Origin of the sequence: Psychrobium sp. MM17-31, from assembly GCF_022347785.1 — a bacterium.
GTDB lineage: Bacteria > Pseudomonadota > Gammaproteobacteria > Enterobacterales > Psychrobiaceae > Psychrobium.
Genome location: NZ_JAKRGA010000003.1, coordinates 749,728 through 865,070, shown reverse-complemented (window position 1 = coordinate 865,070; position 115,343 = coordinate 749,728). Strand labels below are relative to the sequence as shown.

General features: G+C 43.2%; 89 protein-coding genes and 1 tRNA gene (2 of these 90 only partly in view). 46 read left to right on the top strand and 44 right to left on the bottom strand.

Features of this window, described 5'->3' with window-relative positions:
• The 6 genes from tsaB to MHM98_RS12600 all read left to right on the top strand — a co-directional run.
• Positions 1 to 252 carry the 3' end of a tRNA (adenosine(37)-N6)-threonylcarbamoyltransferase complex dimerization subunit type 1 TsaB gene (gene tsaB, locus MHM98_RS12625; RefSeq protein ID WP_239439690.1) on the top strand. It extends 441 nt beyond the left edge of the window, so only the last 252 of its 693 coding nucleotides appear in the window; the start codon falls outside the window, past its left edge; it ends in the stop codon at positions 250 to 252.
• A gap of 36 nt (positions 253 to 288) precedes the next feature.
• Complete coding sequence (locus MHM98_RS12620) at positions 289 to 654, top strand: hypothetical protein (protein ID WP_239439689.1); 366 nt, start codon at positions 289 to 291, stop codon at positions 652 to 654.
• A 30-nt stretch (positions 655 to 684) separates the two neighbouring features.
• Positions 685 to 1,332, top strand: a complete 648-nt coding sequence (locus MHM98_RS12615) for a M50 family metallopeptidase (protein ID WP_239439688.1) — start codon at positions 685 to 687, stop codon at positions 1,330 to 1,332.
• Between the two features lie 15 nt (positions 1,333 to 1,347).
• Positions 1,348 to 2,196 carry an alpha/beta hydrolase gene (locus tag MHM98_RS12610; RefSeq protein ID WP_239439687.1) on the top strand — a complete coding sequence of 283 codons (849 nt, stop codon included), beginning with the start codon at positions 1,348 to 1,350 and terminating at the stop codon, positions 2,194 to 2,196.
• Positions 2,197 to 2,386: 190 nt separating this feature from the next.
• The gene (gene fadD, locus MHM98_RS12605; protein ID WP_239439686.1) at positions 2,387 to 4,066 is read left to right on the top strand and encodes a long-chain-fatty-acid--CoA ligase FadD; all 1,680 of its coding nucleotides are present in this window, start codon (positions 2,387 to 2,389) and stop codon (positions 4,064 to 4,066) included.
• A 166-nt stretch (positions 4,067 to 4,232) separates the two neighbouring features.
• Positions 4,233 to 5,285 (top strand): isoaspartyl peptidase/L-asparaginase, encoded by a 1,053-nt coding sequence (locus tag MHM98_RS12600; protein WP_239439685.1) that lies wholly within the window; start codon positions 4,233 to 4,235, stop codon positions 5,283 to 5,285.
• Positions 5,286 to 5,361: 76 nt separating this feature from the next.
• Here the strand turns inward: MHM98_RS12600 and MHM98_RS12595 are convergent, their stop codons facing one another.
• Positions 5,362 to 8,427, bottom strand: a complete 3,066-nt coding sequence (locus MHM98_RS12595) for a TonB-dependent receptor (protein ID WP_239439684.1) — start codon at positions 8,425 to 8,427, stop codon at positions 5,362 to 5,364.
• 306 nt (positions 8,428 to 8,733) lie between these two features.
• Entirely contained in the window at positions 8,734 to 9,885 is a 1,152-nt protein-coding gene (locus MHM98_RS12590; RefSeq protein ID WP_239439683.1) for a metallophosphoesterase, read from the bottom strand.
• Between the two features lie 369 nt (positions 9,886 to 10,254).
• On the opposite strand from MHM98_RS12590, the gene MHM98_RS12585 reads away from it, so the two are divergent.
• The 3 genes from MHM98_RS12585 to MHM98_RS12575 all read left to right on the top strand — a co-directional run bounded on the left by MHM98_RS12585 (position 10,255) and on the right by MHM98_RS12575 (position 14,025).
• Complete coding sequence (locus MHM98_RS12585; RefSeq protein ID WP_239439721.1) at positions 10,255 to 12,351, top strand: winged helix-turn-helix domain-containing protein; 2,097 nt, start codon at positions 10,255 to 10,257, stop codon at positions 12,349 to 12,351.
• Between the two features lie 107 nt (positions 12,352 to 12,458).
• Positions 12,459 to 13,574 carry a ribonuclease D gene (rnd, locus tag MHM98_RS12580; RefSeq protein ID WP_239439682.1) on the top strand — a complete coding sequence of 372 codons (1,116 nt, stop codon included), beginning with the start codon at positions 12,459 to 12,461 and terminating at the stop codon, positions 13,572 to 13,574.
• A 28-nt stretch (positions 13,575 to 13,602) separates the two neighbouring features.
• Positions 13,603 to 14,025, top strand: coding sequence for a hypothetical protein (locus MHM98_RS12575; RefSeq protein ID WP_239439681.1), 423 nt, complete (start codon positions 13,603 to 13,605; stop codon positions 14,023 to 14,025).
• 61 nt (positions 14,026 to 14,086) lie between these two features.
• Here the strand turns inward: MHM98_RS12575 and minE are convergent, their stop codons facing one another.
• The 3 genes from minE to minC are packed head-to-tail and all read right to left on the bottom strand — an operon-like array spanning position 14,087 to position 15,922.
• Positions 14,087 to 14,341, bottom strand: coding sequence for a cell division topological specificity factor MinE (gene minE, locus MHM98_RS12570; RefSeq protein WP_239439680.1), 255 nt, complete (start codon positions 14,339 to 14,341; stop codon positions 14,087 to 14,089).
• Positions 14,341 to 15,153, bottom strand: a complete 813-nt coding sequence (gene minD, locus MHM98_RS12565; protein WP_239439679.1) for a septum site-determining protein MinD — start codon at positions 15,151 to 15,153, stop codon at positions 14,341 to 14,343. Before minD ends, minE begins: the two co-directional genes overlap by 1 nt.
• Before the next feature lie 19 nt (positions 15,154 to 15,172).
• On the bottom strand, positions 15,173 to 15,922 hold the full coding sequence (gene minC / locus MHM98_RS12560) for a septum site-determining protein MinC (RefSeq protein ID WP_239439678.1): 750 nt from the start codon (positions 15,920 to 15,922) through the stop codon (positions 15,173 to 15,175).
• Positions 15,923 to 16,027: 105 nt separating this feature from the next.
• Between minC and MHM98_RS12555 the strand changes: the two genes are divergently transcribed.
• The 5 genes from MHM98_RS12555 to MHM98_RS12535 all read left to right on the top strand — a co-directional run bounded on the left by MHM98_RS12555 (position 16,028) and on the right by MHM98_RS12535 (position 21,284).
• Complete coding sequence (locus MHM98_RS12555) at positions 16,028 to 16,300, top strand: YcgL domain-containing protein (protein WP_239439677.1); 273 nt, start codon at positions 16,028 to 16,030, stop codon at positions 16,298 to 16,300.
• 18 nt (positions 16,301 to 16,318) lie between these two features.
• Positions 16,319 to 17,296 carry a lytic murein transglycosylase gene (locus MHM98_RS12550; protein ID WP_239439676.1) on the top strand — a complete coding sequence of 326 codons (978 nt, stop codon included), beginning with the start codon at positions 16,319 to 16,321 and terminating at the stop codon, positions 17,294 to 17,296.
• Positions 17,297 to 17,391: 95 nt separating this feature from the next.
• Positions 17,392 to 17,841: a YcgN family cysteine cluster protein gene (locus MHM98_RS12545; protein WP_239439675.1), complete on the top strand. Its 450-nt coding sequence runs from the start codon at positions 17,392 to 17,394 to the stop codon at positions 17,839 to 17,841.
• Between the two features lie 24 nt (positions 17,842 to 17,865).
• Positions 17,866 to 19,047: a M14-type cytosolic carboxypeptidase gene (locus MHM98_RS12540; RefSeq protein WP_239439674.1), complete on the top strand. Its 1,182-nt coding sequence runs from the start codon at positions 17,866 to 17,868 to the stop codon at positions 19,045 to 19,047.
• Positions 19,048 to 19,202: 155 nt separating this feature from the next.
• The gene (locus MHM98_RS12535) at positions 19,203 to 21,284 is read left to right on the top strand and encodes a CapA family protein (RefSeq protein WP_239439673.1); all 2,082 of its coding nucleotides are present in this window, start codon (positions 19,203 to 19,205) and stop codon (positions 21,282 to 21,284) included.
• Positions 21,285 to 21,524: 240 nt separating this feature from the next.
• On the opposite strand, the gene dgcA is transcribed toward MHM98_RS12535, so the two are convergent.
• From dgcA to MHM98_RS12515, 4 genes are all read right to left on the bottom strand, one after another.
• Positions 21,525 to 22,571 carry an N-acetyl-D-Glu racemase DgcA gene (gene dgcA, locus MHM98_RS12530; protein WP_239439672.1) on the bottom strand — a complete coding sequence of 349 codons (1,047 nt, stop codon included), beginning with the start codon at positions 22,569 to 22,571 and terminating at the stop codon, positions 21,525 to 21,527.
• A complete protein-coding gene (gene dgcN, locus MHM98_RS12525) occupies positions 22,568 to 23,566 on the bottom strand; it encodes an N-acetyltransferase DgcN (RefSeq protein ID WP_239439671.1) in 999 nt (332 codons plus the stop codon). The genes dgcA and dgcN overlap by 4 nt, the downstream gene beginning before the upstream one ends.
• A 125-nt stretch (positions 23,567 to 23,691) precedes the next feature.
• On the bottom strand, positions 23,692 to 24,585 hold the full coding sequence (locus MHM98_RS12520) for a LysR family transcriptional regulator (protein ID WP_239439670.1): 894 nt from the start codon (positions 24,583 to 24,585) through the stop codon (positions 23,692 to 23,694).
• A 9-nt stretch (positions 24,586 to 24,594) separates the two neighbouring features.
• On the bottom strand, positions 24,595 to 26,334 hold the full coding sequence (locus MHM98_RS12515; protein WP_239439668.1) for a Na+/H+ antiporter NhaC family protein: 1,740 nt from the start codon (positions 26,332 to 26,334) through the stop codon (positions 24,595 to 24,597).
• A 261-nt stretch (positions 26,335 to 26,595) separates the two neighbouring features.
• Here MHM98_RS12515 and MHM98_RS12510 point away from each other — a divergent pair, with 261 nt between their 5' ends.
• From MHM98_RS12510 to MHM98_RS12500, 3 genes are all read left to right on the top strand, one after another.
• Positions 26,596 to 29,562: a TonB-dependent receptor gene (locus MHM98_RS12510; RefSeq protein ID WP_239439666.1), complete on the top strand. Its 2,967-nt coding sequence runs from the start codon at positions 26,596 to 26,598 to the stop codon at positions 29,560 to 29,562.
• Positions 29,563 to 29,637: 75 nt separating this feature from the next.
• A complete protein-coding gene (locus MHM98_RS12505) occupies positions 29,638 to 30,849 on the top strand; it encodes a M14 family metallopeptidase (RefSeq protein WP_239439665.1) in 1,212 nt (403 codons plus the stop codon).
• The gene (locus tag MHM98_RS12500; RefSeq protein ID WP_239439664.1) at positions 30,836 to 32,413 is read left to right on the top strand and encodes an amidohydrolase family protein; all 1,578 of its coding nucleotides are present in this window, start codon (positions 30,836 to 30,838) and stop codon (positions 32,411 to 32,413) included. The genes MHM98_RS12505 and MHM98_RS12500 overlap by 14 nt, the downstream gene beginning before the upstream one ends.
• Positions 32,414 to 32,507: 94 nt before the next feature.
• Here the strand turns inward: MHM98_RS12500 and dsbB are convergent, their stop codons facing one another.
• Positions 32,508 to 33,032, bottom strand: coding sequence for a disulfide bond formation protein DsbB (gene dsbB / locus MHM98_RS12495; protein WP_343229215.1), 525 nt, complete (start codon positions 33,030 to 33,032; stop codon positions 32,508 to 32,510).
• Between the two features lie 90 nt (positions 33,033 to 33,122).
• Positions 33,123 to 34,721, bottom strand: a complete 1,599-nt coding sequence (gene nhaB, locus MHM98_RS12490; RefSeq protein ID WP_239439663.1) for a sodium/proton antiporter NhaB — start codon at positions 34,719 to 34,721, stop codon at positions 33,123 to 33,125.
• Positions 34,722 to 35,161: 440 nt separating this feature from the next.
• Between nhaB and fadR the strand changes: the two genes are divergently transcribed.
• Positions 35,162 to 35,881, top strand: coding sequence for a fatty acid metabolism transcriptional regulator FadR (gene fadR, locus MHM98_RS12485; RefSeq protein ID WP_239439662.1), 720 nt, complete (start codon positions 35,162 to 35,164; stop codon positions 35,879 to 35,881).
• Here the strand turns inward: fadR and MHM98_RS12480 are convergent.
• The 4 genes from MHM98_RS12480 to MHM98_RS12465 all read right to left on the bottom strand — a co-directional run bounded on the left by MHM98_RS12480 (position 35,878) and on the right by MHM98_RS12465 (position 41,566).
• Positions 35,878 to 37,401 (bottom strand): SpoVR family protein, encoded by a 1,524-nt coding sequence (locus tag MHM98_RS12480; RefSeq protein ID WP_239439661.1) that lies wholly within the window; start codon positions 37,399 to 37,401, stop codon positions 35,878 to 35,880. The two genes, fadR and MHM98_RS12480, sit on opposite strands and share 4 nt — an antisense overlap.
• An 8-nt stretch (positions 37,402 to 37,409) precedes the next feature.
• A complete protein-coding gene (locus MHM98_RS12475) occupies positions 37,410 to 38,672 on the bottom strand; it encodes a YeaH/YhbH family protein (protein ID WP_239439660.1) in 1,263 nt (420 codons plus the stop codon).
• Between the two features lie 12 nt (positions 38,673 to 38,684).
• Positions 38,685 to 40,607, bottom strand: a complete 1,923-nt coding sequence (locus MHM98_RS12470; protein WP_239439659.1) for a PrkA family serine protein kinase — start codon at positions 40,605 to 40,607, stop codon at positions 38,685 to 38,687.
• Between the two features lie 374 nt (positions 40,608 to 40,981).
• The gene (locus MHM98_RS12465) at positions 40,982 to 41,566 is read right to left on the bottom strand and encodes a Fe-Mn family superoxide dismutase (protein WP_239439658.1); all 585 of its coding nucleotides are present in this window, start codon (positions 41,564 to 41,566) and stop codon (positions 40,982 to 40,984) included.
• Positions 41,567 to 41,808: 242 nt separating this feature from the next.
• Between MHM98_RS12465 and MHM98_RS12460 the strand changes: the two genes are divergently transcribed.
• Positions 41,809 to 42,144, top strand: coding sequence for a Grx4 family monothiol glutaredoxin (locus MHM98_RS12460; protein ID WP_239439657.1), 336 nt, complete (start codon positions 41,809 to 41,811; stop codon positions 42,142 to 42,144).
• 87 nt (positions 42,145 to 42,231) lie between these two features.
• Positions 42,232 to 42,837, top strand: a complete 606-nt coding sequence (locus tag MHM98_RS12455) for a peroxiredoxin C (protein WP_239439656.1) — start codon at positions 42,232 to 42,234, stop codon at positions 42,835 to 42,837.
• A 49-nt stretch (positions 42,838 to 42,886) separates the two neighbouring features.
• Here the strand turns inward: MHM98_RS12455 and MHM98_RS12450 are convergent, their stop codons facing one another.
• Positions 42,887 to 43,780, bottom strand: a complete 894-nt coding sequence (locus tag MHM98_RS12450; RefSeq protein WP_239439655.1) for a LysR family transcriptional regulator — start codon at positions 43,778 to 43,780, stop codon at positions 42,887 to 42,889.
• 137 nt (positions 43,781 to 43,917) lie between these two features.
• On the opposite strand from MHM98_RS12450, the gene MHM98_RS12445 reads away from it, so the two are divergent.
• The 5 genes from MHM98_RS12445 (at position 43,918) to MHM98_RS12425 (ending at position 46,452) form a co-directional block, all read left to right on the top strand.
• Positions 43,918 to 44,460 carry a carboxymuconolactone decarboxylase family protein gene (locus tag MHM98_RS12445; protein WP_239439654.1) on the top strand — a complete coding sequence of 181 codons (543 nt, stop codon included), beginning with the start codon at positions 43,918 to 43,920 and terminating at the stop codon, positions 44,458 to 44,460.
• A 60-nt stretch (positions 44,461 to 44,520) separates the two neighbouring features.
• Positions 44,521 to 45,135: a pyridoxamine 5'-phosphate oxidase family protein gene (locus tag MHM98_RS12440; RefSeq protein WP_239439653.1), complete on the top strand. Its 615-nt coding sequence runs from the start codon at positions 44,521 to 44,523 to the stop codon at positions 45,133 to 45,135.
• Positions 45,136 to 45,215: 80 nt separating this feature from the next.
• A complete protein-coding gene (locus MHM98_RS12435) occupies positions 45,216 to 45,680 on the top strand; it encodes a low molecular weight protein-tyrosine-phosphatase (protein ID WP_239439652.1) in 465 nt (154 codons plus the stop codon).
• 2 nt (positions 45,681 to 45,682) lie between these two features.
• Positions 45,683 to 46,015, top strand: coding sequence for a TonB family protein (locus tag MHM98_RS12430; protein WP_239439651.1), 333 nt, complete (start codon positions 45,683 to 45,685; stop codon positions 46,013 to 46,015).
• 104 nt (positions 46,016 to 46,119) lie between these two features.
• On the top strand, positions 46,120 to 46,452 hold the full coding sequence (locus tag MHM98_RS12425; protein WP_239439650.1) for a hypothetical protein: 333 nt from the start codon (positions 46,120 to 46,122) through the stop codon (positions 46,450 to 46,452).
• A 167-nt stretch (positions 46,453 to 46,619) separates the two neighbouring features.
• Here MHM98_RS12425 and MHM98_RS12420 read toward each other — a convergent pair whose 3' ends face one another.
• Both MHM98_RS12420 and rne read right to left on the bottom strand, forming a co-directional pair.
• Positions 46,620 to 47,303 carry a helix-turn-helix transcriptional regulator gene (locus MHM98_RS12420; RefSeq protein WP_239439649.1) on the bottom strand — a complete coding sequence of 228 codons (684 nt, stop codon included), beginning with the start codon at positions 47,301 to 47,303 and terminating at the stop codon, positions 46,620 to 46,622.
• Positions 47,304 to 47,542: 239 nt separating this feature from the next.
• Positions 47,543 to 50,635, bottom strand: coding sequence for a ribonuclease E (rne, locus tag MHM98_RS12415; protein WP_239439648.1), 3,093 nt, complete (start codon positions 50,633 to 50,635; stop codon positions 47,543 to 47,545).
• Positions 50,636 to 51,462: 827 nt separating this feature from the next.
• Here rne and rluC point away from each other — a divergent pair.
• Complete coding sequence (gene rluC, locus MHM98_RS12410; protein WP_239439719.1) at positions 51,463 to 52,422, top strand: 23S rRNA pseudouridine(955/2504/2580) synthase RluC; 960 nt, start codon at positions 51,463 to 51,465, stop codon at positions 52,420 to 52,422.
• Between the two features lie 15 nt (positions 52,423 to 52,437).
• Complete coding sequence (locus tag MHM98_RS12405; RefSeq protein ID WP_239439647.1) at positions 52,438 to 53,106, top strand: HAD-IA family hydrolase; 669 nt, start codon at positions 52,438 to 52,440, stop codon at positions 53,104 to 53,106.
• Here MHM98_RS12405 and MHM98_RS12400 read toward each other — a convergent pair.
• The 4 genes from MHM98_RS12400 to MHM98_RS12385 form a co-directional block, all read right to left on the bottom strand.
• A complete protein-coding gene (locus MHM98_RS12400) occupies positions 53,087 to 54,241 on the bottom strand; it encodes an ROK family transcriptional regulator (RefSeq protein ID WP_239439646.1) in 1,155 nt (384 codons plus the stop codon). The genes MHM98_RS12405 and MHM98_RS12400 overlap by 20 nt on opposite strands.
• A gap of 64 nt (positions 54,242 to 54,305) precedes the next feature.
• Positions 54,306 to 55,553 (bottom strand): glycerate kinase, encoded by a 1,248-nt coding sequence (locus tag MHM98_RS12395; RefSeq protein ID WP_239439645.1) that lies wholly within the window; start codon positions 55,551 to 55,553, stop codon positions 54,306 to 54,308.
• Between the two features lie 54 nt (positions 55,554 to 55,607).
• Complete coding sequence (locus MHM98_RS12390) at positions 55,608 to 57,188, bottom strand: sodium:solute symporter (RefSeq protein ID WP_239439644.1); 1,581 nt, start codon at positions 57,186 to 57,188, stop codon at positions 55,608 to 55,610.
• 76 nt (positions 57,189 to 57,264) lie between these two features.
• On the bottom strand, positions 57,265 to 59,724 hold the full coding sequence (locus MHM98_RS12385; protein ID WP_239439643.1) for a TonB-dependent receptor plug domain-containing protein: 2,460 nt from the start codon (positions 59,722 to 59,724) through the stop codon (positions 57,265 to 57,267).
• Positions 59,725 to 59,995: 271 nt separating this feature from the next.
• Between MHM98_RS12385 and MHM98_RS12380 the strand changes: the two genes are divergently transcribed.
• The 3 genes from MHM98_RS12380 to MHM98_RS12370 are packed head-to-tail and all read left to right on the top strand — an operon-like array spanning position 59,996 to position 63,445.
• Positions 59,996 to 61,264 carry an alpha,alpha-trehalase gene (locus MHM98_RS12380; RefSeq protein WP_239439642.1) on the top strand — a complete coding sequence of 423 codons (1,269 nt, stop codon included), beginning with the start codon at positions 59,996 to 59,998 and terminating at the stop codon, positions 61,262 to 61,264.
• A gap of 21 nt (positions 61,265 to 61,285) precedes the next feature.
• A complete protein-coding gene (locus tag MHM98_RS12375; protein ID WP_239439640.1) occupies positions 61,286 to 62,245 on the top strand; it encodes a carbohydrate kinase in 960 nt (319 codons plus the stop codon).
• 30 nt (positions 62,246 to 62,275) lie between these two features.
• Positions 62,276 to 63,445, top strand: a complete 1,170-nt coding sequence (locus MHM98_RS12370) for an AGE family epimerase/isomerase (RefSeq protein WP_239439639.1) — start codon at positions 62,276 to 62,278, stop codon at positions 63,443 to 63,445.
• A gap of 65 nt (positions 63,446 to 63,510) precedes the next feature.
• Here MHM98_RS12370 and MHM98_RS12365 read toward each other — a convergent pair whose 3' ends face one another.
• Positions 63,511 to 64,188 (bottom strand): hypothetical protein, encoded by a 678-nt coding sequence (locus MHM98_RS12365; RefSeq protein WP_239439638.1) that lies wholly within the window; start codon positions 64,186 to 64,188, stop codon positions 63,511 to 63,513.
• Positions 64,189 to 64,261: 73 nt separating this feature from the next.
• A complete protein-coding gene (locus tag MHM98_RS12360) occupies positions 64,262 to 64,867 on the bottom strand; it encodes a nucleoside triphosphate pyrophosphatase (RefSeq protein WP_239439637.1) in 606 nt (201 codons plus the stop codon).
• Positions 64,868 to 65,009: 142 nt separating this feature from the next.
• On the opposite strand from MHM98_RS12360, the gene yceD reads away from it, so the two are divergent.
• From yceD to fabF, 8 genes are all read left to right on the top strand, one after another.
• Positions 65,010 to 65,528 carry a 23S rRNA accumulation protein YceD gene (yceD, locus tag MHM98_RS12355; protein ID WP_239439636.1) on the top strand — a complete coding sequence of 173 codons (519 nt, stop codon included), beginning with the start codon at positions 65,010 to 65,012 and terminating at the stop codon, positions 65,526 to 65,528.
• Positions 65,529 to 65,548: 20 nt separating this feature from the next.
• Positions 65,549 to 65,719: a 50S ribosomal protein L32 gene (gene rpmF, locus MHM98_RS12350; protein WP_239439635.1), complete on the top strand. Its 171-nt coding sequence runs from the start codon at positions 65,549 to 65,551 to the stop codon at positions 65,717 to 65,719.
• 12 nt (positions 65,720 to 65,731) lie between these two features.
• A complete protein-coding gene (gene plsX, locus MHM98_RS12345; RefSeq protein WP_239439634.1) occupies positions 65,732 to 66,757 on the top strand; it encodes a phosphate acyltransferase PlsX in 1,026 nt (341 codons plus the stop codon).
• A 30-nt stretch (positions 66,758 to 66,787) separates the two neighbouring features.
• Positions 66,788 to 67,753 carry a beta-ketoacyl-ACP synthase III gene (locus tag MHM98_RS12340; RefSeq protein ID WP_239439633.1) on the top strand — a complete coding sequence of 322 codons (966 nt, stop codon included), beginning with the start codon at positions 66,788 to 66,790 and terminating at the stop codon, positions 67,751 to 67,753.
• An 84-nt stretch (positions 67,754 to 67,837) separates the two neighbouring features.
• Positions 67,838 to 68,767, top strand: a complete 930-nt coding sequence (gene fabD / locus MHM98_RS12335) for an ACP S-malonyltransferase (protein WP_239439632.1) — start codon at positions 67,838 to 67,840, stop codon at positions 68,765 to 68,767.
• A 12-nt stretch (positions 68,768 to 68,779) separates the two neighbouring features.
• Entirely contained in the window at positions 68,780 to 69,520 is a 741-nt protein-coding gene (gene fabG / locus MHM98_RS12330; protein ID WP_239439630.1) for a 3-oxoacyl-ACP reductase FabG, read from the top strand.
• Between the two features lie 172 nt (positions 69,521 to 69,692).
• Positions 69,693 to 69,926: an acyl carrier protein gene (gene acpP / locus MHM98_RS12325; RefSeq protein WP_101213460.1), complete on the top strand. Its 234-nt coding sequence runs from the start codon at positions 69,693 to 69,695 to the stop codon at positions 69,924 to 69,926.
• Positions 69,927 to 70,085: 159 nt separating this feature from the next.
• Positions 70,086 to 71,327, top strand: coding sequence for a beta-ketoacyl-ACP synthase II (gene fabF, locus MHM98_RS12320; protein ID WP_239439629.1), 1,242 nt, complete (start codon positions 70,086 to 70,088; stop codon positions 71,325 to 71,327).
• A gap of 453 nt (positions 71,328 to 71,780) precedes the next feature.
• Here the strand turns inward: fabF and MHM98_RS12315 are convergent, their stop codons facing one another.
• The 7 genes from MHM98_RS12315 to fabV form a co-directional block, all read right to left on the bottom strand.
• Positions 71,781 to 72,359 carry a TetR/AcrR family transcriptional regulator gene (locus MHM98_RS12315; protein ID WP_239439628.1) on the bottom strand — a complete coding sequence of 193 codons (579 nt, stop codon included), beginning with the start codon at positions 72,357 to 72,359 and terminating at the stop codon, positions 71,781 to 71,783.
• Positions 72,359 to 73,771, bottom strand: coding sequence for a coniferyl aldehyde dehydrogenase (locus MHM98_RS12310; RefSeq protein WP_239439718.1), 1,413 nt, complete (start codon positions 73,769 to 73,771; stop codon positions 72,359 to 72,361). Before MHM98_RS12310 ends, MHM98_RS12315 begins: the two co-directional genes overlap by 1 nt.
• A 161-nt stretch (positions 73,772 to 73,932) precedes the next feature.
• On the bottom strand, positions 73,933 to 75,570 hold the full coding sequence (locus tag MHM98_RS12305) for a GGDEF domain-containing phosphodiesterase (RefSeq protein WP_239439627.1): 1,638 nt from the start codon (positions 75,568 to 75,570) through the stop codon (positions 73,933 to 73,935).
• Between the two features lie 327 nt (positions 75,571 to 75,897).
• Complete coding sequence (locus tag MHM98_RS12300) at positions 75,898 to 76,377, bottom strand: hypothetical protein (protein ID WP_239439626.1); 480 nt, start codon at positions 76,375 to 76,377, stop codon at positions 75,898 to 75,900.
• 2 nt (positions 76,378 to 76,379) lie between these two features.
• Positions 76,380 to 78,206, bottom strand: a complete 1,827-nt coding sequence (locus MHM98_RS12295; RefSeq protein WP_239439625.1) for a S8 family peptidase — start codon at positions 78,204 to 78,206, stop codon at positions 76,380 to 76,382.
• Between the two features lie 494 nt (positions 78,207 to 78,700).
• Positions 78,701 to 79,894: an amino acid aminotransferase gene (locus tag MHM98_RS12290; protein ID WP_239439624.1), complete on the bottom strand. Its 1,194-nt coding sequence runs from the start codon at positions 79,892 to 79,894 to the stop codon at positions 78,701 to 78,703.
• 201 nt (positions 79,895 to 80,095) lie between these two features.
• A complete protein-coding gene (fabV, locus tag MHM98_RS12285) occupies positions 80,096 to 81,295 on the bottom strand; it encodes an enoyl-ACP reductase FabV (protein ID WP_239439623.1) in 1,200 nt (399 codons plus the stop codon).
• Between the two features lie 164 nt (positions 81,296 to 81,459).
• On the opposite strand from fabV, the gene MHM98_RS12280 reads away from it, so the two are divergent.
• Positions 81,460 to 82,143: a thiol:disulfide interchange protein DsbA/DsbL gene (locus MHM98_RS12280; RefSeq protein WP_239439622.1), complete on the top strand. Its 684-nt coding sequence runs from the start codon at positions 81,460 to 81,462 to the stop codon at positions 82,141 to 82,143.
• A gap of 69 nt (positions 82,144 to 82,212) precedes the next feature.
• Here the strand turns inward: MHM98_RS12280 and MHM98_RS12275 are convergent, their stop codons facing one another.
• The 3 genes from MHM98_RS12275 to MHM98_RS12265 are packed head-to-tail and all read right to left on the bottom strand — an operon-like array spanning position 82,213 to position 89,337.
• A complete protein-coding gene (locus tag MHM98_RS12275; RefSeq protein WP_239439621.1) occupies positions 82,213 to 84,345 on the bottom strand; it encodes an EAL domain-containing protein in 2,133 nt (710 codons plus the stop codon).
• Between the two features lie 60 nt (positions 84,346 to 84,405).
• Positions 84,406 to 85,260 (bottom strand): protein-glutamate O-methyltransferase CheR, encoded by an 855-nt coding sequence (locus tag MHM98_RS12270; RefSeq protein ID WP_239439619.1) that lies wholly within the window; start codon positions 85,258 to 85,260, stop codon positions 84,406 to 84,408.
• A gap of 3 nt (positions 85,261 to 85,263) precedes the next feature.
• Positions 85,264 to 89,337: a response regulator gene (locus MHM98_RS12265; RefSeq protein WP_239439617.1), complete on the bottom strand. Its 4,074-nt coding sequence runs from the start codon at positions 89,335 to 89,337 to the stop codon at positions 85,264 to 85,266.
• A gap of 284 nt (positions 89,338 to 89,621) precedes the next feature.
• Here MHM98_RS12265 and recC point away from each other — a divergent pair, with 284 nt between their 5' ends.
• The 5 genes from recC to MHM98_RS12240 all read left to right on the top strand — a co-directional run bounded on the left by recC (position 89,622) and on the right by MHM98_RS12240 (position 99,784).
• Entirely contained in the window at positions 89,622 to 93,047 is a 3,426-nt protein-coding gene (recC, locus tag MHM98_RS12260) for an exodeoxyribonuclease V subunit gamma (protein WP_239439615.1), read from the top strand.
• Positions 93,040 to 96,714: an exodeoxyribonuclease V subunit beta gene (gene recB / locus MHM98_RS12255; RefSeq protein WP_239439613.1), complete on the top strand. Its 3,675-nt coding sequence runs from the start codon at positions 93,040 to 93,042 to the stop codon at positions 96,712 to 96,714. The genes recC and recB overlap by 8 nt, the downstream gene beginning before the upstream one ends.
• Entirely contained in the window at positions 96,711 to 98,819 is a 2,109-nt protein-coding gene (recD, locus tag MHM98_RS12250) for an exodeoxyribonuclease V subunit alpha (RefSeq protein ID WP_239439611.1), read from the top strand. Before recB ends, recD begins: the two co-directional genes overlap by 4 nt.
• Before the next feature lie 85 nt (positions 98,820 to 98,904).
• Positions 98,905 to 99,561: a pyridoxamine 5'-phosphate oxidase gene (gene pdxH / locus MHM98_RS12245; protein ID WP_239439609.1), complete on the top strand. Its 657-nt coding sequence runs from the start codon at positions 98,905 to 98,907 to the stop codon at positions 99,559 to 99,561.
• Positions 99,562 to 99,693: 132 nt separating this feature from the next.
• Positions 99,694 to 99,784 (top strand) — tRNA-Ser (locus MHM98_RS12240).
• Positions 99,785 to 99,851: 67 nt separating this feature from the next.
• Here MHM98_RS12240 and MHM98_RS12235 read toward each other — a convergent pair.
• The 3 genes from MHM98_RS12235 to MHM98_RS12225 form a co-directional block, all read right to left on the bottom strand.
• Positions 99,852 to 101,954 (bottom strand): sensor histidine kinase, encoded by a 2,103-nt coding sequence (locus MHM98_RS12235; RefSeq protein ID WP_239439607.1) that lies wholly within the window; start codon positions 101,952 to 101,954, stop codon positions 99,852 to 99,854.
• A 108-nt stretch (positions 101,955 to 102,062) separates the two neighbouring features.
• Complete coding sequence (locus MHM98_RS12230) at positions 102,063 to 102,950, bottom strand: DMT family transporter (RefSeq protein ID WP_239439606.1); 888 nt, start codon at positions 102,948 to 102,950, stop codon at positions 102,063 to 102,065.
• A 77-nt stretch (positions 102,951 to 103,027) separates the two neighbouring features.
• The gene (locus tag MHM98_RS12225) at positions 103,028 to 104,701 is read right to left on the bottom strand and encodes an ABC transporter ATP-binding protein (RefSeq protein ID WP_239439605.1); all 1,674 of its coding nucleotides are present in this window, start codon (positions 104,699 to 104,701) and stop codon (positions 103,028 to 103,030) included.
• A 147-nt stretch (positions 104,702 to 104,848) separates the two neighbouring features.
• On the opposite strand from MHM98_RS12225, the gene MHM98_RS12220 reads away from it, so the two are divergent.
• Together MHM98_RS12220 and MHM98_RS12215 are read left to right on the top strand one after the other, a co-directional pair.
• Positions 104,849 to 105,724, top strand: coding sequence for a TetR/AcrR family transcriptional regulator (locus MHM98_RS12220; protein ID WP_239439604.1), 876 nt, complete (start codon positions 104,849 to 104,851; stop codon positions 105,722 to 105,724).
• A 100-nt stretch (positions 105,725 to 105,824) separates the two neighbouring features.
• Positions 105,825 to 106,898, top strand: a complete 1,074-nt coding sequence (locus tag MHM98_RS12215) for a diguanylate cyclase (protein WP_239439603.1) — start codon at positions 105,825 to 105,827, stop codon at positions 106,896 to 106,898.
• On the opposite strand, the gene MHM98_RS12210 is transcribed toward MHM98_RS12215, so the two are convergent.
• The 7 genes from MHM98_RS12210 to MHM98_RS12175 all read right to left on the bottom strand — a co-directional run.
• Complete coding sequence (locus MHM98_RS12210) at positions 106,891 to 108,018, bottom strand: amidohydrolase (RefSeq protein WP_239439602.1); 1,128 nt, start codon at positions 108,016 to 108,018, stop codon at positions 106,891 to 106,893. The two genes, MHM98_RS12215 and MHM98_RS12210, sit on opposite strands and share 8 nt — an antisense overlap.
• A gap of 7 nt (positions 108,019 to 108,025) precedes the next feature.
• Positions 108,026 to 109,543, bottom strand: coding sequence for an alanine/glycine:cation symporter family protein (locus MHM98_RS12205; RefSeq protein WP_239439601.1), 1,518 nt, complete (start codon positions 109,541 to 109,543; stop codon positions 108,026 to 108,028).
• A 163-nt stretch (positions 109,544 to 109,706) separates the two neighbouring features.
• On the bottom strand, positions 109,707 to 111,011 hold the full coding sequence (locus tag MHM98_RS18825; protein WP_275441548.1) for a PAS domain-containing methyl-accepting chemotaxis protein: 1,305 nt from the start codon (positions 111,009 to 111,011) through the stop codon (positions 109,707 to 109,709).
• A 324-nt stretch (positions 111,012 to 111,335) separates the two neighbouring features.
• Positions 111,336 to 111,518, bottom strand: coding sequence for a hypothetical protein (locus tag MHM98_RS12190; RefSeq protein ID WP_239439600.1), 183 nt, complete (start codon positions 111,516 to 111,518; stop codon positions 111,336 to 111,338).
• A 92-nt stretch (positions 111,519 to 111,610) separates the two neighbouring features.
• Positions 111,611 to 113,740, bottom strand: coding sequence for a transporter substrate-binding domain-containing protein (locus tag MHM98_RS12185; RefSeq protein ID WP_239439599.1), 2,130 nt, complete (start codon positions 113,738 to 113,740; stop codon positions 111,611 to 111,613).
• A 145-nt stretch (positions 113,741 to 113,885) separates the two neighbouring features.
• A complete protein-coding gene (locus tag MHM98_RS18820) occupies positions 113,886 to 114,449 on the bottom strand; it encodes a prepilin-type N-terminal cleavage/methylation domain-containing protein (protein WP_275441547.1) in 564 nt (187 codons plus the stop codon).
• Positions 114,450 to 114,714: 265 nt separating this feature from the next.
• Positions 114,715 to 115,343, bottom strand: the 3' portion of a protein-coding gene (locus MHM98_RS12175; RefSeq protein ID WP_239439717.1) for an endonuclease. The gene runs 76 nt beyond the window's last position; only the last 629 of its 705 coding nucleotides appear in the window; its start codon lies beyond the right edge, outside the window; the stop codon is at positions 114,715 to 114,717.

Sequence of the window (115,343 nt, the reverse complement as noted above, 5' to 3'; positions counted from 1 at the left end):
GAACTAATCGATGATTCAGTATTAAATCAAGCGCAATATGTGGCTGTTGGTACGGCATGGGATGCATATCCAGCACTAAGTGAACTTGCGGATATTACCGTCAATAACGACATTCTTTACCCATCGAGTCATGCAATGGCACCACTAGTCAAAGCGGCGTTTGATAACAATGAAGCGGTGGATGTTGATCAAGCCAGCCCAGTATACGTAAGAGATACAGTGACATGGCAAAAATTACCGGGTAGAAATTAGACGATCTTAAATCGCTTGTGCTAAACTACTTTGGCTATGATTTTAAATACGACTTATACACCATCAAATCCAACAACAGCTGCGCCGAGTGAGCGTTTAGTTGCTGGCACGTCTGAGCCTAATGCCATTCTCCGTGGCAGGGTTGTTGATGGTGTTGATTCAACAAGTAATTCTAATCAAAATCGCCGTGCTGTTATCGGTGACGAGCAGCAGCAAGAGCAGCGCCAGAGTAGTACGCTTACTCAAGCACAGTACGAAAAAGTCGCCGCTGCGCATCAACAAACCATTTACGATAAGCCGCAAGGTGCTCAACGCCTTGCGATCAGTGAATACCAAAGCGTTCAGCACGCACCCAAACGCGAAGAAATCCAACGTCTCGTTGGCATCGATACTTTCGCTTAGCCTTCCTTTTTATTCTTCTTAGAGAGAGCCATGAATCAACGCATCTTATTCTTTGGCTACTGTTTGTTCGCCATCGTTATTAGTTACATTCCTTTTATCGGTTTACCTTTTATTTATCTCGCGACTATTTTCCATGAAATTTCTCATGCTCTGGTGGCTGTGGTGACTGGTGCGCAAGTTGTTGAGTTTGCCTTAGCGGTTGATGGCAGTGGGCATGTGTTATCACGCGGTGGTAGCAGCTTTTTAATCGCAATTAGTGGCTATCTCGGGGTATCGATTTGGGCGGCGTTATTATTTCAAGCGGGGACCCGTAATAACTTAGCCCGTTTCACCATAGGCTCATTAATCGTGCTGTTCTCAGTAACTCTCATTCTATGGGTTAACAATCTAATGACGGCGCTTATTTTAGGTGCGGTTATCGGTTTATTAGTGTTAATGCTTGCCAAAACAAGTGCGGTATATATAACTCACCTTTCGCGTTTTGTAGCGATTATTGTACTGTTTAATGCTATTAAGAGTCCGCTTTACCTTATTGATGGGCGCGCGGCTGGCGATGGCGCTATTTTAGCGAAGATGACTTTTGTCCCTGAAATTGTGTGGGTTGTTTTATGGTGTGCTGCTGGCCTTGCGGTTTTGTATTGGTTGTATCAATCGCTTGGCAAGCCTCAGAGACACTAGAGCATGGAAAGACGTATGGATAGACGATTTGAAACAGGCCACATAGACTTGGCTGCACTTGAGTTTTGCTTAGAAAATTCAAGTGATGTCGTGACAATTGCACTGCATGGCTGGTTAGATAACGCCAATAGTTTCCTCCCGATGATGGAGTACAATCACACACATCATGTCATTGCCATTGACTGGCCTGGACATGGCTTTTCGGCGCATCGCGGTGAAAATGCTTCCTATCATTTACTCGATTATGTATATGACCTATACGCGCTAATTCAAAAAAATCAGTGGCAACAGATCAATATTATCGGTCACTCGTTAGGCGCTATCGTCGCTTCAATTTTTGCCGGCACCTTTCCAGAATTAGTTAATAAACTCGTGCTTATTGAAGCGTTAGGACCGATTACGGCTAAACCGCAAGACACCACAGAGCTACTTAGAAAATCCATCATTAATAAATACCAATCGCAAATTAAGTTACCATCAAACAAACAATACAGCTCAATCGAAAAAGCGGTATTAGCCCGTACTATGGCCAGTGATTTTGATAGCGATATTGCACGCCTATTAGTCGAGCGCGCTATAAAACAAGACGGTGAGGGGTTTATATGGCGCAGTGATTCACGCTTAAAGCAGTTATCACCGATGCGGATGGTAGAAGAGCAGGCGGTGGATATTCTATCTAACATCGAGCACGATACGCTGTTAATTCTGGGAGAGCGCGGTTACCATTCAATGCGTGATGCCCTTAAGGCTCGTCAATCCCATCTCGCTAATCTCAAACATCACACCATAGCTGGTGGTCATCATGTGCATATGGAAAATCCTCAAGCCACTTGGCAACTCATAGCGCAGCATTTAGCTTGCTAGCGGCAAATAACCCAAGTCCGGATAAAATAATAATACCGAAAGGTGAGCTATTTAATATCTAGTGCAATCGCTCTACTTTTTACTTTAAAAATTGCGCCAGTTGTGGGAGCATTAAACAACTGTTTAAAAGATACTAAATCACGCGATCGAACAATTTATAAATAATGCGTGATTTCTATGAGGAGAAATTGTGGAAAAAGTTTGGCTAAAAAGCTATCCAGATGACGTGGTAGCGGAGATTAATCCAGAGCGTTATCAATCGCTGGTTGAAGTATTTGAAGAGAGTATTGAACGCTTCCCACAAAACGTTGCCTTCACCAATATGTCTCATGACATGACTTATGCAGAGCTCGATAAGCAAAGTAAAGATTTCGCTGCTTATTGCCAAAACGAACTGAAACTAGAACGCGGTGATCGCCTTGCAATCATGATGCCTAACTTATTGCAATACCCTGTTGTGATGTTTGGTGCACTGCGCGCAGGACTGGTGGTTGTTAATGTTAATCCGCTTTACACCGCTCGTGAATTAGAGCATCAATTGAACGATTCAGGGGCTAAAGCGCTAGTTGTATTGAGTAACTTTGCCGATACCGTAGAGAAAGTCGTTAACAACACTAAAGAGTTGCAACACGTGATTGTTACCAATCTTGGCGATCACTTCCCAATGCTTAAACGCACCATCGTAAATTTCGCTGTTAAATACCTTAAAAAGATGGTGCCAAGTTTTAACCTGCCACAGGCAATTAGCTATCGCGATGCGTTGGATAAAGGTGCAGGCCAAAGCTATCAGAAACCGCAAGTTAGCGGTGATGATTTAGCCTACCTTCAATACACTGGCGGTACTACAGGCCTAGCCAAAGGCGCGATGCTGAGCCATCGCAATATGGTGGCTAATTTAGAGCAAGCATCGGCCGCTTACGGCACGCAACTTGAAGACGGTAAAGAGATTATTGTTACCGCGCTGCCGCTTTATCATATCTTTGCACTGACAGCGAACTGTCTGCTGTTCATGAAGTTCGGTGCTCAAAACTTATTGATTACCAATCCGCGCGATATTCCCGCTTTTATTAAAGATTTAGCAAGCTATAAATTTACAGCGCTGACTGGTGTTAATACGTTATTTAATGCTTTATTAAATAATCAAGCATTTAAAGAGCTAGATTTCAGTACCTTGAAAATTGCTTTGGGTGGCGGTATGGCGGTACAGCGCGCTGTCGCTGAGCAATGGAAAGACATCACAGGCGTGCATTTACTCGAAGGCTACGGTTTAACTGAGTGTTGTCCATTAGTTACTGTATCACCACATAACAGCCAAGGTTTTAGTGGTACTATCGGTTTACCTTGTTCTTCTACTGATGTGCGCATTATGGGAGATAATGGCGTTGAATGTGGATTTGGCGAGCCGGGCGAATTGCAGGTTCGTGGCCCACAAGTGATGCAAGGTTATTACAACAAACCGGAAGAAACGGCTAAAGTGATGGACGGTGAGTGGTTTGGCACTGGCGATATTGCAACAATCGACGAAGCAGGCTTTTGTAAGATTGTCGATCGTCAAAAAGATATGATTATTGTTTCTGGTTTTAACGTATTCCCGAACGAAATTGAAGATGTTTGTGCGATGCACGATGGCGTGTTAGAAGTAGCTGCCATTGGTATTCCACATGAAGTGTCGGGGGAAGTGGTGAAAATCTTCGTAGTGAAGAAAGAGTCATCGCTTGATGAAAAATCACTGAAAGCACATTGTCGTGAGCAGCTTACCGCTTATAAAGTACCAAAGCTGATTGAATTTAGAGATGAGCTACCAAAGACCAATGTTGGTAAAATCTTACGCCGTGAGTTGCGTGAAGAAGAAATTAACAAAGTGAGTTAATTGCTGGAATTTGGCTGCATTAATTGCCAAAACTACAGTTTGAATAAACCGTTAGTTAATGACTAGCGGTTTTTTTGTATCTGGAGATAAAATAGATTCGCAATAGAGTTTCTAATTTTTTGAATCATTTATAACTGAGTTTTAACTTTTTAAAGTGAGCTCAGAAGTGAAAATAAAAAAAGTACCTTTAGCAATCGCATTAACGGCTTATGGAAGTTTTGCTTGTGGAAATTTAGCTGCTACGCCTTTTCCAATGAATAATCCAGAATTTGGTCTTGTTATCCATGGCGGTGCAGGAACAATTTCGCCAGAAAAAATCACACCGATTAAGCGTCAAATGATCGAAAAAACACTCTCGCATGCACTAACATCTGGTTACGCAATTCTTGAGAGCGGCGGTACCAGTGAAGATGCAGTTGTCGCAGCGGTTAGGGTGTTAGAAGATTCGCCACTGTTTAATGCGGGGAAAGGAGCTGTCTATACATTTGATGAAGTCCACGAACTAGATGCGTCGCTTGCCACTGGGCACGACCGTCAAGCGGGGGCCGTTAGTGGCGTGAAAACTGTGAAAAACCCTATCGAGCTGGCTCAACAAATAAAAAACAACTCTGTTCATGTGATGTTGTCGGGCGAAGGTGCGCAAGACTTTGCTCAACAGCAGGGCATTGCACTAGTGGATAATGACTATTTTGATACCAAATCACGATTTGAAGCGTTAAAGCGGGTGAAAGAGAAGTTGGCCAAGTCAAAAACTATCTCACAATATCAGGCCAATCATAGAGCGCTTGAAGATGCCTTTAAAATGGGCACCGTTGGCGCTGTAGCGCTGGATAAAAATGGGAATTTAGCAGCGGGTACGTCAACTGGAGGAATGACTGCTAAACGTTTTGGCAGAATTGGCGATTCACCAATCATCGGTGCTGGCACCTACGCCGACAAACAATGCGCGGTTTCTGCTACTGGTCACGGAGAATATTTTATTCGCTATCAAGTCACAACGGATATCTGTAAACGATTTACTTACTTGCAAGAGCCACTAGAGCAGGCTGCACAGCATGTTATCTTCAACGTATTGGATAAAAATGGAGGCAGTGGTGGCGTCATTAGCATGGATAGTGTGGGAAATATCGCGATGCCGTATAACACCTCGGGGATGTATCGCGGCTATCAAACTGCTAACAAGGGTAGGTTTATCGCAATTTTTAAATCAGACAAGTGACGAGTAATAAGTTCCATTTAAAAAAGCCTCGATAACAGTGTTATCGAGGCTTTTTACTATGTTGATAGTTGTTTAATTAGAACTTAAATGTTGCACCAAGATAGGCGTAACGACCAACGTTACCGCCATATTTACTGCTCGTATTGCCTTTTGATGAAGAAACGACATCGCCGACACTCGGAATGAATGGTCCCGTATTATCAAATAAGTTACGAATACCACCAGTGATTTTTATATCGGTATCGCCTACATCAATGCTCTTTGAAACTGATAAGTTATGTTTGATGTAAGAGCCAAAATAGAGGTATTTGGGCGTTTCAGGATCAAGTACAGCATCTTCGTCACCAGCGTCGATAAGCGCTTGATTTTCATCTCTTGCCTCAAACCATTCTTTTTCCCGTTCAAAGCTGTCGACCATTTTTCCACGCCAACTAGTGCTCCAACGAATGCTCCAATCATCTTTCTTCCATGAAATTGAGGCTGCTGCTTTGTCTTTGAAAATACCGCTATCTAATTCACCATCAAAACGAAGCTTTTCAATGCCGTCGTTACCTTGGTACTTTTCAAAGTGCTCAATTACGTGATTGTAAGATAGACTAAATTTGAAGCGCCCGTAATTATCTGTTCTATAGCGATACTGCGCCACGACATCGACACCGCGGGTGGCCACTTCTGCGAGGTTGAATTGTCGTTGAAGGATTTCAGTGATCTGACCGTCGTCGTCTCGGGTGATTGAGTCACAAAATTGGTTGTTGTCGATGCTCAAAGTTGAGTTGTAACACTGACGAATGTTCTCTTCATTACCAATTTCAGCAATAGCGTCATCGATTTTAATATCGTAATAATCAACCGCTAGTTTAAAATTATCGATAAACTCTGGCGACATTACTATGCCAAAGGTATATGTATCAGCCGTTTCTTCTTTTAAATTACTGTTACCAGCGTTTGGCGAGTAACCATTATTGTCATCTTCAAACTCAAAATCTGGATCATCGGCGATCAATGCGGCAATGCTTGGCTCTAATCGACAATTATCATGACCATCTGCAGTAGAAGTTGCCGTCACTTCATCACAAATATCGTCATAGCTATCAAAATCTCCGCGCGGTGGCGACATTAGCTCAGTAATATTTGGCGCGCGTTGTGCTCGGGCGTAATTCGCACGAATGACATAGCCGTCAATCGGTTGCCATGAGAATCCGAAGCGATAGCTAGACATTAGATCTATGGCATCGATATCATAATCTGCAAGACGTAGTGAAGCGTCGATATCAAGTGATTTAGCTAGCGCTTCATTTCTTAAGAGGGGAACATGAACCTCACCAAAGACTTCGTTAACTTCGATGCTGCCTTTAAATGAGGGGACAACGTTAAAAGTAACGCCGCCGAACTGCTGCTCTTTATTGGTTTTAAGGGTCTGAGTATCTTTGCGATATTCATAGCCAAATGCACTAGATACGTTTCCTGCTGGCAGTGTGAATAAGTCACCGGTGATAAAGCCAACGAAGTTTATCTGCTCAATATCCGTAGAAATTTTAGGGTTGGCGCGGATCCAATCAGCAGCATCAGGCGTAATTGAGTTAACACCAAAAATATTGAGGGGGAGACAGCCTTGTTCGCGCGCCGATTCGTCAGCACATTGAATGGTAACGCCGTCTTCTGCATATTGTGCATCTAACGCTTGTGCAACACGAATGGTATTGAGTTCATTTAGACGAGTTTGGCGTTGCTTAAACTGTCCGTAACCCAGCGATACATCCCAATCCCATTCACCGTCAAACATAGTGCCGTTTAGGCCAGTCCACGAACGAATGGTGGTACGTTTGTTTGATGTTGTCACTGGGCCAACTTCGTAGAAGCGGCGATCCCACGAAATGCGGCTTCCTGCATTTTCTGCGATTTCTGCTGGCGCAAACGGATTGTCGGGATCGATATACCCTGGTCGCACTTGACTTACTTCACCAGTTTCGGGATCTAGATAAAGCGCGCTTGCACGTTCGTATTCATCTTCAGGGCTTTTAACGTTATCAGCATTGTTGCCACTGTATTGTACTTGAAAGGTAAATTCAACATCGTCATTGACATCGTAAGTAAGCTTTAATGCTGAAACTAAAGCTTCATCTGGCGTTTTTAGCATATTGTATTGGGCGGTGTTGACGCCGTGCTCTTCTTCACGCCAGTCATCGCGTAGGCCATTCTCGTCATACCAATAACCGCCGACACCGCCTGATTCTTCTTCGAACACGCCGCCGCGAATGCCATCACTACGCGAACGCCAGTCCGCTTGAGTGATATCTCGCATACACTGGTCGCCAGTAACAGTTGCCATTTCATTACACATGAGACTGTAGTTGTAATCGTAATCTGCTTCGATTTGCGCGCGTTTTCGGTCTTGCCACTTAATGCCATACTCACGCTCATAGTCGGTTGCTATGTAGAGATAGCCGCGGCTGTCAGCAAAGTCAGTGCCGTAGTTAAGGCTTAGCGATAGCTCATCACCGCCACCTTCGGTTGTGGTTCCGCCGCGAACTTTAAACTCTAACCCTTCTTTATCTTGACGAGTAATGATGTTGACCACACCAGCGATAGCGTCAGAGCCATACACTGCAGATGCACCGCCACTAATAATTTCAGTGCGCTCTACCATACCCGATGGAATAGTACTGGTACTGATGTAGTTGCCACTATAGCTATTGGATACCGCTCGTCGGCCGTCAATTAAGGTGAGGGTGCGGTCGGTACCTAAGCGGCGTAGATCAATTGTTGATAGACCAGAATTTTGCACGCTAGAGCCAGAATTTAAATTTGAAACCCCTTCTGCCAATGCTGGTATTTCATCGATAAGCACATCTGATAGTGATCCTATGCCCGACGTTGAAATTGCTTCGCTATCAAGTGCCATCATCGGGGTTGAAGATGAAAATGCGTCGCTTAATTGAATACGAGAGCCCGTGACGCTAATTTTTTCAATGTCTTTAGTTTTAGCCTTCTTGGCTGCCGATGTTTTATTAACTTGCTGCTGACGCTCTATATTTTTGTTTTTTGCGTCAGTTTTTTCGACTGAATCATTGGCAAGCGCGTCGAATGACGATAGCGACATTGTGGCGGCACTTATCGCAATTGCTATTGTTGTTTTTCTCATTAAATTTTCCTCTTGTTTTTACAAAACAAAGAAAATTGTGGTTGGGCGTTGTTGATTTTATTGAAACCCAATCAAACTCTCAATGCTGTGAATACTGCGTCTTCTTTATATAAAACAAGTTGAGAGGGAACTATGACACCTAACTCCATTATCCGTCGATTTGATGTCTTTTTAATATCTATTTAATTTAGGTTGTTGTTTATTAAGTAATTTATCGAATGATTGATAATGTGATGAACGTCGCCATACCGTTTAAACATCTTTGTGTTGTTGCCAAAAATATGATTGTGCGGCATGGCAACATCACTAGTGAGCTTGGCGTGTATTAAAAAGTGTATGACGGTGGCCATCAAAAGAAATACGGCTGTAAACGCCATCGTCAATTAATAAGATTTCTCCTTGCTTGCCGCGCTTGATGCTTGAATCAATCGCGATAACTTTGTTATCGAACTTGGATAAAATGAGATCTTGCGAGGTGTGGCCGACAATGATGCGATTTGCGTTATATTGCGCAAGGATTTCGTCAATATCCTTCATCGTTGCGCCACTTGATTTGAAATAACCGCGATACCATAACACGCCGTTTTTACCGTGAATGAGCTTCGCTTGTCGATTGCGTTTTCGTTTAATTTCACCAATGACTAAGTTCTCTCTAAAGATGTCATTGATTTTAGTTAGTGGCAGCTTAGCTTTACTCATCATAGGGGAGATGCCACCATGCATGAATAAGTTACCATTGATCTTGATGACTGCAGGCTTGCTGCGCATCCATAGACCCAATAGGGTATTTCGTCCATAGAGTGCGCGCACATTGGTATCGAGTAGTCTTGCGGTTTGGAAGTATTTCTCGTTAACGTATTTTAATTTTCCGTTGAGAACCATAACTTCGTGATTACCGAGTAAGAAATGTACATCACCGCCAGCGAGTCGCGCTTGATGTTCAAGTTGATAAACAAACCACAGAGCTTCATTGACTTTATCACCGCGATCGAGAATGTCGCCTGTGATAACCAAATGCCCATTGCCAAAGCGCCAATTTCCATCTTTGTCGATAATTTTACCGTTGAGTAGTACTTGTTTAAACACATCGAATTGACCGTGAACATCACTTAGTGCCGCAATCTTATAGTCTCCTGAAAACTCTACTGCTTTAGGGGCTGTCGCTAAATTGTTAAATAGTTTTAATGACTGTCTACATTCGTCAAACTCGATGGGAAAGGCGATTTGATTCTCAACGTGTTTAAATGGTTTGCCATTGCAAATCCACTGCGTCTGAGTGAGATCTTTGGCAAAAGAAATATAAGGACCATCAAACGCACTATGTTGTCGTTGACCGCTATGAGCGAGTTGGGTAAAAACCAGTATTGTTGAAATTGATGTGATAAAAAGCAGTCGACTAAACCAATGTCTGCTGAGCAGGCAAGAGGGCTGTAAACGGGAGAGTAGTGAGGTTGTCATAACGTATATTCCAAGGTAATTGATAATAATTTTAGTGAAAACATCATAGGAGCTTTGCGTTCAAGGTGTATCCTCTTGGTGTCAGTTGTGTATCTATTTTATTTTGTGGGCAAAAGAAGAGCGATAGAGATTGAAAGTTGAAGCCTTATTTAACCCTTTATAAACAGCCATTTAAAAATTGATAGAGATAGAATCGATAATTCGAGATAAAAACAGATGGCGTTTGCAGGTGTAAATTCTTGAATTGTTTCCTTGTCACAGGTATACAGTTGTTGCCTAATGTTAGGGCATATAATTAGTCGTTTAAATAAGCAGTTTACTCGTCAATGAATCAATAGTGAGTCGGTTAATTTCGAGGAATAAGTAGTGATGAAATACAATCAGGTATTTGAATTGGGCAACGTAAAAGTGATTCCCAATCAATACATTATCGAATTTAGCGACCAAAACAGTGTTAAGTTACAAGGTAAATCGATTCATGTATTGGCTCACCTAGCGGCAAATCACACTAAAGTTGTTTCTCGAGAAGAATTAATCGACGAAGTTTGGAATGGCAATGTGTATGTTGGTGAAAAGGCGCTAACTAATGCAATTTGGCAACTTCGCAATACCTTCAAGACAAATGGCGAATCATCGCAAGTCGTGGAAACCATTCGCGGTATTGGTTATCGGTTGGTTGATTCGCCGATATTCATTGAAGAGATTGTCCCAGAGCGCATTGTAAAATCTTCTGCACCAACCTTAAGCCGAGTTAAATTGATGGTGGCAGCAATGTTAATAGTTGCTGTATTAGCAGGAATGTCGGGCATTAACTACTTTAAAAACTCTGCTAAACAAACATTTTATGCGCCAGAATTGGTTACACGAGCTCCTGGCACTGAATCCTATGTTGCTCCTTCTCCTGACGGCTCTCAGCTCGTTTATCGACAGCGTGCAAGCAATCGAAATACCTACTTGGTGTTAAAAGATCTCGATGCAAATGATGAAATCATACTGACAGATGATAGTGCGCGAGAAGGCATTATTCGATGGGCGCCAGATGGAAAAACAATCTACTTTTCTAAAAAACAAGGTAGCGATAATTGCGCCATCGTTAGCTTTAATATTGCAACTCGTTTAAGTAAATATCTTGCTGATTGCATTCCTGGTAATGACTTTGTTTATATGGATGTGTCGTCTGATGGTTCAACGTTAGCGTTTCAGGGACCACAGAATGAATTTAGTGATAGTGGTATTTATTTTCTTGATTTAAACGAACCAGCATCAGTGCCTGTTAGATGGTCTTGTTTTTCAGAATGTAAATATCGCGATAGAGACATTGCGTTTTCGCCAGATGGTATCCATTTGGCAGTAACTAAGCGACAAAGTCTACTTAGTGAAGATGTATTTTTAGTAAATATGCGAACTAATGAGCAAACTCAACTCACCTATGGAGTGCAAGATATTAGTGGCTTAGATTGGCACCCCGATGGACAGCGACTAGTATACGCAACGCGACAGGCAGGTGTTAGACAAGGCTTTATCGTAAATACTAAAACACTGGAAACTGTCAAATTACCGATTGAAGGTATCCGCTTTCCTGCTTTTTCTCATGCTGATGCAACATTATATTTTGAAAGTAGAGTGGCGTTTCAAGGTATTTCAAAAATCGCTTTCGACAAACCTTTCCCGACATTTAATGAGCCACTTGTTAGCTCCATGTTTAGTTATAAAACCCCTGATTACGCTTCTACAAACGATCAAATTGCTTATGTATCAAATACCTCGGGGCATTATGAACTTTGGACAATGAATTCAGACGGTACAAATCATCAACAATTAACCGACTTTAAAAAGAAAGTGTCATATCCCAAGTGGTCTCACAAACAAGATAAAATCGTATTTGTCCTTAGTGAACCGGAGCTGGGAAATAACAGCATCCATATTTACGAAATGGCGAATGGCCAAATAAAAGAAGTGCCATCTCAATTCGACGATCACGGCAGACCAAGATGGCACCTAGACGACCAATCAATCTTGAGTGCTATTTCACAAGGCAACAATACAGATATTTATGAATTGGATATTGAACGCGATCAACAAACCCGTCTTACTTTTGATCGCGGTTATTTAGCTGAAATGTCAGCACAGGGGGAGCTCATTTACAGCCGCAGTGGGCGAGGATTATGGAGAAAGTCGCTGTATGGTGAAGAAGCGGCGACGGAAATTTTAAATCGCACAGAGTTAAATAGTCGCTATGCGTGGTCCCTCGACGGTGAACATGTTTATTATCAACAGTCTAAGCCGTCTCATTACGCGATAAAGCAATATGATTTAGCCACTAAAAACACTAACTCACTGGTGACCCTAGCTAAGAGTGCTTTGTCGAAGAACGCGAATATTAGTGTTAATCACAATAAGCAAATTATCTATTTTACGTCGAAGGATCGCACCGTCGGTAATATCTACCGATTAAATATCGAGTAAGTCACTGGTTGATAGCTATTTCACTGCCAAGTTAGCTATAATACGCGACAACTATTTAGTCGTTGCGCCATCGCAAGCTCGTTGGCGAGACAGTTCAAGGAAACTTCGTGATCACTCCACAATATATCGATACGCATTCGGCGTTAGTAGACTTATGTAACCATTACCAATCAGCCACAATATTAGCAATAGATACTGAGTTTGTGCGTGAGCGAACCTTTCATGCGGCATTAGGGTTGATTCAAGTTTATGACGGCGAGCGATTGGCGTTGATAGACCCTGTCGCAGTTGAAGACCTATCGCCATTTTGGCCATTGCTAACCAACAAGGCGATAGTTAAAGTGCTACACGCTGGTAGCGAAGATTACGAGGTATTTAAACACTATGGTAAGTGCGTGCCAGAGCCTGTTGTTGATACACAGGTAGCGGCGGCACTTATTGGTTTGGGTTCGAGTTTGGGCTATGCCAAACTAGTGCAAGAGTTTTGCGATATTGAGCTAGATAAAGGTGAGTCGCGTACTAATTGGCTTAAGCGTCCACTAAGCGATGCCCAGCTTAGTTATGCGGCGAATGATGTTATTTATCTGTATCAGTTGTATCAACCCTTAATGGCGCGAGTTAAAGATTCTAATCGTTTAGATATTTGTGTCGAGGAATCGATGCGCTTGGCTAATCGCACAGTGATTCGTCCGCCGATGAAAAAGTATCTCGATATTGGCAACGCATGGCAATTAAACACCGTGCAACTGAGTGTGCTACAGCAACTGTGTGAATGGCGCTTTGCGACAGCGGTTGAGAAAAACCTTGCGTTGGGTTTTGTGGTTAAGGACGCTGAGCTGTTTAATATTGCTAAGTTAATGCCGCAATCTAAGAATCAACTCTTTACTATCGAAGCGCTGCATCCGATGGTGGTTAAACGCTATCACAAGCAAATCTTAGACGCAGTTAAAAAGGGGAAAGACAACCCGACGCCGCCAAGTCCGTTAACACGCTTAATTGATTACCCACAGTACAAACAGAAGTTTAAAGCAATTAAATCTTTAGTCGGTGAGATTGCCCAACAACACAATATTCCGCCAGAGATGCTAGCGTCTAAAAAGCTGATTCACGAAGTGCTATCGGATGTGTGGAAGGCAGAAGGTGAGAAATCTGGTAATCAACCTGTGTTAAGAACAGGTTGGCGTAAGGTGCTTGTCGAGCTAGAACTTCTAAAGTTAATTTAGTTAGTGGTATTAAGTATAAGGAAAAAGGATGAAGTTATCTTTCTTGCCAGTAGCAGTATTGTCTCTTTTGGTATTTAGCTTTGACGCTTTTGGTTGCTCTTGTAGTCGAAATGTTGATGCGAAGAAACTGTATAGTCAATCTGATAAAATAGTGATTGGTAAAGTAGTTAAGTTGCAATTATTTACAGATGAACGTGGCGTAGAATACCAAGAAGTCACATTATCGAATAGTGAGGTAATAAAGGGATCACTGCCAAATGTGTTTAATGCTTACCTTAATGGTTCTTCGTGCTCAGGAAATTCTTTTAGTATCGGACGAGAGCACATTGTTTTTCTCTATTCTGATGATTGGACAACCGGATATTGCGGCGGAACTAGCCAGATTCACTCTTATATCGAGGTTCAAAATCAACTGATTGATAGTCTAAGGAAAGAAGCTGCGAAAGAATAGTCGAGTTATCCTAGAAAAATGCCAACACTAAGTTGGCATTTTTCGTTATTTAAAGCTGTGATTACTGCTTATCAGGCAGTGTCACGTTAAGTTCTAATACCGCTAAATCGTCTGACTGATCAACTTCCACGCTGACTTTGTCTTCTGAAATTTGTACGTACTTAGAAATCACTTCTAAGATATCGCGTTTTAGCTGCGGCAAGTAATCTGGGCTTTTGCGATCGTTGCGTTCGTGGGCAACGATAATTTGCAAGCGCTCTTTGGCTAATGATGCCGTGGTCTTTTTATTACTGCGGAAATAATCGAGTAGGGCCATTACTTACCTCCAAAAATACGCTTTAAGAAGCCTTTTTTCTCTTTGGTTAGGAACCTAAATTCAACTTCTTGTCCTAACAGACGGTCGATGGTGTCGTTGTATGCTTGGCCTGCGTCGCTTTCACCATCTAAAATCACTGGCTCACCTGAGTTAGAGGCTTTTAGCACTGCTTGTGACTCTGGAATAACGCCCACAAGTTTAATCGCTAGAATATCTACAATATCTTCAACGCTTAGCATTTCGCCTTCGTCAACGCGTGTTGGATTGTAACGCGTTACTAATAGATGCTCTTTAATCGGCTCTAAACCTTGTTCAGCACGTAGTGACTTAGATTGTAAGATGCCTAAGATACGATCTGAATCGCGTACAGAAGAAACTTCTGGGTTAGTCGTAATAACCGCTTGGTCGGCGTAGTAAAGCGCCATCATAGCGCCGGCTTCGATACCTGCTGGAGAATCACAAACGATGAAATCGAAAGACTCTTTCAGTTCTTCAATGACTTTACCAACGCCTTCTTTAGTTAACGCATCTTTATCGCGTGTTTGCGAAGCTGGCAAAATGAAAAGGTTGTCGACGCGCTTGTCTTTGATCAGCGTTTGGTTGAGGTTTGCTTCGCCATTGATCAAATTAACAAAGTCATAAACTACGCGGCGCTCACAGCCCATGATCAAATCTAAATTACGCAAACCGATATCGAAATCGATAATCACGGTTTTGTGTCCTTTCAGCGCAAGGCCCGTGCCGATAGCAGCACTTGAAGTTGTTTTACCTACACCGCCTTTACCCGATGTAACAACGATTACTTGAGACATGTTCTCTTCCTTTTAAAGATTATGCGTCCAACAGCGGCTCAACGGTGAGCTGCTCTTGATCTAATGTCACGATGCCGGATTGTTGCCATAACGACTTTTCGATGGCGTCGCTAACCCAATAATTGCCAGCGACAGAGACTAATTCGGCTTCTAATGATTGGCAGAAAATCGCGCTACCTTTATTACCGCTAGCACCTGCTAGCGCGCGGCCACGCAATTTGCCGTAAATATGAATGGAGCCATCGGCGATGACTTCCGCGCCATTGCCCACTGAACCGACAATAATAAGGTCGGCGTTTTTGGCGTAAATTTGCTGACCAGAACGAACATTCTGGCGCACTATCATATCTGGCGCTTTAATTGGTTCGCTTACAGGTGCAGCTTGCGGGACTTCTTTGATGACCTCTTTTACCACTTCTTTAACGGTTTCTTTGACAAGTGGTTTAGGTTTATTGTCATTCGCTTTAGGTGGCTGCAGCGTTGCTAACCCTGCTAAGCGGGCTAGTTTTTTTTGCTCCGTTGTACCGTTGCAAATTCCAACGCAAATAAAGTCTTTCGCTTCAATTGCCTGCTTTAGGGCTGAAAAATCGATATTTTCTTCAGTAACTTGTTCAATGTTAACGACTAATGGAGCGCGGAAAAAGAAAGCCGGTGCTTGCTTGAGTTTATTGTCTAGCTGCTGGGCTAGTTTATCTAAATTGTTGTCTTCAAGCATCAGAATGGACAATGGGAATAGGCTGCCTTTTAATTCGGCGCTAGTTGTCGGCATTGATAGAAATCCCAAAAAGTTATAAACGTGTTATGTTTTGCAAAGGCTCATGGTATATTCTCGCTTATTAGTTATCAAGTTGTCCGTACAGGTTTTTAAAGTCCCATGATTGTTGCCGTTTATAAAAGTTCGAAAAAAGCAGATACCTATCTGTATATTGAAAAAAGAGATGATTTTTCACCTGTGCCTAAGTCATTACTCGAAACGTTCGGAAAAGCGAAGTTTGTGATGTTAGTACCGCTAACAAAGCGCGATCTCGCTATAGCGGATAAAGAAAAGGTAATGGCAGAAATTCGTCAAAAAGGCTTCTATTTACAACTGCCGCCGCCAGAAGTTGACTTATTGAAAGAATTTAAACAGAATCAAGCGAAAAAATAATAACTTAGGAAGATAATTATGATTGCTCGATTACTGGCATTCACCGCGATGAGTCTAATAGCTTTTAATGCTAGCGCCCAATCGGGATTATCTTTCTATCAATATGTAAAACAGCTTGAAGCGCAAATGGTAAAAGATGGCGCCGATGCCTCGCAAACCAAAGCAGCTTTTAGCGGTGTTAAATTATTTAAAAAAGCTGTTGTCGTGCAGCAGCGTGAACGCAAGAAGGTTAAAACACTCGATACCTTTTTACCGCGTTTAGTTAATGAGCAGCGCGTTAAAAAGGCTAGAGCACTTTATAAACAGCACCTGCCGCTGCTGAAAGAAATTGAAAAGAAATACCACATACAGCCGCGTTTTATCGTGGCGTTATGGGGAGTTGCTAATGACTTCTCTGATGGTGTTGATGGTTACAATGCACTCAGTGTGTTGAGCTCACTGGCCTACTCAAATCAACAAGATTCACACTACCAAAAGCAAATAAAGGCGACGCTGGCATTATTGGCGGCGTCTGATATTGGTATGAACGAGGTTAAGAGTAACTGGGCAGGCAAGCTTGGTTTGTTTAATCTTGAGTCCACTCAATATTTAAATAGCTTTCAAGATTATAACAACGATGGCCGCAGTGACATTTGGCATTCATTAGGCGATAGCTTTGCCACTACGGCAAAATTGATGGAAGACAGTGGTTGGGAGCAAGCGTACACTTGGGGACGTCAGGTAAAGCTTCCAAAAGATTTTGATCAAAGCCTACTTACCACTGGCGATTACAAGCCGTTGTCTGAATGGAAGTCTTTTGGTATTACCCGATTCGACAACCGCCCATTACCTAGTGCAAAACTCACCGCAAAATTGGTAGCACCTGACGGCATTAAAGGTCGTATCTATCTGACTTATCATAATTTTGAACATTTATTGACGTTAACAGATTCATTATATAACGCGATTGCGGTGGGATATCTGTCGAACCGAATTAAATTCCCACCTATTCAATAGCTGAAAATTTGCGATCTCATACGTGATTAAATCTGCCTATTAAGATGGCTTGGGTATATACTACGCCACATTAGCACTATCGTATTAATCGCATTATGACCGACAATCAGTTTTGGAAAGAAAAATCACTATCGCAAATGACCGAACAAGAGTGGGAGCTATTGTGCGATGGTTGTGGTAAATGCTGCCTCAATAAAGTCATCGACGATGAAACTGATGAGCTGTATTTCACCAACGTTGCTTGCCAGTTATTAAACACTAAATCTTGTCAGTGTAGCGATTATCCTAATCGCTTTAAGAAAGTACCTGATTGTTTTAAGGTGACACTGGAGAATCGCGATAGTTTCGGATGGTTACCAGCAAGTTGCGCTTATCGTTTGCTCGATGAAGGAAAAGAGCTGCCAAGTTGGCATCCTTTGCTTGTTGGCAGTAGTAAAGACATGCATCGCAGAGGGCAGTCGGTGCGCAATAAAGTCATCAAAGAATCTCAAGCGGGTGATTTAGAAGATCACGTGGTTTATTGGCCGCTAAAATTTGAATCATAATAGGTATATAAAATATTGAACATTATGTTTAAAGTAGCCATGGGGCTAGTTGTCTTATTCTCACTATCTGCCTGTCAGCAGCGCGCTTTACCTGCCAATATCGATGGCTCAATCGCAGCGCTAAAATCAATTTCGGGGCAAACAAGCTGCTCTTCATTAGGCATATTCGTTGAATATAGTTTTGACAATGCACGAGTTAACGGTTGTGAAATCACGGCCAATAAGGTTTCTTTGACCATAACTCCTGAAAACACGCCGATTAACGATAGTGCGTGGTATGCGTTTAAAATAAGCTCGGCGCGAGTGCAGGACACTGAGATTGAAATCAATTATCAAGCTGGTAGTCATCGTTACGCACCAAAAGTTAGTGATAACCTCAAAAGTTGGCGTGAACTAGAATACACTTCGACTAAATCGCAGTTAACATTTACCGTTGAAACATCACAACAAGCACGTTATATAGCAGGGCAAGAGATTGTCGATAACCATGCTTATAAGCAATGGATTGAACAATATCGCCATCGCGGGGACATTGTTGTCGCGAGCTTAGGTAAATCAATTCAAGGGCGCGATATTACTGCGCTGGAAATCGCCAATGCCAATGATAAAGAGTGGTTGATTGTGCTTGGGAGAATGCATCCGCCAGAGGTCACCGGTGCGCTGGCGTTATTTCCTTTTGTTGATGTGTTGTTAAGCGAGCAAGGACAGGCGTTTAGAGAGCGCTTTAATATCTTGGTAGTGCCAAACCTTAATCCTGATGGTGTTGCTAATGGACACTGGCGTCACAATGCCGATGGTGTTGATCTCAATCGCGATTGGAAATCCTTTAAACAAGTAGAAACCCGCCTAGTGCGCAATAAGCTTAATCAAATTACTAATCGCGGTGACAAAATAGCGTTTGCTGTCGACTTTCACTCCACTCACCGCGATGTGTTTTATACCTTGCCATCTGACTATGGTATTAAGCCACCATTGCTGGTTGAGCAATGGCTAGCTCAGTTAGCACAAGAAGTGCCGCAGTTTACCGTCAATAACAAACCCGGCACCAGTAACGTTGGTGTGTTTAAACAATTTATTGCTGACACTTATAAGGTTCACGCGATCACTTATGAAATGGGTGATAATACCAATCGACAAGTTATTGAGGACGTTGCAAAGGCTGCGAGTAAAACTTTGATGGATAACCTGTTAAAGATTCAAAAATGACCTATGAGTGACGCCCAACTTTGGCGTATTTCTTAAAACGCAGCACATAACCTAACGTTATAGAAATAGTACATTCTGCTATTGGTTATTGATCTTATGGCTTGTTAGTGTCAATCATTTCCCGTCTATCAAGTTAATGAGAAGAGAGTGTATTCATGAAATACTCGGCAATAATCTCCACACTACTTTTAACGTCTGCTAGCGTCGTAAACGCAGCTGATATTTCGCTATCGGGCAGTATTACCGATGAAGCGAACAAGCCACTAGCTAATGCTAAAATTACCATCGCAGGCCAAGACTTTTATACCAACCAAAAAGGGCAATTTGCGATAACAACGCCGCAACGTGCTATCTATCAATTAGCAATTTCTAAGGGAAACTACTATCAGAGTGTTCAAACCTTTAGTGATTATGAATTATCACTGCAAACCAAGGACACGAAATCAATTGCACCGATTTCATTAGTCGAAAAGAAGCAAGGGCGCGCCATGTTGTCATTTGGTGGCGATGTCATGATGGGACGTCGTTTCTATCAGCCAAAATTTAGTAATCCTGTGCTCATTAATGAAGGCTCTATCGAGCAAGATAGCAAGCGTATTACAAAGCAAATTAAACCTTATATGTCGGTTGCTGATTACGCCTCAATCAATTTAGAAACGCAAATTGCTAGCGAGCGCCCTAAACAAAAAGCGCCGAAATCTATCGTTTTCTACACCAGGCCAGAATCACTTGCAGCATTAACTTGGGCTGGTGTTGACTACGTTACCTTGGGAAATAATCACACCTACGATTTTATGGATGAAGGATTGCTGTCGACACTAAATGCGCTGAAAGAAAGTGGTTTAGGCTTTTCTGGTGCAGGTTTTACTGAAAAAGAAGCACTGGCGCCGCAGCATACCACCATCAATGGCGTCGATTATTCGATGTTAGGTTACGTTGGTTGGACAGGAAGTTTTTCGCCAACCCAAACGGCGACGGCAACTAAAGGCGGCGCTGCTTATGGTGATGAAGCTAATATTAAGCGTAGCGTTGCAGCGGAGAGTGCAAAAGATCGCACTGTCGTTGTGCAATATCACGGTAGTTTAGAATACGCTAGTGAACCGACGGTGATGACTGAGCAACGCCTAAAGCTTGCTGTTGATAATGGCGCTGATATCGCGATTGCTCATCACTCTCATGTCACCCAAGGTTTTGAAATATACAAAGGTAAGTTACTTGCCTATTCGTTGGGTAACTTTATTTTCGACCAATATTTCTATGCCACGCCACATACCTTTGTACTGAATGTTTGGATGGATGGTGAACAATTCCACCGTGCTGAAATTGTGCCGATCTATTTAAAAGGTTACCAGCCGACACCAGCGACAGGACCGCAGCGCGCCAAGTTACTCAAACGTATGCAAACATTATCTAACAAGCGCAATACGGCGGTTAGTTTCTCTGGCGGCCATGCGGTTATTCTGCCGCAAGGCTCGGCGCAACAAAGCAGCTATGTAAAGCGTTCATTACCAGTTGTGGCGGGACAAAAAGTCGTATCTATCCCAGCCAATAATTGGCAAGGACTACTCACTCAAGTTGATGCTAGTGATAGTTCACTGCGCTATCGCTTAGGCACGGAATTGAGTAACGCACGTACCTTAGAGTCATTTAGCGCTTTTGATAGTCCTGAGCGCGGTTGGAATACTGACTCGAGTGATTTCGAGCTATCAAACAACAAAGCCTACAGCGGTCAATATTCATTAACGACAAGCATTGCTGGCAAAGCGCAAGAAGCGTTAGCGATGACTAATTTTGCACGTGTCTTTAATAGTGGTAATCCAATGACTGTTGATTTGACGGTGAACGTTGAACAAGCCACTAACGTTAAGGTTTATTGGCAAGGTCGCAAGAGAAAAGACAAGCTTAATGATGCGTTAAACAATGGTAAAAAGCATTTAATTCAATCTTTTGATATCGATAGTGACAAGGGGAAATGGCAACAGCTGTCTGCGCATTTCAACTCACCACGTGGTGGTTATCGCGGATTGCGCTTTATTGTTGAGTTTGAAAACAAGTCGGCCAAAAGCAACGCGATTTATGTCGATGATTTATCCTTCATTCAATGGAATAGTGCGTTTACCGCCGTTAATTCAGCGCCGATTAGCAATGAGTTAACCTCGCAAGCATCAGTTATTGAGTTTAACCGTTCGCTGAATAAAAAGGATAGGGTAGTGCTGAATTATCGTCAGCAACGCTAAGTTTAAATATTGATAGTGGGGTTGTTACCTAGGGTAGCAGCCCCTTTTTTATGGTTTGAAATCGCTCTGAAGATACAAGTGGATTCAACGTTTACAGGTTACTTATTTTAATAGTTATAGTTTCAGCGTATTTGAAGAATAGCCATAAAAAAACCGCCATTAGTACTAGTCTAATGGCGGCTCAACAAAACGTTGAAAATTTGCAGACGATAAATGCAAGAGAAGTAATGTTACCTCAGGTTACATCAGGTATTTCTTGGGTAGTAAACTCAGTAGCTCTCGATTGAGATAGTTAGCATTGCCACCCCATAGTTGCATTGGCATCGGATGCATCTCTGCGTTGTCGAAAGGGAATGCAAATAAACGATCTTTTGCTAGTAAAAGTGGACCATCTAAATCAACGAATGCAGCGTGCTGGGCGATTAAAAACGCTGGTGCCATTGCTAGTGAGGAACCAACCATGCAACCAGTCATTATGATGAATCCTTCTTTTTTTGCGGCTTCTAATAAGGCTAATGCTTCAGTCAGACCACCTGTCTTATCTAGCTTAATGTTAACCGCTTGATAACGCCCTTTAAGGCGGGTTAAATCATCGCTAGTATGACAGGATTCGTCGGCACACAATGGAATTTCTGGCGACAAATCGATAAGTGCATCGTCTTCAGCGGCAGGGAGAGGCTGCTCGATAAGGGCGACATTCATCTTCGCTAGCTGTGGGAGCCAAGCTTTTAATTCGTCAAAACTCCATGCTTCATTGGCGTCAATAATGAACTTAGACTGTGGCGCAGCACTGTGAATAGCGTGCATGCGTTCGAGTACTAACTGGTTATCGAGCTTGATTTTTATTAACGGCTGATGGGCGATTTCTTTGGCAGCTTCGCTCATGTCGTCAATAGAACCAATGCTGAGAGTCTGCGCCGTAGTACAAGTGTTTGGCTTAGGCTCGCCGATTAGCTCGTGAACAGCTTTGTTTTCTCGCTTGGCAATCAGATCCCACAAGGCACAGTCAAGTGCGTTTCGCGCCGCGCTTGCGGGTAACAATTCTAACAGGTCAGCAGGGGTAGACTGTGTTGTTAATTGTCTAACGCAGGCGTAAATCTCCTTTTTTACGCTGTCGATGGTTTCACCATATCTATTGTATGGCACCGCTTCAGCCCAGCCCACGTGATAGCCATCACTTAGTAATACTGTAAGTACATCAGCTTGGGTTTTCGCGCCGCGCGAGATGCGAAATTCGCGGGCTAGTGGCCATTTTTGATGCTTGATTATGCAATGTAATGGCCTCATGACAAATTACCCACAATAGCGCCTATGCCATGACGAACAGGGTCAACACATGGCAAGTTGAATTCTTGGCTGATTTGCGCGCAGATTTCTTTGGCTTCTTCTTCAGATACACTTGAGGTGTTTACTGAGATACCAGCGACTTTTACATCTGGGTTCGTGATACGAGCAGCGGCGAGGTTTTGCTCAATAGTTTGGGCAATGGTTGGCAGTGGTCGGTTGTCAATACCGCGCATTGAGGTGCGGTTAAGTGCGTGACAAATCACTAGCGCATCAGGTTGAGCACCGTGCATTAAGCCAAGGCTTACACCAGCGAAAGCAGGATGAGAGAGAGCACCTTGACCTTCTACGATATCCCAGTGATCTTCGGTATTGTCTGGTGATAAGGTTTCACTAGCACCTGCAATAAAGTCTGCGACAACACAGTCGATAGCAACGCCATCTCCCGCAATTAAGATACCGCATTGACCCGAAGCTCGAAAGTCAACATCAAAGCCTTGCTGCTTCATTTCTTTTTCAAGGCTTAATGATGTGTACATCTTGCCAACAGAGCAATCTGTTCCGACTGTAAGTAGGCGTTTGCCTTGACGTTTATAACCTTTACCTGTTTTAAACGATTGGGTTGGGTGGCGAATATCAATAAGATCTAAGCCGCGCTCTTGCGCTAGTGAAAAAACTTCAGGAATATCGATAAGTTTTTGATGTAAGCCACTAACAATATGCATGTCGTGATTTAGCGCTTCGATAATATAAGGAACCCATGCTGGATCAATAGTGCCGCCGGAGTTGGCAAAACTTAGCACAAAGGTTTTTGCACCAGCGGCTTTTGCTGCTGCAATATCCATTGCTGGTAGTCCTGTAGTCACTTGACAGTTGTCTAAGCGGTACTCTCCAGTACACAACTCTGGTCGCCAATCGGCAACACCTTTGGCCATTTTAATTGAAAGTTCATCGGTAGCATCACCTAGAAATAGTAAATAAGGCGCTTGTATTTTCATGGGTAAATCCTAGTCTAATTATTATTCGGGGCATCATCTGTGCCTGCTAATAATTAAACTAATGATTCTTACCCTATATTGAAAATACCCCTTTATTAGCACCTCATAACCCTAGGTTATGGCTGTTAAATTGATTTGGGAACGTTAGCTAATTCGTTGATTAAGTTTAAGAAATCATTAGCAACATGAGACAGTGTTTTGTTTTCTAGGTGCAAGGCCTTGAGATTAAATTTTAATGCGGGTTCTATTTTTGCGATAGCGACGTCATGACACAAATTACCTTGCGCCGTAAACTCATCGATAATACACACGCCCATTCCTTGAGCAGCTAATCTCGCGGCAATAAAGTAAGTCTGTACCTTAATATCCGCATTAACCTCGATATCATCTTCGGATAAGCGATTCCATAATAAATCACCAAGCGGACCACTATCCCAAATGCCAATCACTTGATGGCCGGCAATTTCACTGAGATTAATGCTGGCGGGTTGATGGGGATAAAACGATTGCGGATACATCATCACAAGTTCCGACTGACAAATACTCTGCGCCGTTACGCCAGACAATGGCGGTGGTGAGAACATCAGCGCAAAGTCAATTTTGTGCTCCAATAATGCTTGGTGAACTTCGTCGTTATGCATGGTTTGCAAGTTGATATTTACTTGCGGATTAGCGGCTTTGTATTGCGCCACCGCATTCGGTATCAGATCAAATCCTAGCGCGGGCGTCAGACCGATGTTTATATTGCCGGTTTTCACCTTCTTGAGGTTAATGGCTGAATTGCGCACCGAGCGGATTTGTTTGTACACTTTATCTATTTCACTAAATAGCATTTGCGCTTCAGCGGTTGGTACCAAACGGCCCTTAATGCGCTGGAAAAGAGCGAACCCCAATTGCATTTCTGCATGCGCTAAAACTTTACTCACCGACGGCTGCGATACATGTAGAAAATTGGCTGCGTTGGTTATAGAGCCCGTGACATAAATAGCGTGAAAAACTTCGATATGACGTAATCTCATGAATGACTCCTAAGCTGCAAATACAAAGGTCGAAGCGGTCCACAGCAGGCCTGCTGTGAGTGCTGCAAAAGTTGCGGGAATGATTTGGGTTTTAACGTGGTCGGTCAAATCACAGCCTGTGGTCATTGAGCTTAAAATCGTAGTATCTGAGATTGGCGAGCATTGATCGCCATAAACACTGCCGTTTAGCACTGCCGCAAAACAAATCATTAAGTAAATTTCGGGATTTGCTAATTCATAAGATTGACCTAACGCCCACGCAAGAGGCATTGCCAGCGGAAAGGTTATCGCATAAGTCCCCCAACTACTGCCGGTTGAAAAAGCAATAACCATGGTAATTAGCTGCAGTAACACTGGTAAGGCCCAAAATGGTAATTCACCAGCCAATACATCAACCATATACAATCCAGCGCCAATCTCTTTACTAATACTGCCTATGGTGACAGCTAGCATTAAAATGACACTGGCTAATACCACGCCTTTGAGTCCTTGGTTAATACCATCTACCAAGTCTGTGATCTTTAGTCCTTTAGCCATCGCCATCAGTGCACAGCTTAGTAGCGCGAGTCCAAACGCCCAGTTGACCTTTGGGCTGCCTAGAAACACGAAGGTGGCAATGGAGGTAACAATCAAAATAATTAGCGGCACGATAAAGTCATATGCGCTTGCGCGGTAGTTGCTTGGCACAGGTGTTTGAGTCAACTCTTTAGCACTCATTGGTTTAGCACCGGGCGCATCGAGTTGTCCTGTTGTTAGCGCGCGCTGGTGAGCTTGTCGCAAAGGCTTACCAGAAAACTTAAGAAAGTTGAGACTGAGTAGTAAAGTCCCAAATACAGCTAAAATAGCGTAAAAGCTAAACGCAATACTCGAGAAAAAGAAATTTATGCGATCTGCTTCGGTAGCAAGGAAAGCAACCCCAGGAACAAAAATTAGCGCCTGCACATAAGCTGGCCACGCATTGAACGCTAGAATACAGGCAATAGGCGAGGCCGTAGAATCAACAATATAAGCCATTTCTTCATGACTGATGTTGGCTTTGTCAGCTAGCGGTTTTACGGTAGTACCGACAATAACGGTGCTCATGGTGCCACCTTGAAAGAAGATAATGCCGGTTAACCATGCAATGAACTTTGCCGAACGCGGTCCTTTAACAAAGTGCTTGGTCATGGTTTCTGCAAAAGCTTGCGCCGCGCCAGTTTTAGCCCACAGCCCCATTAAACCACCAAGGAGCCAAAGATAGAGTAATAAAATTGCTGCGGTGCTGCTGGTGGCCAAAGAGGGGACTAACACACCATTTAAAATATCGTATTTACCGAGAATAAAGCTGCCACAGACAACACCTGCTAATAGGGCGATAAGCGGCTCGCGAAGTAATAAACACAAAGCCACCGCAATAATCGCTGGCATTAGTGAGAAGATCCCAAAGTGTTGCGCAGGCTTTAACAGCTTGATATCGCCATTAGGCATCGATACCCATTGTTGGCTGATGTTGGGGGGCGGAGCGGTATCTAATGCTGCTTGGCGCAGTGGCGACGAAGAATAAGGAATTGTTTCTCCAACGAGTGTTTGTTTTCCTTTGTACAAATAAACTTGCTCGCCTGCGTCATTGGTAAAGATGTCATAGGTAAATTGCTGCTCTTTATAAACCGGCGAAGAATACAAGCTGATATAAACAGCGGTCAGCAACGCCCCTATTACTAAGACTAGACTTAATAGCGATTGCTTTGAAATGGCAAATTTGTCAGACATTAAATGGCCCCGTATTTCTTTTAGTTATGTGGGTATATGTTAACGCTATCACGTTCTTTATATTGAGTAATCAACCTTGTGTTTTTCAGAGTATAACCAAAGGTTATACCATTAGTACAAACTGATTATTGTGAATTACCTGTTACTAGGTGTTTACTAGGGTTAATGAATTGTTATCCATTGGCAAAAGTTTCAAACACTGTTACTGGGTTAATCATTGAACTAGCACCATTTGTATCAAAAATAATAATAGAGGTAGGTATGACTACTAAAGATATAAGCAGTAGCCAAAATAAAGCATTACGCTTAAAGCACTTAACTTTCTGTGTTGCTGCAGCGTTAGCGTCAAACACCGCTTTGGCTGCTGATGACAAGAAAAAAGCGCAGAAAGAGAAGGAAGTTGAACGAGTAACGGTAACGGGTTCTCATATCAAGGTAAATCACGACAATGGTGCACTGCCGATGACCGTGATTTCAAGTGAAGATATTGAAAACAGCGGTGCCTTAACAGGTGCAGAGCTGCTTGCAGACCTGCCACAACAAGGCGATGTTGCTTTTAATAGCAGTCGTGCGGTTGGTGGTGTCAATGATGCCCGTGGTGATGTTTCTTCTTATAACTTACGTGGTTTAGGCACTGGAAACACCTTGGTGCTACTCAACGGTCGACGCATGGTACTTCACCCTGGTACGCAATCAGAGAACTTTGTTCCCGTCACCACATCCAACTCAAATACCTTACCAGTGCGCGGTTTAAAGAGTGTTGATGTCCTGCGCGATGGCGCAGCAGCAATTTATGGCTCAGATGCGGTAGCTGGTGTTGTTAATTACATTTTAAAAGATGATTACGAAGGCTCTGAAATTAATATCCAGTATGGCGATGAGCTAGATACTTCACGCGATGCTCTAAACATTACTGGTGCAACTGGTTTCTATTTAAATGATGAAGCTACCCATATTTCATTGTCAGCGGGTTATTACAAACGCTCGTTAATGATGGCGAGTGATAAGGATTATGCTGCAAGCGCGGATCTACGCGGAAATTCTCGCTTCCCTGATTACGTTGGTATAACAGGAACCAATGATGACGGCACGCCAATCTATAATACCGATCTACGCAACCTTAACTCGTCGACGCCTTGGGGCGAATTTAGAACCAGTACGTTAAGTACTTTCCATTTGCAACCAGATACTCTCGCTGGATGTGAAAACTCTGATAGTCAAGGTAATCCAACAACTGCACTAAATGTTGAGGGAGTGTGTGTGGATCGCGGTGGTGTTGGTGCCGATGAACGTTATGATCGCAACGCTCATCGCTCATTGAGTTCTGGTGTTGAACGTGGAAACTTCTACGGTTTATTAAATCACCAACTTAGCGATGATACAGAGCTTTACGCCGAAGCATTGTATTATTACGCAACTGCTGACCGGGTGCGTGAACAAACATCTAACCTAACTTCACAGCGTTTCACAATTGCCGCTGACGCGTTTTACAACCCGTTTGGCGAAGAGGTTCAACTGCGCCGTTATCGTCCAATTGATACTGGACCGCGTAATATTGAAGTAACAGATAAGAGTTATCGTGTGTTAACCGGTTTACGTGGTTTCTACAACGATTGGGACTGGGATAGCGCAGTACTTTACTCAAAAGCGACCACTGAAGATAAAGCCAATCGCGTGCATACTCAACGTTTTCAACAGGCGATTAACAGTACTGATGAAGCGACGGCCTACGATGTTTTTAATGGTGCTGACGTAAACAATGTGACTGTTGGAGATCCAACTGGTAACAGCCAATCGGTGATTGATAACTTCATGGTTGATGTTGTTCGTGATAGCGCAACTGAGTTAGCACAAATTGACTTTAAAGTATCACGTGGTGACTTGTTTGAAGCGCCTGCTGGCGATGTTGGCTTCGCTGCTGGTGTTGAATATCGTTATGAGAGTTTTTCTGATAAACGCTCAGATATTCTTAATACTTCACTAAATTTCCAAGATATTGTCGGCGGCGCAAAAGCTAATGATATCTACGCAAGTCAGGTTTTAGGCTCTAGTCCAACACCTGATTCAGCTGGTAGCCGAAACGTTTTCTCTGCATATGCTGAACTTGCTGTACCGTTAGCTGTTGATACGGCGTTTGCAAATCGCATAGACATGCAGGTAGCTGCTCGTTACGAGCGTTTTTCAGATGTTGGCGATGTATTGAAACCTAAGCTAGCGTTAGCATGGGAAATTAACGAGAAAGTACAGGTTCGCGCCGCTTATGCAGAGGGCTTTAAAGCACCGGGTTTACCTCAGGTTGTGGCAAAAGATGTATCGCGTGTTAATACCCGTAACGATCTATTGACCCAAAGTCGCTATGGCGTGCTAGAAGTGCGTAACGGCAGCGAGAATCTTAAACCAGAAGAAAGCACTAGTGTCAGCTATGGTATTGTGTTCCAACCGCTAGATAGTCTGACTATCGCGTTAGATTGGTGGAACCTTGAGCAAAAAGATACCGTTGGCCTAATTCATTCGCAGACTCAGTTGGCTTACGATGCACTATTGCGCCATCAAGATCCTGACGGCAATGGCAATCCAAATATTCAACGCGGTGGCGAAGACAATGAAGTTGTTGCGATTACGAATAACTACATCAACCTTTCAGATCGTGAAGCATCGGGAATTGACTTTAGTATTCAATACGATTTAGACACACAGTACGGTGATTTTAAATTTAAAGTGAACGCTGCAAAATTGACTAAATTCGATCAAATTGCTGATGACATCAGTGCGCAAGTTATCGCCGCGCAAAACTCAAGCGATGAAGCGTTAAAACAAGCATTGTTATATCGCGACGATCCGGTTGATGTATCGGGTACTGGTAGTTTAATCGAGCAAAACGGTCGCCCAGAATGGCGTGCAACCTCGTCAATTAGCTGGCGTAAAGATGCCTGGGGAGCGGGTTTTAAATACCGCTACATCGGCGCTATTACGGATACAAGTCTAGACTACAAGTTAACTGAAGATGGTGAGTCAATTAACTACAAGACCGAGAGTTGGTCTAAGTTCGACGCCTATGTTAACTATCGTTTACCAGAAGATGTCATGGCCAAAACCAAAGTGACACTTGGCGTGCGTAACATCACCGATGAAAAACCACCAATTGCTGATGAAACATTTGGCTACAACTCAAGTGTTTATTCAAGCATGGGGCGTTATGTTTACGTCAACTTGAATAAAAAATTCTAAGAATTCTTCTCTCTCGTAAAGTAAATGGCTCGATTGACAACACGGTAATCGAGCCATATTTTTTTGGATTTTGTTATGAAAAATTATATCGCTTCAATTTTAGTATTCGGTGTTATTGCGGGGTGCAATACCACAACGCCTGCACAATCTACGATAAGTGATTCGGCAAATATTGCCTCTGGTGTCAATCAATGTACCAACGGTAATGTCGTTATTGATTACAACTTTGATACGGCCAGAGTTAATGGTTGTGACATTAACGAAAAGCGAGTGACTATTGCAATTTCACCTGAAAATAAGCCGATTAATCCCAGCCCTTGGTATGCGTTTAAATACTATGCAAAGCAGCCGCAACAACTAGAAGTGGTTATAAATTATATTCACGGCAAACACCGTTACAGTCCGAAAATGAGTATCGACGGTAAGACTTGGCAAGTTGTAGCGCACAAAGCGTCAGCCAAGCAGTTACGTTTTAAAATAGATGCCACTGCGCGTGAAACTTATATTGCTGCTCAAGAAATTGTTACTAATGCTGCTTATGATAAATGGCTTAAGCAATTGCAGTCAGACGGCAAAGGTAAGGTTTCGGTATTGGGGAAATCAACTCAAGGTCGCAATATCTCGATGTTGGAAGCCTCTTCAAAGGGCAATGATGAATGGTTAGTTATTTTAGGTCGTATGCACCCACCTGAAGTTACTGGTGCTTTGGCGTTATTTCCTTTTGTGGATAATTTAGTCGGTGAGCGTGGGGTTGAATTTCGAAAACGCTATAACATCTTGGTGGTGCCCAATCTCAATCCGGACGGCGTTGCACATGGCAATTGGCGTCATAATGCTAATGGCGTAGATTTGAATCGAGATTGGAAAAAATTTGCCCAAGTAGAATCTCGACTAGTGCGAGATAAACTGCAAGCCATCGTTAACGCGGGAGGAAAAATTCGTTTCGCCGCTGACTTTCACTCGACGTATAAAGATGTGTTTTACACCATGCCGTCTGATTACGGATTAAAACCACCTCATTTTGTTGAAAAGTGGCTTGAGCGTCTTGCCAAAGTGACCCCACAAGGATTTACCGTATTCGGTAAGCCCGGCTCTAATCCAAACAAAGGGGTTTTCAAGCAGTATATTGCAGATACGTTTGGCGTTCACGCTATCACTTACGAAATGGGCGACAATACTGATCGAGTGATGATTGATACGGTGGCAAAAGACGCTAGCGATACCTTGATGGCCAAGATGTTAGCGACTCCAGCAAGTGCTTATGGAGTTAACAATGAAGCAAAATAGCATTAAACGTTTATCACTATTTGCTGTCGGTGGACTTTTGTTGACCGCTTGTCAAAAGCAAGCCGATACGCCTTTAACGCAAGTTGATATTTTACTTAGCTCAAATACTGTAATGATTGGCGATGGCGGTGCTGCGACAGCGCTCGATATCGGTATTTGTGGCGAAGCTATTTGCGCTGTATCGGCAAAAGGTAGTGTGCAATACAACGCGAAAAAGCGCATCGAGCTCGGCGGACAGTTGGTTGCCCCGGGCTTTATCGATCCCCATACCCATAGCTTAAGCGAACTTAAAAATATTAATACTGCTGCTAATCTAAATTACTTAACCCAAGGCGTGACAACGGTAGTCAATGGTAATGACGGCGCAGCTATCGTCGATGTCGCAGGCTTAAAACAGCAGCTTACAGAGCAGGGTATAGGAACCAATACCGCGTTGTTAGTGGGTCATGGCAGTGTGCGTGAAAAAGTGATGGGACGTGCTGAGCGCCATGCCACTGACGCTGAAGTTAATGCAATGAAGTCATTGGTTGAGCAAGCGATGCGCGACGGTGCTATTGGGCTTTCCACCGGACTGTATTATGTTCCAGGCAGTTATGCGGCAACCGAAGAAGTCATAGCGCTGGCTAAAGTAGCCGCTAAATACGATGGCATCTATGACACTCACTTACGCGATGAAAGCACCTTTAATGTGGGATTTACTCAAGCTGTCACCGAAGCTATTAATATTGCGAAGGCGGCGAATATTCACTTACACCTTGCTCATATCAAGGCTCTGGGCGTCGATGTTTGGGGGCAAAGTGGTCCGGTAATTGAGAAAGTAGAACAAGCTCAGGCACAAGGAGTGAGCATTTCGGCTGATCAATACCCATGGCGCGCATCAGGAACTCACCTGCACAGTGCCGTCGTGCCGAAATGGGTCATGGCAGATTCAAGCCAAGCTTTCGTTGAGCGGCTAAATAATCCTGAGCTTAAAGACAGGATATTATCGGAAATCAAAGAAAATATCCGTCGTCGCGGCGGGCCGAATGCGCTGTTATTTACGGTAGCTGATGATCAGTCTCTGGTTGGTAAAACGCTTGAGGATGTCGCGAAAGAGCGCGGAAAAAGTGCGAACGAGCTTGTCGTTGAATTGGTGCAAGGTAATCCTATTCGCGTGGCGTCGTTTAATATGTCGCCAGATGATATTCGCGGCTTTATGGTGAAACCTTGGGTAGTTACCTCATCCGACGGCACTGACGGCCATCCGCGTAAATATGCAAGTTTTCCCAAGAAATATCGCCAATACGTCAAGCAAGAGCAGCTAATGACCCTGGCGCAGTTTGTTAAACAAAGTAGTTTTCAAACGGCAAAACTATTGAAATTGCCTAAGCGCGGTTTAATCAAAGTTGGCTACGCCGCAGATATTATCGGACTCGATATCGAAAACTATCGCGACAAGGCGACTTTCTCAAATTGGAATAAGTTGTCCACCGGTGTCGAAACAGTGTTTGTTAATGGCGTGCAAGTTATTGAGCAAGGTCAGTACATCGGCCAATTGCCGGGTAAGGTGCTAACTAAGAGTTAACAATAAAAAATAAGGGAAGCGTAAGCTTCCCTTATTTTTTTGGAGACCTAATTTAACAAAGCCTTTCTAACAACCTTATAAAGTAAAGTACCTACTAAATTTTAAATTGATTACTCGGGCGCAAGCGGTTTAACACCACTACTGCAAAACTAGCAGTGAACGCCGCAAAAATCACAATCATCCATTGCGACATTGAATATCCCAAGAAGCTCCAGGTAATAGCGACACAATCACCACCGACTTTAAAGAAGAATGGTAGCCATTCATCGAGTGGCAGCGTATGAGCGAAATTAGGGCGAAAATCACAGCTAAAAAACGGTGAGTTAGACGTTTGTATTTCTACGTGCTCTAGCGCTAACAACAGGCCTTTGATGGCGCTGTAGCCCCATAGACCATAACCCGCTAATCGCACAACAAAGTTTTGCGGAGCAATAGCGCCAATCAGTCCTGCAAATACCAGCCCAAGCATCGCTGTACGTTGATAAATACACATTACACATGGACCTAACCCCATGACATGTTGAAAGTACATCGCAATTAATTCAAACACTGTGGCAACGCCAGCGAGGGCTAACCACGCTTTGCGATTAGTGGGGAGTGAATTAAGGAAAGACAGCATAAAAAGCTCGTTCATTATTGATAATAAAAAAGCGCATCTTATCTAAGATGCGCTTTTAATCAAGGGATTAGTTAACTAGAACTAAATTTATTAGTGATGGCCCTTGTCGTCTTTAGGTGCCACTACCGCTTCATGGTGGTTGATTAAACCTTTTTCATAGAGCTTTTCAGTGCTGTCTGTTAAGAAACCAGACTGAATACAAATCCAACCAACAATTGATAATACGATGGTGTAAGGTAACGCCATGTATACCATGCGGCCATAACTCAAACGTACTAGTGGTGCTAGGGCACTTGTTAGTAAGAATAAGAAGGCTGCTTGACCATTTGGTGTTGCAACACTTGGTAGGTTAGTACCAGTGTTAATCGCAACGGCTAACATATCGAATTGATCGCGAGTAATGCGGCCATCGGCTAGCGCTTGGGCTATTTGCTCAATGTATACCGTACCTACGAATACGTTATCACTAACCATAGATAATAGGCCATTGGCGATATAGAACATCACCATCTGAATATTACCATCGTAACTCAGTACCCAAGTGATTACTGGCGAGAATAAGTTTTGGTCGATAATAACCGCTACTACGGCGAAAAATACCGCCAATAGCGAAGTAAAGGGTAATGCTTCTTCGAAGGCTTTACCTAGGGCGTGCTCTTCGGTAATACCGTTAAATGCGGTGGCTAGAACGATAACCGATAGGCCGATTAAGCCTACAGCAGCTAAGTGGAATGCTAGACCAGCTACTAACCAAACGGCAATTGCACCTTGGACAATGAGTTTAGCTCTATCGCGAGTAGTACGACGCGCATCTTGATCTTTAGCGAAATCAGATAGTACTTTATGTACATTCTCAGGCAGCTTAACACCATAGCTAAACCAACCCATTTTCTCGATAACGAAACAAGTGATAAGACCGAAGATAAATACAGGAATAGTCACAGGTGACATGCGAATAGCGAATTCGACGAATTCCCAACCGGCTTTGTCGGCAATGATTAAGTTTTGCGGCTCACCAACTTTGGTCATTACACCACCAAGCGCAGTACCGACACCAGCGTGCATTAGTAGGTTACGCAAGAAGCCACGGAATTGTTTTAAATCGGCGCGGTGCTGTTCATGGAATTCTTTTTCATGAGTGTGGTCGTGGTCATCGTGGTCAAATTTCTTACCTGAAGATACTTTGTGGTACACGCTGTAGAAGCCAATAACAACACTGATTACAACCGCAATAACCGTTAGTGCATCTAAGAATGCCGATAAAATAGCGCCTGCCGCACAGAAAGATAGCGATAAGACGACTTTCGAGCGCAACTTAGTAATTAGCTTGGTAAACACAAATAGCAGCAAGTCTTTCATGAAGTAAATGCCAGCTACCATAAAGACTAAGAGCAGGATAACTTCCATATTGACTGATAGTTCGTGTAACACTTTATAGGGCGAGGTCATTCCTATGGCTACGGCTTCAATTGCCAGTAGTCCGCCGGGTTGCAATGGATAACATTTCAACGCCATGGCTAAAGTGAATATAAATTCAGCGACCAATAACCAACCAGCAACAAATGGGTCGATTAAAAAGAACACGAATGGATTAATAACTAAGAAGGCGATTATTGCTAATTTGTACCACTTTGGAGAATTCCCCAAAAAGTTACGCATAAACGCTTGATTAAGTGACATTGTTGGCATTAGTTCCTCACATAGGAAGTGTAAACGCAATTATTGTGGACGAAATTTAGCCGCTTTAAAATTCGACTAAATATTAGATGTTTCTAAGAATTACTAAAGATGGCGCCTATTAATTACAGGCATTGCATCAATTTGCAAGTGATCTGCTTAATTATCCACAAGATTTATGTTGTTTTTATTACTGATTGCCTGTTAATTGGGCAATAGCGATGAGGTACTGTTTAAAACAGCAACCTTGCTATAAATAAAGGTAAGATTTTTGTGCTAAAAATAAAGAGCCCACTAACTTGGCCTGTTTGTAAACTTAAGCTGTTGGTTGAATTGCCAGCAATCTCGAGAAAAAGGACTACTAAGATCAATTCACTGACATAAATCTATATCAATTTACAATGGCTCTGTTATTATTCTTTGAATTTTATTGAAATTGGTTTGAGTGTTAAATGATATATAAGGCGCAAAGCCCAGCCGGATTCGCTGAAGAGTATTTAGTTGATTCTATTTGGACTGGACGTTTTCCACCGGGTTCGTATTTGCCAGCAGAACGCGAACTTTCAGAGTTAATTGGTGTAACAAGAACAACACTACGTGAAGTACTACAGCGTTTATCTCGCGATGGCTGGTTGCAAATTCAACACGGCAAACCAACCAAGGTTAATAACTACTGGGAAACTGCAGGTTTAAGCGTTTTAGTTACAATGGCTCGCTTAAATCAAGAGGGCATTCCAGAATTAGTCGACCAACTTTTATCAGCGCGCACTAACGTTTCGATCATCTACATTCGTGCAGCAATGAAAGCGGCCCAAGAAAAGAGCATTGAGATCTTAGAGCAGTACCGCAATATCGAAGATAACGCCGAAGCCTACTCTGATTTCGATTACTCGCTACATCACCAATTGGCGTTTGCCTCAGGAAATCCAATTTACGTACTAATTCTAAATGGATTTAAAGACATGTATAGCCGCTTAGGTAAGTTGTATTTCGAACTCGAAGAAGCGCGCCGCCTTGCCGACAATCACTATGAAGAGCTTTTGAAAATTGCCAAATCTGGTGATCACGATCAAGTTGTTATCGCAATGCGACGCTACGGTTTAAAGACTGCCAAGCTTTGGATGTCACTGCGCGATCGCATGCCTACTGACATCGTAGTGCCAATTCGTTAATCCGTCTTATCTTCGCTCGGTGCCTTAGGGCATCGAGCTATTTCTCTAACTTCACCGTCTTCACTTTCTCGTTCGAGAATGACTTCAAAGCCCCATAATCGATATAAATGCTTAAGCATTTCATCAACGCTTTTCCCTAAAGAAATGTTGTGATGGGCGTAATGACGTAAGGTAATTGAGCGATCTCCGGTTATATCGACCTTATAAACTTGAACATTCGGCTCTAAGTGACTGAGATTATATTGTTGGGACAATGCTTCTCTAATCTTTAAGTAGCCTTGTTCGTTGTGAATAGCGTCGATTTCAATGTAATTGCTCTTATCATCGTCAAGGGTATTAAAGAGTTTGAGCTCGCGAATTAAATGCGGCGATAAATACTGACTAATAAAACTCTCGTCTTTAAAGTTTTTACAAGCAAAATGGAGTGTTTCTAGCCAATTGCTGCCTGCCATTTCTGGAAACCACGCTTTGTCTTCGTCGGTGGGATTTTCGCAAATTCGTTTAATGTCGCAAAACATCGAAAAGCCAAGCGTATAAGGGTTAATGCCTGAATAGTATGGGCTGTTATACGGCGGCTGAAATACGACATTGGTGTGGTGGTGGAAAAACTCCATCATAAAGCTGTCGTCGACTTTACCTTGGTCGAACAGGGTATTAATAATGGTGTAATGCCAAAACGTCGCCCATCCTTCGTTCATTACCTGTGTTTGGCGTTGCGGGTAGAAATATTGGGCAATCTTTCTGACGATACGCACCAGCTCTCGTTGCCACGATTTTAACAGTGGGGCATTTTTTTCAATAAAGTACAAAAGATTTTCTTGTGGCTGCTCAGGAAAGCGCTTTTTCGATTTTTGCTCATCGACTTCTTTAGTTTTGGGTATGGTACGCCACAAGTCATTGACCTGTGCTTGCAAAAACGCTTCCCGCTCATCTTGACGATTGCGCTCTTCGTGGAGTGATATCTTGGCAGGACGCTTGTAGCGATCGACACCAAGATTCATTAACGCGTGACAAGAATCCAACGTATCTTCCACTGCCTTTACACCATATTTTTCCTCACAGTCACTGACGAACTTTTTCGCGAATACTAAATAATCAATAATGGAATCGGCATCTGTCCATGTGGTGAATAGGTAATTGTTTTTGAAAAATGAATTGTGACCATAACAAGCGTGGGCAATTACTAATGCTTGCATGGTGAGGGAATTTTCTTCCATTAAATAGCTAATGCAGGGATTGGAATTAATGACGATTTCATAGGCAAGGCCCATTTGACCGCGATGATAGTTTTGTTGGGTTTGAATAAACTTTTTTCCATAACTCCAATGGTTATAGCCGATGGGCATGCCGACACTAGAGTAGGCATCCATCATTTGTTCGGAAGAAATAATTTCGATTTGATTAGGATAGGTCGTTAAACCAAAAGAATCTGCGACATCGCTGATGATGCCGTCGAAGTATTCGAGTTTCTCAAAAGTCCATTCGCAGTCTTTTAACGCTGCAGTGGTTTCACTCGTCATAATGTCACCTATGATGCGGCAAATAGCTCTCTAAATACTGGGTAGATATCTGCGCGCTCCTTAATATGTTTGAGGGCAAACTCGGGAAATTGCTCGCTAATTTTTTGATAAGCGTGCCACATGGATTGATGATTGCCTTGGGTGATTTCGATATAGCTAAAATAACGCGTGTTGGGCAGTAAATCGCGCTCGAGGATCTCTTTGCACAGCGGCGTGTCATCATTCCAATTATCGCCATCAGATGCTTGCGCGCCGTAGACATTCCATTGTGATGTGGGATAGCGCTCTTGCTGAATTTTATGCATTAAGCGCAGCGCACTTGATACCACTGTGCCACCCGTTTCTTGAGAGTAGAAAAACTCGTGTTCGTCGACTTCTTTGGCCTGTGTGTGGTGCCTAATGTAAACCACCTCTGTGGTTTGATAGGTGCGGGATAAAAACAAGTAGAGCAAAATATAAAAACGCTTTGCTATATCCTTTGTCGCCTGATCCATTGAGCCTGAAACATCCATAATACAAAACATCACCGCTTTAGAGCTAGGCACTGGCGTGCGGGCAAAATGATTGTACTGAATGTCAAAATCATCAATAAAAGGCACGCGGTTGATGCGCTCTCGCAGCTGGCTAATTTGCGCCAATAGCAATTGCTTATCTTTAAAATGTTCTCCCGGTGCAGCTTCTAACTCAGTTAACTGCTCTTCAAGTACTTTGAGCTCGCGTTTACTCGATGAGGTGAGGGCGATTCGACGGGCAATTGATTTCTTGAGTGAACGAACAATATTGATATTGTTGGGAAGTCCTACTTCAGAAAAACCGTGACGAGAGATTTTATACTCTTGAGCATCGCTGTTGTGCTTCGCTTCAAGGTTAGGAAGTGCTAAATCTTCAAATAGTAAATCCAAATACTCGTCGTGGGAAATTTCGAAGGTAAATTCGTCTTCACCAACACCTTCGTTACTTGCATCGCCATCACCACTGCCTTGACCGCCTTGTTGTTTTGGGCGCTCAATTTTATCCCCCTGTTGAAATTGGTCGTTACCCGGATGCACGCGTTGACGCTCGCCATCATTGGCGTGATGAAAAATTGGTTCGCTTAAATCGCGCTTGGGAATGGTAATGTTTTCCCCTGAGCTAACGTCCGTAACACTGCGATCGGTAATCACAGTGTCTAGCGAACGCTTTATCTGCTCTTTGTGGCGATTTAAAAAGCGCTGACGGTTAACCGAACTTTTATTCTTAGCGTTTAATCGTCTGTCGATAAAATGAGACATAGGCGCCTCCTTTTACGACGCTTTACGAACGCGTAAATACCATTCGGTGAGCAAGCGAACTTGTTTTTGGGTGTAACCTTTTTGCGTCATACGCTCAACAAAATCGGCGTGCTTCTTCTGATCGTCTGCGTTGGTTTTATTGTTAAATGAAATCACTGGCAGTAGGTCTTCAGTGTTAGAGAACATTTTCTTCTCGATAACTACGCGCAGTTTTTCATAACTGGTCCATTGCGGATTATTACCAGAATTATTGGCTTTAGCGCGCAATACGAAATTGACGATTTCATTTCTAAAATCTTTCGGGTTGCTAATGCCTGCGGGCTTCTCTATTTTTTCTAGTTCGTCGTTAAGGGCGTTGCGATCAAATAGCTGACCTGTTTCAGGATCGCGATATTCTTGATCTTGGATCCAGAAATCAGCGTAAGTGACATAGCGGTCGAAAATGTTTTGGCCGTATTCAGAATAAGACTCTAAGTAGGCGGTTTGGATTTCTTTGCCAATAAACTCGATGTAATTGGGAATGAGATAGCCCTTGAGGTGCTCGAGATATTGCTCGCGAATATCGTCATTAAATTGTTCGCGCTCAATCTGTTGCTCCAATACATAAAAGAGATGGACTGGGTTGGCGGCAATTTCTGTATCATCGAAATTAAATACACGAGACAATATTTTAAACGCAAAGCGGGTGGATAGGCCGCTCATGCCTTCGGTAACGCCTGCGGTATCTTTATATTCCTGTAGTGACTTGGCGCTAGGATCGGTGTCTTTTAAGGTTTCCCCGTCATACACTCGCATCTTCGATTGCACACTCGAGTTAGATGGCTTGGTAAGACGAGAGAGGATGCTAAATTGAGCGAGAATTTTTAAGGTATCTGGCGCGCACTGAGCATCGCATAGCTTAGAGTGCTCCAGCAGCTTGTTGTAAATATTCACTTCTTCGGTAACGCGCAGGCAATAAGGCACTTGCACAATGAATACGCGATCTAAAAACGCCTCGTTATTTTTATTGCCTTTAAATGCCTGCCATTCTGATTCGTTGGAGTGGGCGAGAATAATGCCGTTAAACGGAATAGCAGAAATGCCTTCAGTGCCATTGTAATTGCCTTCTTGAGTGGCTGTTAATAATGGGTGTAGCACTTTAATAGGCGCTTTAAACATTTCGACAAATTCCATTAAGCCTTGATTAGCACGGCACAGTGCGCCGCTGTAGGAATAGGCATCGGGATCGTCTTGTGAGAAGTGCTCTAATTGTCTGATATCGACTTTGCCCACAAGAGCGGAAATGTCTTGGTTGTTTTCATCGCCTGGCTCGGTTTTAGCAATGGCCAGTTGATCGAGAATTGATGGATAAGATTTAACGACTTTAAACTGAGAAATATCACCGCCGAATTCGTGAAGGCGTTTAACCGCCCATGGCGACATGATGGTATTGAGATGACGTTTAGCAATGCCGTATTCGCGCTCTAAGATTTCACCATCTTCTGTAGCATCAAATAAGCACAATGGATGGTCGTTAACCGGTGAGCCTTTAAGGCGATAAATTGGAATGTTCTGCATTAAGCTTTTGAGCTTTTCAGCAATCGAGGATTTACCGCCGCCAACGGGGCCTAGTAGATAGATAATTTGCTTGCGCTCTTCGAGGCCTTGGGCAGAATGCTTGAGATAAGAAACGATTTGATCAATGGCTTCTTCCATGCCGTGAAAATCTTTGAAAGCGGGGTAGCGATTGATAACGCGATTAGAGAATATGCGGCTCAGGCGAGGATCTTGCGCGGTATCGATGACTTCAGGTTCGCCAATGGCCATGAGCAAACGTTCAGCCGCCGATGCATAACAAGATTTGTCTTGCTTACACAGTGAGAGAAACTCGTCTAACGTAAACTCTTCTTCCTTGGTTGCATCAAAACGCGCTTTGTAGTGATTAAAAATCGACATATGGCACCTCCTAAAATGCGATGTCTCTTTATTAATCAGTTTGTCATTGCAGTGTCCAATGGCATTTTGTCACTGATTAATAAAGCCCAGATAAAGACAATTCATATCAGCAATACTTATGTAGAAATTAAAATAGTTGATTCATGCTTTCAGCTTAGGACAGCATCTGATGGAAGGCAAAGATTTTCTTAAGCAATATAGAGCAACAACCTTTATCCATTAGACAGTGTCTATCCAGCTTTAATTTCATAACTTAGAACAAAAAAATACAAATAGAAAGGGTTATTGAGAAAGGTATGGGCAGGAGAATAGTTGTAAAAATAAAAAAGGCCACTTAAAAGTGACCTTTCATTAATAATGCGGTTAAGTAGAAATTAGCCAGCGAAGTTAGCGTTAGCAAATTCCCAGTTAACTAATGCCCAGAAACCACCAAGGTAGTTAGGACGAACGTTGCGGTAATCGATGTAGTAAGCGTGCTCCCACAGATCAACTGTTAGGATTGGTGTTAGGCTGTCATCAGTTAATGGCGTAGCAGCGTTGCTAGTGTTAACGATGTCTAGGCTACCATCAGCTTTCTTAACTAACCAAGTCCAGCTTGAACCGAAGTTGTTAACAGCTTTGTCGTTGAATGCTGCTTGGAAAGCTTCGAAAGAACCAAAGCTTGCATTGATAGCATCAGCGATTGCGCCAGTTGGCTCGCCGCCACCTTGTGGGCTTAGGCTGTTCCAGAAGAACGTGTGGTTCCAGATTTGCGCCGCGTTGTTAAATACGCCGCCTTCAGAAGTCTTGATGATTTCTTCTAGTGATTTTTCTGCTAGATCAGTTCCTTCAACTAAACCATTTAGTTTTGTAACGTAAGTAGCGTGGTGTTTACCGTGGTGAAACTCTAGAGTTTCTTGAGACATGTGTGGTGCTAATGCGTCGATCGCATATGGTAAGGCTGGTAGTTCAAACGCCATGGTTTTTCTCCTGAGATAATTTTACGCCCATTATAGGCTCACATTTAATTATTATTCGCCGCTATAATACCCCAACAAATTGATTTGGGTCAAAAATGAATGTACCCTTTGCTCACAATGTGTCATCACCATTAAACACCTAGTAAATATGGGGTTTAGTGTTAATTAACGGCAAGGTATAATCGGCTGTAATAGCAAGTGAAAATTACGCCTTAAAGAGCGTTGTCGTCAAAGGAAATCCAATGGATACTATCGAACAAATTAAACAGCAAATTTCTGAAAACCCAATCATCTTATACATGAAAGGTTCACCAAAGCTGCCAAACTGTGGTTTCTCAGCGCAAGCATCACAAGCGGTAATGAGCTGTGGTGAAAAATTTGCGTATGTAGACATTCTACAAAATCCAGACATTCGTTCTGAATTACCAAAATATGCCAACTGGCCAACGTTCCCACAACTGTGGGTTGAAGGCGAGCTAGTAGGCGGTTGTGACATTATTTTAGAGATGTTCCAACAAGGTGAACTACAACCGCTACTTAAAGAAACAGCGGCTAAATTTGCCCAAGACGAAGAATAATTTTTTTGCGGCTGGCTCTCAGCCATAAAAAAGTCATAATTAATTGATATAAAGCTCAATTTAGAGCATCACAAAACGGAGATAAACATGAGCGTATTAGTAGGTCGTCCTGCACCGGACTTCACAGCAGCAGCAGTATTAGGCAATGGTGAAATCGTTGATTCATTCACGCTTAGCGAAGCAATCAAAGGTAAAAAAGCAGTAGTATTTTTCTACCCATTAGACTTCACTTTCGTATGTCCTTCTGAGCTTCTAGCTTTCGACCACCGCTTTGAAGAATTCCAAAAGCGCGGCGTTGAAGTAATCGGTGTTTCTATCGATTCACAATTCAGCCACAACGCATGGCGTAACACGCCAGTTAACGAAGGTGGTATCGGCCCAGTTCGTTACACTCTAGTTGCTGACGTTAAGCACACTATCTGTCAAGACTACGACGTTGAGCATCCAGAAGCAGGCGTTGCTTTCCGTGGTTCTTTCCTAATCGACGAAGACGGTCTAGTACGTCACCAAGTAGTTAACGACCTACCATTAGGCCGTAACGTTGACGAAATGATCCGTATGGTTGACGCACTACAATTCCACCAAGAAGTTGGCGAAGTATGTCCAGCTGGTTGGAACCAAGGTGACAAAGGTATGGACGCATCTCCAGCAGGCGTTGCTAGCTACCTTTCAGAAAACGCTGACAAACTATAATTTAGTATTTCACTAAATTGATTGTCTAAGGCCGCATTTGCGGCCTTTTTTATGCGTGGATATAAGGGTTTTCTCGTAATTTCTCCACCGCCAATTCGACAAAACTACGCACCTTGCTGTTGTTATGACGCCCTTCTAAATAAACCACATTAACTGGTAATTCATCGTTATCAAAAGCTTCTAATACAGGAACTAATCTATCATGCGCAATGTGTTCACCGACCTGATATGACATTAAACGCGTAATGCCAAACCCTGCTAATGTCGCCGATAATGCCGCGCTATTTTGATTGCATCGCAGGCGCGGTGTAACTTTCACCTGTTGATTATCACCGTAATGCCACGTAGCGCTAGACTCTACTGTGCTCGCTTGAATAATTTCATGATTGATTAAGTCTTGCGGTTCTTGCGGTATGCCATTGTGAGACAAATAGTGGTGAGAGGCACAGGTTATTCGCTTTACATGACCGACATTGACGGCGTACATGCTTGAATCTTGCAAATGACCTATTCTAATTGCGACATCTAGCCCTTCTTCGAGTAAATGACTATTTCTATCGTAAAAATGGGTATCAACATCAACTTGTGGGTACTGTGTTAGATAGTCGGTCACAATGGGCATAATGTGCTGCTGACCAAATAACACAGGAGCGGTGACAGATAGCTTGCCTTGCGGGCTTTGGTGCACACCTCGTGCTTGCGCTTCTGCTTGATCGATATCGTCAATAATGCGTTTTGAATCGTGATAAAAACGTCGACCAACATCGGTTAGGCGCACATGACGAGTGGTGCGAATGAAAAGCTTTGCGCCTAGTGTATGCTCAAGCAAAGCGATAGCTCGGGTTACGGCTGGTGGTGATAAATTTAACTGGCGGCTAGCTTCAACAAAGCTCAATGTGTCAGCACTTTTTACAAAAATCCGCATCGACTCGATTTTATCCATCAGGTCACCTTAATTCATTATTTCAAATATTGTAATAAACAATTTAAATAATGGCTAATTATTTCCCTAATCGTAATCGATATAGTCAATGGCGTAACAAACACTGAATTTTAATTATCATTACGTTGGAGAACTTCATGTCATTTATCAATACACCAGACACTATTAACGATGCGCCAAAGCCATCACAAGAATCATTACGCGCTGTTCATAGCATGCTTGGCAGTGTGCCAAACATGTTTCGTTTGATCAGTAACAGCCCGCAAACACTACAAGGTTACCTTGGCCTAAATGGCGCGCTTTCAAATGGCACATTATCGCCGCAAACACGTGAAAGCATTGCCTTGGCCGTTGCACAACTTAATAGCTGTAATTACTGTCTAGCAGCACATCACTTTTTAGGCACCAACTTAGCAAAACTGAGTGAATCAGAAATAGCTGCTAACCGCCGTGGCAGTTCAAACGATCCACAAATTGCAGCCGCTGTTGCCTTTGCTACGCAAGTGGTTAAAAAGCGTGGTCAAGTATCGCCAGAAGATCGTTTAGCAGTACGTCAAGCTGGCTTTACCGATGCTCAACTGCTTGAAATTGTTGGTCACGTAGCACTAAACACCTTAACTAATTACGTTAACGAAGTGTTCGAAACACAAATCGACTTTCCACAAGTTGAAGCGCTTTAGTCGATAACTTTTCATCAAATATTGCAGGCGGTGTTTACTGCCTGCACGTTAGGAGTATGCATGAAATATTCTAGCGATATTGCTTTTAGCGAAGCTGTTAAATCAATCCAAGCGCGTAAAGGCTCAAGGCTAATGTATCAACGCGTCGAAGAAAATGGCAGTTGGGACACCAAGTTTACGCCGCAAATCGTTAACTATATTAGTCAGCAGCACAGTATGTTCTTTGGAACAAGTAATAGTGACAATCAACCTTACATTCAGCATCGCGGTGGTCCCAAGGGATTCCTAAAAGTTTTAGATAGCACGACCTTAGCGTTTGCAGATTACAAAGGTAATAAGCAGTTTATTTCACAAGGAAATCTGAGTGAGAACAACAAAGCCTTTATATTTCTAATTGACTATGCCAATCAAACGCGCGTGAAACTGTGGGGAACAGCTAGAGTCATTGAAGGTGATGACGAGCTTACGCAAAAACTAATGCAGTTCGAACAACCTTATCGAGCAAGAGCTGAGCAAGTGATAGTTTTTTCTCTTAAGGCTTTTGATATTAATTGCCCGCAGCACATTCCAAGAAAAGTTGATTTAGAAGATATTGAATCGCTAGTTGCCGAACAAGCACAGCAGATCGATTTGCTAAAAGATAAGATTAAACAATTGGAATTTAAATATAAATAGAAGCTGGTGCTCGAAACAAGATTCGAATATTCTCTATTTAGCTAAAGCGATTAATAACGCTAAACACTTAGGGAGTCGGGATGAAAGTTTTAATGGTATGCATGGGCAACATATGTCGTTCGCCAACCGCTGAGGCGGTGCTGCGCAAAAAAGCAGACGAACGAGGTATTGATTTACACATCGATTCAGCGGGCACATTAGGACTCCACGCTGGCAATCCACCCGATACACGCTCTATCGCCGCAGGCGAGGCACGTGGTTACGACTTTTCCGGTATCACCTCACGTCCTATCGCCGATTACGACTTTGAATTCTTCGATATCATCGCGTTGATGGACGACGATAATTGGGAAGAAGTCATGATGCGCTGTCCACCCAATCTACGCCACAAAGTTCACTATCTGCTTAATTTCGCGTTTAAAGACAACGAAAACCACGAAGTGCCAGATCCTTATTATTCCCACGATAAGGGATTTGAAGATGTATTAGATCTAGTAGAGCAGGGCTGTGATGGTTTGTTGGATTGGATTACACAGCAGGGATAACTATGTTACTTGAATTACTTGTCCCAACAAACCTAGCCATTGTTGATGAAGCTGAAAATGAGTTGGTGAAGTCATGTACTGGTGAGCCCTTTGAGCTTGTGAAATACGTTGCTCCACGCTGTCCTATTATCCATGGTAGTAGACGTAATGGAATTGTAAAACTTAGAGCCTATGTTGATCAGTTTGGCGTATATAAAGACGTTAAGGTGACAGATGCAACACCCAAAAGGCTGTTTGACAAAGAAGCTCGTCGCGCTGTGAAAAGGTGGCGATGGAACACGTCTGAGCACGCAGAACGTTGTTTTGACATCACTCTCGAATTTAAACTTGAATAACCTGAAAAATCCGAATAACAAAAATTTGATAAACCTTCTTTTGCAGCTAATGTAACCAATCGTTTATTAAGGCTATGCCGTATGCAACAGAATCTTGAGGGATTATGAAAAAACTAGCACTATTACTTTTTATCGTATTATCTATTAGCTCTTGTAGTAAGCCTATTCCAGAGGACAAGTTATCTTATGCTGGAGAGTGGCAAAGCAAAGAAATGTATTTATTGATACTACCTGACGGTACGGTGTCGTACCAACGAGTGAAAGATGGTGTGCGTACTTCAATTGATGCACCACTTACAGAGTTTGTGGGAGAAGATTTTGTAGTGGGATTAGCTTTCTTTACAACCACTTTTGATGTTAGCGAAGTACCTCACCAAGTTGATGGAAAATGGGTTATGGTCGTCGATGGTGTTAAATTAACGAAAAATATAGAGTGATTTGATTACTTGCTACGGCGTTCAAGCTCAGCTGAATAATCGTTAATATTTCGATTCAACCCTACATAAAAAAAGCAGTGGCTCTCACTACTGCTTTTTTCGTTTTAGTAGCTTTACTAACTTAGCTTATTCGGCTATCACTATTTTATATTTCCATAGATCAACTGTTAACTCGCCTGCGCGACTACTAACCGACTTATCTTGTGCTGTATTGGTCTAAACACAATTTCAGCAAGTAACACACTATAAACAATAGGTAGTAATGCGACTTGAATGGAGTTGCTAAATTGAATTGGAGTCATATCGGTGTAGAAGTTGACTGAGCTAAGTAGTGCGAGCAATGCGCCAATTAAGCCAGAAGCATAGGAGTAGATGATGAGTTTTCTGAATGTAGGAATAGTGTGGTGCACATCTTTTTCTCCCTTAGATTCATAAAATAGCCAGCCTATTATTTTAGTGGCCTGCCATGTAAGCATTGCACCATTAGAGAGCAACGATAGCGCTAGTGGCAGAATAATCGCCATGACTAATGATGGTACATCGAGTGCCATAGTAACACTGCCGCCAAGTGCTAGATTCAGTGTCACGAGTAATGCGCAAATCACTATGCCTGTAATGCCTTCCCATTGTATTTTGCCGCTGCCGATAGTTTGGCTATATTCATCGGCTAACTCAATTGGTGATACCAGTAGGGCGGAGGCTACAGCCATTTGAGACTCTAAAGAGCATTGGCCACTTTTTTCGATGCGCTGTATTGTTCGATAACTAAGTCCAGCAGCTTCACTAAGATGTTCTTGAGACCAACCTTTTTCTTCTCTTAGCATTTTGATTTTTTTAGATGAAATTTTCATATAGTTCCTTTGCTTGTCATAATCGAAAAGATAATTGCAAAACTTTGATGACAGCACCACGACACCTTCACGACATCGCTAAAAATAAGTATGTCTTGTTAGTGAATACTTAGTCTATTATGCAGTTTATTTGTGTATTGTGAATAGTGGGAATCAGGTAACCATAAGTGCTATGGGCATAAAAAAAGCAGTGGCTTTCACCACTGCTTTTTTCGTTTTAGTAGCTTTACTAACTTAGCTTATTCGGCTTTGGCTAGTGTTGCTTCACTTGAGGCGCGGCTGGTGGCGCCTACTGTGCTAATGTTGCGATCGCTCTTAGCAAAAGTTGCACGAGCTTCGTTTGGCATCGCGGTAATTTCGATACCGCTAACAATGATTTCAGCCGCTGGTGGCTTGGTCATTGGTGCACTAGCACGGCCGCCTTTGGCTGCTGCTGGCTTCTCTTCGGAAACTGCTTCGACTGCTGGAGTTTCTTCAACGGCAGTTTCAACTGCTGGTGCTTCTTCAGCGGCAGTTTCAACAACAGGTGTTTCTTCAGCGGCAGTTTCAACTACTGGTGTTTCTTCAACGGCAGTTTCAACTACTGGTGCTTCTTCAACGGCAGTTTCAACTACTGGTGCTTCTTCAGCGGCAGTTTCAACTACTGGTGCTTCTTCAGCGGCAGCTTCAACAACTGGTGCTTCTTCAGCGGCAGTTTCAGCAACTGGAGTTTCTTCAACAGCAGTTTCAACAACTGGTGCTTCTTCCACTTTTTCAACCGCGGCGTCAACAACGATAGCAGGTGTTTCTGGTTCACTTGATTCCGCAATAGTTGCTTCAACGGCTGCAACGGCTTGTGCTTTTTCCTGTTCCAATTCTTGCGCTAATTCTTCATTAGTCTTAATTGGGTAACGGGCTTCAACTGCATCGTCGGTATTGCGCTCTTGGCGATTACGACGTTGGCCTGATGAGCGCAGGTGACGTGGAGAACGACGATTACGACGACGCTCGCCAGACTCTTCAGCTGCTGGCGTTTCTTGCGTCGCAGGTGCTTCATCAGTGCTAGTTTCTTGAGTTGGTACTTCTACAGATGTAGTTTCTTTCGCATCAACCGTTTTATCTTCGCCAGCTTTTGTTTCAACTTTTTCAGCAACTGTCTTTTCAACTGGCTTACTTTCTACAGCTTGAGTCGAAGTGGCTTGCTCAGTTGACGCAATAGCTTCGTCGCTTGTTACTTGCTCTTCTTGCTCTACTGGCGCGCCAGTGCGAACTTTCTTACGCATGTTGTTGCGACGTTGACGACGTTGTGCCACTTTTTCTTCAGCAGCTGGTGCGTCGTTTTGCTTGTTGTGCTCTTGGTTTTTAGCATTGTTGTTGCGCGGTTTACGTTGCTTGTTGCGACGGTTATCTTTGCGCTCTTTGCTATCACCAGATTCATTGCGGTTGTCATCGCGCTTATTGCGGTTATCGCGATTTTCGCGGTTGTCATTCTCATCAGTATGACGCTTGTTCTGATTTGAATTGCGGTTGCGATTGCGGTTGCGATTGCGGTTGCGATTACGCGACTTGTTTGGTTTTTTCGTTTGCTCTTTCTCTTCTTCCTCAGCAACAAATAAACCTTTAATCGCTTTTAACATACGAGCAAATAAAGAAGGTTTCTCTTCTTTTTTCTTGCGGTGTTGCGGCTTAGGTTTGTTTTGTTGTGGAGCACGTTTTTCTTCAGCTGCAGGGGCCTTAGCTTCAGGCGCAGGCGTTGCTGGTGCAGAAATACCTTTTAATACAGGCTCGTTCTTGCTGATTGAAGACTTAAGTAAACGAGACTCGTATTGCTCGTCGTTATCGCCTTCTTTAACAAGATCGTAAGTTGCAGCAGTGACTGTGTCGTCGCTGCGATGACGAATCACTTCGTAATGAGGCGTTTCAAGGTTAACGTTAGGTACGATAACAACGTCTACATTGTGACGAGTTTCGATAACGCGAATTGCTTTACGTTTCTCGTTAAGTAGGTACGCAGCAACATTTACCGGAACCTGTGCTTCGATTTGCGACGTTGAATCTTTGATGGCTTCTTCTTCCATCAAACGCAAGATTGATAGCGCTAGTGACTCATTGCCACGGATAGTACCTTGACCTGTACAGCGTGGACAGATGTGGGTGCTTGATTCACCTAGGCTTGGACGGATGCGCTGGCGCGACATTTCCATCAAGCCAAAGCGCGAGATACGACCAACCTGGATTTTTGCACGATCTACTTTTAATGCATCGCGTAGTTTGTTCTCAACATCGCGTTGGTGCTTAGTTGAGTTCATGTCGATGTAATCGATAACTACCAGACCACCAAGGTCGCGTAAACGTAACTGACGTGCTATTTCAACCGATGCTTCTAAGTTGGTGTTAAACGCTGTTTCTTCGATGTCGCCGCCTTTGGTAGCACGTGCCGAGTTAATATCGATAGAGGTTAACGCTTCAGTTGGATCGATAACAATTGAACCACCTGATGGTAGGCGAACTTCGCGTTGGAACGCTGATTCGATCTGCGTTTCAATTTGATAGTGAGTAAATAATGGTACTTCACCCGTGTATTGCTTGATGCGGTTGATGTAATCAGGACGAACAACACTGATGTGCTCGCGTGCGCTTTCAAATACGCGTGGGTGATCGATTAGAATTTCACCAATATCGCGGCGTAAGTAGTCGCGCATTGCACGTACAATCACGTTACTTTCTTGGTGAATTAAAAACGGAGCAGGGCGAGATTCTGCCGCGTTTTTAATGGCGCGCCAGTGATTCTCTAGGATATCTAAATCGTATTGTAGTTCTTCAGATGCTTTACCAACACCCGCTGTACGTACAATAACGCCCATGCCTTTTGGCATAGTTAGTGCCGATAATGCCGCTTTTAACTGGCTGCGCTCTTCGCCTTCAATACGACGAGAGATGCCGCCTGCGCGTGGGTTATTAGGCATTAATACCAAGTAACCACCAGCTAGGCTGATAAAGGTTGTTAATGCTGCACCTTTGTTGCCGCGCTCTTCTTTATCGATTTGTACGATAACTTCTTGGCCTTCTTGGATAACGTCCTTAATACTAGGACGACCTTTGAACGAGTAGCCTTCAGGGAAGTATTCGCGTGAGATTTCTTTGAGGGGCAAGAAGCCGTGGCGCTCTACGCCGTAATCGACGAAAGCTGCTTCTAAACTTGGCTCTACGCGGGTAATTTTACCCTTGTAGATGTTGGCTTTGGTTTGTTCATGACCCGGACTTTCAATGTCTAGATCATAAAGGTTTTGTCCGTCGACCAAGGCGACGCGCAACTCTTCAGATTGAGTTGCGTTGATTAACATTCTTCTCATTTGGAAGCTCATCCATTGTGAGTTGCCAAATAATCAAATTGTGGGTGTCCGGAGCCTATTGTAATGCAGTCTCTCGACTGGATAAGGCACATTAAATTGTTAGACTAATCTGTTGTATCAATGGTTTGTTAAACGCTATCCATCGATATCACGTGCTTGATTTAGCTAATAAAAAGATAGTGGCTTTGTGTTTTTACAAAGCGGTGTTTCACATCTTTTATCTTCAAAATCTAGTGTTGTCACTAGATGAGCTAAATAATTCCAGCTGGCCATTAGTGCAGGCAAGCGGCGAAGCGTCGTTTTTTATTTACATACCGTTAATCGCGATTTGGGCCATTAACGATCTTGAGCATCGGTTGTTTATTCGGCTCAAGCTTTGTCTATTTAAATAATACTCACGTCATCTCGACGATTGATTACATTTGCCGGTAAAAACCTACGGGCTGACTATTTAAGCAACGGTTTTACTATTAAAGGCGAGTCATCAACAGTGGTGATGTCATCGCAAAATATACTTTTTGTATTCTTGTTGGTGTTTACACTGCACTGCTTTTAACTTTGTTATTTGTGCAAACAAGGTTTTTAGCTCTTTGTTTCTCAACACTATTCTTAGTGTTGGTGTGCAGTGTTCGTCTGTTTTAATTGAGAAATTTTCAAAATAAACCTACAAGAACACCCAATTATCACACTAATTTGTGCCAATCGCTACCAATACTTTGGAATAAAACACCAGTAATTTTATTGACCAAAGATATTTAGGTGATTAATGGCACTAAAAGGCAAATTTGATGGGGCGAGTTTTAAGGCATTGATGTACAATGCGCACCATGAATGAAAAACAATCTCAAGTCGCGGCGAAAGTGCAATTTGTCACCATTGATGACAATCACGCTGGCCAGCGCATCGACAATTTCTTGGTCACTTTTTTGAAAGGTGTGCCTAAAAGCCGCGTTTATCGCATCTTGCGTAAAGGTGAAGTGCGCGTAAACAAAAAACGCATTAAGCCTGTTTATCGTTTAAACGATGGCGATATTGTGCGTATTCCGCCAATTCGTATGGAAGAAGAAAAAGAGCTTCCGAACGCTAAGTTAGAAAAAGTAGCATCGTTAGAGCAGCACATTATCTATGAAGATAAATACCTGATTGTGATGAATAAACCATCGGGCATTGCTGTACACGGTGGCAGTGGCCTGAAGTTTGGTTTAATCGAAGGGCTGCGCGCACTGCGTCCTGATGCTAAGTCGTTAGAGCTGGTTCATCGTCTTGATCGCGATACCTCAGGCTGTATTTTAATTGCTAAACGTCGTAGTACCTTGCGTTCGCTGCATGAACAATTGCGTGAAAAAACGGTTGAGAAGAACTACCTCGCATTGGTTAAAGGGCAGTGGAGTAAAGAAGACAAGGCGGTTAACGCGCCGCTACTGAAAAATACACTTGCATCAGGCGAGCGTATTGTACGTGTTAATCCAGAAGGCAAGGAAAGCTACACCAAGTTTAAAATCGTGCAACGCTTTGAAGATTGTACGCTAGTGCAAGCAAGTCCCGTGACTGGTCGTACCCACCAAATTCGTGTGCATACACTGCATGCGGGGCATCCAATTGCTGGTGATGATAAATACGGTGACAAAGCCTTTGATAAAGCAATGAAAGGGCATGGTCTAAATCGCTTGTTCTTACATTCTGCGAGCGTGCGTTTTTTCCATCCCAATGAAGAAACAACCATGTTTTTTGAAGCGCCATTTGACGATGCATTAAAAAACACTATCGCTGGTTTGCGTAAAACATAAATAGTTGAAGTGACAATGAGTAGTAGTGATTTAAAGTTGGTCATTTTTGACTGGGACGGCACTGTGATGGATTCAGTGGCCAAGATTGTCGATGCTATGCAAATGGCAGCGAAGCGAGAAGGGCTGCCAGTGCCGAGTGATGCACAAGTTAAAGACATTATAGGTCTAAGCTTGCTACCAGCGCTAAGCCAGTTATTTGGTGAGCTCAATCAGCAGCAAATCGATGACATGGCGCAGTTTTATAAAGAGGCTTATTTAGAACTCGATCAAAAGCCAAGTCCGCTATTTAATGGCATTACGGACGTGTTTGAGTCACTCGCCAAACGCCATATAAAAATTGCCGTTGCTACTGGTAAATCACGAGTTGGCTTAAATCGCCTTATCGAGCAAACGGGATTAGGTCATTTCTTCTGCGATAGCATGACGGCTGATGAAGCTGAGTCTAAACCGCACCCACAAATGATTGAAGATATCGTTGCTCGTCAAGGCGTAGATAAGTCGCAAGTGTTCATGGTAGGTGACTCAACCCTTGATTTAACCATGGCCAACAACGCCAATGTTAAGGCGCTAGGTGTTAGTTATGGCGCGCACGATAAAACACGTTTATTAGCTGTTAACCCTGTTGCGGTAGTCGATGACGCTAAGTCGTTGTTAGATTATTTGACTACAGACATAGCTCTCTAATTGGAATACTTGCAGCACCTATAGATACTGGCTCATGTTGAGATTGCGCAGTAATCAAATTAGGTACCAGACGAGCGCTGTCTCGTCTGTGCTGAGTATAAACTTCGGTATTCTTGATGAGTAACTCGGCTAGTTCTCGCGGAATATGGCCCCCAATGACAATCGCTTGAGTATCTAAAATGGCTGCTGATGCTGTAGCCACCAAACTCAGCGCATCTTGAACTCTATACACCCATTCATTTATCCCAGGCCAATGAATATCGAAGTTGGTTAACATGTCGTCGATTGTTGAAATTTCAACGTCGTTTGCGATGAGAATTTGGCGAAGGTTTTCAAGATTTGGATGGATATAGCGCTTAGGTGGTAAAATGTCGCCTACTTCACCTGCATTACCATGTGTGCCGTGCATGATGTCGTTTTTGGCAATAATCCCACCGCCAAAGGCTGTAGAGATAAACAAATAAACGAAATTGGAAAAGGTTTTTCCAACACCATCAATACCTTCGCCAGCGGCGGCAGCTTTGGCGTCATTTTCAACCCACACGGGTAATTTAAATTGCTCGGTGAGTAGTTGGGCGATATTAACAGAGGCCCAATCATTGAGGTTGCTATGGGTGTTGATGCCCGAGTCTTGATCGGTGAAATATCCTGAGATACCAACGCCGATGCCTAAGATTTTTTCTCGCTTTATGTCACTATGGTCGATGGCATTATCCATCATAGTCGTTAAATGACTCATCATGTTTTCGACGGTAACATCACTAAGATTTATGCGATTGTTATAAACGACTGAGCCACTGTAATCCATAATCGCTAAAGCCAGTCCGTCCATTAATATTGCAATGCCGATACTGTATGCGAAATCGCTATTTGCAGTGAGCAGAAAGCCGGGTTGACCGCGAGAGCCGGAAGGACTTTTACTCGATTGCGAGAGCGCGTTACGCTCCATTAACGATTTAACTAATCGGGAAATTGTTTGTTGAGGGATTTTGGTTTTAGCAATAATTTCTCGTTGGCTTGCGGCGCTAAAAAATGCCTCGCGATTAATGAGTCGTTCCTGCTCTTGAAATAGCTTGTTTCCTTTGCCTAAAACAAAATAAGGAGATAATAGCTTGTAACTGTATGATGTTCGCATAGTGATATTATTGACTCATTAAAAGACTGTTGGCTTTATAAATACTGTTTGATATTTAACAGAATTATTGCGGCTCGATCATTATAACCCTGAAATCATTGACATTGGTATGGGTTGGGCCGGTGATAATGAGATCATTAAGCTGTTGAAAAAAATGATGGCTACTATTACTGGCCAACGTTTGATTAGCATCTAGTGTCAGCTGTTGTGCCCTTACCAAGGTTGTATCATTGATAAAGGCTCCGGCAACATCTAAAGAGCCGTCGACACCGTCGGTGTCACAAGCCAGAGCGCTAATGCCGCTTTCGCCGTTAAGGGCGATTGCCAAGGCAAGGAGATACTCTTGATTTGGGCCGCCATGACCTGGTTCATCACACAAGGTAACTGTTAACTCCCCACCAGATAGAAGTAATGTTGCCTTGCCTTGTCCTTTCGCTGCAATAGCAAGCTTTGCGTGTTGCTGAGCGACTTGTGTTGCATCCCCGGTCTCATTGTAATTAAGTATTTCAACTTGCCATTGTGATTGGTCGATTGTTGCAATGGCTTTGTCAATTGACTGCTGAGCGTTGGCGATAATTGACAGTTGATGACGAGTGTCGTCCCAATCTTGCTGTTGAGGGGCGTCAGCGAGTGCTTTAACAATCGCACTGTCGCCTTGCCAATGGTACTTCGCGAGAATGGCTAACGCTTGTTGCGCGCTGGTGTGATTTTTTACTGTTGGCCCTGAGGCAATAACCTGCGGATCGTCACCAACGACATCAGAGATAATCAATGTATGACTGCGTCCGTTGATGGCTTGTGCCAGTTTACCGCCCTTGATCCGCGATAAATGAGTACGAACGCAGTTTATTTCATCGATTGACGCGCCACTTGCAAGTAAAAACTTATTGAGCTGCATTTTTTGAGCAAAGGTCACTCCGTCAATAGGGCTCGATAGTAATGCTGAGCCACCGCCAGAAATTAGCACTATGACTGGAATACTTGCGTCAACACTCTGAACTAATTCGAGTATCTTAGATGCGGCGTGATGGCTGCCGCTATCGGGAATAGGGTGGCCGCCAAATAAGACATCAATACGGCCAATGGATGTTTGCTCGGTGTAACCATGGCGACAAACAATGGCGCCGAAACATCGCTTGTCAAAATGTTGCTCTGCAACTTTAGCCATTTCAAACGATGCTTTACCAGCTCCAATGATACAAACTTGCTGACCGTTATCTATATCTTTTAGATACTCTTGCATGCAACTGCTTGGCATACTTGCATCGACGGCGACTTGAAATAATTGTTGAAGAAATTGTTTGTTATTCATCTTTTATATATCTACTACTGAGTGCCAAATTTAGCACTCAGTAGATCAAGTTGATTAATTAAATAGGCTCGGAATGCTGAGACAGATTGCTAACATGAGTCCAAAATAACCCACTAAAATAGCAATGTCTTTACGGGTTAATATTGCCTCGCCACTATCGGTGAGTTCCGTTGGTGGTGAATAAGGCAAGCGAGACTCTTTAGTTACCAGTAGCACAGCATAGGCAGTGATCACAGTGGTGACTAAACCAATGAAATTCCACCAGAACCAAAATAGATCTTTAACGCCAATCCACAAGTAAAAGTTAATCGCTACGCCAGTTAGCAGGCCAATGTTAATTTGTTTGGCTGATAAGCGTTTATCGAAAACCGCTAATAGGAAAATAGCTAAGATAGGACCATAGAACAAGGAGCCGACTTTGTTAATGGCTTCAATAACTGTCGCTGCGATATCACCAGCGTAAAGGGATAACGTCAGCGTTACTGCGCCCCAAAATACAGAGGTGTATTTGGCATACTGCATATATTTTTGATCATCGGGCTCTTTGCCTGTGATACGACAATAATCTTCTACAGATACCGCCGCTAGTGAATTAATGGTTGAACTCAGTGACGACATTGCAGCCGATAATATGGCAACGATAAGCATGCCGATAATACCGTGTGGCAGATAATTGATAATAAAGACCGGCATCATCATGTCGCTCTTGCCGTCGGGAATTAGCGCTGAGAAATTGGCGTCAGTTAAGGCAAATGTTCCTATGACTATGCCTGAGAAACAATAGAGTAGGGTAATGGGAAAGCGCAATAAACCATTGGCCATCATCATTTTCTTTAGCTGAGTGGTATCTTTGGCCGATAAAGCACGTTGGGTCTGTGTTTGATCACAGCCGTAATAAGAGGCGTACAATACGATACCACCGAAAACCATTGGTAAAAACCCAAAACCATCGCCTTCGATACCAAAGGAGCTAAAGTTAATTGCTTGTAGGCGCGAATGATCGACATTTTCAACCAGCGCGTTGAACCCACCGAGATAACTTAGTCCAAAATACGCACAAGCAACTGTGCCCAAGACGATAATCACCATTTGAATGGCATCGCCGTAAACCACGGCTTTCATGCCACCTTGCAGCGAGTAAAGTACGGTAATGACGCCGACTATAACAATAGATTGCCACAGTGTTATGCCCATGGTTGCAATGAGAATAAGCGATACTGCGTAAATCATGATACCAGTAGCAAAGGCGCGGCTAAATTGAAAAACAACACTAATGATTAAGCGCGAAGAGCGGCCAAAGCGTTGTTCTAAGTAATCGTAGATGCTAACAACACCTGAGCGATAAAGTACGGGCAGTACTGTCGATAAAATGAGGATCATCGCTAGTGGCACGGCGAGTTCGTAAGATAACCATTGCATGCCACCGCCTTCACGCATGCCGACAAAGGCAGGCGCCGAAACAAAACTAATGGCAGAGAGCTGAGTTGCCATCACTGAAAGTGTTAAAGGTTTCCACCCAACACTGCGGCCACCGAGAAAATAGTCGTTTTTGCTCGACTGCCCTCGCAGTTTATAGCCCATGAAGATAAGTAAAAAGAGATAGATGCCGATAATGGCGTAGTCAAAATAATTCATAACAGAAATGCCTTACAGGTAAAAAGCAAAGTGAGAAACATCGACATCAAGCCAATGTTTCTCACTGTATAACACACTAGAAGTCGTATCTAGCCGTGATGCTCATTCTACGAGGCAAGATTGGACGGCCGACGAAGAATTCGCCACCAGAGACCTGGGCGTTACCTTGTCGAGGAGAGCCTTCGGTAATACCGTCGCTATCAAACAAGTTCCACACACCAAAACCTAAACGCAGTTTTTGGTCACGTGCTAGCTCCCATGTGTAGCCAACATCAAACGTGGCGATGTTATGGCCGTCGAGCTCTACGCTATTTGAGTCGTTTGCATAGTTGTCACCAAAGTAGCTAATACCTAAGCGAGAGTCGATCACACCATCATTGTAGGCAATACCTAGGTTACCTGAGAATTCTGGCTGTCGGCGTGGCTGTTTACCCACGTTGCCGCCTTCAGAGAACTCGGCATCTTGATAGGTAATGTTACCGTCGATAGTTAAATCATCGGAAATAGTATAACGACCAATAACTTCTAGACCCACGGTCTCAGTCGATACGGTATTAACGATTTCGCGGATCCCACCGATGCCATCATTTTCAAAATCTACTGAGCGACGATTGTCTAAATTAGCCATAAACAATGAGGCATCGATGTAGAGATCTTCTGGGAAGTATTTGATACCCAAGGTTGCAAGCGTAATATCTTCCCCTTCGTAACTTTGTGGCTCACCGTTGGCGTTAAAGCGAATTGAGCGAATTTGCGGGAAGAAATAGCCTTTAGATGCATTGGCGTAAAGGTTGATGTCTTGATCGTCCATTTTATACAGCGCGGCAGCAGAGAAGGCGGCTTCAGTGGTGCTTACTTCACCATAAGTAAATTGACCATTACCAGTCGAATTAACTTGCAGATTGTGTGCTAAAGACTCATCGTCTGACAGTGTGACTGTCTCACGGCCTTCATTTTTGGTGGTGCCTTTGGCGTTTTCAATACGCATACCAATATCAAACGCCCATTGGTCGTTCTCCATTTGGTCGGTAATGTAGAAGGCTGCGCGACGAGAGGTCAGTTGTTTGTTAGTGTAACTCGTACCTGGACCTACGACACCATTGCGTGAGTAATGAGTGACCTTTCCATTGCCATCGGTGAAAGATAAATTAACTAAACGGGCATCTTTACCATTGCTAAAGTCGGCGAGATAGCTTGAAAGTACGTTGTAATCCATCTGCTCGGCGTTAATAAAGAACACGCCAATGTTGAGGTTATGGGTAAATGATTCAGTACTGATTTCACCAGCTAAGTTAAATTCAGTGCTAAAAAAATCACCATCGCGCTGACGATCTAACAAACGGTTACCGAATAATAGGTAATTGTCAGGTAATGCATTGCCTGTTTCCGCCCATGTAAATGACGGCGTGCCGTAAGTGTCGGTAAGACTTTGGCCATTAATGTTACGCGCACTATTGGTGACATAGCCTTGCTGAGGCTCAGGTGAATTGGCAATGCCGTCACCATCTAAAAATAGATTAAATTGATGTTCGTAGTCTGCGGCTTTTGCCTTGCCACTAAGCGTCCAATTTTCTGTTAGTTCGTTTGAGAACTCGATGGCGATTGAGCCACCCACTGTTGAAACACCATCTCTAATTGGTGATTGATATTGACCGTCAGCTGTAGGGAATGAGAGCTCAGCAGCGGCGACAGATTGCCCTACATAGACAGTGTTACCGTCGTTGCCTTTCAGACGATTACGACTAGCGCCATCGAGTGGCAGTGGCAAGAAAAATTGGACATTGTCATTAATCATTTGGCCGTAAACAGTAAAGAAGCCATTGTCTGTTTCTTTGTGAATGTTACCGCGTAATTGATATCCTTTAGTTGGCAGTCCGGTATCTAGCGGGCCTTCATCGTAACGGTAGTAACCTGACATGGCGTAGTATAAGTTGTCATCGCTTGAAATTGCGCCGCCGTTAAAAAAATCAGTACGTAGTCGTCCATCTTCAGCGAGTTCTAACTGAATCGTTGTTTCCGGCGTATCACTACCTTTCTTAGAGATGTAGTTAATAATGCCTGCAACTGAGCCTGGGCCAAACAGGTTAGAGACACCGCCACCAACAAATTCCACACGCTCGATGCCGATATCTGGACGATAGTAAACATCTTGTGCTGACGAGGTCATGCCCGATTGGAACGCTGGCATGCCATCATAGTTAAGTGGGGTAAATTGAAACTGGCCACCGGAAGGTAAACCGCGAACAAAGGCGTTAGTGGCAACTTCACCACCGCCGCCTTCTACTTTGATGCCTGGTACTGACAATAAGATGTCCGCTTGGCTGGTAAAGCCCGTTCGCGCGATTTCTTCGTTGTTAAACCAAGTTGTTTTCGCTGGCGTATCAGCTTCAGAACGCAAAACGCTCGAACCTGTTACTAAGATAACTTCAGGTGCTTTCTCTTTTTTTGGCGCTTCTTTTTCCTCTGCTGCAAATGCCGCAGTTGATGATGACGCCAAGACTAGAGATAGCACTTGCCAGACCTTACTGTATTTCATAAACCCCACCTTTTTATTTGATTATTATACTATTTATATATTTTTGTGATGTATGAAGCTCAAGTGAAACCCTGCTATCTATCTTTCAACAAATACAGGTTATATAACACGTGGTTTTTGTATGTTATTCACTCAAGTTACGTAAGCAGTAAAACATAGCTCAAAAGATAAAACAACTCATTTTGGGTTTAAAAGTTCTTTCATTTAAGTTTTTATAGTGATTTAATACTCAAAACGAGTTAATTGACCTTTACAAAAAAGAGAAAATAATATGGCAAACCGAGAGTCACTTATTGAACAAGCAAAAGACATACTGCGCAAAAATGATATGGGGGGATATACAATTCCAACTCATGGCTTATATCCGTTTCAGTGGAATTGGGACGCGGCAATTACCGCATTGGGCTGGATGAAGATCGACGAGTCGCGTGCGTGGTTAGAGATAGAAAAGTTACTTGAAGGGCAGTGGGACAACGGCATGATCCCGCATATTATTTTCCATGAAGAAGTCGATAGTTATTTTCCAGGTGCTGATGTTTGGGGGACAGCTCAAAAACCTGCAACGACATCCATTTCACAGCCGCCTGTGTTAGCGAGTGTGGTGAAAATTATGCTAGAAGTAGCAAATGATCGCGAGCTTGCCAAAGTTAAAATTGATGCAATGTTAGATAAGCTAGTTGCTTATCATCAGTGGTGGTATAACGAGCGCGATCCGCGTAAAACGGGGCTTGTGGTTAGCTATCATCCATGGGAGTCTGGCATGGATAACAGTCCAGCGTGGGATGAAAGTCTGGCTGCTGTGCCGCCGGTTACTTGGCAGTATAAGCGTAAGGATTTAGAGCACGTTGATGCCGCTGAAAGGCCACATGCAGCCGAATATGATCGTTATCTTTATTTGGTGGATTTCTACAAGCAGCACAATTTTGATAGTGAACAAATTTTTCAGCACTGCCCATACAAAATGTACGATGTAGGCATTATTTCGATATTGCACAAAGCCACCAAAGATTTACTGGCTATTTGCGATGAATATGGCACTGAACAATCTGCCATTGATGACTTAGCATCGCGTCATTTGTTAACACAGCAAGCCATTTCGTCACTTTGGGATGAGGAAACTCAAAGCTTTTACAATAAAAATGCTATTACTGATGAATTTGTAAAAGTCATGACAACGGGCACTATGATGGCTTTATATGGTGAGTTGGCTAGCGAAGCGCAAGCGGCGTCTTTGCTGACTATCTCTCGTCAATGGCTAAGTGCCGTTGACTACGGAATGGCTTCAACAATTCCTACCTCAGATAAATATGAGCCGCAACGTTACTGGCGCGGGCCAGTATGGCTACATATCAATTGGTTGATCGCTAATGGCATGCAACATTATGGATTTGCTGAGGAAGCCGAGCAAATAAAGGCATCGACTCAAGCGCTAGTCGAGCAAACAGGGTATTTTGAATACTTTAATTGTGAAACGGGTGCAGGCTGTGGTGGCGATGCGTTTTCTTGGACGGCAGCAATCGCACTACATTGGTGCTTATAACAAAGAGCTAGGAGTAGGGTAATGAGCACTGTCGTTTGTTTTGGTGAGGCATTAATTGATTTTATTGCTATCAATAGCGTCGATGAAGAGACGCTTTCCCTCAATGAGTATCGGCAATATCCCGGTGGCGCTCCGGCAAATGTTGCTGTTGCGATTGCAAAGCTTGGCGGCAACGCCTCATTTGCTGGGCAGATAGGCAGCGATAACTTTGGCGATTTTTTGGTAAGTGCTTTGAGTCAATATCAGGTAAATACGCAATTTATTCTTCGCCACCCTACTGCAAAAACAGCATTGGCATTTGTCTCTCTTGACGATGACGGAGAGCGCAGCTTTTCATTCTATCGCGATAACACCGCCGATTTAGTGATGATTCCACCGCAAATCAGTAGTAGCTGGTTTGATGCTGGAGATATCGCGCATTTTTGTAGCAATACGTTAACGGATAAAGGTATTTGCGAAACGACTCAACGTTTCATTGACACAGCTCGCAGCCAAGATGCGTTAGTGAGTTTTGATGTAAATTTACGTCACAACTTGTGGCGCCATGGTCATGCCAACATAGAAACGGTTAATGAGTTTACTCGCCAGAGCGACTTGCTGAAATTCTCGCGCGATGAACTGGAATATCTAGCACAGGGTGATGTCGAGCAATATATACAGTCGCTCATCTATAATGGTGTATTACTTATTCTGGTGACCAATGGTGCAGGTGAGATTGCGTTTTATGGCGATGGTTACCAAGGGACGTTACCAACGCCTAAAGTGGATGCGTTGGACACCACTGCTGCAGGAGATGCCTTTATTGGCGGCTTTTTGTGCGCATTGAGTCAGCAACAAAATCCTGTTGAGTTTTTAGAGCATGGTGAGCAGTTGTCGGCAGTCATTGATTATGCGGCGCGTTGTGGCGCTCATGCTGTGAGTCGTTATGGCGCATTTCCAGCGTTACCGAGTGTCAGTGATATTGGTCCCTTGTCGATGTGATGTCGATGTTAATTAGAGTTGAATAACATTATGAATTTTCATGATAAATCATTTTTACGCGATCATTGTCGTTCAATTATGGCGTTTTACGATAAACGAATTGTCGACAAATCTGGTGGTTATTTTCAAAACTTTCTCGATGACGGGCAAGTATTTGCTCCTAACGTCCGCCACCTAGTTAGTAGCACTCGAATCGTTGTAAATTATGCGGTTGCGTCAGATATGTTAGCGCGTCCTGACTATAAAGCGATTGCTAAACACGGTTTGGACTATATTGAACAAGTTCATTGGCAAAGTGATAGTGAGTGCTATGCGTGGACCCTTGATAACCATCTTCCAATCGATATGACCCAACAGGCTTATGGTTATGCTTTTGTATTGCTCGCCTATGCAAATTGCATTAAACATCGAATTATTGACACAAAGGAGCAACTGTATCGAGTTTTCGAATTGTTAGAAGTACGATTTTGGCAAAAAGAACACGGTTTGTACGCGGATGAAATAACTGTAGATGGTGCACTAAGCAACTATCGTGGCCAAAACGCTAATATGCATTTATGCGAGGCGCTCATTGCTGCCTATGAGGCAACTGAAGATAACGTGTTTCTTGAGCGGGCATTGTTGGTTGCGGAAAATATCACACAGCGCCAAGCAAATCTTTCTGACGGACTGGTTTGGGAGCATTATACGCAAGATTTTGAAATAGACTGGCAATACAATAAAGATGATCCCAAAAACCTTTATCGACCTTGGGGATTTCAGCCTGGTCATCAAACAGAATGGTCTAAACTGTTACTGATATTAAATCGATATCAGCCTAAACAATGGTTGGTGGATAAAGCTGCGCAGTTATTCGAATATGCCTATCAAACAGCGTGGGATCAACAGTGCGGTGGTCTCGTCTATGGTTTCGATGTCGATGGGGTTTGGTGTGATGACGACAAATATTTCTGGGTTCAAGCCGAAAGCTTTGCAGCGGCAGCCTTACTTTATCAACAAACTGGACAGGCTAAGTTTCTTGATAGTTACCAAGCGTTGTGGCAATACAGTTGGCAGCACCTGATAGATCACAAGCATGGTGCTTGGTTTAGAGTGGTAACTAGAGACAATAGGGCTTATAGTAACGAAAAATCCAGCGCTGGTGCTAAATGTGACTATCATACGCTTGGTGCATGTTTTGAAGTATTAAGAGCGCTTTAAATAGAAAGCAATAGCCTACGGGCTATTGCTTTTACACTGCATAATTAAAAGTTAACTATATTTGGTTATGAGTAATCTACGCCCATCACGACACGCTTTTTTTGCGGATTGTAGAAATAGATTAAATCAGCGCTACTTTCGGCATAATTCATACATTGAACATGAGCAATGTAATGATATATATCACAGCCAACTTTCATAATAATGGCTCGTTTTAATATGGCTTGTGACTCTTCACTTTCTTCGTCTTCTGATGCGTCATAGAGTGCATCTGATTCCTCTTCGTTTTCCCACAAATAGGCATCCCAGTTCCAACCCGTTGGCGCTTGACCGCCAATGTTGACTAAGCCACTCTTTCGAGATTCATCAGGTTCATCATTTGGATGGTATTGAATAAAACCATGCTCGTTGTGAAACGCCTTTACATCGTCGTAACGTGCTTGTTCATCTTCAAAATCAAATTCCCATTCATCGAGATCGTCGACATCTAATTGCCACTGGCCATCAATGAGCGCGTAAGTTATATATTCTTGCTCTGCTAACCATTCACTTGGTGGATACCCTAGAAATACGTCATCTGCACAATCTTTTACGATATCTTTAACGTTTAGCTTGCCAATAGCAAAAAACTGCTCGTTGTTAAATTTGACTTCCTCGTGATTAGGAAACGCCTGAAATTGTGTATTATTTCGATATAGTTTTGTTTCGGGGTGAATGAAATTTTGATCACTAAGATGGAGCATGTTTAAGTCCTTTTATAATTAATAGAGTAAAGAGTGTAGACCATCTATTGATATTGACGACGAAAACTCAGTATTAACTTAGCTGCGCCAACAGATTAATGCCTTCTTTATTAAGCATATCGATTAGCGTAATCAGTGGCAGGCCAATAAGTGTGTTGGGATCTTTACCTTCTAAGCGCTCGAATAAGGCGATGCCTAGTCCTTCACTTTTAAAGCTGCCCGCACAGCTATATGGTTGTTCTGTTTCTAAATAGCCTGTGATCATTTCGTCAGTTAGCTGGCGAAAGTGAACGTGAAATGGTTCAACCACGACTTGATGTGTCTTAGTGCCACTATTATACAAGCACAATCCAGTATAAAAGGTGATTGTTTGGCCACTGGCGCGTTTAAGCTGGGCAAAAGCGTTTTCAAAATTATGCGGTTTGCCTACAATTTCACCGTTTACCACCGCAACTTGATCGCCGCCGATGATCAAATGATCGTTAAATTGATCCTCGCACGCTTTGGCCTTAGCAAGCGCCAAACGCTGTACTAGCGCGGTTGCTGTCTCATTTGCTAGTGGCGTTTCGTCAACATTAGGCTTGGCGCATTCAAAATCTACATGGATTTTTTGGAGAATTTGCTGACGAAAAGGTGAGGTTGATGCTAGAATCAGCGGTCGGTTTTGGGGCTTATACATAGGCTTGTAGTCGTTGATTTTGTAACCGTTTTTCGGTCTGATGGCTTAATTTTCGTTAAGTTTATCATGAGATGAAAAAAAACCACTAGATTTGAGGATTTTCCTTTGACTAGTGGCGTTGTGATCTATAAGATGCGCGACCATGCAACTAGTAAAGATACCTTTGACGCTTGATCCAATCAAAGCGGCTAAAATGCGCTCGACCTACGAAGGTAGAATCGATAACGCTCAATTGTCGAGATTGTTGGATGCGTCCGCCGGATTCTGTAGCGACATACAGGTACAGTTTTCTTGTGATACTGACGAACAGGGCACTGTGATCGTAACCGGTCACGCGCAAGGCGAAGTCTCCCTGACTTGTCAGCGTTGTATGCATGAATATAAGCAGAGTATTTCTGTGGAATTCTGTTATTCACCTTTGACTGAGAAGTTCAAGGAGGATGACATACCGGACATTTACGACCCAGTCGATGTGGACGAGAATGGACATATTGCAATCGCTGAACTTATCGAAGATGAGTTTATCGTTTCAATTCCATTTTTCCCGATGCACGATGTGGAAGATTGTTCAGTTGAACAAGATTACACATTGGGTGAAATCGACGAAAGTGTTGAGGAACGTCCAAACCCGTTCGCGGTGTTACAAAAATTAAAGAAATAGGGTTTTTTTAGGAGACCATCATGGCTGTTCAAAAAAGTAAAAAATCACGTTCAAGACGTGGCATGCGTCGTTCACACGATGCGCTAACTGGCGTTCAACTAAGTGTTGATGAGACAACTGGTGAAACTCACCGTCGTCATCACATCACTGCTGACGGTTACTACCGTGGCAAAAAAGTAATCGAGCTATAATAGGCGATTACTTTGAGTGATCTAACCCTTGCGTTAGATGCCATGGGGGGCGACTTTGGCCCCCAAGTGACAGTGCCTGCATCGCTGCAGGCACTGGAACGCTTTCCCTTCTTAAGACTTTCCATATTCGGCGACCAAAACGCCATTAAGCAATATATTCCTGCTGACTTTCCCCATAGTAATCGCTTGCACATTGAACATTGCAGTCAAATTGTCACTATGAACGACCGACCGTTAACGGCTATTCGCAATCGTCGTGAATCGTCTATGCGTAAAGCAATCGACATGGTGCAAGAAGGTCGAGCTAGTGCCTGTGTCAGCGCAGGTAACACTGGGGTTTTAATGGCCATGGCCAAGTTAGTGTTAAAGACCCTGCCGGGTATTGACAGACCAGCGCTCATTTCAACCTTGCCAACACTGCAAAATAAGCCTGTGTATATGCTCGATCTCGGTGCTAATGTTAGCTGTGATTCCGACACCTTATTGCAGTTTGCTGTGATGGGCTCAGTGGTTGCGCAGAAAATTAATGATATTAATAAGCCGCGTATCTCTTTGTTAAACGTTGGTGAAGAGGCCATCAAGGGTAACGATGTCGTTAAACAGACAGCGGAGTTACTCAAGGAAACCTGTCAGCTTAATTACATTGGTTATATAGAAGGGCATCAGATATTTGAGGGCAATACTGACGTTATAGTCTGTGACGGTTTTGTAGGCAACATCAGCCTAAAGACCACAGAGGGAGTTGCAAATTTATTGTTTGAGCATCTAAAACAAGCGGCGAATTCGAGTTTGTTAATGCGATTTTTGTCGTTTATCTCCACACCTTTTCTTAAAAATGTCCTCTGTAAGGTGAAACCCGACCAGTACAACGGTGCAAGTCTGCTAGGATTGCGCGGTATAGTAATCAAGAGTCATGGCAACGCCGATCAACAAGCATTTTTTAATGCCATTAAACAAGCAATTAGCGAAGTTGAACAGCGTGTTCCTGACAGAATTCAAGACAGCTTAGAATCTATATTATTAGAAAAAATCTGTTAGCTTCGAACTGTCTTCACAAGAGCTTTCATCATGTATTCAAAAATTTTAGGGACCGGTAGCTATCTGCCGACACAAGTACGTAGTAATAGCGATCTTGAAAAGATGGTTGATACGAGCGATGAGTGGATCACTGCCCGTACCGGCATCAGCGAACGTCGTATTTCAGACGCGTCTGAATCAGTAGTTACCATGGCGCATCAAGCAGCGAAAAACGCGTTAGACATGGCGGGTTTGACTGCAAATGACATCGACATGATTGTCTTTGGTACCACAAGTGGTGAAAACGCCTTCCCAGCGGCAGCTTGTCAGCTGCAAGAATTATTAGGTATTGAAGCGCCAATCCCTGCATTTGATGTGGCGGCAGCCTGTTCTGGCTTTATCTTTTCAATGAGTGTTGCTGATCAATACATAAAATCTGGCAATGCTAAAAATATTCTCGTCATTGGCGCCGATGTATTATCGCGTTTATGTCATCCAGAAGATCGTTCGACGATCATTTTATTTGGTGACGGTGCTGGCGCGGCAGTACTAGGTGCAAGCGAAGAGCAGGGCATCCTATCGACTCATATTCGCAGTGCGGGTAAACACGGTGATTTATTGAAATCACGTGCGGTACCTCGCAACCCAAATCCCGAAGATCCAATTGAAGGTTACATCGAAATGAAAGGCAACGAAGTCTTCAAATTCGCGGTAACTCAACTAAGCAATGTGGTAAGTGAAACACTAGAAGCCAACAACTTAGAAAAATCAGATATCGATTGGTTAGTTCCACACCAAGCAAACTACCGCATCATTAGTGCAACGGCGAAGAAATTGTCGATGCCAATGGAGCAAGTTGTACTAACGCTTGCTAAACACGGTAACACTTCTGCGGCGTCTGTGCCTATTGCACTTGATGAGGCAGTGCGCGATGGTCGTATCGAACGCGGTCAGCTATTGCTACTTGAAGCATTTGGTGCTGGTTTCTCGTGGGGCTCTGCCTTAGTTCGCTACTAATTGTCATCTAATACACAAATAATAATAGGTGCGCTGCGGCGCGCTTATTGATTTAACAGTAAAAATTTACAAAGGATAATTATCATGTCAAAAACGGCGATAGTATTCCCAGGCCAAGGCTCACAAGCCTTAGGTATGCTTAGCGATATTGCGAGCGAGCACGCTATTGTTACAGAGACTTTTGCACAAGCGTCAGAAGTTCTTGGCTATGACTTATGGGCACTCGTTCAAGATGGTCCAGTTGAAGATTTAAATCGTACCGATCGCACACAGCCTGCATTATTAGCAGCAAGTGTTGCAATCTGGCGTGTTTGGAATGAGCAAGGCGGCGCGCAACCAGATTTTCTAGCGGGCCACAGCCTAGGTGAATACTCAGCATTGGTATGTGCCGGTGCAATCGCATTTGAAGATGCGATTAAATTAGTTGAACTACGCGGTCAATACATGCTTGAAGCTGTGCCTGAAGGTACAGGGTCAATGGCTGCAATCATTGGCTTAGCTGACGATGCAATTGCTAAAGCCTGTGAAGAAGCAAGCGAAGGTCAAGTTGTTTCACCTGTTAACTTTAACTCACCTGGTCAGGTGGTTATCGCAGGTCACAAAGAAGCGGTTGAGCGTGCATCATCATTATGTAAAGAAGCAGGCGCTAAACGTGCATTGCCACTAGCTGTTTCTGTTCCTTCACATTGTTCATTAATGTCACCAGCTGCGGATAAGTTAGCGGCGCAACTAGATAGCATTGAAATCAATGAGCCAACGTTAAAAGTAGTTAATAACGTTGATGTTGCGATTGAAAACTCGCCTGCTGCCATTAAAGACGCATTAAAACGTCAGTTATTTAGCCCTGTACGTTGGTCTGAAACAGTTCAGTTCTTTGCGGCTAACGACGTAACTACTCAAATTGAAGTTGGTCCGGGCAAAGTATTGTCAGGTCTTGCAAAACGCATTGAAAAAAGCGTTAGTGGCGTAGCAACAACAGATGTTGCCAGCTTAACTGCCGCTTTAGAAAAGTAATTGGAGAAAACCATGAGTTTTGATTTTTCAGGTAAAGTTGTATTAGTCACTGGTGCTAGTCGTGGAATTGGTAAAGAAATTGCGACTATTTTCGCAGCTGGCGGTGCAACTGTTGTTGGAACGGCGACCAGTGAAAACGGCGCGAACAACATCAGCGAATACTTAGGTGATAACGGTAAAGGTTTAGTATTAAACGTTACTGATAATGATTCTATCACTGCGCTATTTGACGCTATCAAAGCTGATTTCGGCGGTGTTGATATCTTAGTTAACAACGCTGGTATCACACGCGACAATCTAATGATGCGTATGAAAGACGAAGAGTGGGATGACATCATTTCTACTAACCTAAATTCAGTATTCAAAATCTCGAAAGCTGTTTTACGTCACATGATGAAAAAGCGCGATGGTCGCATCATCAATATCGGCTCTGTAGTAGGCTCTTCGGGCAACCCAGGTCAAGCGAACTATTGTGCTGCTAAAGCTGGTTTACTTGGTTTTACAAAATCTTTAGCACAAGAAGTTGCATCTCGCGGTATTACAGTAAATACTGTTGCTCCTGGTTTCATCCAAACGGATATGACCGAGGAACTAAACGACGAGCAAAAAGACACTATCTTGTCTAAAGTACCTGCGAATCGTCTAGGGAAACCACAAGAAATTGCCGGCGCAGTTGCTTTCTTAGCATCTGACATGGCTGCTTACATCAATGGTGAAACATTGCATGTAAACGGTGGTATGTACATGGGCTAAATTGATTTAGCTCATTTGATAAAAAAAATAAATTGTTGACAAATGGGGGGAAATTTCGGCGATAATGCTGTTAAATTTCTGGTTTGACCAGCATTTCAGTTATTGATTTGTTTGGTTATTCCTCTAAACTAGCCCCATATTTTATGACTCTGTAAAAACAGGAAAAATTGCCATGAGCATTGAAGAACGCGTAAAGAAAATTGTTGTTGAACAACTAGGTGTTAAAGAAGAAGAAGTAGTTAGCGGTGCATCTTTTGTAGATGACCTAGGTGCTGACTCTCTAGACACTGTTGAGCTAGTAATGGCTCTAGAAGAAGAATTCGACACTGAGATTCCAGACGAAGAAGCTGAAAAAATCACTACAGTTCAAGCTGCTATTGATTACGTAAACAGCGCTCAAGGTTAATTATAACTTTGCATTGAAAAGGCGGCTTTTGCCGCCTTTGTTGTATCTGGTGCAAAATTTTAAATAAGCATGTTTACTGCTATTCGCTGCAAATTAATGAATATCGCGATAGTTTGAAGCAAATAGCAGCAAGAATTCAATAAATTTGGAAGGTATGAAATGACAAAACGTCGTATTGTAGTAACAGGTATGGGGATGGTTTCTCCTGTTGGTAATACTGTTGCAGAAAGCTGGGAAAGTGTTTTAGCAGGTAAAAGCGGTATTGATACTATCACTTCATTCGATACAAGCATTTATACAACGCATTTCGCAGGTGAAGTTAAAGATCTAGACATGGAACCTTACTTGCCGAAAAAAGAAGCGCGTCGTATGGATAAGTTTATCCAATACGGTATGGTTGCTGGCGTTCAAGCCATTGAAGACAGTGGTTTAGAAGTAACAAGCGAAAATGCACCGCGTATCGGTGTCGCTATTGGTTCAGGCATGGGAGGTTTAGGCTTAATTGAATCTACTCACGCACAAATGGCTAAAACGGGCACTAAGAAGATTTCACCATTCTTCGTACCTGGCACCATCATTAACATGATTGCTGGTAACTTATCTATTCGTTACGGTTTCCAAGGACCAAACATTGCCATTACAACCGCTTGTACTACAGGTGTACATAACGTTGGTCACGCGGCGCGTATGATTGCTTACGGTGATGCCGATGTGATGATTGCGGGCGGCGCAGAAGCGGCCACTACTGAACTTGGTTTAGGCGGTTTTGGTGCGGCTAAAGCGTTATCTACTAACAATGAAAACCCACAAGCTGCATCACGTCCATGGGACAAAGATCGCGACGGTTTCGTGATGGGCGAAGGTGCTGGCATCATGGTACTTGAAGAGTACGAACATGCGAAAGCACGTGGCGCAAAAATCTACGCTGAATTATCTGGTTTCGGTATGAGCGGCGATGCTTATCACATGACGTCACCACCAAGTGATGGCTCTGGTGCAGCAGCAGCTATGGTTAATGCCCTTAAAGATGGCGGCGTTGCGCCAGAAGAAGTTGGCTACATTAACGCCCACGGTACTTCAACACCCGCTGGTGACAAGGCCGAAACTGCTGCAGTTAAAGCCGTGTTTGGCGACCATGCTTACAAACTCGCGGTTAGCTCAACTAAATCAATGACTGGTCACCTGTTAGGTGCGGCGGGTTCAGTAGAAGCTATCTTTACCGCGCTAGCTGTTAGCGATCAAGTTATGCCACCAACCATCAATCTAGATAACCCAGATGAAGGTTGTGATTTAGATTACGTGACAGAAGGCGCACGTAAGAAAGAATTAAATCACGTATTGTGTAACTCGTTTGGCTTTGGCGGCACCAACGGCTCGTTGTTGTTTAGTAAAGTTAAGTAAGTTATTTATACTGATTGAAAAAGCCTGCTCGAAGCAGGCTTTTTTATTGGGGTTGCTTTATCGGGGTAGCTTTATTGGAGTGCCGAAATTACTTTCCAGTACACTCCGCCTACTATTAAGACATGTACTAAAGCGCACAGCCAGAATAATGTTTTAAAAGGCTGCTTCTGTGTTTTGTGACGACGCAGGCGCTGAATTAGATAACTGCCTACCCAACCGCCGCAACAGGCTAAAACATAAAATCTTAACTCACTTATTCGAGGTTTATTGTTAATCGCCGCAGATTTGTCTTGCCACGTAAATAACATAGCTAGTGCATTGATAAAAACGCTGTAGCTCATAACGATTTGCTGCCATACATCCGGCAATAGATTAATCATGTAGGCCAGCAGCGCGATGTAGCTAATACTCACTAACAGTGTGAGATGTCTTAATGAGGATGCTGAAGGATTGTTAGGCTTCAATGGCTATCGCCCGCCAAAACAACTCAAAGGCGCTGTTTGTATAATCTTGATTATTAATTAGCGCAGGATTGTTAATAAAGAACAAGCCACTGGCGAGGATTTGTGATTGGCAGTGATCTAATAATAAATCCAGCGGAAAATCTACCACTAGCCCCTGTGATTGGCCTACTGTGAGCATGGTTTCTAAAATCGATAACTCATTTTTCATGGCATCAATTCGCATTGCTTGCGGCAGGGCATTTTCGATAGCCACTTGTTGAAAATACATAAACTGCTTTGGGTTATTTATTGCCCAATCGAGACTAATTTGCCACAGCGTTTGCACTTGCTGTTTTAATGGTGCGGCGACTAACGTGTCGTCAACCACTAGCGTCGCAGCTAATTGTTGTTTGCACGATACGTACAAGGCGGCAACTAATGCTTGCTTGTTTTCGAAATGATGAAATAAGGTACCGTTAGCGACACCAGCGTGCTTGGCTATTGAGGCAGTAGATGTGCTGTGAATACCTTGCTCGCTAAACAGCGACAGCGCGCTGTTTAGCAGTAAATCCCGTTTTGTTAACTTCATTAACGTACAAATAGTTTAACCATTAAGTTTTGGATCCAAGTGCCATAAGGTGGAAATACCAGTTTGCCAGTATTGAGCTTGCCACGTGACAGCACGGTTTTTGCTTTCGAGAATGTTAAGAAGCCCTCGCGGCCGTGGTAGTGTCCCATACCTGATTGACCCACGCCACCAAAAGGCGCGTCATCCGCAGCAACATGCATAATGGTGTCGTTAATACATACGCCACCACTTTGGGTGTGATCGAGTAAATAGCGCTGAGTACTTTTATCAAAACTCATGATGTAAAGCGCCAATGGGTGGGGGCGCGCTGCAATGTAATCGACAGTGTCAGATAATTTTTCATAGGGCAGAATTGGCAAAATCGGGCCAAAGATCTCTTGTTGCATTAACAGCATATCTTCATTGACGTTAGTGACCAGTTGCGTCGCTAAGTTACGACTGTCGTGATCAATCTCAAGGTCATCGGCAGCAGTAATTGTTGCACCTTTGGCCTTTGCATCATCTAACCAAGAAAGTAAGCGTTGGTGCTGTGCGTCATTAATAATATTGGTGTAATCGCTACGCTCTTTTTGATCACCATACATTGCCACGAATTGGCGCTGATATTCGGCGACAAATTCGTCAATTTTATCTTTGGGGCAGAACACATAATCTGGTGCGATACAAATTTGTCCGGCGTTTAAACACTTACCAAAGATTAGACGTTCTACCGCGGTGGCTATTGGCATATCTGGCGCGATAATCGCTGGTGATTTACCGCCTAATTCTAAAGTCACTGGTGTTAAATTATCAGCAGCGGCGCGCATAACATGACGACCAACTGTTGTTGAGCCAGTAAAAATTAAATGGTCAAAAGGAAGCGATGAAAAAGCTGCTGCAACATCCGCTTCGCCTTCAACGACAGCAACTTGCTCATCATTAAATACACTCGCTAGCATAGTGCGAATGGCCTTGTTGGTATGCGGCGTAAACTCTGAGAGTTTTAGCATAGCGCGGTTGCCCGCTGCTAGTGCAGTAATCAAGGGCCCAATCGACAGCATTACTGGAAAATTCCACGGCACAACGATACCAACCACACCTAACGGCTGATATTCAACTCGCACTGTCGCAGGAGCAAGTAGGAGACCTGCATGACGACGGCTTGGCTTCATCCATTTCTTAAGGCGTTTAATGGTGTAATTGATGTTCATGACACAAGGCAAAATATCACCAATTAACGAGTCATTATGCGGGCGCTGACCATAGTCTTTCGCCATCGCCGCAATCAACTCTTCTTGATGGGATAACAGTGCTTGTTTGAGATTTTTAAGCCAGCAAATTCGCTCTTTAGCATCTGATACTGGCGCATTTATGAAAGCCTGTTTTTGCGATGTTAACTGTGCTTGTAACGTTTGCGGTGTGGCGCTGGGCATCCTTGATGATGTTACAGTGTTCATAAAATAACTCAAATTGACTGATTAGTCGGTCTATTAAACACCCGTTTTTATAGTTTGACAAGTATCTTGTTCTAGTTGATGAGGATTAGTGTGATAGGTCGTAAATAACTAAAGAGCGCCTATTGGCGCTCTTTAATTCACGGTTTGACAACTTCTTGAGAATATTGAGGAACTAGATAACTCACAATCTGCGAGGCTGGTTGTGGCTTTTCAAAGAAATAGCCTTGACCAAACTTACATCCCAATTGCTCTAACAAGGCTTGCTGCTCATGATGCTCAATACCTTCGGCAAGAATATCTAATCCAAGCACGCCGCCTAATTCAATAATATGGCGAATAAATTCTTGGTCGGTGGTGGTGTGACACAAGGTATCTATCAGGCTCTTATCGAGTTTGAGTTTGTCGATAACGCTATGGAGACGGCGAATTAGGCTAAGCGATGAATAGCCAACGCCAAAATCGTCGATCGCAATGTGAATACCTAGCTGTTTTACTTGGCGCACGTTGTCGATCAAGTTATTGATGTTGTTGATACTGGTGGTTTCAGTGATTTCTATCTCTATCAAATTTGCTGGGCAATTTGTCTCATTCAGAACGTCTGTTACTCGTTTGACAAAGGTGGCCATTTCTAGTGTTTTAAAGGAGATATTGACAGATACACGTGGCACATTAAAACCATCGTCGAGCCAATTTTTTACCTGACGACATACCTGATGAAGAACATGAAGATCAAATTCGAAATGTAGGCCGATATCTTCGGCAATGGCGGCGAAGAAAGCAGGTGATACATTGCCTAATTCGTGATGATACCAACGTGAAAGAGCCTCTAACCCCATCAGCTTTTTAGAGGATAGACAATATTGTGGTTGATAGTGCTGAGTGATAGTGCAGTCGTTAATTGCCTGCGGAAAGTCATCGATAATTAATTTGCGCATGAGTAGCTTATCGGTGAGTTCGCTAGTAGCAAAGATGAATTTGGAGTAGCTGTATTTCGCCGCTTGGTGCATTGCGGTTTCAGTAGCAATTTCCATGGCAAAGTAGCTTGAATAATTAGCACTTAATTCACTAACACCAATACTAAAACTCTTGTGTACTTTTACGTTGTCAGATAACTGCAAAGGCTTGTCTGTAATCGCGCATATAGCGTGGCACTTTTCACTAACAAGCGCTTCAAATTGGGCGAAGGGAAGCTGCTGATAATCCTCAATCAAGATGCCGAATTTGGCGTTAGAAAATCGGACAACTAAATACTCTTTCCCGAGCAGCGCGACAAGTTTATTGCCTAGGACTTCTAAATATTCATCACCGACGCTATAACCTTGGCGAAAGTTTAACGTTGAGAAGTTATCGACTCTAAAAATTATCACGGCTAGTTGTGGCGCCTTTTTAGCCGGTAAGGTGAGTAGATAATTGGCACGGCTGCTAATTGCCCAGCCATTGGGAAGTCCCGTTACACTATCGAGGGATTTGTCTTCGATAACGCGGAAAAAGATATCGTAACATTGTGAATCATCGGACGATGGTCGGCACACCACATCAACAGGGAGTTCGTAATGATGGCGGTTTTTAAGTTGAGCGCGGTGAGCTTGATTCGGCTGTTCAATCAGAAAAGCGATTGATTGGCCGCCATCAAGCGTTAGCAAGTCTTTTAATTGATAACCATTTAACGTTTTAGCATTAAAGCCAAATCGCTCACTAAATACGGCATTACATCCTTTTAACGCCCCATTTTTTACCGTGATTGACGGTAATAAAATCTGTTCAACGTTATTCATTGTTGGGGTCGCTAGCATCAAAAATTAGATGGCTGCAGTTTTCACGATACGACTTTGAGATAGCTGCTCTTAATTCCAATGCTTTTATTATAGTTTTTGTTTAGCTTGGATGCTCTCAATAATACCTTTCTATTGCTTGTATGCCAATTGATCGCGGTTTGATTGCTGAGATTTCAGACTTTAGTAGTATGAGGAAATGTTCGTTTTGTGATGCGATTAGCAGAGAACTGTTTACTAAAATTAATAAAAAACGCATCTTGTGATGCGTTTTTATCGTTGCTCATTTAGCGATTATTAGATTCTTCTAATAATATTGGGCTATGACTGTTATTCAGGCTGCATTCGCTGACTAACGCGCTCTAATTTTGCGACGTTAATGCGTGAATCGCTCTTTAAGGCGTTCAAAATTGCAGTGAGTTCTTTGCCTTCTGGTGCTAATACAATCGCCTTGTTGCTGACAGTGTATTTTACGGTAAGACCGTGTGCTTGAGCTGCTTGTTTAAGTTCCGCGCTATTTTTTCCAGAAATTAGAAAACTGCCACTTACTCGTTCAACGTAAGAGAGTTTGCCTTTTTTAACCATATCTCCAGCGAAGAGCCCTTGTGAGGCTTTAAGCGAACGTGTAGCAATTTGCGCATCATTAACTAGTTGGCTATGGGATAGCTTTTGATAACTCACGCCGTCTATTTCCACAGTGCCGACAACAAACATTTGTGCTTGATCTTTCAACGGCGGTAAATCAAAGTCAGCTGCTAATGCTGTCGCTGAAAGCATTGTACTAGCAATTAATAGGCTTAATTTTTTCATGATTATTTTCCTTGATGACCGAAGAAACGAATTGACCAACCAGTTAACACACCTTCTTCAGCATTATTATCTGGCGAAATAGTAGTGCGAGAGAAATCTCGTCTATCATATAAAATCCAATCACCATCGCCTTCACCGCCAGTATCAACGACGCGAAGTTTCCACTTACCTCGGGCTTTTTCGCCATAGAAATTGGTAGAAAGCATTAGCTGATCGCGTAGGCCCGGATCTGGCTCTGCAACTGCATTTTGTCCTAAGAATGCACCAGAGCGAGGAGTCATTAATACACTGCGAGTGCCAGATGGTGAAATTAACTCAATTGATAAGTCACTTAATCGTGCGTGCTCGATGTCGAGTTTGACCTGTACCCCTTCAATGATGAAGTTTTCTGGCATGTCAGCTTTATAAACAGATTCAGCGCCCGTCGCCGATGCATCTGGAATAAAATCATGTGTATTACGGATCATCCAAGGTGAAATTTTTAGCTTCGGCAGCTTTTTATAAGCTTTTTTGCCTTTTTTCGATGCCATTTTTACCGCTTTAGTGATGTTTGGCATACCAAACCCATAGAAGGTGTGATATTTCATGCCTGCGGCATTTTTCTGCCAACCGTCAACCGCTGGATATTCAACTGGATTACCATCTGCATCGTTAAAACGCAGTGTTACACCAGGATGCTTTTTGTCTACTTGGGTCGCAGTCTTTGCCAAGATGTGTTTAGCATCACGTGCTGTGATGTTCTTGTTGGCTGACATAACTGCTGCAATGGCACCAGATAGGCTTGGAGCAGCAGATGAAGTACCATTCATGACACTGGTGTAGTTACAGTTTGGATCGATGTCTGTACCGCCATGTAGGGTGTTAGTCGCCTCTTCATCAGTGTTATTAAACCCTTCCGCACAGCCCATCAAATCGGTTGTAACCATTGCAGGAGCGTCTTCGCCAAACTCGCCACCTGTAGCCGTCATAAACACGTTTGCACCTACTGACGAGTAGCTTGAAAGTTTACCATTGGCATTAACCGCACTAACGACGATATTCCAGAAGTTAGCATCGTTAATTTCACCATTGGCATTCTCCATCGGTAAGCCTTGATTTCTCACTTCACCATTTTCTGCTGCGGTAAAGTAGTTGCCAGGAAGAATAAAAAACGGGCCATAACCAAAGAAGTTGAAACCATTACCAGCTGATTTTACAAAGGCGGCACCGCGACCTTTGTCATTGTTGATGCTAGCGTCTTTGTAAGTTTCTTCAATCATCGCTAGCTCGAGATCATTTTCAAGATCATAGGCGCGCGGGAAAATGTCTGAACCACCGTAACTTTGGTTAAAAACATTGGTATTCTTGGTGCCTTCACTCTTACCGTGAGAATCTAAAAATGATTGCATACTTTGCTCTTCGAGGAAGTTAAAGCCATTGAGACTGGCTTTAGGAGCAACGCCGCGTATCCCTTCGTTGTTGTAACCAACACCGGCAATGATCCCTGCTACGGCTGTACCATGGCCATTTAAATCGAGGGGATAAAGACCACCATTAACCAGATTTTGTGAGCCAGCAACAACATTGTCACGTAAGTCAATGTGGTCAATCTGTACGCCTGTATCCACTACTGAAACTTGTACGCCTTGGCCTTTGAATCCCTTTTTATGGGCTGTGAGCGCTTTTAAATCTTTACCTTTTACACCGCCTGAGGCAGAAAAAGCTGCTTGGCCTTTGTTCTTTAAATGCCATTGCTGGCCGACTAGGGGATCTTTACCTTTGGCGGCAAGATTGAGTGAAATCGTTAACGGAATTAGCGCTAACGAGGTTTTTAATAATTTGCTAGACATATTATTAATTTCCTTATTGGCACTCAGGCTACTGTCTCTCCCAGTAGTCGGTGCCTCGTTTTTATTTTTAGAGAGAACAAGTTTCATTGTTAAATCCAACTTGTCCTGTTGTTAACAAAATGCATACATAAAATTAAAAAACAAAAAAAGCCCTAGTGTTTATGCATTAAGCATGTAATCACTAAGGCAGTGGTTATTTTTTAAGGAGAATGTATGGCGTCAATAAAGTCATCAGTACTGCTAAAATCTCTGAATTTCGCAATTTCCTTGAATTTCTATGGAATATTGCGCATTGAATTTTGTTAGATCTAAGCGTAGTAGCCAATTTCAGTTTTGCTGATTTTTTTTGCGGAAAAATTGAAGTGATTGCTTTATTCGTATGTTCGATTGTTTGTTAAGCGTTTGTTTGTTTTGTGTTATTGATTTGAGTGGTTAATTAGTAATAAAAAAGGCACTTTGAATTAAAGTGCCTGTTGTGTGATCTGCGTCAAGTTTTACTCGGCGATTACCTTGGCGATAGATTGCGCGAGATATTTAACGTTGTCTTTGCTAATACCCGCGATTGAGATGCGGCTCGAATCAACCATGTAGATACTGTAATCCTTGATCAGTGTTGCAACTTGTTCAGGGGTAATACCGAGAAAAGAGAACATGCCAGACTGCTTAGTGATAAAGCTAAAATCGCGTGTCACACCTTCATCAGCGAGCGCATCGACTAGCATTTGGCGGTTGTTGCTAATGCGCTCACGCATTACGGCGAGTTCATCATGCCATTGGTTAGTTAAGTCATCACTGGCAAGAATAGTGCTTACAATTGCTGCACCGTGCGCAGGTGGCATCGAATAGATACTACGTACTACCGACAATACAACCGAGTAAGCGATATCAGCTGTTGGCGCGTCTTTGGCAATAAGGGTAAAGCCGCCAATTCGCTCGCGGTATAAACCAAAGTTTTTAGAGCAAGAACTACACAATAACAATTCTTCTAGCTCTTGTGCCATCAGGCGTGGACCGAACGCATCTTCATCTAACCCTAAGCCAAAACCTTGATAGGCCATGTCGATAAGCGGGGTAAAACCGTTTTGTTTTGCAAGATGAGTCACTTGACGCCATTGCTCTTGTGATAAGTCCATGCCACTTGGGTTGTGACAACACGCGTGTAGTAATACCACATCGCCAGCAGGAACAGCGGCTAAGGTGGTGAGCATGGCATCAAAGTCGAGTGATTTAGTCTCATAATCGTAATATGGGTAAGACTCAATCGTCAGGCCCGCTGCGCTAAATAGGCCGTTGTGATTTGCCCACGTTGGGTTTGATAACCAAATTTTCGCATTTGGTTTGCAGGCTTTGATAAATTCAGCTGCAACGCGCAGTGAGCCGGTACCACCCGGGGTAGAAATGGTGCGAGCACGGTTATCACTTAGCGCTTGATGATTGCCAAAAATTAATTGCGTCATGTGCTCGTTAAACGCCGCTTCACCGGTTGGGCCGATATAGATTTTTGAGGTTTCAGTCTCAGTGCGCTGGCGCTCGGCAGTTTTTACACAATCGAGGATTGGCGTATGGCCGTTGTCATCTTTAAAAACACCCACACCTAAATCGATTTTATTGGGATTAGTGTCTTCGCCGTAGGCTTTCAATAAGCCTAAAATCGGATCCGCTGGTAGTGGGGATAATTGCTCTAACATGATGATATTCCTATATGACAATGGCACTGTGCCTTTTTATTTGAGCTTAATCTAACGCAGATTGTGACCTGTGAATACTATTAATAAGACTAATTTTGCAAAAAGTTGGTGATGTGCTGTCAACTCTCCCTGTCACGATTAACTGACAATAAAAAACCTCGCGCATTACTGGGCGAGGTTTTTATGTCGATGAAGTTAATACTAGATAGCTTTAACGTCGAAATCCACTAGTGGGCTAACGTCAGCGTCGTAGTCTACGCCGTCAACTTCAAAGCCGAATAACTGTAAGAACTCTTTTTTGTAGCCAGCGTAATCTGTTAAATCGAATAGATTCTCTGTAGTTACTTGTGGCCAGATGTCACGACAGGCTTGCTGTACGTCGTCGCGAAGTTCCCAATCATCTAAACGGAAGCGGTTGCTCTCATCAAGAGTTTGCGCTTGGCCACCGTTGTATAGCTGTGTGCTAAACAGACGGAAAACTTGCTCCATACAGCCTTCGTGAATGCCTTTCTCTTTCATGATCTTAAAGGCCATGGCGATGTATAGTGGCATCACAGGAATTGCAGAGCTCGCTTGTGTTACTACGCTCTTAAGTACGGCAACGTTGGCTTGACCGCCAGTTTGACCTAAACGCTCGTTTAATGCCGCCGCTGCACGATCTAAATCTTCTTTTGCTTTACCTAGCGCGCCATCCCAATAGATTGGCCACGTGATTTCGGTACCGATGTAGCTATAAGCAACGGTTTTACATTCATCACTTAATACGCCTGCGTCAGCTAGCGTATTTACCCATAGCTCCCAATCTTGGCCGCCCATTACGGTGATAGTATCTTCGATTTCTTGCTCAGTTGCTGGCTCAACAGAGGCTTCGATAATAGTGTCTTTATTAGTATCGATAGCTGTTGAGGTGTAAGTCTCACCAATTGGTTTTAGACAAGAGCGGATCACTTCACCGCTATCTGGCAGTTTACGAACTGGCGCAGCAAGTGAGTAAACGATTAAATCGATTTGACCTAAGTCTTCTTTAATCGTATCGATAACTTTTTGCTTCGCTTCGTGTGAGAATGCATCACCGTTAAAGCTTTTTGCGTAAAGACCGGCGTCTGTCGCTGCTTTGTCGAAAGCAGCTGCGTTGTAGTAGCCTGCACTACCTGGTTTCTTTTCTGTCGGCTCTTTCTCAAAGAAAACACCAATGGTGTTAGCGCCGCCACCAAAGGCTGCACTGATACGAGAAGGCATGCCGTAACCACTTGACGAACCGATAACTAATACATTCTTTGGCGCGCCTTCTAATTTTGGCTGCGCTTTAGTGTATTCGATTTGTTTTAAGATGTTAGCTTCACAACCCGTTGGGTGAGTGGTTGTACAGATGAAACCACGAATTTTAGGCTTAATAATCATTTATTTAACTCTTTTGTGTTCAATCTAAGTTGAAGTGGGTTTTCGAAATTGTCGCTACTATACAACATTTTAAAGCCGCCGCTGCTCTGATTAGTTAAATTGTTTGTAAATCAATGTTATTAGCGGGTAGAATTCGGCGAGATATTATTAAAAAGAGAAGCGTTATGTCGTTTTTGAAAGTCGTTAAAGCAACCTCATTATTAGTGTTGTTATCAGGTGCTATTGCTTGTTCGCCTTCAGCTAAAGAAGCAGGACAAGAAAAAGCTCATAGTTTTAAACTGGGTAAAGATTATGAGTTAGTTCGTGATACGCCGTCGGCGAAACCACAAATCATTGAACATTTTTCACTGTATTGTGGCCATTGTTACAACACTGAGCCCTTAATTAAATCGATGAAAAAATCATTAGCCAAAGACGTTGATTTTAAGCGCTCTCACGTGATTTTCCTACCACAGCAGCGCCCTGAGTGGGGCAAAGCGATGACCTTTGGGGTAGCGGCTGCTCAAGAGTTAAATGTTGAAGAAGGCTTTGTTGAGGCGGTGTTCGATAGTCACTTCAAACAAAAGAAATATTTAGGAGATTACAGTCACCTTGTTGAATTATTTAGTGGTTTAGGTGTTGATGCCGCTAAATTCAAAGAGACAATGAATAGCGAAGCAACCTTAGAGCGTGTGCGTGAAATGGTTAACAAGGCAAATAGCGATAAAGTGCGCTTTACGCCGGATTTAATCGTTAACGATAAATATCGTGTAATGATTAACTACATTCCAGTCGGGGCTGAGGCAAACGAAGTTACGCCAGAACAACAATTAGACAACTTAATTGAGTACTTACTAACAAATCCGTAGTAAGAAAATCTAAAAGAAAAGGGCGTTTTGAAAAATTTCAAACGCCCTTTTTTATTGTTGGTTTAACCGTTAAACGAGAGATGTCTTTGGTGTATTAGCAAAGTTTTTCTCTAAAATCCATTGCTGCAAACTTTCCGCGCCTTGCGGTTTTGAGAAGAAATAGCCTTGCAGATAATTTACATTATTTTCAATCAGGAATTTGCGCTGATCGTCAGTTTCAACACCTTCGGCCGTGACTTCTAAATTAAGACTGTGCGCGAGGTGAATAGTCGCTTTTACGATGGACTCGTCACCGGGATCTTCACCAATGCCGTTCACAAAGTACTGGTCAACTTTTAGCGTGTTAAGCGGCAACTTAGACAAGTAGGTGAGGGAGCTATAGCCAGTGCCGAAATCGTCAATCGCGACTTTCACCCCAAGCTCACGCAACTGAGATAACACGATAATCGCATGTTCAACATCATTCATCATGGTGTATTCGGTTATTTCAACTTCTAAACATTCCGGCGCTAAGCCTGTTGTGTCTAATACTTCTTTAATAGTGTTAACTAGAGATTTTTCGCTTAATTGTCTAACCGATACGTTAACAGCTACTGTGGTATTTGGCGCAACGACGCCTTCGTCGATCCAGCGTTTGTTTTGCTCACAGGCCATCTCAAGCATTTGCTTACCAAGTTCGACAACTAGTCCTGTTTCTTCCACCAGTTCAATAAAATCGCCTGGGAACACTAGGCCACGGGTTGGATGTTGCCAACGAACTAGTGCTTCGTAGCCAGTTAAGTCGCCATTGGCGGCTATTTTCGGTTGATAATGACTAATGAACTGACGTTCTTTGAGCGCGACAATAAGCTCTTTTTCAAGTGTGTCTTTGGCTAATACACGTTCTTGCATCTCACGGGAGAAGAATTGGAAGTTATTTCGACCTTGCCCCTTGGCGTGATACATAGCGGTATCTGCTGATTTAATCAGCTCTTGCATGTCGGTACCACCTTCAGGATACGTACTTATGCCGATACTTGCCCCTACGGTCAGCGTGTAGCTACCAAGTTGGTGCGGTTCTTCGAAAGACTTTAAGATTTTGTTGGCGACGCGGCCAGCATCGTCTGATTTGCGAATTACAGGCAAGATAATACCGAACTCATCTCCACCTAAACGTGCCACCAAATCACCTTGGCGTAAGCACTCTTCGAGGCGCGCCGAGACAGATTGCAATAACTTATCACCAACGTCGTGGCCTAAGGTGTCATTAACGCGCTTAAAGTCGTCCATGTCTAGCATCAACAATGCTAGGTTACCGTCATCGCGCATTCGCTCTTGAATGCTCACGCGCAAAAACTCGTGGAACAGGGCACGGTTAGGTAATTGAGTTAAAGAATCTTCTTGCGCTAAGCGAATAAGTTCGTTTTCTGCCCATTTACGCTCTGTGATGTCTTGGAATGAAAATACACCGCCATCTTGGATATTTTCCGTAAAGCCAGACATTGAAAACTCCACCGGAAAGGTGGTTTTGTCAGGACGTTTGAGCAAATGATCGCTGCTGCGGATCTGCGCGTGGCCACCACTAGCTTTGGTTTGCTCAAAGTCATCCCATTCGATTGGTGGTTGGTTTGGATCAAGATGGAATAAGTCAAACAAGCGCGATTTGGCTATTTGTGGCAATGTCATGCCGAGCAAGCGCAAAGCTGTCGGATTAGCCCAGTCGACAAGTCCTTGACTGTTAAAAGAAATAATACCCTCGATAATACAATCGAGTACGGTTTCATTGTGAGCTGCCATTTGCTGGTTTTTCTTAACAGCTTCTTCTAGCTCAATACGTTGTTTTTCTAGCTCTAAAAATACTTTGACTTTACTAAGTAAAACGCCTGGTGCTATGGGTTTAAATAAGTAGTCAACCGCTCCTGATTCATAGCCTTGTTCGACAAACTGACGTTCTTTGGAAATGGCCGTAACGAAAATGACGGGCACGTTCTTGGTGTCGTCATAGTCCCGCATTAAGCTAACGGCTTCAAAGCCATCCATACCAGGCATTTGTACGTCCATTAATATTAACGCAAATTGCTGACGTAGAACTTGAGACAAAGCTTCCTCTCCCGACATCGCGCGGGTAAGTGAGGCATTGAGCGGCTTCAACGTTTGCTCAAGAGCAAACAAGTTCTCTGGTCTGTCATCGACCAGCAAAATTTTCGGTCGCTGGTGTTCCATGGCTACTTCCTTCATTTTACAAACATCCGTTATTGCACCAATTCCTTGTAAAGGTCATGTCTACTGCTTTTTTCTATAAATCTTGTGTTTATCAAAAACGGTTTCATAGCGTGTTAGTGCACGTGAATAATCCAATGATTCATGACTGCCTAAACACAAATATCCCAGTGGTAAAATACTTTCGCTAAACAGCGAAAACACTTTTTCTTGCAATGGCTTACCAAAATAAATTAACACGTTGCGGCATAAGATCAGGTTAAATTGACCGAAGACGCTATCACTGGCCAAATTGTGTTTGGCAAAAGTAACATTGCGGTTTAATCCTTTGTCCATTTTTAAGCCATCTTCATGGCTATGGTAATAATCCGAAAAACTGCGCTTGCCACCGGCAAGGTAATAGTTTTCCGTATATTTCTGCATTCGAGCATAACTGTATATACCTTCCTGCGCTATTCTCAGCGAACTGGCGTTAAAATCGGTGGCGTAGATATGACATTGATCATAGAGGCCTTCTTCTTCTAACATTATCGCCATCGAGTAGACTTCTTCACCAGTTGCACACCCAGCGTGCCAAATGTTGACACTGGGGTAGGTTGCTAGCAAAGGTAATACTTTGTCTCGTAATGTCTTAAAAAACAGCGGGTCGCGAAACATTTCTGTAACGGGTACCGACACTGTATTTAATAAATCTTCAAAAAACGCTTCATCATGAACTATTGGCTTAATCATGTCTGTTAGACTTTCGAATTCGTGCTTTTCAACGTGGTATTCGAGTCTGCGTTTTAACGATTTTTGTGCATACTCATCAAAGTTGTGACCATACTTAAGCTTTATTGCATGCAACACTAGTTGAAACTCTATTTCATCGTGTTGTGCAGTAAGTTCGTTACTTACTGTTCCTACTTCTTTAACCACCAATTAAGTCACTTCTTGATACAACCAGACGCGCATCATCGCAATGAGCTTATCGATATCTACTGGTTTAGTGAGGTAATCACTGGCGCCAGCCTCTACACATTTACGTCTGTCTTCCTGCATTGCTTTAGCCGTAAGGGCAATAATCGGTAAATTGGCGTACTTTTCTTGTGCTCTAATTTGACGCATTGCTTCGTGGCCGTCCATCACCGGCATCATGATATCCATTAACACAATATCGATGGCGCTATTGGCTTCCAATCTTTCAAGTGCCATTTGTCCGTTGTCAGCTAGGGTCACCTTCATGCCTTGCTTCTTGAGGACTTTAGACAGAGCAAAGGTATTGCGTAAATCATCATCCACTAAAAGTACTTCACAGCCCTCGAAGCTTGTCTGGCCATCATTTGTAGGAGATGGCGTTGCTTGCTGCGGCAACGGAGTCGATGCGATAGGAACATCAGCAACAGGCGGTGACGTCGGATTGGTCGACTCTTGTTCGCTGTGCGGCTCTACTTTTGATAAGAACAATAATACTTCGTCGTGTAGGCGTTCATTGGAATGGGCGCCCTCAATAATCACATGGCAATCTAATTGTTCCATGCTGATAACTTGTTCTTGGCTTGGTGCTTGATCGACAAAGACAATAACAGAAATGTTGCGCTCGTCGTTATATTGATGATTATCACTAAGCCAAGAGAGTTGCTCTTCGGTGAGCTGGTTACTCTTGATAATGATACCGCTAACACTTTCACCGGCATTACCTAAATTATGGGATAATTCATCTAAAGAATGCACTGTTACCACATTCATGGTCGTGTCGTCTAAGAAGGCTAAATCGATGTCGGTATTGCTATCACCTTGATCAAACACAATTAGCTGTTGTTCACTTTGACTTGGTGATTCTTTCACTAGGCTGTAAAGCAAGGTTCGAATCTCCTGAGTTGCAATGGGTTTTTGGTGGAATGCAGCCGCGCCTTTGTCGGTAAGCTCTTTGGTTTTGTTATGGCCTGATATCACGTGCACAGGAATATCACGCGTTTCTGGTTGCTCTTTTAGAATCTCTAATATATCGGCGCCCGGTAGATCAGGCAGTCCTAAATCGAGAATTACGCCGCAAGGTTTGTGCTCTTTGACAAGGTTAATGCCCTGAGCGCCTGTGCTTGCTAATACGCAGTCAAACCCTGATTTTTTAGCTAGGGTAGCCAACACTTTTGAGAAGTTCACATCATCTTCGATAATAACCACGACTTTGTTATCGCTGCCACTGGCATCAATAGTTTGCTTGATTTCTGCAGCTGTTAGCGTCGGCGACTCCAACGGTTGCTGAACGGACTCTGCGATTGGTGGCGTTGTAACTGGCGCACTCACAGTGATAACCGATGCTGGTGATGACATTATCGCACTAGGATCTGAACTAAACATCGATGGCTCTTCGATTTCCTCAGTATTTTCTATCGCATCTTTCACCGGAATGTAGAGCGTAAATTTACTGCCTTGGTCGGGAGTGCTTTCAACACCTAATTCACCTTCAATTAGGCTAGTTAAGTGTCTCGAGATGGTTAAACCTAAGCCAGTTCCGCCATATTTGCGACTGGTTGAGCCGTCAGCCTGTTGAAAGGCCTCGAAAATCGCTTTTTGTTTTTCTTCTGAAATGCCGATACCGCTATCGATAATTGAAATGGCTAGCACAGGGTTCTCGTTGAGGGCCTGTTGATGGTATTTTCTGCCAGCATCGGCATATTTTGCTTGGATTTTTACACTACCGACTTCGGTAAATTTAACGGCATTTGATAACAAGTTTTTTAGAATTTGTTGTACTTTTTGCACGTCCAGTGCCATTTCAGCAGGCACTTCATTATCGACATCAATTTCAAAAGAAAGTCCTTTTTCATTGGTAATAGGACTAAACTGACCATTGAGCTCATAGGTGATATCACGCAGATTGTAAGACTCATAAAGCACTTCCATTTTACCCGCTTCGATTTTCGATAGATCGAGAATATCGTTGATCAGTGACAATAGTTCTTGACCACTGCGATGGATTACCTTTGATGACTCAACTTGGTCTTGGTCAAGATTACCGTCTTCGTTATCGGCGAGAATTCGAGATAAAATTAACATCGAGTTTAATGGTGTGCGTAACTCGTGAGACATGTTGGCCAAAAACTCTGACTTGTAACGACTCGATGCTTCAAGTTGCTCGGCTTTTTCTGAAATCTCTTGGCGCGACTTTTCAATCTCGGTATTTTTGGCTTCAATCGCTGCGTTTTTATGCTCTAGCGCTTCATTTGTTGCGTGCAGCTCTTGTGATTGTTGTTCGAGTTTTTTCTGCGAATTCGCTAACTGCGTAGAGCGTTGTTCAACTTCTTCATTGATTGCGCGAAGCTCTTCTTCACGAACTTGTAACTCTTCCATGTGTTGTTGCGATTGGTCGAGGAGCTCTTGCAGTTTCTGGTGAGATTCCGCCACACTCAGCGCTGTTGCAATTGATTCTGTTATCGCTTCGACGTAACGATAAGCTTCGCTATGGGCTTTTTCTAACCAACCTAGTTCCATTACGCCGACGACAACATCATCCTTTAAAAGTGGAAATATAATCAGTGTTTGCGGGGAGATTTCCCCCATGCTCGAACTGATAGACACATAATCTTCAGGAAGATCAGATATTGTCATGACTTTTTTAGAGATTGCCGCTTGGCCGATAAGGCCGTCGCCAAATTCAATGGTTTGGTTGGCAAAGTGGGGTACAAACGCAAATCCACCAGCAAGCTCTAATTCTTGGTCTTTGACAATATATAAAGAGCCGACTTTGGCATTGAGGTAACCACACACAAAAGACACTATGTTGTCTGCTAAATCAGTGCTGATTTGGTTACCACGCATGGTTTCTGAGAGTTTTACCATCCCCTCTTGCAACCAGCGCTCGGCTTCTTCATTTTGAAATGCTTCGTTAATGTGATTAGACATTTCATTAATCGAGGTCGCAAGCTGGCCTATTTCATCTTGTGAAGTAACTTCTAGCTCTTGTTCCATATCGCCACTGGCAATGGCATTGGTAGAATTTACCATGCTGATAATAGGGCGCGTGTAATGACGTGAAATAAAGTAAGCGAAGATAATTAGCGGTATGGAAATCGCGAAGACAATGGCGTAAATAGCCACTTGCATGGCACTGATATTAGCCAGCGTTTCGACGGTATCTTTCTTAACGACAATGCCAATATTAAATTCTGGTGAATATTTCCAGACGCTAACAACATCAACAAGGCGATAATCTAGGGATTCCCCCTGACCTGAATCACCTTGTACGGCGCGTTGAATGGCATGGCTCATTTCAGCACCTAAATCTAATGCAAGGGGCTTTGAATTTTTTTGCGCAAAGCGGCGTGGCGAGAGAAATTGCACTTTATTGCCGTCTAAATGGGCTAATAATACTTCACCTGTATCACCGAGTGTTGGATCTATTTCTGATACAGATAATAGAAATTGCGGTGATAACTGAAACACGATGGCACCAAGCAGAATATTGTTTTCTATGATTGGTTGCGCAATAAAGGAAGAAAAACTGTTGCCATCTGCACTGTATGGTGCAAAGCGCGAATGGGCAGCGACTTTGGTCCGTAATACATCTTGGGTAATAGTCGACATTGGCGATGTATTATATTGGCCAGTATATATGTTGGAATCGACATCATCGGTGGATGCTGTCGCAAATTTGATATCACCACTGGCGTTGACTAGGTAGATATTTTTTAGATGTTCTTTATCCTTGACGCTTACTAGATATCGTTCGATATCCGGTGCAATTGGTGTGTCAGTTTGTTCAAGGTTATTAAAGGCGATGGCTTGATTAATAATTTGCGGGGATTTTGCCAAGGTATTTGCTTGGCCAATTTCGCGATCAAATAATTGGCTAATGAGCTCGAGTCGATGATGAAGAGTCGCTTCTAACTCGTAATAGGTTTGTTTTATTTGCTCATTTTTGGTGGACTGATAGGTTAGAAACTCAGATATGAATGTTGGAACCAAAGCTACTAATATCAGTAAAATTAAAAGCTTATCTTGAATTCTTTTCATTATTAATAGGTCCTTGATTCAAGAGTATTGCTACTGACAGCTAAATACAACGTTTGCTTGGTTGTCTAACGACAACCCGTTTGCTAACAACTTCTTAAACATCTTAATTCCTTTTAACGCTACCTATTACTTGAGAATAACATATGATGAAAATCCAACATATCATAAAAAAAGATGAGTGTAACTATTGAGCAATAGTTTTTTTATTGCGCTGTTTTATTGTCTTTTTTCACTGCTTTAATAGATAATCAAAGCTTTCTAATCAGTCACTTATCAGAGGGTTTGTGTTTAGACTTTACCACTCAAATAAACTCGACGTTTTAAAGAGCATTCTAGCGCATATTATTAGCCAACAACCTCTTGCTAATCCCTTTGAATCGGAAAAAATACTGGTGCAAAGTCCCGGTATGGCACAATGGCTTAAACTGGAACTGGCTAAAGAGTTTGGGATCTGTGCCAATGTCGCTTTCCCGCTACCAGCGAGCTTTATTTGGCAAACCTTTGTCGATTTATTACCCGATGTGCCAGAGCGTAGCGCCTTTAATAAAGATGCTATGGCGTGGCAGATAATTAAGCTGTTGCCACAATATCTGCAACAACAAGAATTTGATGAGCTCAATAATTACCTCACCGATGATGAGCCTTTAAAGCTGTATCAATTAGCCTATAAAGTAGCGGATATTTTCGATCAGTATTTAGTGTATCGTCCACAGTGGATTGAAGCATGGCAAAACGGCGACTTTTCGACTTGTCGAGATAAACTTTGGCAGGGGATTTTATGGCGCAAGCTGTTTGAGGTGATTACCGCCAGCGGTCAGAGCCATTACCATCGCGCCAACCTCTATGAACATTTACTCACTGCGTTAGATAGCAAAGATGCTGCTAAAAAATTGCCCAAACGCATTTTCGTGTTTGGTATTTCGGCGCTGCCGCCAAAGTACTTACAAGCGCTTAAAATGATGGCGCAGCATTGTGAGGTTCATTTCTTTTTAAATAATCCGTGTCAGCATTACTGGGGCGATATTGTCGACCAACGTTACTTAGCCAAACTTAGTAAACGGCAGTACCAGCAGCTCAATCTCGATGATTTTAGTGAGCAAGTGGCCGTCAGCGAGCAGCCTCAATTACTTGAAGAGCAACAGTTTAACGCCCTTGGCGAATTAACTGTTGGCAATCCACTGTTAGCATCAATGGGCAAATTAGGCCGCGATAATCTGGCGCTATTGTTGGAGTTGGAAGCACAAGAAGTTGATGCTTTTGTGCCAAGTGAGCAGCGCAATCTACTCGATTTACTCAACGATGATATTCTCGAGTTACAAGACTCAAGCTTTATTCCACGCACTAAAGCACAGCTTAGCGATCTTAGTCCAAGACGAATAATCGCTGATGACGATGATTCTATCGTTATTCACGATTGTCATAGCCCAATGCGGGAAGTGGAAGTGCTGCGCGATCAAATCTTGGCGGTGCTGCATCAAGATCCAACACTGACGCCAAAAGACATTGTGGTAATGATGCCTGATGTTAATGCCTACAGTCCTTATATTCAGGCGGTGTTTTCTCATTCCCACAACTATATCGATTTTTCCATTTCAGATCGCAGTGCGGCGCAAGAACATCCGATCTTGCTCAGCTTTTTGACCTTGATGTCATTAACCCACCTTCGCAAGAGTGCTAGCGAATTGTTTAGCCTGTTAGAAGTACCGGCAATTATGGCCAAGTTTGAACTAACGGCTAGCGACATCGACGGGTTAAAACGCTGGATCGATGAGTCGGGAATTCGTCAAGGTCTTGGAGAGCAAGGCGTTTATACCAATAGCTGGTTGTTTGGCCTTAATCGCATGCTCAAAGGTTATAGTCAGAGCGAAACCGATCCACTGCAAAATAATGGCGGGTCATTGTGGCAAGATATTCTCGCTTATCCTGAAACCGTCGGTCTCGCCGCCGAAACGCTAGGGCAACTGAGTTATTTTGTTGAGTTAATTTCTAAGTACAGCGCAGAATTGTTGGGGGATAAGACGATTGAGCAATGGCAGCACTTGATTGCCAATATGCTTAATGATTTATATAGCGAATCAGCGGAGAGCGAAAGCGAACTGGCTATTATCAATGATGCACTCGCTGCGCTGGCGCAAGAACTCACGTTGGCAGATTATCGAGCAGCGATTAGTCATGAAGTATTGTTGGCGCACTTGCAAAGTAAGCTTGAAACAGGTGCCAGTAGTCAACGTTTTCTCGCTGGTAAACTAAATTTCTGTACGCTGATGCCGATGCGCTCCATTCCTTTTCGCGTGGTGTGTATTTTAGGCATGAACGACGGTGTTTACCCGCGCTCAATTGCACCTATCGGCTTTGACTTAATGGCGAATCAGCATCAAAAAGGCGATCGTAGTCGCCGCGATGACGACAGATATCTATTTTTAGAAGCGATGTTAAGTGCGCAAGATAAACTCTATTTGAGTTATTGTGGCCGCAGTATTAAGGATAATAGCGAGCGCTGTGCTAGCGTTTTATTAAATGAGGTTATCGATTATATTTCGTTGTCCTACCGTTTGGCCTCCGATCAAGAATTAGATGCTGAAGCGGCAAGCAAGTCGATCATTCAAAAGCTGGTTTGCAAGCATCCGTTAACGCCTTTTAGTCCTCTTTATTACAATGGAGAGACACAATCAACTGATGCTAAAAACAAACTGTTTTCTTATCAACGGGATTGGCTTGGTGCCCACAATAAGGCGCAGCAAGAAGATCACCTTGCGGCGCAGTCCTTACAGCTGCTAATTGATTCTAATGTCATCGCGATAGAGCAATTAACGCGTTTTATAAAGCACCCTGCGCAATACTTTTTTAATCAGCGTCTTGGTGTTTATTTTAACGATGAAGATGGCGAGTTACTCGACAGTGAGCCATTCGCCCCTGACGGCTTAGTCAGTTATCAGGTTAAACAACAGCTATTAGAAGGCTATATTCATCACGCCGATCAAAGTACCCAGCGCCATGTACGAGCCTTAGGTGTATTGCCGCATGCGCATTTTGCCGATTTATTTTTAACTGAGCAGCAACAAGTTATGTCGCCATTGGCAAGTGCCATAAAACCCTATCTAACTGCGCCGAGTGACGATGTTGAAGTCGATATTGCGATTAACAGCCACCAGCAAAGGTTCGCAATTCAGGGCTGGCTAAAAGAACATTACAATCAGCGATTATTAGTGCGCTACAAACCGGGGAAGGCTAACGCTAAGTTTTTCGTTGAATGCTACGTGCAGTTTTTGTGTTTTTGCGTGGTATCGCCACACCAACAAAGTCAAATGGCGATGTTTACGCAAGATGGTCAGTGGCTGTTTAATGCCATTACTCAACAAGAAGCACACTTGCGCTTAACTGCACTCGTCGATATGTACATTGAGGGGCTAACTAAGCCCTTACCTTTGGCACTGCAAAGTGGTTGGCGCTATCTTGATACACGCTTTGATGAAGAACGCAGCCAGCTAGTCGATGATGAAAAGACCATTGAAAAGGCAAATCGGGCCTTTAAAGATAGGTTTAATGGCAATATGCGGATTCATGGCGAAGGGCAAGATGCTTACCTAGCACGCTGCGTCAACGGCGCAAATTTTGAGATATTAAACGAGAAGTTACAAACACAAATGATTGAACTTGCATTAGCCGTTTTACTCCCTGTGCGCCAATTGTTGGAGACTGTTGATGACTAACATTAGCACTCAAAACATTAGTAATAAAAATACTAGCACTCAAAATACGCCTCAGCAGTTAAATGTGATGAGTCTGCCTTTGGTAGGAGAACGTTTGATTGAGGCCTCCGCAGGTACAGGTAAAACCTACACCATCGCAGGACTTTATCTACGACTATTACTTGGGCATGGCGGGGATAATGCGCATCCAAGACCCTTGTCTGTTGATGAAATCTTGGTAGTGACCTTTACTGAAGCTGCGACCAGTGAATTAAGAGATCGCATTCGCTCGCGCATAGTGCAAACGCGGCAAGCTTTTATTGCAGGATTTAGCGACGATCCTTTAATTAGCCAATTACTCGACAGTGTCGTTGATCACAAACAAGCAGAACAATTGCTGCTCAACGCCGTAAGGCAAATGGATGAGGCGGCAATTTTCACCATTCACGGTTTTTGTCAGCGCATGTTAAAAGAGCATGCGTTTGAATCTGGCAGTTACTTTGAAACCGAGTTTATTACTGAGCAAGCTGATATTAGAACACAAGCGATTGAAGATTTTTGGCGTGAGCATTTTTATCACACCAATAGCGCTAGTGACTTTATGTTGGCCAAGCTGGTGGCAAGTTTGTATCAATCGCCGCAAGATTTATTGCGAGATATTACTCGTTATCTTACCGATCCTTATTTGCAGTTTAATGCACCGCTGAGCCAAACGTCGTTAACGCAATCTCTCGATAGTATTATCAGCGAAATCGATAGCTTTAAATCGAAATGGCTCGCTGCTTATGGCGAAATCGCTACCCACCTGAAAGAATCAGGGGTTGATAAGCGAAGTTATAGCACTCGCAATTTACCCAAATGGCTTGATGAAGTGACCGATTGGGCGCAGCAGCAAACAACGTCGATAATCTTGCCAAAATCGTTAGAAAAATTTGATAGCGCAATTTTGGTGGAGAAAACTAAAAAGGGCGCTGCGCCATCGCTACCTATTTTTGATGATGTACATAAATTTCGCCAAACCGATGTCGATCTCAAGCCCGCTATTTTAGCCAAGGCGATTCATTACACCAGAGCCCATGTTACCGCCCATAAAAAGCAGCAATCGCTGATGTCGTTTGATGATTTGTTGGTGAATTTAAGTAGTGCATTGGACCATCAAGTTAGCCCACAAGCGGAAACGCTGGCGAGTAAAATTCGCACCCAGTATCCGCTGGCGATGATTGATGAGTTTCAAGATACTGATTTAATGCAGTATCAGATTTTTAGTACTATTTATGGCCAACAAGCCGCTGCAGGCTTATTGATGATTGGCGATCCCAAGCAGGCGATTTATAGCTTTCGCGGCGCCGATATCTTTACCTACATTAAAGCCCGTAATAGCGTTGAAAATCATTACACCCTCGGCACAAACTATCGCTCGACACCGGATATGGTGGCTGCGACAAATGCCTTGTTTGAGCAAGCTGAGGCTCCTTTTATATATCGTGATGACATCGGATTTTCCGCGGTAAAATCTGTGCCAACGGCGACGACTTTTACCATTGATGACAAGCCGCAAGGCGCTATTTCTCAGTGGCTAGTCGACGGAGAGGACACCTTATCTAACGGTGATTATCAAGCAAAGATGGCACTCGCTTGCGCCAATCAAATCAATGACATTTTGACAAAAGCCAATCACGGCCATGCTGGATTTGAAAAAGATGGTGAACTACGCCCCGTAAAAGCCAGCGATATTGCGGTGTTAGTTCGCACCGGACGCGAAGCGCAAATGGTGAAAGAGCAATTGTCAAAGCAAGGTATTGCCAGTGTCTATTTATCCAATCGCGATAGTATTTTTGCCAGCAGCTTGGTACAAGACTGCGCCAGATTACTGCACGCCATTGCCAATCCTAATGACGGGCGCGCTATTCGCAGTGCCATGGCCACGCCATTGATGGCGCAATCCCTGCTTCAATTGGAGCGTCTTAACAATGATGAACAAGCGTGGCAGCAACTTGTCGATGAGTGTCATTATTATTTAGGGCGCTGGCAGCGTGTTGGCGTGCTAGCCATGCTGCGGGAATTTATGCATCAGCAACAATTGCCGAGTCAGTTATTGTCACAGCCAAATGGTGAGCGGCAATTGACGGACTTGATGCACCTTGGTGAAATTCTTCAGCAACAAAGTCTTGAGATTGTTGGCGAACATGCCTTGCTCCATTGGCTTGGCGATCAAATTAACAATGTGGGACAAGAAAACCAAGAGCAGCAATTGCGTCTTGAGTCTGACAATAACTTGGTGCAAATAGTCACCATACACAAATCTAAAGGCTTGGAATACAACTTGGTATTCTTGCCATTTATTTGTAGTGCCCGCAGCGCCAAAGAGCCAATTTATCACCAAGACGATAAATGCGTGGTGGACTTAACGTTTGACAGTGACTCCATTGCCGCTGCAGATAAAGAGCGTTTGGCAGAGGACTTACGCTTGTTTTACGTTGCCATCACCCGCGCTGTGCATCACGCATGGCTGGGTTTTGCGCCAGTGAAAAGCGGTGTCGCCAATAAAGCCAAAACCACAGATCTTCATAAAACCGCAGTTGGCTATTTGTATCTCGGCAGTGAGGAGACAAATGCAAGCGCGTTAAAAACACGGCTTGAAGAAATTAGTGCGCAACATTCGCAAATTAGCCTTTGTCTGCCGCCGCTAGAGGCTATGCCGCGTTATCAGCAACAAGAAGTAACTAATGAAACTTTAGTTGCGCGACATTTTGAAGGCGAGATTGAAAATAATTATTGGATCACCAGTTATTCGGCACTGTCGAAATCCAGCCATAGTCACAACGAACAAGATATTGATGCTAGCGTTGAGAGCTTGGTTATCGATTGGGAAGAAGCCTTGGCTAACGTTGATGCCAATCCGCTAGAGCAAATGGTGGAGCAATCGGTGTTTAGCTTTCCGCGGGGCGCTGATGCGGGTACTTTCTTACACACCTTGTTCGAAGAAATTGATTTTAGTGAACAAAATCCACAGGTATTTAGCGACAAGGTCTCTGAGCTGTTAGCACAAAGTGAGTTTGATGAAGACTGGCAGCCGATTTTATTAAAGCTGATTGATGATGTGCTTAATACGCCGCTCGTTCAAAGAGAGAGTGAGTGCCAATTGCCGCCAAACTTTACCTTGTCGATGCTGACGATGCAGGATAAACAAGTAGAGATGGAGTTTTTTATGCCGATTGAATCCCTCAACGCTGGGCAACTCAATCGCTGTTTGGCTAAACACGATCCTTTGTCTAAACAAGGCGCGCCACTGGGATTTAGCGATGTTAAAGGCATGCTAAAAGGCTTTATCGATTTGGTATTTATTGCCGATGGCAAATACTACGTGCTCGATTACAAATCCAATCACCTTGGCGATGAGCGCAGTGATTATTCAATGGATGCGATGACGAATATGATGATAGATCACCGCTACGATTTTCAATATCAGCTCTACAGTCTAGCGCTGCATCGTTTACTCAAATCGCGCATGGCTGATTATGACTTTGAAACCCACTTTGGCGGCGTATTTTATCTGTTTGTAAGAGGCATGGATAAAACCAGTGATGGCGGTGAAGGAATTTTCTATAACCGACCATCAAAAGCCTTTATCGAAGAGCTCGATGCATTGTTTAACGCCGATACAATAGACGCAGGTGCCTTGTCATGAGTCTAGAAAAAACTGAAATTATTGATAACAGCGATAAAATGCAAGCGCTATTGACTCAGTTAGAGCAACTGTCCCGCGATAAACATATTCGAGTGCTTGATTATCAATTTGCGCGCTTTATCGCGCGGTTTGAGCCTTCACCGCTGGTGGTGCTAGCGGCTGCTGTAGCTAGTTATCAATCGGGGCAGGGGCATGTTTGTGTTTATCTTGATAATAACCAGTTAGATACCTTATTCAATTTACCACCTTTTGTGCGAAGCAGCTTGTTAACACCGTTGTTTAATGCCGTTAATTCAAGTGCGAGCCAATGGCAGCAAGACATGACTCAGGCGCTTAATAATAGCAAGAATGTTGGTGAGAACGCGCCGTTAATGTTGGTGGCAAACCGCTTGTATCTACAGCGTTATTGGCACAGTGAACAAGCGATTAGCCAATTTCTTCATCAGCGCTCGACAACCATAGCGCACAGCGATATAGCCGCTCGTTTAAATGACTTGTTTCGAGTCGATATAGCTTTTTGCTGGCAGCAATTACAAGCTCTTAAAGCGCAAGGGCTAAAATTAGATAGCTTTTGCAGTGATTATTTTCACCTGCGAGAAGATATCGGCGTTGATAGCGAGGCGATGGCGCAATATCTCAGCAATATCGATTCTATAGCGGAACTAGAAGAACTCTATCAACAGTTCTCTCCTGCACAGCGTATCGACTGGCAACAAGTGGCCGTTGCCCAAGCAAGTGCCAGTAAATTTAGCGTGATTTCAGGGGGGCCTGGCACAGGTAAAACGACGACGGTGATTAAACTGTTGGCATTGCTGGTGGGACAAGCACTTGATAACAACCAAAGCTTAAACATCGAGCTTGTAGCACCGACAGGTAAGGCAGCTGCGCGATTAACCGAATCTATTAGCGGCGCAATTAAGCGGTTAAATGTCGATGAACAGTTAAAACAGCTGATTCCGACGCAAGCGAGTACTATTCATCGATTACTCGGTGTTATTCCCAACAGGCAGGCGTTTAAGCACAATAAGAGCAATAAACTGCACGTCGATGTGCTGATTGTTGATGAAGCATCCATGATTGATATTAGTTTGATGAGTAAGCTGTTTGATGCCATCGCTCCTCATACTAAGTTGGTGCTGCTAGGCGATAAAGATCAGCTTTCTTCAGTAGAAGCTGGCGCTGTGTTTGCTGATATCTGTCATGGCATTAGTAATGGCCCTAATTACAGCCAGCAAACCAAAACCTGGTTAACGGAGCAAATGGGATTTGTTATTGATGAACTGTGCCACAATAATCAGCAGGGCAGCGTCATAGATGACAGTTTATGTTTATTGCAAAAGAGTTATCGCTTTAACGAAAAATCCGGTATCGGCGTACTTGCTAGTGCCGTCAATCGAAGTGATATCAGTGCATTGCAGGCCGTGTGGCAACAAGGCTTTGACGATATAGCGCTTCATACGCAAGACAAACCACAGCAGGCGGTAATTCGATTGGCATCCCTTGGCTATCAAGATTATCTCACCAATGCCAACGCATTGAGCAACGCTGTTGGCGTTGAAGCGCTGTTGGCGCAATTTGGCGAATTTCAATTACTGGCCCCTACTAAAAATGGTGCACTTGGGGTGGATACCCTTAACGAGAAAATAGAACAGCAGCTCATTAAACATCAGCTTATTGCCCCTAAACAAGGTGTATGGTACATCGGTCGTCCGGTGATGATCACCAGTAACGATCACAGCCTCCAGTTATACAATGGTGATATTGGAATTGTACTGCCTGACTTTGATGGCGATGAGCGCAGTCCTAATCGGGTCTACTTTAAAATGGCTGACGGCAGCATAAAATCATTCTTACCATCGCGATTACCTGATTGTGACACTGTTTATGCAATGACGATTCACAAATCGCAAGGCTCAGAGTTCGAGCACGTGGTAATGGCGATGCCAGAAACTTTTTCGCCACTACTCACTAAAGAATTGCTGTATACGGGCATTACCCGCGCCAAGAAATCGGTGGAAATATTTAGTGATGCGGGGATTTTGCAAAAGATGGCGCTGGCACATACCAAGCGATTTAGTGGCTTAGTCAACTTGTTAAGTTCGTGAATGAATACAAAGTTGATCATATCCATACACCTCGTCGTATGACTTGCTGTACAATTGCCGAAAAATATTAGTTGTTAAGGAAATTATGTCGTTTCTCACTAAATTACGCTGCTTAATAACAGCAGGACAAGGGGTGACTGGGTCGAATGTCAACGTCGATGTACTTGACGATCCTATCGCGATGTTTGGCCAGTGGTTTAAACAAGCCCAAGAGGCGGGTATCGTATTGCCTGAATCACTAACCTTGGCAACGGCTACACCTGAAGGTAAGCCCTCAGCTCGTGTGGTGTTATTAAAGTCCTTTGATGATAGTGGGTTTGTGTTCTTTACCAATTACGGCTCTCGTAAGGGTAAAGAGCTTACAGATAACCCCCATGCTGCCATGGTTTTCCATTGGAATATTCTGCAGCGTCAAGTTCGCGTTGAAGGCAGCATAGAGCGCGTTAGCGAAGCAGAGTCTTTGGCTTATTTCCATTCGCGTCCTCGCGGCAGTCAAATTGGCGCATGGGCGTCATATCAAAGTAGTGAAATCGATAGCCGAGAAACGCTGGCGGCGAAAGTAAAAGAAATTGAAGCGAAATACGCAGGACAAGAGATCCCACTGCCACCGTTTTGGGGCGGCTTTAAACTAACACCGCATACTATTGAGTTGTGGCAGGGCCGTGCCGATCGCCTACACGACCGTTATACCTTTACCAAAGACGATGCCGATAATTGGCAACGCAAATTGTTATCGCCGTAACTGATTAGGGGAAATCAACCTAATCGTTGAAAAAACAACAGTTTTGGTTATAAGGTGCGCAATTGAATTTTTATTTTAAAATTAGGCTTTACAAGATCCAAAAAGCTCACTAATATGCGCATCACCAGCTGCGGAGAGATGGCAGAGTGGTCGAATGCACCGGTCTTGAAAACCGGCAGGGGTTAATAGCCCCTCTAGGGTTCAAATCCCTATCTCTCCGCCACTTATTTAGAAAAGCCCGTTTAATCAATTGATTAAACGGGCTTTTTGCTTTTCTATACCTATTTTCCTTAATCTTTAGGCAGGGTAATCACAAACTCTGTACCGTTCCCTAATGTGCTTCTACATTCAATATTGCCATGTAACTGCTGCGTGACAATGTTGTAAACGATGTGCATGCCTAAACCGCTATTGCCCCCACCGCGAGTGGTGGTAAAGAATGGATCAAAAATCAGGCTAGCCACTTCTTCATCCATGCCGTCGCCATCGTCTTTGATGACAATACACATTTCATTTTTCAGATCCTGCATTTCTACAAAGATATGGCCATGAGGCTGTCTAAAGGCGTGCGTTAATGCGTTATCAACAATATTGCTAATAACGAGTGAAATCGCAGCAGGGTTAGAGCGAATACTGATAGGTTTTGGCGCTTTAAACACATTAATATGGTGTTCGTGGCGATTCACTTTAGGCTTAAGAGTCGCAATAAGTTCTACCAAATAATCAGCGATATCAAATTCGCGAATATCTTCGTCACACTCTTCAACCGCGAGTTGTTTAAAGCTTGATACAAGCTCGCCGGTGCGTTTTAAATTGACCTCAAGTACTTGAGCACTTTCGGCAATACGTTGCACGCGCTGCTCGAAATCGTTTTTGGTTAACGATTGATCTGCGATTTTTTCTTTGAGGCGCTCTAGTTCATCAAAGATGTAAGAGCAGGCGGTGATACTTACCCCCAGTGGCGTGTTGATTTCATGCGAAACTCCCGCGACGAGACGTCCTAGCGAGGCATGCTTCTCTTGCTCGATAAGTTGACGTTGAGTGTTTTGCAAGTGAGTGAGGGAAGCCTGTGCTTCTTCGGTTTTCAGGCGCAGTTGTTCAGTGCGTTCAATAACTTTTTCTTCCAATTGCTCATTGAGGCGCTTTACTTCTAGCTTGGAAACTTTTAACCGCGCATTATGCAGAGAAATATCACTAATATAGGTGTTAACTTGGCCGTACACTTCGTTTAGCGCTTCAATAATTGGCGTAAATTCATTGCGCTGTGGATAATCAATCGCATGCACAGTGACAACTTCGTTATCGACTTCTTCATGAGTAATCGACGCTTTTATCTGTGCTAATACACGGTCAAATGGTGAAAATAATAAGCGCAGAAACACCAGTAAAACTGCTAAAAATAGTAAGCCAATAAGACTGCCCATTAATAAGGTAATCCAAGTAATTTCATTGACATCGTTTTCTAAATCGCTAGCTGGGATCAATGAGCCAAAGATAAAACCAGATTGGGTGCGAGTGAAATAGACCTGATATAACACGCCAGACAATTCAATATCGGCAATTTGCATCAGAGAGTCGACGGGAATATCGATAAAAAATTCATTAAACCATGGCAATGACTGCCACTGAGCCTGATCTGCAAGTAACGCAGGAAAACTCAGGATCTGCTGTGAATCAATGTGGATCATGAAATTTTGTGAATTTGGCGTGACGTTTAAACCACTGATAAATTTGGTAATATCCGCCAAAGACCAATCCACTGTTGAAATGCCAATGGGCTTGCGATTATCGTCATACATGGTGGCGTCGACCGTCATCATTAACGAATAAGTAGCGGCATCATCGACATAGGGCGGAGTCCAAATGACCGGTTTGTAGGCTGGCTGGTCGCTTCCCCAGTTAGACTTCACTGCCACTTGGTACCAATCCATGCTGTGATAATTGTACTCTATGGTACTCAAGCTCCAGGTAAACTCGACCCCTTTGTCGGTGTTATAAGCATAAGGACCGAAAAATTGTTCTCGCTTATCATAGGCGTATGGCTCATACCAAATGCCGCCACCAACGGCTTCAGGGAAACCTCTAAAGTTACTAATCAGTGACTGCCGAAATAAATCGACGAGTTGATCGTCTTTGAGCTCTTGTTGTTGCTTGAGTTGATAAAGGTGCTCGCCAACTTCGGCTAAATGTATTGCATTGCGCTCTAGGAGTAGTGTAACAGCGTTGATTTTTTCGTTACCAACATGGAAGATTTGTTGAATTTCTTGGGTTTTTAACGCTAAAAGTTCCTTCTTATAGATGACATGATTAAATATTTGAATCGCGCCATAAGCGACTAATTCAAAGAGTACAACGAAAACAACGATTCTGGTTTTTATGTTGAGCTTAATCATGGTCACCTTAAAACTTGCATCCTGCGCAAAAAGTGTCGTCCATTAGTATGAAGTAATACTATCTAATCACATCAAGTCAAAAAAAACGAGACCGTTGTTAATTAATTGTTAATTTGGCTGTGCTGTTTTCCTTTTTAAGAGCATTTTAGGTGAAAAACCAGTGACATACATGGTGCCTATGATTACCAAGGTTCCGCCAAATAAGGTATTGAGCCCCACTGGCTCACCTAAGAATAAGTTACCCCATAATATGCCAAAAACGGGAATCAAAAAGGTAACTGAAAGCGTGGATGAAGGGCCAATTTGGGCGACTAAATTGAAATAAATGAGATATGCAATAGCGGTACATAAAATGCCGAGCATTAGCACGGCAATAACGATATTCGCATCAACGGGGCCGGCAGCTGGTAAAAAGGCAATGACTGGCAACACTAATATTGCCGCAGCCCACATGTTGCCATGGGCATTACTATAGGCTTCTATTTTCGGCGCGTGACTCGCATAGTTAGTTGCAACGCCATAACAAAATGCAGCTCCGGCACCAGCGATAATTGGCAGTATCGCATTAGAGCCCAGTTTAATTGCATCCCATCCGACTAGAATAACAACGCCACAGATCCCTAAAATCAATCCCACAATCACCGACAGTGACAAGCGAGTTTTATACCAAACAGCGCCAATAATGGCACTCCATATGGGAGCTGTAGAATTTAAGATAGCTAACGTAGAAACATTAAGGGTTTGTGCTGCATAGGCAAAGAGCAAAAACGGTAATCCAGTGTTCACAACACCTAAGATCAAAAAGTGTTTTGGATGCCTCATAAGATTGAGATTTTTGCGCCAGTACAAGCCAATCAAACTAAGCACAATAGCGGCAGAAAGAACGCGACCTTCAATGAGTACGGCTGGGCCAAGGGGAATAGCGGCAACTCGCATAAACAAAAAAGATGCTCCCCAAACTGCGCCGAGAAAAACTAACTGTAAAAAGTTGGACATTGCCCTAGATCCATCGTCACTCATTGAGCCGCTACTTTGCAGCAAAACAATGAGTGACTCAACCGAAAATTGTAAATCTAATTTTCGATAGGCTCTTTACTACTCGCTATCTTGCCATCGGCAATTTCAATCACTTCGTCATCGTTATCGATAAGCTCTAAATCATGACAGATCATAATAATTCGTCTGTCTGTTGCCAGCTCGCGAATAAGCGACATTAACGCCGATTTCTTTTGCTTATCTAACGCCGATGTTGGTTCATCGAGTAAGATAATTTTTGCTTGTCGTAGCATGGCTCGCGCAATGGCAAAGCGCTGCTTCTCGCCACCTGAGAATTGATTAGCTTGCTCTGACACCACGGCATCTAAATCGTGATTAATGCGTGTTAACCAATCGTCAAGACCAACTTGACGCAGGGTGTTAAATAGTGACTCTTGGCTAAGGTCCTCATCGAGGCCCAAAGTTAGGTTTTCCCTAATTGTTGCATGTAGTAGTTTAGGCTCTTGGTCGACCCATGCGATAGCTTGGCGTAGCTGCTTGAGATTATAACTGGCTAAAGGCTGTTGGTTGATGGCGATTTGTGAGTGTGTTTCCGGATAGAATCCGAGTAATTGGTTAAGAAGTGTCGATTTACCGCTGCCACTTTCACCAATCACCACACTCAAGCCCGCGCCATTGAATTGATGTGACACCTTGTTAAGGATCTGCTGCTCACCACGAGAGAAACTCAGTTCGTTAAACGCAACACTTTCAACTTTTGTTAGCGCTTGCTCACCACTAACGGCTTCTTGTTTAAGGCTGTCGATTTCAGACAATCGACTTGAGGTGCCAATAGCGCGATTTAAATTGGTAAAGAACATCGCCATCGACATCAATGGAAAGGCCAAACCAAATAAATAGAGCAAGAATGCGGTTACTGTGCCGAGCGTCATAGTACCTTGTGCCATCCAATGCGCAGAAAAACCTAAGATGGCAATCATGCTGATCATTAAGACGAGATTAGCGATAGGACCGATAAGAGATTCGATAAAAGTGGCTTTCATCTCGTGCTTGTAACACTCGTCGAGCAGTCCTTTCGATTTTTGATGAAGTTGCTCGTTGGCATTATGAGCTTTTATGAGGCGGGCATATCGCAGCCACTCTGTTAAGTATTTTAGTAAGTTTGCTTCTGCTGCCTGCATCGATTTACCCACATTATTCATCATTAAGGCAATCGGCGTGATTAAAATAAAACCCGTGACTACACAACCAACGAGCACTAAGGTGAGTCGCCAATCGAGTACAAACATAATGCTGATAACGGCAAAGAGTGAAATTGTGCCGCTGAGGAGACCAATTAAGTCTTCAGCTAACACCGACTTTACCTCGAATGAATCATTGACTACTCGGGCACTTAGCTCAGCACTGTGTTCGTTATCCATTTGGCTAGTTTGACTGTTAAGTAAGCGCCCAATCAAACTAAAACGCAGCTTGTAACTGATGCGATGACCGAGGCGGCCGCCATACCAACTGAGAATAGCTTCACAAACCGCACCCGCCAATACAATAACAATTAACCCCACTATGAGACTGGTGCTCACGCCTTGCACACCAATCGAATCGACAAGATGGCTGGAATAAAGCGGCAGCACTAACTCTAATGCTGTGGTAATCAGCACCAGTAAGGTTAATCCTGCAAAGGAGCGATTGGTAGGGCGCATTGGAGCAAGTAGCTTCCAAAGCGATTGGTGTGTTGCTGCAGTTTCTGACATATAAACCTCTAACTTGAACCCTTGGTCACTTTTGTAGACTTTAAATCTAAAATAATGACCGGTTGGTCAATTGTCAAGTGACCACTTGGTCAATGTCGATTTTTGTGGCATAGTTAGCCCATTGTTTAACTGCGCTGCAAATTTTATATGTCAAAACGCGATCTCATTTTATCTACCGCTAAAGCCATTTTTATCGAGAAAGGGTTTCGGGGCACTACTATTGCTAATATTGCTGAGAGTGCAGGTATCGCAAAGGGATCGGTTTATTCGTATTTTGCGAGTAAGATAGATATCGTCAAAGCACTGATATTGCAGTCGGACGAAAAAGGCTGCCGTTTAGTAGAACAGTTATTGGAAAATTCGACGTTACAAGAGCGCGCATTGTTGCAAGCTTATTTAGCGCAGGAGTTTCAAGAAGTGCTGAATGAGCGGTCATTCATTCAAGTATTTATGACTGACGATGTTCTGGTGATGGAGCAAGAACTGATGTCTGTCGTTCAAGAATGTAGGCTCAATTATCATCTCTCACAGCAGCGTGTGTTGACTCAGGCCTATGGTGAAAAAATCAAACCTTGGTTGTTTGATATCGTTTCTTTGGTGAATGGTTTGCTCCAAGAATATTCAGTTTATCTCACCCTCGATGAAGCTGATTTTTCCATTGAGCGCTGTGCGTCGTTAGTTGCTTTTTGTATTGATAGCTCAATATCATCTTTGGTGGTGTCAGATCTTGAGCCGTTATTAACGCGTGAAAATTTTCCACTCACCCGTGATTTAGACAGTGAACAAGCACAGCGTGAAAAAGCGGAAAGTGCGTTGATAGCAATGCGCGAAACCTGCGAAACCATGGATGCGGTAGAACGTAGAGCAATATTGGATACCTTGCAGCTTATCGAGAGTGAGTTAGATAAAGAACAAGTCAACCAGACGATGGTTCGCGCACTCATTGCTAATTTGCGTCCTTATCAGTCACTGCAGCGCATGCGCAGACAGTTGGCGGATGCAACAGGCGTTGAACTTATTTAAAAATATTCTTGAACTGGGTTTGAGTTTTAATAAGAAAATAGCACTATACTATTAACAGGTTTTAATATATTCCTGTTTTATTCTTTCAAAGAGATCGCCTATGAATAGTCAATTTATAGAAGTCGATTATTGTAACCGTGCTCAAGCGTTTAAGTGGTTGTGGGCAACGGTGAGTTTTGTGCAAGCCATTCTTGGTTATTATGCTTTTAGCGATAATTTGTATGCCACGCCAATCTATTTGGCCAATCTAACGTTTTTTGTGGTGGGATGTGGTTACTACTTCATTGAACTGCGCAAATATAAGGTCTTCCCAAATAACATTGTCCTCACAGGGGCGTTGATTGTCATTGTCAGTTGGCTGTTTATGGCGCATAGCATTATGCTGATGTGGAGCGAAGAGTCTGCGGTGGAAAAGGTGCTATTGCTCGGCTTTTTCTCGTTATTAATGTGTTTTAATTCCAGCCGATTCATGGTCATCGCAAGCACCATTCCCATTATGGCTGCGCATCTTTTTTATCAGGTTTATTACGTTGATTTATCGGGCATGCCGCTGTTCGTTTCTTTTATCAAATACCCATTTTTTGTCGCAGCGATTATTATTACCCATGTCAATCACAACACGCGCTTAGTGGAATCTCACCGCAAACTCGTCGAGCTTAATAAAGAGCTCACCGTATTGCGTAATATTGATGATTTAACGGCAATCTATAACCGCCGCGCCTTTGATGAAAAGCTTAATTACTTGCTAGAATTGCATAATCGAAACAAGCAACCAGTGTCGCTTATGATCCTCGATGTCGATTATTTTAAGCGCTACAACGACAGTTTGGGCCATTGGCAAGGCGATCAATGCCTCAAGCAAATAGCGAAAACATTGGGAGAAGCCGTTAAGCGTGAAACAGATGTTGTTGCCCGAGTTGGCGGTGAAGAATTTGGAATCATACTCCCTAATACCGATCTCGACGATTGCCAAATTGTCGCCCAGAACGTGATTAACACCTTAAAGGGCAAGCAATTTCCTCATCCAAATTCGGCGGTATCGAGTCAAGTGACTGTCAGTATCGGCTGTGCCTGTATTCAAGGCAGTATTAGTAGTTATGAGGCGATTTACCATCGTGCAGATCAAGCGCTTTATCGCGCAAAAGAGCAGGGGCGTAATCGCTATTCTATTTAAGGTCTAAAATGTGATCGATGAGCTTAACAAAATATCCACTGCCTGTGGCAATGAGTTCATCGGGAAAATCATAATCCGCATTGTGCAAATCAGGCGTGGCCTTACCTGCGCCTAGTCCAAACAGCGCGCCGCAGTGACGCTGCGTGAAGCGTCCAAAATCTTCTGACCATCGAAACGGCGTATCGGTTAGCGTAACGGACTCGTCTGCTAATGCGGATTTGATGATATCTACCGCTTGTGGATGATTAACAGTCGCATCGAATACATCTTCATAATTCACCGATAACGATAATTGATGTTGCTCAGCCAGTGCTGTGGCCTGTGTTTCAATTTCGCAAATGAGCTGACTCATTTCAGCGTCGGTTTCGCTGCGCAGTGTTACGTAAACCTCACCTAAACTAGGCGCAGTGCCAAAGGCTTTCTCGCCAATATTCACGCCGACAATAGTCGCGAACGTAAATGGAGAAGTTACATTAATTAATTGTGGCATATCGGTGAGCACAGGAATTAATGCATGAATGGCGTGCACTGGGCTAATGCCTGTTTCTGGCTGCGCTGCATGGGCTGTTTTACCTTCAAAGCGAATTGTTGCGCCTCGAGATGCGCAGCACATGGTGCCTGATTTTACGATGATTTCTCCCATTTCAAATTTCGGTACATTGTGGAGGGCAAACACGTAATCGGGTGAAAGCTGAAATTGTGGATCGTTAATAACAGCTTCCGCACCTTGACCTGTTTCCTCGGCAGGTTGAAACAGTAAAGTAACTTGGCCGTTTTGGGGCTTGTGTTGACTGTAATGCTCAGCAACGGCAGCAAGAATCGCCATGTGACCATCATGACCACATTTGTGTGATACGCCGTGGCATTGTGATTTATGGGCAAAAGTGTTGAGTTCGGTAATTGGCAGGGCATCTAATTCACAGCGCAGCATGACGTGCGTTTCTTCACTGTTCTCCATGTTGCCAAAGGTAATAGCGACGCCTGTGCCACCTATATTTTTCACTACTGCATCAGGGTTAAGCGCATGCATAAAGTCGATAATTCGCGCTGCCGTATCATGTTCTTCAAGTGATAGCTCTGGGTGCTGATGAAGTTTTCGGCGTAATAACTGACTGTTCATAATGGGCTTATTCTCCTGCAGGCGCTGTTGCCGTTGAATTATGCTGATACTTTGTCTGATAGCTCAATAAATCGCGCTTAACTAGAGGGGCCAATAGATATAACCCAAGAATATTGGCTATCGACATTGAGAAAAACATCGCATCTGAAATATCGATAACTGCCTTTAAACTTATTGATGCGCCGATAATCGTAAACAAGCAAAAAATAAACTTGTAGAGTAAATCCAAGGCCTTAGAATCGCCGACTAAGTAACCCCATGCGATAGAGCCGTAATAGGCCCACGAAATCATCGTTGAAATAGCAAAGAGTAAAACAGCAACGCTGAGTAAATAAGGGAACCACCAAATAACGCTTTCAAAAGCGCGGGAAGTAAGCACGACACCGTCTATGCCATCTGATGAGGTGTAAGCACCCGTAATAACAATCACTAGAGCGGTAATAGTACAAATAACCACGGTATCGATAAACGGCTCAAGCAGCGCAACATAACCCTCGCGAATTGGCTCTTTGGTAGATGCGGTGGCATGGGCGATAGCGGCAGCCCCCATACCCGCTTCGCTGGAAAATGCCGAGCGTTTAAAGCCTTGAATGATAACGCCTACAATGCCGCCCATAACTCCTTCTGGATTAAAGGCACCTTCGAAGATAAGGCCAAAGGCGCGGGGAATTTCCGTGATATTAACCGCCAATATAAATAGCGCCGCAAGCAAGTATATTCCTGCCATAACAGGCACGACGGTTGAGGTAAATTTAGCGATTTTCTTAATGCCGCCAATAATCACCACAGCAATTAACGCTGCGAGAATGGTGCCAAACAGCCAGCCTTTATCGCTCCATATTGAGCTATCACCACCCATAGCGACTAAAAATTGTTGATAGGCCTGATTCGACTGCAGCATATTACTGCCACACAACGAGGCAACGACACAACAGATAGCAAAAAATACGGCGAGTACTTTACCAAGTTTTGCAAAGCCGAGCTCAGCGAGGCCGTCGCGTAAATAATACATAGGGCCACCGCGCACCTTGCCTGTCTCGTCAATGTGACGGTATTTAACGCCTAAACTACACTCAATAAATTTAGTCGACATGCCGAGCAGGCCAGCAATTATCATCCAAAAGGTAGCACCTGGGCCACCGATGGAGATAGCGACTGCAACACCCGCGATATTACCAAGGCCGACAGTGCCAGAAAGTGCGGTGGATAATGCCTGAAAATGACTAACTTCACCGGGATCATTAGGATTTGAATAATCACCTTTAACGACTTTTACGGCATGTTTAAAGCCGCGAATGTTGAGAAAGCCAAAATACAAGGTAAAGGCGAGCGCCGCGACAATAAGCCACACAAGAATCAAAGGAATTTTGCTATCACCAATGGTGATGGCGTAGAAAATAATACTGGAAAAGGTGTCGGCGATTGGCGTGAGTAACTGATTAATCTGTTGGTCGATGCCTTGCGGTGACTGATTGATTTGCGTCAAGTCGATTGCTGATGTTGAAAATCCCACATTATTTGTCATCTGTTACTAAGCCCTTTTATTTTAACCATAACAGAAATATCGAAAATGTCGTTGAGTAAATAGTGGGAATTTGGTCTAAGAACTAGTGTGTCATTAGGCGGGATGAGAGCAAAAAGGCCCATACAGCTGATATGGGCAGTGAGAGCCATAAAACGTAGAGAGATTATTGCAAACGATCAACTGCGGCGATGACGCCACTCATTCCTTGATTGATCTTGCCAAAAATAGTGTTCACTTCTGACACGAAACCTTTGCCTTCTTGCGCTTTTTCTTGGGTTTCGACAATATTTCTAGATAGCACGGCAGACAAGGCCGCGTTATTTTTCACTACCTCAGATATTTCAGCTGTCGACGCACTAGTTCGCGCCGCAAGTTGTCTTACTTCATCGGCAACAACCGCAAATCCACGACCTTGTTCACCAGCACGAGCGGCTTCAATAGCGGCGTTTAGGGCAAGCAGATTGGTTTGATCGGCGATTGATGAAATCGTACTGACGATATTGCTAATCTTATCCGATTGCTCGTTAATCGCATTGATATCACTGGCCACCACTTCAACGTTTTTGGTGACATCGTCCATAATGCCGACACTTTGATCCAACACTTCGCGTCCCTCGGCAGAAACTTGCTCAGTGGCATCAACAGTCGAATGCACAGCACTAGAGGCATTTTTAATGTTAGTCACACGCTCGGTAACATCAGTGGCGAATTTAATGATACGAATGAGCTTGTCGTTAGCATCGCGAATTGGGTTATAACTGGCCTCTAACCACAATACGTTGCCATGGGAATCGCGACGCTCAAATAAACCTTGCACAAACTCACCGCGATTTAGCTTGTCCCAAAAATCGCTGTAGTCGCGACTATTAGTAATCTCATCAGGACAGAACATGCGGTGATGTTGTCCTTGAATATCACTTAAACTATAGCCTGTTGCGCCTAAGAAATTATCGTTAGCTTCGATAATGGTGCCGTTAAGCTCGAATGAAATAATGGCTGATGAGCGATCTAGCGCTGCTAAAATACCTTCTTGAATATTGGACTTTTCAACGAATTCAGTAATATCACTGGCTATTTTAACCACGGAGCGAATCGCTCCATCTTCGTCGCGAACCGCGTTATAACTGGCCTCTAACCAAATCGGTGTGCCTGATTTATCAAAACGCAAAAAGCGATCGGTTAACGACTTACCAGCAGCTAAATTCTGCCAAAAGGTTAAATATTCATTGGTTTGGGTGTAGGCATGATCACAGAAAATTCGATGGTGCTTACCTTTAATCTCAGCGAGCGAATAGCCAACAGCAGTGAGAAAGTTGTCATTAGCATCAACAATAGTGCCATCAGGCGTAAATTCAATAAACGCCACAGAGTTTTTTAAACTCTCTAAGATTTGATGTGATTTAGTCGCTTGAATTTGCTCAGCAGTCGGCTCAGCAGGCGCGGGCGCCTTGAATAAGGAAAATCCCATTCAACTATCTCCATGTTTCTACGTGTGCTTCATGCAATTGGGTTTATAAAATTAATCTAATTACGGTGCTCAAAATTGATTAATCTATTCGAGTTTAAGTTACTTTATTGGACTAATTCGTCAAGTAATTAATTCTCATATTAGGGAATAATATAGGCATATGTTGTTACTAAATATTAGCCAAACGTATAATTATTGTTCATTAAATCGAAAAGGAAAGAGGGGGGGGGTGCCAGTTAGTTTACTAAAATTCGATGTTGAGATGGACGAGGAATTTCATTAACGAATGACACAGACATTAAAGTGTTGGAATTTTAAACGCTTTTAGAACTTACGAGACTGCTCGTCATCGTGTTTTTTAACGAATGGGGCAAATACGACGATGGTTGAAATAACGCCAGCTGCTAAGTAGCCTAAACGGCCAAATGTAACGCCTTGAATGCCATAGGCGTTATAAAAACAAAATCCCGCCAAGCATGCAGCTAGAATGGCTACGATTATTTTCATTGTGTTTCCTTCAAATTATTACTACTATTTGTCGTTCATATTACTGAATTTAAGCTGATTAGCTACTTTTGTTTTCACTGCACAGTCGATTGTTATTGCACGATATCGACATAACTTAAATAGCGTTGTTGGATTTCTCTTACGTAATTGACAGGTTCGCTGCCGCGACAGTAGCCAAAGCGGGCTTTTTTATAGTATTTGGGTTGTTGTAGTAGCAACATCGCTTTTTCGACATTATTAAACCACACATCGCTGCGTAGGTTCATTTGTTTGGCGAGGAGCTGGGCGTCTTTTACGTGGCCAAAACCCGCATTATAAGCGGCGAGTGAAAAGTAGATTTGTTCTTGCAGCGCTAGATTTTTACTAAATCGTGCGCGAGTCCAATCAAGGTATTGCACACCTGCGCCTATCGATTGTTCGGGATTGGTTAGGTCATTGAATCCCATTTCTTTGCCGGTTCTCGGCATTATTTGCATTAAACCCTGCGCACCTGCGGCTGATTTTGCGTTGGGATTAAAGCGGCTTTCTTGATACATCTGTGCGACGATTAAACGCCAATCAAATTGATATTCTTGCGCTTTAGGCTGCACCAAAACATCGTAGGGTGACAGTGCTGAATCTGCTGAAATTCGTTTTGCTCTGTGCTGTTTCTGGTGCTTGGTATTTTTAAAGTATTTATTTTTAACGATATTAAAAAACAGCTGGCGATATTCTTTCTTCGCGTACTGATTTAAAGCCGAGAGCAACTGCTGATTGTCTTTACGCATCGCATAGCCATATTCGATGTCATTATTAAGTGTTAATGGCGTAACGATGTTTGATCGAAACTTTTGCTCAATAGCGACTAAGTCGCTGTCTGCAATGGTGAGGTCAATTTCTTGGTTCGCCACTTGTGCGATGAGTAGTTCCGTTGAGAGTGATTCGTCGGCGGCAACAATGATAGCGCCGTATTCTTTAGCTAATTGCTGTGCGGTTTGCCAAAAGGCGCTGGATTTTCTCACGGTTATACTGCGGCCGTTTAAATCCGCAAGCTGGGTGATTTTATCACTCTGCTCATGACTGACTAATAACTCAGATACCGTATGATATTTTCTACTCATAGTGAGTTGCTGCATGCGGCTGTCTGTTTTGGTGAGCGCCGAGGCAATAACATCACCTTTACCTTGATTAAGCAGATCCTCCATCTCTTGATACGAGTCGGCAACAACAACTTCTAAGCGAAGTTTATGGCGTTTGGCAAACTCATGCATCAATTCATATTCAAAGCCAACAAGCTCACCGCGCCACATAAAGTAGGTTTCGGGGCTGTTTTTAGTGATCATGCGCAGCGGTAAGTGTTTTTCTTTCATCGCTGTTAAGTCAAGAAAACGAGGTTGCGCTGTGCTACTGCTGATATGGTGGACTGCGATAAAGTTATTGAGCTTTTCTAAAAGCGAATTGTTTTCTAGCGCTACGGCCCATGCAAGTTTTCTGGTTTCAGGCAGCGTTATAAGGGATTTCAAGCCTTGTCGATAGTGCTTTAATGTATCGAACGCATTTTTGTCGAGCACGGTGAAAGTGAATTTATTTGCAAGCAAGTCATCAGCGAGTTGCTCTTGATTGATGTCGTCGGCAAACTCCGTGATTGTCCACTGTGGGTAAGCTTTTTGAATTGATTCAATATAGGCACTACTTTTTGGCACATGTACTTTAACGGTTTGCTCAGTGGTTGGGGAGGGCGTTGTCTCCGCAGCAATGAGCAATTCCTGATCTAACATGATGGGTTGGCTAAAACTCATAGACTTTAACCGATGCGGCGTAATACTTAGGTGGCGCGGAATGATGTCGGCTTTGTGTTGACTGAGTAACTCAAACATTTGCGCTAAGTTATCAACGTTTATCCACTGCACCTTTAATTGATGCTGTTTTGCAAAGTCATTAAATAAGTCGATGTGAACACGGCTAGTAACGCCAGCTCGCGGCAGGCTGGTGGGCTCTTCCCATTTTAGCTTTAGTGCTCGAATGACTTTGAGTTGCTTTATTTTATTCCAGTCTCTTTTTTCGTTAACTAGGGTTGGCTTGCGAGGCGCTTTCGGCTGACTTGGTTCAATCGGGGCTGGTTGAACAGTAGCGGTCGGTGCAGCTGGCGTGGCTTGTCTGGTGCTTTCAGATTGGCTAGGTGCTTCGCCACAGGCGCTGAGAAAAATTAACGTAAAGAAACAAGCAACCAATTGTTTTAACATGTAAATGAACCAAATTAGACAATAAAATAATCCCAATTTATTGGGCGTAATACGTTAATATTGATACATCGTAACGAGTAACAAGTTCTCAGTGGTTAACCCATTAAGTTGAAAGTAATAATATAAGTAATTCGCTAACTTATAGTTATCGTAGAGTAAAGCCATTAGGCCACTCTATTACCTCTCCAGTGGTGTATAAATATCTGAATTGACGAGCGTTATAGCCAACTTCTTTTGATTCAGTCACGAAAGTGTAATAGCAAATGCTAGAATTATTAGTGACTGCAATATCTACATCCTGACTGAGATTTTTTATTCCGTTGCCATCGTTAATAGGTACAGCTAATAATGCACTAGCATTCATAATACTATTGAAGATATCTACACAATCTTTTGGTGAGTCAACGTTTGCCCCATCATCAATACCAGCTGGTAACCCAAAGCTATTAAAGTCAAGATCACCATTTAAGTTAAGCGCATCTGTACCTTTAGGCGAACCACGCGTGATCCATAATAGATGTTGAGAATTCATTGCTGATTTGAACGCACCAAATGTCGATTTGAATACAGACAAGTGAGCTTGAGTAGAGAAGTTAACAAATTTTGGTAACGCAGTAACAGCAATAATTCCTAAAATAATAATAACAACGATGAGCTCAATTAGCGTAAAACCTTGCTGTTTGTTTGGTGTGTTTTTAAATTGATGCATTGATATTTACCAGATGTTTTTAGCTCTTGGTGTAAAGCTAAATATAACGAAACCATTGAGAAGTGATACTTAACTTTTGCTCAATATAACATTTAAATCTTAATGAGCGGAACCTCAATTTGGATGTTTATCCATAAAAAAGAAGAAGATATAGATACTCGAAATACTAAAGCGCATACTTTTAAAAGTATGCGACACCAGAGTCAAATGTAAAGAAGGCAAATTATGGGATAGTTAAGGACGTTCCAAATTATCATTAAAGTATTTAAGCCGCACAGCGCTGTTGCATGATGTCGTTTTCGTTGAGCTGGATCTTTTTGATGCGCTGATAACGTTGACATTCCCACGATGATGTCGGGAATTGTTTGTCCCACGCTTGCATCAATTGTCGCTGCGCACGGCTCATTTTGAAATGTTTGTAGGCGCTGTCCATGTAGAGGTAGGTGCGAGCTATTCGTCCACGCGCCTCTTTAGGTGGTTGCGCTTTTTTGTTTTCGATGCGCATATCACAAGCACCAAAGTCAGACTTTTCCTGCGGCTGCATTACAAAGTTAAAATTACTGCGATAGGCGTTTACAGCGCCAATAGCGGGGAATAGGTTATACATGTCAGCTTGCATCAGACGATATTCTTTACTGGCTTTATTGGCGCAGCGACGACCTTTGTATTTCTTGCCCTTACTGTTCACACATTGCGCATCACCTTCGCGCCAAGCAGCAAAAGCGCGGCCGAAGTTTTCTGCTGGCACCACGTGTTCCCATTCAATTCGCTTGGCGCGCTTTTTATACTTTGAGCTGGTGTAGCCTTTGTAATCGACTACCTGCTTTTTACCGTTAAAAGAAGCGCCACAATATAAGGTTGTGCGATGGTCGTTATAGACGTTAGCTAGGAGCT

Coding starts and splice junctions, on each gene's coding strand:
- MHM98_RS12620 (WP_239439689.1), top strand. CDS start 289: ATGATTTTAAATACGACTTATACACCATCAAATCCAACAACAGCTGCG.
- MHM98_RS12615 (WP_239439688.1), top strand. CDS start 685: ATGAATCAACGCATCTTATTCTTTGGCTACTGTTTGTTCGCCATCGTT.
- MHM98_RS12610 (WP_239439687.1), top strand. CDS start 1,348: ATGGATAGACGATTTGAAACAGGCCACATAGACTTGGCTGCACTTGAG.
- MHM98_RS12595 (WP_239439684.1), bottom strand. CDS start 8,427: ATGAGAAAAACAACAATAGCAATTGCGATAAGTGCCGCCACAATGTCG.
- MHM98_RS12590 (WP_239439683.1), bottom strand. CDS start 9,885: ATGACAACCTCACTACTCTCCCGTTTACAGCCCTCTTGCCTGCTCAGC.
- MHM98_RS12585 (WP_239439721.1), top strand. CDS start 10,255: ATGAAATACAATCAGGTATTTGAATTGGGCAACGTAAAAGTGATTCCC.
- MHM98_RS12575 (WP_239439681.1), top strand. CDS start 13,603: ATGAAGTTATCTTTCTTGCCAGTAGCAGTATTGTCTCTTTTGGTATTT.
- minE (WP_239439680.1), bottom strand. CDS start 14,341: ATGGCCCTACTCGATTATTTCCGCAGTAATAAAAAGACCACGGCATCA.
- minD (WP_239439679.1), bottom strand. CDS start 15,153: ATGTCTCAAGTAATCGTTGTTACATCGGGTAAAGGCGGTGTAGGTAAA.
- minC (WP_239439678.1), bottom strand. CDS start 15,922: ATGCCGACAACTAGCGCCGAATTAAAAGGCAGCCTATTCCCATTGTCC.
- MHM98_RS12555 (WP_239439677.1), top strand. CDS start 16,028: ATGATTGTTGCCGTTTATAAAAGTTCGAAAAAAGCAGATACCTATCTG.
- MHM98_RS12550 (WP_239439676.1), top strand. CDS start 16,319: ATGATTGCTCGATTACTGGCATTCACCGCGATGAGTCTAATAGCTTTT.
- MHM98_RS12545 (WP_239439675.1), top strand. CDS start 17,392: ATGACCGACAATCAGTTTTGGAAAGAAAAATCACTATCGCAAATGACC.
- MHM98_RS12540 (WP_239439674.1), top strand. CDS start 17,866: ATGTTTAAAGTAGCCATGGGGCTAGTTGTCTTATTCTCACTATCTGCC.
- MHM98_RS12535 (WP_239439673.1), top strand. CDS start 19,203: ATGAAATACTCGGCAATAATCTCCACACTACTTTTAACGTCTGCTAGC.
- dgcA (WP_239439672.1), bottom strand. CDS start 22,571: ATGAGGCCATTACATTGCATAATCAAGCATCAAAAATGGCCACTAGCC.
- dgcN (WP_239439671.1), bottom strand. CDS start 23,566: ATGAAAATACAAGCGCCTTATTTACTATTTCTAGGTGATGCTACCGAT.
- MHM98_RS12520 (WP_239439670.1), bottom strand. CDS start 24,585: ATGAGATTACGTCATATCGAAGTTTTTCACGCTATTTATGTCACGGGC.
- MHM98_RS12515 (WP_239439668.1), bottom strand. CDS start 26,334: ATGTCTGACAAATTTGCCATTTCAAAGCAATCGCTATTAAGTCTAGTC.
- MHM98_RS12510 (WP_239439666.1), top strand. CDS start 26,596: ATGACTACTAAAGATATAAGCAGTAGCCAAAATAAAGCATTACGCTTA.
- MHM98_RS12505 (WP_239439665.1), top strand. CDS start 29,638: ATGAAAAATTATATCGCTTCAATTTTAGTATTCGGTGTTATTGCGGGG.
- MHM98_RS12500 (WP_239439664.1), top strand. CDS start 30,836: ATGAAGCAAAATAGCATTAAACGTTTATCACTATTTGCTGTCGGTGGA.
- dsbB (WP_343229215.1), bottom strand. CDS start 33,032: ATGCTGTCTTTCCTTAATTCACTCCCCACTAATCGCAAAGCGTGGTTA.
- nhaB (WP_239439663.1), bottom strand. CDS start 34,721: ATGCCAACAATGTCACTTAATCAAGCGTTTATGCGTAACTTTTTGGGG.
- fadR (WP_239439662.1), top strand. CDS start 35,162: ATGATATATAAGGCGCAAAGCCCAGCCGGATTCGCTGAAGAGTATTTA.
- MHM98_RS12480 (WP_239439661.1), bottom strand. CDS start 37,401: ATGACGAGTGAAACCACTGCAGCGTTAAAAGACTGCGAATGGACTTTT.
- MHM98_RS12475 (WP_239439660.1), bottom strand. CDS start 38,672: ATGTCTCATTTTATCGACAGACGATTAAACGCTAAGAATAAAAGTTCG.
- MHM98_RS12470 (WP_239439659.1), bottom strand. CDS start 40,607: ATGTCGATTTTTAATCACTACAAAGCGCGTTTTGATGCAACCAAGGAA.
- MHM98_RS12465 (WP_239439658.1), bottom strand. CDS start 41,566: ATGGCGTTTGAACTACCAGCCTTACCATATGCGATCGACGCATTAGCA.
- MHM98_RS12460 (WP_239439657.1), top strand. CDS start 41,809: ATGGATACTATCGAACAAATTAAACAGCAAATTTCTGAAAACCCAATC.
- MHM98_RS12455 (WP_239439656.1), top strand. CDS start 42,232: ATGAGCGTATTAGTAGGTCGTCCTGCACCGGACTTCACAGCAGCAGCA.
- MHM98_RS12450 (WP_239439655.1), bottom strand. CDS start 43,780: ATGGATAAAATCGAGTCGATGCGGATTTTTGTAAAAAGTGCTGACACA.
- MHM98_RS12445 (WP_239439654.1), top strand. CDS start 43,918: ATGTCATTTATCAATACACCAGACACTATTAACGATGCGCCAAAGCCA.
- MHM98_RS12440 (WP_239439653.1), top strand. CDS start 44,521: ATGAAATATTCTAGCGATATTGCTTTTAGCGAAGCTGTTAAATCAATC.
- MHM98_RS12435 (WP_239439652.1), top strand. CDS start 45,216: ATGAAAGTTTTAATGGTATGCATGGGCAACATATGTCGTTCGCCAACC.
- MHM98_RS12430 (WP_239439651.1), top strand. CDS start 45,683: ATGTTACTTGAATTACTTGTCCCAACAAACCTAGCCATTGTTGATGAA.
- MHM98_RS12425 (WP_239439650.1), top strand. CDS start 46,120: ATGAAAAAACTAGCACTATTACTTTTTATCGTATTATCTATTAGCTCT.
- MHM98_RS12420 (WP_239439649.1), bottom strand. CDS start 47,303: ATGAAAATTTCATCTAAAAAAATCAAAATGCTAAGAGAAGAAAAAGGT.
- rne (WP_239439648.1), bottom strand. CDS start 50,635: ATGAGAAGAATGTTAATCAACGCAACTCAATCTGAAGAGTTGCGCGTC.
- rluC (WP_239439719.1), top strand. CDS start 51,463: ATGAATGAAAAACAATCTCAAGTCGCGGCGAAAGTGCAATTTGTCACC.
- MHM98_RS12405 (WP_239439647.1), top strand. CDS start 52,438: ATGAGTAGTAGTGATTTAAAGTTGGTCATTTTTGACTGGGACGGCACT.
- MHM98_RS12400 (WP_239439646.1), bottom strand. CDS start 54,241: ATGCGAACATCATACAGTTACAAGCTATTATCTCCTTATTTTGTTTTA.
- MHM98_RS12395 (WP_239439645.1), bottom strand. CDS start 55,553: ATGAATAACAAACAATTTCTTCAACAATTATTTCAAGTCGCCGTCGAT.
- MHM98_RS12390 (WP_239439644.1), bottom strand. CDS start 57,188: ATGAATTATTTTGACTACGCCATTATCGGCATCTATCTCTTTTTACTT.
- MHM98_RS12385 (WP_239439643.1), bottom strand. CDS start 59,724: ATGAAATACAGTAAGGTCTGGCAAGTGCTATCTCTAGTCTTGGCGTCA.
- MHM98_RS12380 (WP_239439642.1), top strand. CDS start 59,996: ATGGCAAACCGAGAGTCACTTATTGAACAAGCAAAAGACATACTGCGC.
- MHM98_RS12375 (WP_239439640.1), top strand. CDS start 61,286: ATGAGCACTGTCGTTTGTTTTGGTGAGGCATTAATTGATTTTATTGCT.
- MHM98_RS12370 (WP_239439639.1), top strand. CDS start 62,276: ATGAATTTTCATGATAAATCATTTTTACGCGATCATTGTCGTTCAATT.
- MHM98_RS12365 (WP_239439638.1), bottom strand. CDS start 64,188: ATGCTCCATCTTAGTGATCAAAATTTCATTCACCCCGAAACAAAACTA.
- MHM98_RS12360 (WP_239439637.1), bottom strand. CDS start 64,867: ATGTATAAGCCCCAAAACCGACCGCTGATTCTAGCATCAACCTCACCT.
- yceD (WP_239439636.1), top strand. CDS start 65,010: ATGCAACTAGTAAAGATACCTTTGACGCTTGATCCAATCAAAGCGGCT.
- rpmF (WP_239439635.1), top strand. CDS start 65,549: ATGGCTGTTCAAAAAAGTAAAAAATCACGTTCAAGACGTGGCATGCGT.
- MHM98_RS12340 (WP_239439633.1), top strand. CDS start 66,788: ATGTATTCAAAAATTTTAGGGACCGGTAGCTATCTGCCGACACAAGTA.
- fabD (WP_239439632.1), top strand. CDS start 67,838: ATGTCAAAAACGGCGATAGTATTCCCAGGCCAAGGCTCACAAGCCTTA.
- fabG (WP_239439630.1), top strand. CDS start 68,780: ATGAGTTTTGATTTTTCAGGTAAAGTTGTATTAGTCACTGGTGCTAGT.
- acpP (WP_101213460.1), top strand. CDS start 69,693: ATGAGCATTGAAGAACGCGTAAAGAAAATTGTTGTTGAACAACTAGGT.
- fabF (WP_239439629.1), top strand. CDS start 70,086: ATGACAAAACGTCGTATTGTAGTAACAGGTATGGGGATGGTTTCTCCT.
- MHM98_RS12315 (WP_239439628.1), bottom strand. CDS start 72,359: ATGAAGTTAACAAAACGGGATTTACTGCTAAACAGCGCGCTGTCGCTG.
- MHM98_RS12310 (WP_239439718.1), bottom strand. CDS start 73,771: ATGCCCAGCGCCACACCGCAAACGTTACAAGCACAGTTAACATCGCAA.
- MHM98_RS12305 (WP_239439627.1), bottom strand. CDS start 75,570: ATGAATAACGTTGAACAGATTTTATTACCGTCAATCACGGTAAAAAAT.
- MHM98_RS12300 (WP_239439626.1), bottom strand. CDS start 76,377: ATGAAAAAATTAAGCCTATTAATTGCTAGTACAATGCTTTCAGCGACA.
- MHM98_RS12295 (WP_239439625.1), bottom strand. CDS start 78,206: ATGTCTAGCAAATTATTAAAAACCTCGTTAGCGCTAATTCCGTTAACG.
- MHM98_RS12290 (WP_239439624.1), bottom strand. CDS start 79,894: ATGTTAGAGCAATTATCCCCACTACCAGCGGATCCGATTTTAGGCTTA.
- fabV (WP_239439623.1), bottom strand. CDS start 81,295: ATGATTATTAAGCCTAAAATTCGTGGTTTCATCTGTACAACCACTCAC.
- MHM98_RS12280 (WP_239439622.1), top strand. CDS start 81,460: ATGTCGTTTTTGAAAGTCGTTAAAGCAACCTCATTATTAGTGTTGTTA.
- MHM98_RS12275 (WP_239439621.1), bottom strand. CDS start 84,345: ATGGAACACCAGCGACCGAAAATTTTGCTGGTCGATGACAGACCAGAG.
- MHM98_RS12265 (WP_239439617.1), bottom strand. CDS start 89,337: ATGAAAAGAATTCAAGATAAGCTTTTAATTTTACTGATATTAGTAGCT.
- recB (WP_239439613.1), top strand. CDS start 93,040: ATGACTAACATTAGCACTCAAAACATTAGTAATAAAAATACTAGCACT.
- recD (WP_239439611.1), top strand. CDS start 96,711: ATGAGTCTAGAAAAAACTGAAATTATTGATAACAGCGATAAAATGCAA.
- pdxH (WP_239439609.1), top strand. CDS start 98,905: ATGTCGTTTCTCACTAAATTACGCTGCTTAATAACAGCAGGACAAGGG.
- MHM98_RS12235 (WP_239439607.1), bottom strand. CDS start 101,954: ATGATTAAGCTCAACATAAAAACCAGAATCGTTGTTTTCGTTGTACTC.
- MHM98_RS12230 (WP_239439606.1), bottom strand. CDS start 102,950: ATGTCCAACTTTTTACAGTTAGTTTTTCTCGGCGCAGTTTGGGGAGCA.
- MHM98_RS12225 (WP_239439605.1), bottom strand. CDS start 104,701: ATGTCAGAAACTGCAGCAACACACCAATCGCTTTGGAAGCTACTTGCT.
- MHM98_RS12220 (WP_239439604.1), top strand. CDS start 104,849: ATGTCAAAACGCGATCTCATTTTATCTACCGCTAAAGCCATTTTTATC.
- MHM98_RS12215 (WP_239439603.1), top strand. CDS start 105,825: ATGAATAGTCAATTTATAGAAGTCGATTATTGTAACCGTGCTCAAGCG.
- MHM98_RS12210 (WP_239439602.1), bottom strand. CDS start 108,018: ATGAACAGTCAGTTATTACGCCGAAAACTTCATCAGCACCCAGAGCTA.
- MHM98_RS12205 (WP_239439601.1), bottom strand. CDS start 109,543: ATGACAAATAATGTGGGATTTTCAACATCAGCAATCGACTTGACGCAA.
- MHM98_RS18825 (WP_275441548.1), bottom strand. CDS start 111,011: ATGGGATTTTCCTTATTCAAGGCGCCCGCGCCTGCTGAGCCGACTGCT.
- MHM98_RS12190 (WP_239439600.1), bottom strand. CDS start 111,518: ATGAAAATAATCGTAGCCATTCTAGCTGCATGCTTGGCGGGATTTTGT.
- MHM98_RS12185 (WP_239439599.1), bottom strand. CDS start 113,740: ATGTTAAAACAATTGGTTGCTTGTTTCTTTACGTTAATTTTTCTCAGC.
- MHM98_RS18820 (WP_275441547.1), bottom strand. CDS start 114,449: ATGCATCAATTTAAAAACACACCAAACAAACAGCAAGGTTTTACGCTA.